The 115,343-nt window shown below is 69.1% G+C and carries 95 protein-coding genes, 1 tRNA gene and 1 other RNA gene (1 of these 97 running past the window's edge); 55 read left to right on the forward strand and 42 right to left on the reverse strand.

What is annotated here, in order from left to right:
* The 3 genes from dctA to BHS09_RS14605 form a co-directional block, all read right to left on the reverse strand.
* Positions 1-451, reverse strand: partial view of a C4-dicarboxylate transporter DctA gene (dctA, locus tag BHS09_RS14595; RefSeq protein WP_174260548.1) — the 5' end (the start) only. It extends 839 nt beyond the left edge of the window; 451 of the gene's 1,290 nt are visible here — the first part of the coding sequence; its start codon is at positions 449-451; its stop codon lies beyond the left edge, outside the window.
* A 103-nt stretch (positions 452-554) separates the two neighbouring features.
* Positions 555-842: a hypothetical protein gene (locus BHS09_RS14600; RefSeq protein ID WP_140790617.1), complete on the reverse strand. Its 288-nt coding sequence runs from the start codon at positions 840-842 to the stop codon at positions 555-557.
* Positions 843-902: 60 nt separating this feature from the next.
* Positions 903-1,325, reverse strand: coding sequence for a hypothetical protein (locus BHS09_RS14605; protein ID WP_140798183.1), 423 nt, complete (start codon positions 1,323-1,325; stop codon positions 903-905).
* A 75-nt stretch (positions 1,326-1,400) separates the two neighbouring features.
* On the opposite strand from BHS09_RS14605, the gene BHS09_RS14610 reads away from it, so the two are divergent.
* Entirely contained in the window at positions 1,401-2,042 is a 642-nt protein-coding gene (locus tag BHS09_RS14610; protein WP_140798184.1) for an SAM-dependent methyltransferase, read from the forward strand.
* A 48-nt stretch (positions 2,043-2,090) separates the two neighbouring features.
* Positions 2,091-8,126: an alpha-2-macroglobulin family protein gene (locus BHS09_RS14615; protein WP_140798185.1), complete on the forward strand. Its 6,036-nt coding sequence runs from the start codon at positions 2,091-2,093 to the stop codon at positions 8,124-8,126.
* Between the two features lie 38 nt (positions 8,127-8,164).
* Here the strand turns inward: BHS09_RS14615 and BHS09_RS14620 are convergent, their stop codons facing one another.
* The 5 genes from BHS09_RS14620 to ssrS form a co-directional block, all read right to left on the reverse strand.
* Complete coding sequence (locus BHS09_RS14620; RefSeq protein WP_140790625.1) at positions 8,165-9,265, reverse strand: hypothetical protein; 1,101 nt, start codon at positions 9,263-9,265, stop codon at positions 8,165-8,167.
* Between the two features lie 97 nt (positions 9,266-9,362).
* Complete coding sequence (gene tyrS, locus BHS09_RS14625) at positions 9,363-10,625, reverse strand: tyrosine--tRNA ligase (protein WP_140790627.1); 1,263 nt, start codon at positions 10,623-10,625, stop codon at positions 9,363-9,365.
* 56 nt (positions 10,626-10,681) lie between these two features.
* Entirely contained in the window at positions 10,682-11,470 is a 789-nt protein-coding gene (locus tag BHS09_RS14630; protein ID WP_140790629.1) for a TIGR00282 family metallophosphoesterase, read from the reverse strand.
* Positions 11,467-12,090 carry a 5-formyltetrahydrofolate cyclo-ligase gene (locus BHS09_RS14635; protein ID WP_002639727.1) on the reverse strand — a complete coding sequence of 208 codons (624 nt, stop codon included), beginning with the start codon at positions 12,088-12,090 and terminating at the stop codon, positions 11,467-11,469. The genes BHS09_RS14630 and BHS09_RS14635 overlap by 4 nt, the downstream gene beginning before the upstream one ends.
* Positions 12,091-12,109: 19 nt before the next feature.
* A non-coding RNA gene (ssrS, locus tag BHS09_RS14640) (6S RNA) lies at positions 12,110-12,306 on the reverse strand.
* Positions 12,307-12,555: 249 nt separating this feature from the next.
* Between ssrS and BHS09_RS14645 the strand changes: the two genes are divergently transcribed.
* The 5 genes from BHS09_RS14645 to BHS09_RS14665 all read left to right on the forward strand — a co-directional run bounded on the left by BHS09_RS14645 (position 12,556) and on the right by BHS09_RS14665 (position 17,493).
* On the forward strand, positions 12,556-13,446 hold the full coding sequence (locus tag BHS09_RS14645) for a tetratricopeptide repeat protein (RefSeq protein ID WP_237080364.1): 891 nt from the start codon (positions 12,556-12,558) through the stop codon (positions 13,444-13,446).
* Positions 13,443-14,441 (forward strand): serine/threonine-protein kinase, encoded by a 999-nt coding sequence (locus BHS09_RS14650; RefSeq protein ID WP_140798187.1) that lies wholly within the window; start codon positions 13,443-13,445, stop codon positions 14,439-14,441. Before BHS09_RS14645 ends, BHS09_RS14650 begins: the two co-directional genes overlap by 4 nt.
* A gap of 104 nt (positions 14,442-14,545) precedes the next feature.
* A complete protein-coding gene (locus BHS09_RS14655; RefSeq protein WP_174258778.1) occupies positions 14,546-14,716 on the forward strand; it encodes a hypothetical protein in 171 nt (56 codons plus the stop codon).
* A 216-nt stretch (positions 14,717-14,932) separates the two neighbouring features.
* A complete protein-coding gene (locus tag BHS09_RS14660) occupies positions 14,933-16,399 on the forward strand; it encodes an ATPase domain-containing protein (protein WP_140790635.1) in 1,467 nt (488 codons plus the stop codon).
* Positions 16,396-17,493 (forward strand): ATP-binding response regulator, encoded by a 1,098-nt coding sequence (locus tag BHS09_RS14665; protein ID WP_140798188.1) that lies wholly within the window; start codon positions 16,396-16,398, stop codon positions 17,491-17,493. Before BHS09_RS14660 ends, BHS09_RS14665 begins: the two co-directional genes overlap by 4 nt.
* Here the strand turns inward: BHS09_RS14665 and BHS09_RS14670 are convergent.
* The 7 genes from BHS09_RS14670 to BHS09_RS14700 form a co-directional block, all read right to left on the reverse strand.
* Positions 17,490-18,635 (reverse strand): cysteine desulfurase family protein, encoded by a 1,146-nt coding sequence (locus tag BHS09_RS14670; protein WP_140798189.1) that lies wholly within the window; start codon positions 18,633-18,635, stop codon positions 17,490-17,492. The genes BHS09_RS14665 and BHS09_RS14670 overlap by 4 nt on opposite strands.
* Positions 18,632-19,753, reverse strand: coding sequence for a DHH family phosphoesterase (locus BHS09_RS14675; RefSeq protein ID WP_140790641.1), 1,122 nt, complete (start codon positions 19,751-19,753; stop codon positions 18,632-18,634). The genes BHS09_RS14670 and BHS09_RS14675 overlap by 4 nt, the downstream gene beginning before the upstream one ends.
* A gap of 153 nt (positions 19,754-19,906) precedes the next feature.
* Positions 19,907-20,749: a Fic family protein gene (locus tag BHS09_RS14680; RefSeq protein ID WP_163884489.1), complete on the reverse strand. Its 843-nt coding sequence runs from the start codon at positions 20,747-20,749 to the stop codon at positions 19,907-19,909.
* A gap of 116 nt (positions 20,750-20,865) precedes the next feature.
* The gene (locus BHS09_RS14685; RefSeq protein ID WP_140790643.1) at positions 20,866-22,206 is read right to left on the reverse strand and encodes an AAA family ATPase; all 1,341 of its coding nucleotides are present in this window, start codon (positions 22,204-22,206) and stop codon (positions 20,866-20,868) included.
* Positions 22,207-22,314: 108 nt separating this feature from the next.
* Complete coding sequence (locus BHS09_RS14690; RefSeq protein WP_140790645.1) at positions 22,315-23,262, reverse strand: branched-chain amino acid transaminase; 948 nt, start codon at positions 23,260-23,262, stop codon at positions 22,315-22,317.
* Between the two features lie 95 nt (positions 23,263-23,357).
* Positions 23,358-24,773 carry a patatin-like phospholipase family protein gene (locus tag BHS09_RS14695; protein ID WP_174258779.1) on the reverse strand — a complete coding sequence of 472 codons (1,416 nt, stop codon included), beginning with the start codon at positions 24,771-24,773 and terminating at the stop codon, positions 23,358-23,360.
* 16 nt (positions 24,774-24,789) lie between these two features.
* A complete protein-coding gene (locus tag BHS09_RS14700) occupies positions 24,790-25,728 on the reverse strand; it encodes an AAA family ATPase (protein ID WP_011553045.1) in 939 nt (312 codons plus the stop codon).
* A 189-nt stretch (positions 25,729-25,917) separates the two neighbouring features.
* Here BHS09_RS14700 and BHS09_RS14705 point away from each other — a divergent pair, with 189 nt between their 5' ends.
* On the forward strand, positions 25,918-26,139 hold the full coding sequence (locus BHS09_RS14705) for a hypothetical protein (protein ID WP_140790649.1): 222 nt from the start codon (positions 25,918-25,920) through the stop codon (positions 26,137-26,139).
* 160 nt (positions 26,140-26,299) lie between these two features.
* Here BHS09_RS14705 and BHS09_RS14710 read toward each other — a convergent pair whose 3' ends face one another.
* Positions 26,300-30,691, reverse strand: coding sequence for a response regulator (locus BHS09_RS14710; protein WP_140798191.1), 4,392 nt, complete (start codon positions 30,689-30,691; stop codon positions 26,300-26,302).
* Between the two features lie 99 nt (positions 30,692-30,790).
* A complete protein-coding gene (locus BHS09_RS14715; RefSeq protein WP_237080451.1) occupies positions 30,791-33,886 on the reverse strand; it encodes a glycosyltransferase family 4 protein in 3,096 nt (1,031 codons plus the stop codon).
* Positions 33,887-34,109: 223 nt separating this feature from the next.
* Between BHS09_RS14715 and BHS09_RS14720 the strand changes: the two genes are divergently transcribed.
* The 4 genes from BHS09_RS14720 (at position 34,110) to BHS09_RS14735 (ending at position 40,430) form a co-directional block, all read left to right on the forward strand.
* Positions 34,110-36,620, forward strand: coding sequence for a DUF4912 domain-containing protein (locus tag BHS09_RS14720; RefSeq protein WP_174260647.1), 2,511 nt, complete (start codon positions 34,110-34,112; stop codon positions 36,618-36,620).
* Between the two features lie 25 nt (positions 36,621-36,645).
* Positions 36,646-38,235 (forward strand): glycoside hydrolase family 57 protein, encoded by a 1,590-nt coding sequence (locus BHS09_RS14725; protein ID WP_140798193.1) that lies wholly within the window; start codon positions 36,646-36,648, stop codon positions 38,233-38,235.
* 97 nt (positions 38,236-38,332) lie between these two features.
* The gene (locus tag BHS09_RS14730) at positions 38,333-39,814 is read left to right on the forward strand and encodes a trypsin-like peptidase domain-containing protein (RefSeq protein WP_140798194.1); all 1,482 of its coding nucleotides are present in this window, start codon (positions 38,333-38,335) and stop codon (positions 39,812-39,814) included.
* Positions 39,815-39,836: 22 nt separating this feature from the next.
* Positions 39,837-40,430: an SGNH/GDSL hydrolase family protein gene (locus tag BHS09_RS14735; RefSeq protein WP_140798195.1), complete on the forward strand. Its 594-nt coding sequence runs from the start codon at positions 39,837-39,839 to the stop codon at positions 40,428-40,430.
* A gap of 4 nt (positions 40,431-40,434) precedes the next feature.
* Here BHS09_RS14735 and BHS09_RS14740 read toward each other — a convergent pair whose 3' ends face one another.
* Complete coding sequence (locus BHS09_RS14740) at positions 40,435-42,372, reverse strand: GGDEF domain-containing protein (protein WP_140790662.1); 1,938 nt, start codon at positions 42,370-42,372, stop codon at positions 40,435-40,437.
* A 178-nt stretch (positions 42,373-42,550) separates the two neighbouring features.
* Here BHS09_RS14740 and pgeF point away from each other — a divergent pair, with 178 nt between their 5' ends.
* From pgeF to BHS09_RS14780, 8 genes are all read left to right on the forward strand, one after another.
* Entirely contained in the window at positions 42,551-43,312 is a 762-nt protein-coding gene (gene pgeF, locus BHS09_RS14745) for a peptidoglycan editing factor PgeF (RefSeq protein ID WP_140790664.1), read from the forward strand.
* Positions 43,313-43,395: 83 nt separating this feature from the next.
* Positions 43,396-44,256: a tetratricopeptide repeat protein gene (locus BHS09_RS14750; protein ID WP_140790666.1), complete on the forward strand. Its 861-nt coding sequence runs from the start codon at positions 43,396-43,398 to the stop codon at positions 44,254-44,256.
* Between the two features lie 26 nt (positions 44,257-44,282).
* Entirely contained in the window at positions 44,283-45,488 is a 1,206-nt protein-coding gene (locus tag BHS09_RS14755; protein ID WP_174259271.1) for a LysM peptidoglycan-binding domain-containing protein, read from the forward strand.
* Positions 45,489-45,628: 140 nt separating this feature from the next.
* Positions 45,629-46,750 carry a DNA-processing protein DprA gene (locus BHS09_RS14760; RefSeq protein ID WP_140790670.1) on the forward strand — a complete coding sequence of 374 codons (1,122 nt, stop codon included), beginning with the start codon at positions 45,629-45,631 and terminating at the stop codon, positions 46,748-46,750.
* An 11-nt stretch (positions 46,751-46,761) separates the two neighbouring features.
* Positions 46,762-49,323 (forward strand): type I DNA topoisomerase, encoded by a 2,562-nt coding sequence (gene topA / locus BHS09_RS14765; protein WP_140790672.1) that lies wholly within the window; start codon positions 46,762-46,764, stop codon positions 49,321-49,323.
* Positions 49,324-49,483: 160 nt separating this feature from the next.
* Entirely contained in the window at positions 49,484-50,221 is a 738-nt protein-coding gene (locus BHS09_RS14770) for a MotA/TolQ/ExbB proton channel family protein (RefSeq protein ID WP_026114210.1), read from the forward strand.
* A gap of 19 nt (positions 50,222-50,240) precedes the next feature.
* Complete coding sequence (locus tag BHS09_RS14775) at positions 50,241-50,762, forward strand: ExbD/TolR family protein (protein ID WP_011553060.1); 522 nt, start codon at positions 50,241-50,243, stop codon at positions 50,760-50,762.
* A gap of 3 nt (positions 50,763-50,765) precedes the next feature.
* Positions 50,766-51,347: an ExbD/TolR family protein gene (locus BHS09_RS14780; protein ID WP_140798197.1), complete on the forward strand. Its 582-nt coding sequence runs from the start codon at positions 50,766-50,768 to the stop codon at positions 51,345-51,347.
* Positions 51,348-51,389: 42 nt separating this feature from the next.
* On the opposite strand, the gene BHS09_RS14785 is transcribed toward BHS09_RS14780, so the two are convergent.
* Positions 51,390-51,782, reverse strand: coding sequence for a TraR/DksA family transcriptional regulator (locus BHS09_RS14785; protein WP_140790676.1), 393 nt, complete (start codon positions 51,780-51,782; stop codon positions 51,390-51,392).
* 272 nt (positions 51,783-52,054) lie between these two features.
* Between BHS09_RS14785 and trmFO the strand changes: the two genes are divergently transcribed.
* The 11 genes from trmFO (at position 52,055) to BHS09_RS14845 (ending at position 68,052) form a co-directional block, all read left to right on the forward strand.
* Entirely contained in the window at positions 52,055-53,428 is a 1,374-nt protein-coding gene (trmFO, locus tag BHS09_RS14790; protein ID WP_140790678.1) for a methylenetetrahydrofolate--tRNA-(uracil(54)-C(5))-methyltransferase (FADH(2)-oxidizing) TrmFO, read from the forward strand.
* Positions 53,425-55,068: a PD40 domain-containing protein gene (locus BHS09_RS14795; RefSeq protein WP_140798198.1), complete on the forward strand. Its 1,644-nt coding sequence runs from the start codon at positions 53,425-53,427 to the stop codon at positions 55,066-55,068. Before trmFO ends, BHS09_RS14795 begins: the two co-directional genes overlap by 4 nt.
* Before the next feature lie 59 nt (positions 55,069-55,127).
* The gene (locus tag BHS09_RS14800) at positions 55,128-57,389 is read left to right on the forward strand and encodes an EF-hand domain-containing protein (protein ID WP_140798199.1); all 2,262 of its coding nucleotides are present in this window, start codon (positions 55,128-55,130) and stop codon (positions 57,387-57,389) included.
* A gap of 50 nt (positions 57,390-57,439) precedes the next feature.
* The gene (locus BHS09_RS14805; protein ID WP_140790684.1) at positions 57,440-58,342 is read left to right on the forward strand and encodes a tyrosine recombinase XerC; all 903 of its coding nucleotides are present in this window, start codon (positions 57,440-57,442) and stop codon (positions 58,340-58,342) included.
* A 380-nt stretch (positions 58,343-58,722) separates the two neighbouring features.
* A complete protein-coding gene (locus tag BHS09_RS14815; protein ID WP_140798200.1) occupies positions 58,723-60,543 on the forward strand; it encodes an SLC13 family permease in 1,821 nt (606 codons plus the stop codon).
* A 70-nt stretch (positions 60,544-60,613) separates the two neighbouring features.
* Positions 60,614-61,141, forward strand: a complete 528-nt coding sequence (gene hslV / locus BHS09_RS14820) for an ATP-dependent protease subunit HslV (RefSeq protein ID WP_011553068.1) — start codon at positions 60,614-60,616, stop codon at positions 61,139-61,141.
* Positions 61,142-61,153: 12 nt separating this feature from the next.
* Positions 61,154-62,551 (forward strand): ATP-dependent protease ATPase subunit HslU, encoded by a 1,398-nt coding sequence (hslU, locus tag BHS09_RS14825; RefSeq protein ID WP_140790688.1) that lies wholly within the window; start codon positions 61,154-61,156, stop codon positions 62,549-62,551.
* Positions 62,552-62,588: 37 nt separating this feature from the next.
* Positions 62,589-63,833 (forward strand): acetylornithine transaminase, encoded by a 1,245-nt coding sequence (locus BHS09_RS14830; RefSeq protein WP_140790690.1) that lies wholly within the window; start codon positions 62,589-62,591, stop codon positions 63,831-63,833.
* Positions 63,834-63,942: 109 nt separating this feature from the next.
* Complete coding sequence (locus tag BHS09_RS14835; protein ID WP_140790692.1) at positions 63,943-65,304, forward strand: J domain-containing protein; 1,362 nt, start codon at positions 63,943-63,945, stop codon at positions 65,302-65,304.
* A gap of 18 nt (positions 65,305-65,322) precedes the next feature.
* Positions 65,323-67,164 carry a molecular chaperone DnaK gene (gene dnaK / locus BHS09_RS14840; RefSeq protein WP_140798201.1) on the forward strand — a complete coding sequence of 614 codons (1,842 nt, stop codon included), beginning with the start codon at positions 65,323-65,325 and terminating at the stop codon, positions 67,162-67,164.
* The gene (locus BHS09_RS14845) at positions 67,165-68,052 is read left to right on the forward strand and encodes a tetratricopeptide repeat protein (RefSeq protein WP_140798202.1); all 888 of its coding nucleotides are present in this window, start codon (positions 67,165-67,167) and stop codon (positions 68,050-68,052) included.
* Between the two features lie 3 nt (positions 68,053-68,055).
* Here BHS09_RS14845 and BHS09_RS14850 read toward each other — a convergent pair whose 3' ends face one another.
* From BHS09_RS14850 to BHS09_RS14870, 5 genes are read right to left on the reverse strand one after another with little or no spacing between them, the layout of a single operon-like run.
* Positions 68,056-68,535 carry an FAS1-like dehydratase domain-containing protein gene (locus BHS09_RS14850; RefSeq protein WP_140798203.1) on the reverse strand — a complete coding sequence of 160 codons (480 nt, stop codon included), beginning with the start codon at positions 68,533-68,535 and terminating at the stop codon, positions 68,056-68,058.
* Between the two features lie 5 nt (positions 68,536-68,540).
* Complete coding sequence (locus BHS09_RS14855) at positions 68,541-68,936, reverse strand: MaoC/PaaZ C-terminal domain-containing protein (RefSeq protein WP_140798204.1); 396 nt, start codon at positions 68,934-68,936, stop codon at positions 68,541-68,543.
* A gap of 39 nt (positions 68,937-68,975) precedes the next feature.
* Entirely contained in the window at positions 68,976-70,118 is a 1,143-nt protein-coding gene (locus BHS09_RS14860; RefSeq protein WP_174258781.1) for an SDR family oxidoreductase, read from the reverse strand.
* Positions 70,119-70,141: 23 nt separating this feature from the next.
* The gene (gene coaE, locus BHS09_RS14865) at positions 70,142-70,738 is read right to left on the reverse strand and encodes a dephospho-CoA kinase (protein ID WP_140798205.1); all 597 of its coding nucleotides are present in this window, start codon (positions 70,736-70,738) and stop codon (positions 70,142-70,144) included.
* 10 nt (positions 70,739-70,748) lie between these two features.
* Positions 70,749-71,216, reverse strand: coding sequence for a hypothetical protein (locus BHS09_RS14870; RefSeq protein WP_090492922.1), 468 nt, complete (start codon positions 71,214-71,216; stop codon positions 70,749-70,751).
* A 163-nt stretch (positions 71,217-71,379) separates the two neighbouring features.
* Between BHS09_RS14870 and BHS09_RS14875 the strand changes: the two genes are divergently transcribed.
* The 6 genes from BHS09_RS14875 (at position 71,380) to BHS09_RS39350 (ending at position 77,559) form a co-directional block, all read left to right on the forward strand.
* Positions 71,380-71,820 carry a cytochrome c family protein gene (locus BHS09_RS14875; protein WP_237078306.1) on the forward strand — a complete coding sequence of 147 codons (441 nt, stop codon included), beginning with the start codon at positions 71,380-71,382 and terminating at the stop codon, positions 71,818-71,820.
* A 4-nt stretch (positions 71,821-71,824) separates the two neighbouring features.
* On the forward strand, positions 71,825-72,445 hold the full coding sequence (gene yihA, locus BHS09_RS14880; RefSeq protein ID WP_140790706.1) for a ribosome biogenesis GTP-binding protein YihA/YsxC: 621 nt from the start codon (positions 71,825-71,827) through the stop codon (positions 72,443-72,445).
* Between the two features lie 83 nt (positions 72,446-72,528).
* Entirely contained in the window at positions 72,529-74,196 is a 1,668-nt protein-coding gene (locus tag BHS09_RS14885) for a DUF6178 family protein (RefSeq protein WP_261344758.1), read from the forward strand.
* A 150-nt stretch (positions 74,197-74,346) separates the two neighbouring features.
* Positions 74,347-75,627, forward strand: a complete 1,281-nt coding sequence (exoJ, locus tag BHS09_RS14890) for a spore coat polysaccharide polymerase ExoJ (RefSeq protein ID WP_140790710.1) — start codon at positions 74,347-74,349, stop codon at positions 75,625-75,627.
* Positions 75,617-76,771 (forward strand): spore coat polysaccharide biosynthesis glycosyltransferase ExoK, encoded by a 1,155-nt coding sequence (exoK, locus tag BHS09_RS14895; RefSeq protein WP_140798207.1) that lies wholly within the window; start codon positions 75,617-75,619, stop codon positions 76,769-76,771. Before exoJ ends, exoK begins: the two co-directional genes overlap by 11 nt.
* Positions 76,772-76,872: 101 nt before the next feature.
* Positions 76,873-77,559: a DUF4097 family beta strand repeat-containing protein gene (locus BHS09_RS39350; RefSeq protein ID WP_237080365.1), complete on the forward strand. Its 687-nt coding sequence runs from the start codon at positions 76,873-76,875 to the stop codon at positions 77,557-77,559.
* Between the two features lie 99 nt (positions 77,560-77,658).
* Here BHS09_RS39350 and BHS09_RS14905 read toward each other — a convergent pair whose 3' ends face one another.
* Genes BHS09_RS14905 through BHS09_RS14920 form a run of 4 tightly spaced genes read right to left on the reverse strand, consistent with a single transcriptional unit; the run spans position 77,659 to position 81,378 of the window.
* On the reverse strand, positions 77,659-78,750 hold the full coding sequence (locus BHS09_RS14905; RefSeq protein ID WP_140798208.1) for a quinone-dependent dihydroorotate dehydrogenase: 1,092 nt from the start codon (positions 78,748-78,750) through the stop codon (positions 77,659-77,661).
* 8 nt (positions 78,751-78,758) lie between these two features.
* The gene (locus BHS09_RS14910; RefSeq protein ID WP_140790716.1) at positions 78,759-79,754 is read right to left on the reverse strand and encodes an amidohydrolase family protein; all 996 of its coding nucleotides are present in this window, start codon (positions 79,752-79,754) and stop codon (positions 78,759-78,761) included.
* Between the two features lie 37 nt (positions 79,755-79,791).
* Entirely contained in the window at positions 79,792-80,505 is a 714-nt protein-coding gene (locus tag BHS09_RS14915) for a Smr/MutS family protein (RefSeq protein WP_140790718.1), read from the reverse strand.
* A gap of 51 nt (positions 80,506-80,556) precedes the next feature.
* The gene (locus tag BHS09_RS14920) at positions 80,557-81,378 is read right to left on the reverse strand and encodes a TerB family tellurite resistance protein (RefSeq protein ID WP_140790720.1); all 822 of its coding nucleotides are present in this window, start codon (positions 81,376-81,378) and stop codon (positions 80,557-80,559) included.
* 53 nt (positions 81,379-81,431) lie between these two features.
* Here BHS09_RS14920 and folD point away from each other — a divergent pair, with 53 nt between their 5' ends.
* Positions 81,432-82,298: a bifunctional methylenetetrahydrofolate dehydrogenase/methenyltetrahydrofolate cyclohydrolase FolD gene (gene folD / locus BHS09_RS14925; protein WP_140800679.1), complete on the forward strand. Its 867-nt coding sequence runs from the start codon at positions 81,432-81,434 to the stop codon at positions 82,296-82,298.
* Here folD and BHS09_RS14930 read toward each other — a convergent pair.
* The gene (locus BHS09_RS14930) at positions 82,271-83,080 is read right to left on the reverse strand and encodes a class I SAM-dependent methyltransferase (protein ID WP_140798209.1); all 810 of its coding nucleotides are present in this window, start codon (positions 83,078-83,080) and stop codon (positions 82,271-82,273) included. The two genes, folD and BHS09_RS14930, sit on opposite strands and share 28 nt — an antisense overlap.
* Positions 83,081-83,263: 183 nt before the next feature.
* Between BHS09_RS14930 and BHS09_RS14935 the strand changes: the two genes are divergently transcribed.
* The 4 genes from BHS09_RS14935 to BHS09_RS14950 all read left to right on the forward strand — a co-directional run bounded on the left by BHS09_RS14935 (position 83,264) and on the right by BHS09_RS14950 (position 87,256).
* A complete protein-coding gene (locus tag BHS09_RS14935) occupies positions 83,264-84,214 on the forward strand; it encodes an ADP-ribosylglycohydrolase family protein (RefSeq protein WP_140798210.1) in 951 nt (316 codons plus the stop codon).
* Positions 84,215-84,307: 93 nt separating this feature from the next.
* Positions 84,308-84,565, forward strand: a complete 258-nt coding sequence (locus BHS09_RS14940; protein WP_140798211.1) for a peptidase associated/transthyretin-like domain-containing protein — start codon at positions 84,308-84,310, stop codon at positions 84,563-84,565.
* Complete coding sequence (locus BHS09_RS14945) at positions 84,549-85,676, forward strand: carboxypeptidase-like regulatory domain-containing protein (protein WP_161605151.1); 1,128 nt, start codon at positions 84,549-84,551, stop codon at positions 85,674-85,676. The genes BHS09_RS14940 and BHS09_RS14945 overlap by 17 nt, the downstream gene beginning before the upstream one ends.
* A gap of 56 nt (positions 85,677-85,732) precedes the next feature.
* A complete protein-coding gene (locus BHS09_RS14950) occupies positions 85,733-87,256 on the forward strand; it encodes a sensor histidine kinase (protein ID WP_140798213.1) in 1,524 nt (507 codons plus the stop codon).
* On the opposite strand, the gene BHS09_RS14955 is transcribed toward BHS09_RS14950, so the two are convergent.
* From BHS09_RS14955 to metF, 3 genes are all read right to left on the reverse strand, one after another.
* A complete protein-coding gene (locus BHS09_RS14955; RefSeq protein ID WP_140798214.1) occupies positions 87,253-87,864 on the reverse strand; it encodes a DUF2378 family protein in 612 nt (203 codons plus the stop codon). The two genes, BHS09_RS14950 and BHS09_RS14955, sit on opposite strands and share 4 nt — an antisense overlap.
* Before the next feature lie 259 nt (positions 87,865-88,123).
* Positions 88,124-88,546, reverse strand: coding sequence for a hypothetical protein (locus BHS09_RS14960; protein WP_140790735.1), 423 nt, complete (start codon positions 88,544-88,546; stop codon positions 88,124-88,126).
* Positions 88,543-89,415, reverse strand: coding sequence for a methylenetetrahydrofolate reductase [NAD(P)H] (gene metF, locus BHS09_RS14965; protein ID WP_140790737.1), 873 nt, complete (start codon positions 89,413-89,415; stop codon positions 88,543-88,545). The genes BHS09_RS14960 and metF overlap by 4 nt, the downstream gene beginning before the upstream one ends.
* A 96-nt stretch (positions 89,416-89,511) precedes the next feature.
* On the opposite strand from metF, the gene gcvT reads away from it, so the two are divergent.
* From gcvT to gcvP, 3 genes are all read left to right on the forward strand, one after another.
* Positions 89,512-90,594 carry a glycine cleavage system aminomethyltransferase GcvT gene (gene gcvT, locus BHS09_RS14970; protein WP_140790739.1) on the forward strand — a complete coding sequence of 361 codons (1,083 nt, stop codon included), beginning with the start codon at positions 89,512-89,514 and terminating at the stop codon, positions 90,592-90,594.
* Between the two features lie 30 nt (positions 90,595-90,624).
* On the forward strand, positions 90,625-91,014 hold the full coding sequence (gene gcvH, locus BHS09_RS14975) for a glycine cleavage system protein GcvH (protein ID WP_140790741.1): 390 nt from the start codon (positions 90,625-90,627) through the stop codon (positions 91,012-91,014).
* Between the two features lie 78 nt (positions 91,015-91,092).
* Complete coding sequence (gene gcvP / locus BHS09_RS14980; protein WP_140798215.1) at positions 91,093-94,002, forward strand: aminomethyl-transferring glycine dehydrogenase; 2,910 nt, start codon at positions 91,093-91,095, stop codon at positions 94,000-94,002.
* Between the two features lie 63 nt (positions 94,003-94,065).
* Here gcvP and BHS09_RS14985 read toward each other — a convergent pair whose 3' ends face one another.
* The 3 genes from BHS09_RS14985 to BHS09_RS14995 all read right to left on the reverse strand — a co-directional run bounded on the left by BHS09_RS14985 (position 94,066) and on the right by BHS09_RS14995 (position 98,360).
* Entirely contained in the window at positions 94,066-94,983 is a 918-nt protein-coding gene (locus BHS09_RS14985; protein ID WP_140790745.1) for a cation diffusion facilitator family transporter, read from the reverse strand.
* Between the two features lie 27 nt (positions 94,984-95,010).
* The gene (locus BHS09_RS14990; protein WP_140798216.1) at positions 95,011-96,258 is read right to left on the reverse strand and encodes an energy transducer TonB; all 1,248 of its coding nucleotides are present in this window, start codon (positions 96,256-96,258) and stop codon (positions 95,011-95,013) included.
* Positions 96,259-96,377: 119 nt separating this feature from the next.
* Positions 96,378-98,360 carry a SpoIID/LytB domain-containing protein gene (locus tag BHS09_RS14995; protein ID WP_140798217.1) on the reverse strand — a complete coding sequence of 661 codons (1,983 nt, stop codon included), beginning with the start codon at positions 98,358-98,360 and terminating at the stop codon, positions 96,378-96,380.
* A gap of 85 nt (positions 98,361-98,445) precedes the next feature.
* On the opposite strand from BHS09_RS14995, the gene BHS09_RS15000 reads away from it, so the two are divergent.
* A complete protein-coding gene (locus tag BHS09_RS15000; RefSeq protein WP_140790751.1) occupies positions 98,446-100,125 on the forward strand; it encodes a right-handed parallel beta-helix repeat-containing protein in 1,680 nt (559 codons plus the stop codon).
* Between the two features lie 72 nt (positions 100,126-100,197).
* On the opposite strand, the gene BHS09_RS15005 is transcribed toward BHS09_RS15000, so the two are convergent.
* A tRNA-Cys gene (locus tag BHS09_RS15005) sits at positions 100,198-100,269 on the reverse strand.
* A 159-nt stretch (positions 100,270-100,428) separates the two neighbouring features.
* Here BHS09_RS15005 and BHS09_RS15010 point away from each other — a divergent pair.
* From BHS09_RS15010 to fdxA, 4 genes are all read left to right on the forward strand, one after another.
* A complete protein-coding gene (locus BHS09_RS15010) occupies positions 100,429-101,580 on the forward strand; it encodes an acyl-CoA dehydrogenase family protein (RefSeq protein ID WP_140790753.1) in 1,152 nt (383 codons plus the stop codon).
* A gap of 118 nt (positions 101,581-101,698) precedes the next feature.
* A complete protein-coding gene (locus tag BHS09_RS15015) occupies positions 101,699-102,052 on the forward strand; it encodes a rhodanese-like domain-containing protein (RefSeq protein WP_174260648.1) in 354 nt (117 codons plus the stop codon).
* Positions 102,053-102,134: 82 nt separating this feature from the next.
* Positions 102,135-103,223 (forward strand): aspartate-semialdehyde dehydrogenase, encoded by a 1,089-nt coding sequence (gene asd / locus BHS09_RS15020; protein WP_140798219.1) that lies wholly within the window; start codon positions 102,135-102,137, stop codon positions 103,221-103,223.
* A gap of 111 nt (positions 103,224-103,334) precedes the next feature.
* Positions 103,335-103,670 carry a ferredoxin FdxA gene (fdxA, locus tag BHS09_RS15025; RefSeq protein WP_011553106.1) on the forward strand — a complete coding sequence of 112 codons (336 nt, stop codon included), beginning with the start codon at positions 103,335-103,337 and terminating at the stop codon, positions 103,668-103,670.
* Positions 103,671-103,745: 75 nt separating this feature from the next.
* Here the strand turns inward: fdxA and BHS09_RS15030 are convergent, their stop codons facing one another.
* Positions 103,746-104,534, reverse strand: coding sequence for a hypothetical protein (locus tag BHS09_RS15030; protein ID WP_140790758.1), 789 nt, complete (start codon positions 104,532-104,534; stop codon positions 103,746-103,748).
* A gap of 130 nt (positions 104,535-104,664) precedes the next feature.
* Positions 104,665-105,714 (reverse strand): hypothetical protein, encoded by a 1,050-nt coding sequence (locus tag BHS09_RS15035; protein ID WP_174259272.1) that lies wholly within the window; start codon positions 105,712-105,714, stop codon positions 104,665-104,667.
* A gap of 148 nt (positions 105,715-105,862) precedes the next feature.
* Here BHS09_RS15035 and BHS09_RS15040 point away from each other — a divergent pair, with 148 nt between their 5' ends.
* Positions 105,863-106,339, forward strand: a complete 477-nt coding sequence (locus BHS09_RS15040) for a GNAT family N-acetyltransferase (protein ID WP_140798220.1) — start codon at positions 105,863-105,865, stop codon at positions 106,337-106,339.
* A 7-nt stretch (positions 106,340-106,346) separates the two neighbouring features.
* On the opposite strand, the gene hrpB is transcribed toward BHS09_RS15040, so the two are convergent.
* From hrpB to BHS09_RS15060, 4 genes are all read right to left on the reverse strand, one after another.
* On the reverse strand, positions 106,347-108,911 hold the full coding sequence (gene hrpB / locus BHS09_RS15045) for an ATP-dependent helicase HrpB (RefSeq protein WP_140790764.1): 2,565 nt from the start codon (positions 108,909-108,911) through the stop codon (positions 106,347-106,349).
* Between the two features lie 13 nt (positions 108,912-108,924).
* Complete coding sequence (locus tag BHS09_RS15050) at positions 108,925-110,310, reverse strand: prolipoprotein diacylglyceryl transferase (RefSeq protein ID WP_174258783.1); 1,386 nt, start codon at positions 110,308-110,310, stop codon at positions 108,925-108,927.
* A 71-nt stretch (positions 110,311-110,381) separates the two neighbouring features.
* Positions 110,382-111,086 (reverse strand): HAD family hydrolase, encoded by a 705-nt coding sequence (locus tag BHS09_RS15055; protein WP_140790768.1) that lies wholly within the window; start codon positions 111,084-111,086, stop codon positions 110,382-110,384.
* Positions 111,087-111,139: 53 nt separating this feature from the next.
* On the reverse strand, positions 111,140-111,673 hold the full coding sequence (locus tag BHS09_RS15060; RefSeq protein ID WP_237078308.1) for a HEAT repeat domain-containing protein: 534 nt from the start codon (positions 111,671-111,673) through the stop codon (positions 111,140-111,142).
* 209 nt (positions 111,674-111,882) lie between these two features.
* Here BHS09_RS15060 and BHS09_RS15065 point away from each other — a divergent pair, with 209 nt between their 5' ends.
* The 4 genes from BHS09_RS15065 (at position 111,883) to BHS09_RS15080 (ending at position 115,339) form a co-directional block, all read left to right on the forward strand.
* Positions 111,883-112,275 (forward strand): DsrE family protein, encoded by a 393-nt coding sequence (locus BHS09_RS15065; protein ID WP_140790772.1) that lies wholly within the window; start codon positions 111,883-111,885, stop codon positions 112,273-112,275.
* A gap of 218 nt (positions 112,276-112,493) precedes the next feature.
* Positions 112,494-113,744: an adventurous gliding motility lipoprotein CglB gene (cglB, locus tag BHS09_RS15070; protein WP_140798222.1), complete on the forward strand. Its 1,251-nt coding sequence runs from the start codon at positions 112,494-112,496 to the stop codon at positions 113,742-113,744.
* A gap of 81 nt (positions 113,745-113,825) precedes the next feature.
* A complete protein-coding gene (locus BHS09_RS15075; protein WP_140798223.1) occupies positions 113,826-114,827 on the forward strand; it encodes an ATP-grasp domain-containing protein in 1,002 nt (333 codons plus the stop codon).
* Between the two features lie 62 nt (positions 114,828-114,889).
* On the forward strand, positions 114,890-115,339 hold the full coding sequence (locus BHS09_RS15080; protein ID WP_140790777.1) for a hypothetical protein: 450 nt from the start codon (positions 114,890-114,892) through the stop codon (positions 115,337-115,339).
* The last annotated feature ends 4 nt before the right edge of the window (positions 115,340-115,343 follow it).

Below are 115,343 nucleotides of genomic sequence, written 5' to 3' on the forward strand. Positions count from 1 at the left end.
CCTGAAGCAGCTTCCCCTCGGTGAAGGCCGACAGGAAGTCATGCGGGATGATGTCCAGGATGAAGGGGATGGTGCCCTGCTGCGACGCGGACGCGCGGTACTGGGTGATGCCGGAGGTGTCGATCTGCGCCGGGTCGATGTTCATCCCCGCGCCGGGCTTCAGGGTGTTCACCACCACCAGCCCCACGACGAGCGCCAGCGTCGTCAGGACTTCGAAGTAGATGAGCGCCTTGAGGCCGATGCGGCCCACGTGCTTGAGGTCGCCCATCTTCGCGATGCCCGCGACGATGGTGAGGAAGATGACCGGTGCGATGATCATCTTCACCAGCTTGATGAAGCCGTCGCCCAGCGGCTTCATGGACTCGCCCAGGTCCGGCCGCAGCCAGCCGAGGATGACGCCCACCGCGATGGCCAGCAGCACCTGGACGTACAGATTCTTCAACCACCGCATCCGCACCCCTCTCTCGGGAGGCCGCGGACTATAGCGCCCCGGTTCGGCGCTTCGTTGGCGCCAGGTGCCGGCGGGCAGCGGGGGCTTCCGGTGGCGGGCTGCGTCACTTCTTGCGGAACAGCGCCTCCGCGGCGTTCAGCAGGGCGTCCCGGCTCTCCTTCTCATGGATGCCGCCTTCGCCAATCTGGAACAGCTCACAGAAGTTGGCGCCGTCCTTGTCCTTGGGCACCTCGGCGAAGGGCTCCTTGCACTCCTTCGCCACGCCCAGGTCGAAGTGACGGCAGTTGCGGCACGAACGGATGTCCTCGCCGCAGTGGGGGCAATCGTCACGCCGGCCCACCTGGTTCGCGATGATGTCCAACCGATGTCCACAGTGCGCGCAGCCGGGCATGGCCTCCTCCATGAATCGGGGACGCCATTGTGCCAGCGGGCCGCGCTTGGCGGCGAGCGATCAGCGCTGCGGACTGGGCATCAGCGCCTGGACGGGCTCCGGGGAGGCGGACTCCCGTGCGGTGCCTTCGTACGCACTGCCCCCCGTGGCATCGAGCAGCTGGTCGTTCAGCCGCTTGAGGAGGAACAGGAGGTACGCGGAGACGGTGGCCAGCGCCGAGATCAGCACACCCAGCAGCATCCCGCGCTGCCACACGTGTGCCTTCTCCAGGATGGCCCGGCGCTCCGCGAACGTCTTCAGCTGGGCGTCCGCCGCGGCACCGTCGAACCGGGCCGCGTAGTCCTCCGCCTGGGCGGTGCCGCGCTCCATCAGCCACTGGCCCTGCACCTGGAGGGCGTCCGCGCGGGTATAGCAGTAGGCGGCGCCCCCAGCCGACAGCAGGGAGATGCACAGCGCCGTCATCACGCTCCGGGTCGTGCCCATCCAACGTCCTCCGGACTGGCCGTTGCACGGGGAGTGACACCCGCGACTGCTCCGGCTTCCCGAAGACAGTAGCGGATGCTAGGGAGCCCCCCTGACATGGGCAAGCCCTACCGTCCTAAAGACCACTATTTCCAGAAGGCCAAGCAAGAGGGCCTGCGGGCACGTTCGGCCTTCAAGGTCGATGAACTCATCAAGCGCTTCCCCATGGTGAAGAAGGGGCACGTGGTGCTCGACCTGGGGGCGGCGCCCGGAGGTTTCCTTCAGATATTGGCGGATGCCGTGGGACCGAAGGGCCGCGTCATCGGCGTGGACATCGTCGCCATCCGTCCTTTCAGCCAGCCCTTCGTGCAGACGGCGGTGCTGGACGTGCTCGCGGACGACTTCGACGCGAAGCTGACCGAGCTCCATGCCGGCCCCTTCGACGCCGTCATCTCCGACATGGCCCCCAAGACGAGCGGCATCAAGGCCACCGACGAGGCGCGCAGCCTGCGGCTGGCGGGCAAGGCGCTGGAGTTGGCCGCGGCGCGGGGCCGGCCCGGGTCGTCCTTCGTGGCCAAGGTCTTCATGGGCCGGGACTTCGAGGACTTCCGCAACCAGGTCCGCGCCCTCTTCGAAGAGGTGAAGGTGGTCCGGCCGGAAGCGACCCGCGGCGCCAGCATGGAGGTCTACCTGGTGGGTCTGCGCCGCCGTGCGCCAGAGGCCCCGGAGGCGAACTGACGTTCATTGTGGAACGTTCGGGTGCCCAGCTGTGTCTAGAGTGCCGACATGCATCGGACCCCCTGGACCCGCGCACCCTTTGTTCGCTTCTGGCTGTTCGCCCTGCTGCTGCTGACCTCGCCCGTGCTGGGGCAGGGCAAGGCGCCGCCTTCGTGGAAGGCCATCGAGGGGATGGTCGAAGCGCAGAAGCTGGAGGCCGCCGCCCAGGGCGCCGAGGCCCGTCTGGCGCAGGCGAAGTCCAAGGGCGACGAGGCCGAGTGGACGCGCGCGCTGGTGCGCACGGTGCAGCTGCGCACCGAAATGCATGGCTACGAGACGGCGGTGCGCTTCCTGCGGGAGCAGCCCTGGCCCAAGGGCACGTTGCCTCGCGCGACGCTGAACCTCTACTACGCGAACGCGCTCGTCACCTATGCGCAGGTCTACGGCTGGGAGGTGCGCCAGCGCGAGTCCGTGGCGTCCTCCGGGCCGGTGGACCTCAAGGCGTGGACCTACGAGGAGATTCTCGCCGAGGCCCAGCGGGCCTACGAGGAGGTGTGGAAGCAGCGGCAGCAACTCGGCGGCGAGCCCCTGAAGGCGCTGGCCGAGTACGTGAAGCCCAACACCTACCCGGAGGGGCTGCGCTCCACGCTGCGGGATGCCGTGTCGTACCTGCGCGTGTCCCTGCTGGCGGACAGCTCGCACTGGCGGCCCGAGCAGGCCAATGAGGTGTACCGCCTGGACCTGGGCACGCTCCTGGAGGGGACGCCCAAGGTGACGCTGACGGACCCCGGCGTCCATCCGCTGGTGAAGGTGGCGGCGGTGCTCGGGGACCTGGAGGCGTGGCACCAGTCCGCGGGGCGGCGCGAGTCGGCGCTGGAGGCCCGGCTGCAGCGCTACACGGTGCTGCACCAGCACTTCACGGACACGGCCGACCGGACCCGCATCCGGCAACACCTGGCCGCCTTGCTGCCCGCGTTCCGCGACATGCCCTGGTCGACCATGGGGCAGGCCCAGCTCGCGGAGATGGAGCGAGCGGCGGACCACGCCGTGCGTGCCCACTCGCTGGCGAAGGCGTGCGCGGCCACGCACCCCGAATCCAAGGGGGCGCAGCGCTGCCGCGTGCTCATGGCCGCCATTGAAGCGCCGGAGTTCAGCATGGGCTCGTTGGAGTCGGACGGGCCGCGCCGCCGCTCCGTCGAGGTCACCCACCGCAACGTCTCCATGCTGCACTTCCGTGCGTTCTCCGTGGACCTGGAGAAGCGGCTGACCCAGGTGGATGACTACAACCTCATGCCGGACGGCGCGCCGTTGAAGGCCCTGGTGAAGGACCAGCGTCCGGTGGCCACCTGGAGCGTGCCGCTGCCGAAGACGGAGGACTTCCGGGAGCACCGCACCTTCGTCACGCCGCCGCTCACGGCCCGGGGGACGTACGTCATCATGGCCTCCGCCCACGAGGACTTCCGCGCGACGAACAACCGCATCGTCGCGGTGTACCTGACGGTGACGCCCTGGGTCATCGTCGCGCGGCCCTCGAATGGGAATCTGCTGGAGGTGCGGCTGGTGGACGGCGACACCGGCGAGCCCGTGCCGAAGGTTCCCCTGCGCCTCCTCCGCGTCAACTACCGGCAGGGCTTCAAGGAGGCGGCGCGCATCCTCTCGGACGCGGACGGCGCGGCCACCTTCGACTCGGTCCCGGGTGATGGCTACCGCAGCTACGTCCTGGTGGCCGGCGTCGGACGAAACGCGCTGCTGCACCCGGGCCAGGTGCCGTTCTACGAGCGCCATCAGCCCGGGGACGTCCAGTCTGCGCTCGTCTTCACCGATCGCGCGGTGTACCGCCCCCAGCAGAAGGTGCTGTGGAAGGCGGTGGCCTTCAGCGGCCGGGGCGAGCAGGCGCGCTACCAGACGCTGGCGGACCGCCCGCTCCAGGTGACGCTGTTCGACCCGAACCTCCAGGTGGTGGAGTCCCGGGAGGTCCGCACCAACGACTTCGGCTCCGCCGCGGGCGAGTTCACGATTCCCACCGGCCGGATGCTGGGGGCGTGGTCCGTGACCGTGAGCGCGGGGGGGCGCGCGGCGATTCGCGTGGAGGAGTACAAGCGGCCCACCTTCGAGGTGACGCTGAAGGACGCGAAGGCGCAGCTGCGCCTCAACCGGCCCGCGACGTTCCAGGGCGAGGCTCGCTACTACTTCGGCATGCCGGTGACGTCCGGCTCCGTGCGGTGGCGTGCGTACCGCGAGCCGGTGCTGCCCTGGTGGTGGTGGGGCCCGCCGTCCGGGGCCTCGCAGCGGCAGGTGGTGGCGACGGGCACGTCACCGCTGGGCGCTGACGGAGGCTTCACCATCGGCTTCACCCCCGAGGCGGATGAGCGGTCCGCGGCCACGCCGGGGCTGACTTGGAACTACCGCATCGAGGCGGACGCGACGGACGAAGGCGGTGAGACGCGCTCGGCCAGCCGGGCCTTCCGGCTGGGCTTCGTCGCCGTGGAGGCGCGCGTGGACCTGGACACGGGGTTCCTCCGCGAGGGCGCCGCGGCCGAGGTCCGGCTGACGCGCTCCACGCTGGATGGCGCGCCGCAGCCGGGGCCGGGCAAGTGGCGGTTGGTGGCGCTGAAGCAGCCCGCGCAGCCCCTGCTGCCCGCGGACGAGCCCTACGGCCTGCCGGAGTACAAGGACCCCGAGGCGGTGTTCACGCCCACGCCTGGAGACAATCTGCGTCCTCGGTGGTTCGGGGCGTATTCGCCGGAGTCCACCATTCGCGGCTGGACGGATGGGGCCGAGCAGGCGACCGGCTCGGTGCAGCACGACACCGAGGGCCTGGCCGTGCTGAAGCTGCCGTCGCTCAAGGCGGGCGCGTACCGGCTGCACTACGAGACGACGGACGCCTTCGGTCAGACGTACACCGTGGGGCGCGAGCTGGTGGTGGCCGGGAAGGCGACGCCTCTCGCGGTGCCCGCGATGCTGGTGGCCGAGCGGGAGACGGCGCGGGTGGGAGAGGTGGTGCGGCTGATGGCCGTCTCGGGGTTCAAGGGACAGCCGCTGCTGCTCGACATCTACCAGGGAGAGCGGCGCATCTCCCGGCGCAAGCTCACCGCGGGCCAGACTTCCGGAGTGGTGGAGGTGCCGGTGACGGCGGAGCTGCGCGGCGGCTTCACCGTGGCGCTGTCCACGGTGCGTGACTACCAGTTCCTGCTCTTCTCGAAGTCCATCTTCGTGCCCTGGGACGACAAGGAGCTGCAGCTGGAGTTCGCCACCTTCCGCGACACGCTGCGCCCGGGCGCGAAGGAGACCTGGCGCGTGACGGTGAAGGGGCCGAAGGGCGCGAAGGTGGAGGCGGGCACTGCCGAGCTGCTCGCGTACATGTATGACCAGTCACTGGACCTGTTCGCGAAGCAGACGCCGCCCAGCGTGGCGTCGCTGTATCCCCAGGAGCACGCCCATGTGGACATGCAGTCGTCGGCGAGCCTGGGGGACCCCCGGTGGGTGGTGAACGCGCGATATGGCGAGGTGCCGAGCTGGTCAGCACCTGAGCCTGACGCCTTGCTCTTCGGGGAGGGGTTTGAGGTGGGCGGCCCAGGCCGGCGGCGGATGCGGCAGATGGTTCGTGGTGAGATGGGCGGCATGCGGGAGGGCGCCGCGCCAAGGGCCGCCATGCCCATGGCCGCGCCACCGGTTCCGGGCGCGCCGCCCCCGCCGCCCGCCGAGGCGTCTTTTCGGGCCGAGGCGAAGATGCAGTCGGACAAGGAAGAGCGCTTTGGCCGTGGGGGAGGGACTCCGGACGCGCCGCAGCCGCTGCGCTCCAACTTCGCGGAGACGGCGTTCTGGGCGCCCCAGGTGCTCACCGGGGCGGATGGTTCGGCGACGCTGGAGTTCACCGTGCCGGACTCGGTGACGGCGTGGAGCGTCTGGGTGCACGCCGTCACGCGTGACTTGAAGGGCGGCTCGCTGCAGCGCGCCTCCCGGAGCGTGAAGGAGCTGATGGTGCGCCCCTACGTGCCGCGCTTCCTGCGCGAGGGCGACCGCGCGGTGTTGGAGGTGATGGTGAACAACGCGGCGTCGCGCCCGATGCAGGGCGCGCTCACGTTGGACATCCAGGACCTGGAGCTGCAGAAGAGCGTGCTGTCGGACTTCGGCGTCCAGAAGGCGTCGCAGTCCTTCCGCGTGGAGGCGGGGAAGGGGACGCGCCTGCGCTTCCCACTCACCACGCCCACGCGGGTGGGGCCCGTGGCCTTCCGTGTGGAGGCGCGCGCGGAGAATCACAGTGATGGTGAGCTGCGCCCGCTGCCGGTGTTGCCAAGCCGGATGCACCTGGCGCAGTCGCGCTTCGTGACGCTGAAGGGCAAGGACTCCAAGACGATGCAGTTCGAGGACCTGCGCGCGGGCGGTGACCCGACGCGGGTGAACGAGCAGTTGGTCGTCACCGTGGACACGCAGCTGTTCTACTCGGCGCTCCAGGCGCTGCCGTATCTGGTGAACTACCCCTACGAGTGCACGGAGCAGACGCTCAACCGCTTCGTGTCGACGGGCATCCTGTCCAGCCTGTACGGGCAGTACCCGTCGGTGGCGCGGATGGCCAAGCAGCTGAGCGAGCGCCCGACCCAGTTGGAGACGTGGGACTCCGTAGACCCCAACCGGAAGATGGCCCTGGAGGAGACGCCCTGGCTGGAGATGGCGAAGGGCGGCGCTGGGCCGGACGCCGGCCTGGTGAAGGTGTTGGACCCGAAGGTCGCCGCCGCCGAGCGCACGTCCGCGCTGGCGAAGCTCCGCAAGGCGCAGACGTCCAGCGGCGGCTTCCCCTGGTGGCCGGGTGGTCCGCCGTCGCCGTACATGACGCTCTACATCGTGCATGGCCTCTCCCGCGCGATGGAGTTCGGCGTGGAAGTCCCGCCGGAAATCACCCAGGGCGCCTGGGGCTACCTGGCGCGGCACTTCCGCGAGGAGTACGCGACGAAGCTGATGAAGGAGGAGCGCGGTTGGGAGTTCCTCACGTTCCTCAACTACACGGCCTCCGCGTATCCGAACGCGAGCTACACCGGTGATGCCCTCACCGCGGCGGAGCGGGCGCGGATGCTCGCGTTCAGCTACAAGCACTGGAAGAAGCACTCGCCCTACCTCAAGGGCTACCTGGCGCTGACGCTGAAGCGCGCGGGGCGCGGCGCGGACGCCAACCGCGTCTGGGAGAGCGTCATGGACTCGGCGAAGACGAGTCCCGAGCTGGGCACCTACTGGGCGCAGGAGGACCGCAGCTGGCTCTGGTACAACGACACCACGGAGACGCACGCCTTCGCGCTGCGCACGCTGACGGAGCTCAATCCGAAGGACGCCCGCCGTGAGGGCCTGGTCCAGTGGCTGCTGCTGGACAAGAAGCTCAACCACTGGAAGTCCACCCGGGCCACGGCGGAGTCGCTGTACGCGCTGGTGAAGTACCTCCAGGCGGAAGGCGCGCTGGGGGTGCGCGAGGACGCCCAGGTGACGGTGGGCCCGCGCGTGGTGCGCATGTCCTTCGCTCCGGACGAGTATACGGGCAAGAAGAACCAGGTCGTCGTGCCCGGGCCGGAGTTGAATCCGGCGACGATGAGCTCGGTGGTGGTGGAGAAGACGACGCCAGGCTTCGCCTTCGCGTCCGCGACGTGGCACTTCTCCACGGAGAAGCTGCCGGACAGCGACCGCGGGGACTTCTTCCAGGTGTCGCGGCGCTACTTCCTGCGTGAGCGGCAGGGGCGGGACGCCATGCTCGTGCCGCTGGCCGAGGGCGCCGTGGTGCTCCCCGGTGACGAAGTGGAGGTGCAGCTCTCCCTGCGCGCGAAGCACACGGCGGAGTACGTGCACCTGAGGGACCCGCGCGCCGCGGGCCTGGAGCCAGAGAACGTGCAGTCCCGCCACCGCTGGGATTTGGGCATCGTCTGGTACGAGGAGACGCGGGACTCCGGCACCAACTTCTTCTTCGAGCAGCTGCCCGCCGGTGAGTACACCTTCAAGTACCGGCTGCGCGCCAACATGGGCGGCCAGTTCAAGGTGGGCCCCGCCACCGTGCAGTCCATGTACGCGCCGGAGTTCACCGCGTATTCCGCCGGGGCGGTGATCACGGTGGGCGCGGCGAAGTAGCGCGGTCCGCCGCGGGGAGTGGGCCCTTCAGTCCGGGCTCATTCCCCGCAGGTGGCCTTGTCGTCCGTGGGATGCAGGGTGGCGATGCCGTAGGTGCCATTGCGTGTGCCACACCAGACGCGCCAGTTCGTCCCGCCCAGGTCCGGCGCCGAGTACACGCCGCCTTCCTTCTTGGCCCCGCCGCGCGCGCAGCACCGGGCGAAGGCGCGCGTGCCAATGGACATCAGGCCCACCGCGTCCGGCGCGCGTGAGAAGCCACCGACGCGCTTCTCTCCGCAGGACCAGGGCGCCACGCCCTTGAACCGGATGAGGTAGGCGTCACCCTTCAAGGCCGCGTCGCCGCGCACCGGGCCCTGGTAGCAGAGGCGGCCCTCCGCCTCGAGCTGGGCATAACGCGGCAGGAAGTGCAGGCCGCCAATGGGGCCGCGCTGCCAGTCGTCGCCGCAGAAGACGTGCGTGAAGGCGTTGCGAGGCCCGGTGCTGACCCAGAGGCCCGTGAGCCAGTCGATGTTGGCCTGCCGCGCGCCGGGCCGTCCCGCCACGGACAAGGCCCGCTGGAGGCGCGGGTCGTCGTAGTGGCGGGAGAGGAAGCGCCGCACGTCGCCTTCACTCACGCTGACGTCGGGACGCGCGGGGCACAAGTCCAACACCTCGCGGTCCATGGCCGACAAGGGCGGCGGCTTCGCGAACAGCGGCGCGCTGTCACACGTCGCCGCGCAGCCGGTGGCGGGCTTCCAGCTCGCGGAGCCGGCCAGTTCCTCGTCGCCGTCGTTGTCAGCGTCACGCGCGGCCGCGTTGCCCGCGGGGCCCCGCATCGCCACCTGCCGCGCCGAGTGGGCACGGTCCGCGGCCACCAGGGCCGCCGCGCTCGGAGCAGCGGGCGCGGCGGACTCCGGCGCGCCTTCACACAACACCCAGCCTTCGGCGGACGCGCCGCTCAGCTTGCACCAGGCGCGGTTGGGGCCGCCCTTCTTCAACAGGGGGTAGGGCCTCCCGGCCTCCACCGTGAAGAGGACCTTGCGGGACTCGGGCTGCTCGACGGCGTCCACCGTGACGTCGGACACGAAGACACCGCGGCCCGCGAGGGCGGGCAGCGAGGCGCTCAGCAACAGGGCGAGACAGGGGAGGGAAAGACGCATGGCGCACGGGAGTCTACAGCAGTCCCCACCGTGCCCCTCGGAGGGAGGGGCAGGGGGGCTCGTCCTGCGCCTGCGACGGCCGTCACCGGCCGGAGATTCAACCGAGCTTCACGCGGGCGACCTTCAGCTTGCCCACCTGCACCGTGTATTCACCGGCGCCCAGCTCCGCCTTGGGGTCCTGCACCTTCTCGCCGTTGACGCGCACGCCGCCCTGCGCCATCAGCTTGCGGGCCTCGGTGGCGGACGCCACCAGCTTCGACTCCGGCAGCAGCTTCGTCACCGGCAGCTTCTCCGCGCCGCCCAGGGACACCTCCACCAGGGGCAGCTCGTCCGTGGACAGCTCCTTCTTCGCGAAGCGCTTCTCGAAGTCCTCGGCGGCCTTCTTCCCGGCCTCCTCGCCCTGGAATCGCGCCGTCATCTCCTGCGCGAAGCCGAGCTTCACCGCCTTGGGGTGCAGCGCGCCGGACTCCACCTGGGCGCGCATCTCCGCCAGCTCCTTCCGCGTCTTCGCGGAGAGCAGCTCGTAGTAGCGCCACATCAGGTCGTCGGTGATGCTCATCAACTTGCCGAAGATGGTGTCCGCCGGCTCGTCGATGCCCACGTAGTTGTCCAGGCTCTTGGACATCTTGTCGCCGACAATCTTCCCGTCGACCGCCTTCGCGTTGAGGCCCTCCAGGATGGGGCCCGTCATGATGACCTGGGGCGCCATGCCCTCTTCCTTCATCAACTGGCGGCCCACCAGCAGGTTGAAGAGCTGGTCCGTCGCGCCCAGCTCCACGTCCGCCTTGAGCACCACCGAGTCGTAGCCCTGCAGGAGCGGGTAGAGGAACTCGTGGATGGAGATGGAGACCTCGCCGCGGAAGCGCTTCTTGAAGTCGTCGCGCTCCAGCATGCGCTGCACGGAGTAGCGCGAGGCCAGGCGGATCATCCCTTCCGTCCCCAGCGTGTCCAGCCAGCTGGAGTTGAAGCGCACCTGCGTCTTGGCCTCGTCCAACACCTTGAAGACCTGCTTCTTGTAGGTCTCCGCGTTGGCCTTCACCTCGTCGCGCGTGAGCGCCGGGCGCGTGGCGTTGCGGCCCGTCGGGTCGCCAATCAACCCCGTGAAGTCACCGATGAGGAACACCACCGTGTGGCCGAACTCCTGGAAGCGCCGCATGCGCGTGAGCAGCAGCGAGTGGCCCAGGTGCAGGTCCGGCCGGCTCGGGTCGAAGCCCGCCTTGATGACCAGCGGCTTGCCCGTGTCATACGAGTACTGAAGCTTCTTCTTCAGGTCCTCGGGCACGTGGAGGTCCACCGTGCCACGGGTCACTTCTTCGAACTGCTCCTCGGGGGTCGCCTTGCGCAGCGCGTCCGGATTCATGGCGCCGCAAGCTACCCGAAGTGCGTCAGCCGTGGACGCACTTCCTCCACCGGGTTTCAGGTGCCTGGCAGGTGCTCACGCACGCGGTGGATGCTCCGGCCCCGTCCGGTGGCGTCGTCGATGTCCACCACCACGCCTTGCAGGTAGACGAGCCGCTCCGCCACCTCATAGGGCGCCGGCTTGCCCAGGAAGCGCGTCAGCGAGGACTCCTTCTTCATGCCGATGACGGAGTCCAACGGCCCGCACATGCCGACATCCGTGATGAAGGCCGTGCCACCGGGGAGGATGCGCTCATCCGCCGTCTGCACGTGCGTGTGTGTCCCCACCACCACGGACACCCGCCCATCCAGGTGGACGCCCATGGCGTTCTTCTCACTGGACGCCTCGCAGTGCATGTCCACCAGGATGCAGGGCGTCTGCTGGCGCAGCTCCTCCACCAGCCCTTCCACCACCTCGAAGGGGCTGGCCTCGGTGCGCATGAAGACGCGCCCCTCCAGGTTGATGACGCCCAGCGCGCGCCCATCCGGCAGCTTCACCACGCTGTGGCCCTTACCCGGTGTGCCCTTGGGGTAGTTGGCCGGACGCAAGAGCAGGTCCGGATGCTCCTTCACCCAGGGGAGGATGGCTTTCTTGGAGTAGAAATGATTACCGCTCGTCAGCAGCTGGACGCCGCTGTCGAGCAGGTAGTGGGCCGTCTCTGAAGTGATGCCCGAGCCCTGGTCGCTGTTCTCCGCGTTGGCGACCACCACGTCCACGCCGTGCTGCGCGCGGACCCTCGGAAGGAGCGTGCGGACCGCCTGGAGACCCGGGCGGCCCACCACGTCCCCCATGAAGAGGACTTTCACGTATCGAGGAAGTCCCAGTCGCGGTACAGGCCGCGCAGGGACTCAGACTCCGTTACGACCAGGTCCATGTCGACGTCATCCCCGGTCGTGGGCAGCACGGGGACGACCTGGTCATTGAAGGCCAGGCCCACCCGACGACTGCGCTGACTGGCCGCGCGGAGGGTGGCGTCGTAGTAACCGCCCCCGCGCCCCAGCCGCTTGCCTTCCCGGGTGAAGCCCAGGCCCGGCACCACGAAGAGGTCAATCTGGTCCACCGCGATGAGGTCCGCGGAGTTGGTGGGCTCACGCACCCCCAAACGTCCCGGTTCCAGCTCGCTTTCCGACTTGATGGCACGGAACGAAAGAATCCGCCCGTGAACATGTGAGAGCGGGTAGCAGACAATCTTGCCGTCTTGCAACGCCGCAATCAGGATATCCCGGGTTGGCACTTCCCCCCGAATGGGGGCGTACAGCGCCACCGTGCGCGCCTTCTGATAATACGGCGCCGCCAGAAACCGAGACTGAACCTTGAGACCCCGCGTATCGATGAGATCCGGCGTCATCGCCTTCCGGCGCGCCGTGAGCTCCTCTCGTAGGGTCTGCTTCCTCGCCGCCGCCTCTTCCACCACCGTCTCGCTCACCGACGCCGCTCCAAAGAAAAAGTCCCCCGCAGCATGGCCGTGTGCCCGGCGTCCATTGAACCCTCAAAAAGCCAGGTGGGGACCGAAATCATGTCTCCGCAGGCTTCCCTCATCCCCCGTGAGGAGGGAGGGCTTGCACATGGAGACCGAAACGGACCCCGGAATGGACGTATCGGTTCGAATTTCTGCCGAGCATCACGCGCCCCGCAGGGGACAGCCCTTGAACAAAGCTACAGTGCTTCCAAATCCTCGAATCTATTGGGAATTCCCGCCAGAGTCTTTGGAAATGATAAGGACGGGGGGCGGCGGGGTCAAGGCATCCTCGCGCGTTTACAAGGCAGGCGCGGGACCTCTATGATGGAAAGAGCCCGAATCCACCCACATATGCCGCCCTCGCTATTGAACAAGGGTCTTGCGACGGTTCTTTCCGTTGCCTCCGGCCTCGCGTGGGCGGGACCGCCCACGGTGTCGAGCTCCTATCAAGGGGATTCCTATGGCGTGGTGTCCCTGCGCATGCAGGGAGACCAGCTGGTGGGGGTCGCGACTGGCGGACCCTGCGGATTCGAACCCGATACGGAGGTGCTCTCTGGCGAGTTCCAGGACAACGTCCTGGTGGGCCAGGTGTTGCTCTGCCAGTTGGGGCCCCACTGTGAGCCGCGGGTGAATCTGCCCGCGCTGGTCGTGTTCAACCCGGAAGATGGGGTGATGACGGCCCTGTTCCGCCTGAAGGACGGTTGCCGTTCGCCGGTGTTGAAGAACGACTCCCTCCTGCTGCTGCGGCCGCTGTCCCGGGACGCGGACGCGGTGTCGCCGGCGCGCGCGGCTTCGGCGACCACGGCCGTGGCCGCCTCGGCCACGCCGGACGGCGCGAACTCGTCCGCGGCGCAGGTGGCCGCGGGACTGGGCCGGCAGGGCGAGGTGTCACCCTTGGAGGAGGGGCAGCGTCAGCTGGCCGCGGGCAACGCGGGCGTGGCGCAGCGCCACTTCGAGCTGGCCCTGTCGAAGGATCCCCGCAGCGCCGGCGCGGTGGTGGGCCTGGGGGCCAGCCAGCTGATGCTCAATGACGTGAGCCGTGCGGTGAAGACGCTGGAGGCGGGCAGGGCGTTGGGGCGCGCGGACGTCCACCTGTGGCTGGCCTACGCGTATCAGCGCGAAGGCAACCGCAACCGCTCGCGCGAGTCGCTGCGCAAGGCCTTCGATCAGGGCTGGATGCCCGCGGGCCGCGCGGCGGAAGCGGTGGCGGAGCAGGCGCTGCGCGAAGACATCAGGGACATCGAAACGCTCATGCAGCAGCAGCGGACCCGGAAGCGGGTTCCCGTCCGCCCGCCGGCGGGGGCCGGAAACACCACGCCGTGAGCCAGCCGACTCCCCCGCAGAAGACCACGCGGGTCTTCGGCAACTACGAAGTCCTCTCCGTGCTGGGCAAGGGCGGGATGGCGGAGGTGTACCGGGCCCGGGTGTTGGCCGGCCCGCGTGAGGGCTGGACGGTGGCGCTCAAGCGCCTGTTGCCCGCGTTGACGCGGGATCCGGAGTCCGTGGCGCTCTTCGCCCGCGAGGCGCAGCTGTCCAAGCAGCTCCACCACCCCAACATCGTCACGGTGCTGGATGCCGGCGCGCTGGAGGGCATCTACTTCATCGTGATGGAGCTGGTGGACGGCCGCGACCTGGGGCAGATCCTCCGGCGCTGCAAGGTGCGCGGGATTCCACTGCCGCTCGACTTCGCGGTGTACCTGGGCAAGGTGCTGCTGGAGGCGCTCGCGTACGCGCACTCCGCCACGGGGCCCCAGGGCGAGCGGCTGGGCATCGTCCACTGCGACGTGTCGCCGTCCAACGTCTTCATCTCCCGCGTGGGCGAAATCAAGCTGGGCGACTTCGGCGTGTCGCGCGTGCTGGTGGACGGCAAGCTCCAGGGCGGCGACGTGCTGGGCAAGCCCTACTACCTGTCCCCCGAATCGCTGCTCGGCGAGGTGAGCCCGGAGGCCGACCTGTGGGCCGCCACGGTGGTGCTCTACGAACTGCTGACGCTGGAGCGCCCCTTCACCGGCACGACGCCGGACGCCGTGTTCAACGCCATCCGCGCCCGGCAGTACCGGCCCCTGCGTGAGCTGCGGCCCGACATTCCGGAGGCGCTGGAGGCCGTGGTGGCCCGGGCCTTCGCGGAGCGTCCCGAGGACCGCTTCCCGACGGCGGAGGAGTTCGCCCAGGCGCTGACGCCCCACTACGACGAACGCGTGGGCACGCCGCTGGCCATCGCCGCCGTCGTGCGTGGCCTCTTCGGCGCCAGTGATGAGGTGCCCGCCACGCCGCCGCCCGGTGGGACGCCGCCGACGCCGGGCTCGCGCGCGGGGTAGGGGAGCGGGCACGCTGTTGTCCGCTCCACCGTCCCTGCCCACCTCCCAGGACGATGACGACCTTTCCTTCCGCCGCGCGGTGTCGCGTGGGGGGAGGAATTCACATGGCCAACGAGCCCAAGCAGCCGAAGCCGGAGCAGTCCGCACCCGAGCCCGAGGAGCGTGAGCGTCCGCGGATCTCCAAGGCGGATGAAGCCCGGGAAGACGGGATGCCCGGTTACGGGCAGCCCGACGAGGATGTTCGCGAGCAGCTGCTCCCGGAGCAGTCCTGGTAGCGACGCTGGAGGGCGTGAGGCGCTGGTTTTGCCTCGCGCCTGTCCAACAGCGTGCATCTGGCGAGTGACCATGCCCTCAAGTCCGAAGGAGAGGCTTGGCCCCGCGCAGTCGGATTGTTAGGTCCCGGAAGAGGAGCGCGCTGAAAGTGTTCCTGCGCACGCTCATTCTGGCGGTCGAGTGACGCGAGCTTCCCCCCGCCAAGTGATGGACCCTGAATGGATCGCCGGACGTGGTCGCTCTTCGAGACAGGCATCCCGAGCTTCGACGCGTTGCTGGGCGGAGGCATCCCCCGACGACAGTCCCTCATCGTGGCCGGAGACCCCGGCAGCGGGAAGACGGTGCTGTGCAGCCAGCTGGCCTTCCTCGCCGCGGCGCGAGGGTTGCCTGTCGTGCTGGTCACCGTCACGTCCGAGCCCCACGACAAGCTCGTGGGCGAGCTGACCAGCTTCAGCTTCTTCAAGGAGGAGCTGCTGGACGACAAGCTCTTCGTGATTAGCGCCTACTCCTCGCTCAAGCAGGGCGCGAAGGAGACGCGTGACCTCATCGTCCAGACGGTGCGCAAGCGGGGCGCGAAGCTGCTCTTCATCGATGGCCTGCGCGCCATCCGGGACCTCTGGCAGGACGAGGCGCGCCTGCGCGAGTTTCTCTACGAGCTGGGCATTGGCCTGGCCGCGGCGGATTGCGTCGGCCTCTTCACCACCGAGTACCCACTGGAAAAGCTGCTGACGTTGCCCGAGGCCACCACGGTGGACGGCATCGTCTCCCTGTCCGTGTCGAAGCACGGTGCCCGCCGCATGCGCCGCGTGGAGGTCGTGAAGCTGCGCGGTCGGCCACACCTGTCGGGTGAGCATCTGATGCGTATCGACGGGGACGGGGTGTCCTTCATCCCTCGGCTCGAGGCGCTGGAGCCCACCGGTGTGGACGTGGAGCCGCCCGTGGACCGCGTCAGCTTCGGCCTGCCGGAGCTGGACGTCTTGATGGAGGGCGGACTGCCCCGCACGAGCGCCACGCTGCTCGCCGGAAGCATGGGCATCGGGAAGACGCTGCTGGCCGCGCACTTCGCGGTGGAAGGCGCGCGCCGGGAGGAGCACGCCCTCTTCGTCTCCTTCCATGACTCCACGGCGTCACTGGCCGCCCGGGCGCGGCGCATCCAATTGGACGTGGCGCGCTTCGTGAAGAGCGGCATTCTCACCTACCTGTACATCCCTCCGATGGAGCTGGAGGCGGACCTCGTGGTGGACCGCATCCTCCAGGAGGTGGCGCGGCTGGATGTGAAGCGGCTGGTCATCGATGGCCTCACGACGCTGGAGTCGTCCATCATCGAGCGGGAGCGCCGGCCGCTCTTCCTGGCCGCGCTCGCGGAGAAGCTGCGCCGGGCGGGGGTGACGACGCTGTACACGCGGGAAGTCTCGAAGGTGGCCGGCACGGAGCTCGACTTCAGCGACGCGCCCGTCTCCATCCTCGGGGAGAACCTGCTCCTCTTGCGCTACGTGGAGCTGCGCGGGCGCATCCACCGCATCCTGTCCGTGCTCAAGATGCGGGACAGCAAGTACGACAATGACTTGCGCGAGTTCCAGATCGCCGATTCGGGGATGAAGGTCCTGGCGACGATGCGCTCCGCGGAAGGGCTGCTGACAGGGCAGGCCCGGCCGATTGGGACGAGCATCGGGGCCGTGGAATGAGCGGCGTCCTCATCGCGGAGGACGAGGAAGCCCTGCTCGAGGTCTTCGCCGAGGTCGTGGAGGCGCTCGGCTACCGCGCCATCCGGGCCCACAATGGAGAAGACGCGCTCATGTTGGCGCGCACGGAGCCACCAGACCTGGTGGTGAGCGACCACATGATGCCCCGCCGCACGGGCATGGAGTTGCTGCGCGCCATGCGGGCGGAGCCGAGCCTCGCGTCGATTCCCTTCGTGCTGCTGAGCGCCGCGCGGCCCGCGGGCCGTGAGGAGGCGGATGTCTTTCTCGCCAAGCCGGTGGACCTGACCGCTTTCGAGGATGCCGTCACCAACGCCCTTCGCGAGCGTCCGCCCGTGGCCGTGCCCACCCTCTCCGAGCCGAAAGCCTCCTCGCACGCGCGCAGGGGGCCCATCCTGGCCCGTGAGGAGGTGCTCAACTGGGTGGCCCACGAGCTGAAGACGCCACTCTCCTCGGCCCGCCTCCACGCGCAGGTCCTGCTGCGCAAGGTGGGGAAGCGGGGCACGGAGGACGAGGTCCGTTCGACGGAAGCCGTCCTGCGGCAACTGGACCGGATGAACCACCTCATCTCCTCCATCCTGGACGCCTCGCGCCTGGCCGAAGGCAAGGTGGAGCTGAGGCCCATGCAGGGCGACATCGCCGCCTTCCTCCGGGAACTCATCCAGGAGTGGCGAGATTTGGAATCGCAGGTGGACTTCGTGCTGCTGGGCGCCGGGGAGCCCGTGTTTCTTCCCTTCGACGGGGAGCGGGTGCGGCAGGTGCTCAACAACCTGCTCTCCAACGCGGTGAAGTACGGGGGCGAGACACGGCGCGTCGAAGTGGGCCTCTCACAGCATCCCGGACTGGCGGACATCCACGTCCGGGATTGGGGCATCGGCATCTCGGCGGGGGCGCTTCCCTTCGTCTTCGAGCGCTTCCAGCGGGCCGACGGCGAGCCCGCCCAGGGCCATGGGCTGGGGCTCTACATCGCCTCGTCGCTGGCGAAGCTGCACGGCGGCTCGTTGTCGGTGAAGTCCGAATTGGGGGAGGGGTCGACCTTCCACCTCCGGCTTCCCCTGAGCCGGCGTCCCGTGTCCTAGCCGGCCAGCGCGCGGACGTTGGGCACGTGCCGGACGAGCGCGTCCACCACGTGCGCCACGTCCGCTTCCTTCGTGCCGGGCCCCAGGCTGAAGCGAAGGCTGCCTCGGGCCTGCGCTGGCGACAGGCCCATGGCCCGCAGGACATGCGACGGCGTCAGCGTGCCGGATGCGCAGGCGGCGCCGGACGACACGCAGATGCCCTCCAGGTCCAGGGCGATGAGCAGCGACTCACCCTCCACGCCGTCGAAGCGCAGGTTGCTGGTGTTGGGCACGCGCGGGGCAGCGCCGCCGTTGACGTGCACGTCGGGCAGGCGCGTCGTCACCTCCCGCTCGAACGCATCGCGGAGCGCGGTCAGCCGCGCCGCTGTCTCGGGCAGCTCCGCGTCGGCCAGCGCCAGCGCCAGCGCCAGCGCCTCGGCATAGGGCACGTTCTGCGTCCCCCCGCGACGGCCGCCTTCCTGGTGGCCCGGCGTGAGCGCGCGGACATCCACGCTCTTGCGCACCATCAGCACGCCCACGCCCGGAGGGCCGCCGAACTTGTGCGCGGACAGAGACAGCAGGTCCGCATCCACCTCGCGCAAGGACAGGGGCACCTTGCCCGCGGCTTGCACCGCGTCCGTGTGGAACAGCACGCCACGCTGTCGGCACGCGCGCGCCACCTCCCGCGCGGGTTGGAGCACGCCCGTCTCGTTGTTGGCCCACATCAACGAGCACAAGGCCGCGTCCGGCGTCAGGGCCTCCAGCATGTCGGCTTCGCGCACGCGCCCGTCCGGACCGGGCGCCACCCGCACGACGTGGGCACCTTCCCGCTCCAGCTGCGCCACCGCGCCCAGCAGGGCAGGGTGCTCCACCGCGGATGTCACCACCCGCCGCCGTTCGGGATGAGGGCGCAGGTGCCAGGCGCCCACGAGCGCCAGCGCGTCCGCCTCACTGCCGGAGCCGGTGAAGCTGACTTCCTTCGGCTCGCAGCCGAGCACGCGCGCCACCTTCGCCCGTGCCGTGTCCAACCGGGCCCGGGCCGCGCGGCCCTCCTGGTGCACGCTGGACGCATTGCCATAACCGCTCGACGCGAAGGCGCGCGACAGCAGCGTCACCACCTCCGCTCGCACCGGCGCGGCCGCGTTGTAGTCCCAGTACGTCACGAGTCCTGCGCGTACAGCAGCGACACCGGCCGCTCGTTGGCGACGCCGAACGCCTCCAGGAACTTGGCCACCAGCTCGCGCTTGAGTGCCTTGCGCTGCGCCAGCTTCCCGGACAGCGGCAGCCGCGCTCCGGCCATGCTGCCGTGGCCGCCGGAGGAGCCGCCGTAGTCCTCGCAGATTTCGCGGATGAGGCGCCCCGCGTTCATGCGCCGGTCCTTCACGCGCAAGCTGAGGAAGAGCTGGTTGCGGTACGTCCCGAAGGCCAGCGACCACTTCATGCCTTCGAGGAACATCAGCCGCTCGGCCACCTCCGCCACCATGTCCGGGGAGTAGACCTCCTCCAGGTCGGTGACGATGGCCGTCCCGTACACCTTCGCCCGCTCGTAGGCCGTGTGGTACAGCTGGAAGTAGCGCGCGGGCAGCTCGGGGTGCTCAATCTGCGCCAGCAGCGTCTTGTCCATGCGCGGGAACAGCCACAGGTAGCTGTCCACGTCCGTGGGCGTCGTCTCCCGGCCCAGGTCGCGCGTGTCCGCCTTGATGCCGTAGAACAGGCCCGTGGCCACCTCCACGGAGGGCTCCAGCCGGGCCGCGCGCAAGTACTCCACCAGCATGGTGGACGTGGCGCCGAAGTCGCCGCCCACGTCCGCGAAAGGGGCCTCCAGGCTCTCCTGGCGCAGCGGATGGTGGTCCACCACCAGGTGCGCTTCCAGCCGCGCCGGCAGGGAGTGGTTGCCCACCTTGGGCTGCGTGTCCACCAGCCCGAAGAGGTCGTACTCATCGAAGTCGATGGTCGACACGTGCGAGACGGGCAGGCGCAGCACCTTCACGAAGGCGATGTTCTCCGCCCGGCCGATGATGCCCCCGTAGCCGATGTGGGCCTTCAGCCCCGCCTTGCGCTCGAGCAGGTGCGCCAACGCCACCGCCGCCGCCAGCGAGTCCGGGTCCGGATTGTCGTGGGTGAGGATGAGCGCCTTGTGGTGGCCTTGGGCCACTTGCAGGAGCCGCTCCAGCTTGGCACGGGCTGGCATATGGGCCAATCGCGCTGGCGGAGGCTCCGTCAGCTCGCCTCCCGAATTTCCGGTTCCGCGGCGGCTGTTGAGGGACTGTGTCACAGGCATGGGTATTCTTCTTACTTCCTCCCGTCCTGGGATTCGAGAATCCGGGGTCTGTTGCCAACACACCAATGGTGTCGACGGACCCCGCATCCTTCACGACGCGCGAGAGGAGCGTGAGCCTGCGCGCTCCCTCGCCGGGCCGCCGCGGGACGTGGGCTAGCTGTTCAGGGCCTTGTACTTGCGCCCCAGGTCCCTGAAGTACTTCATGCCGTTGTCGAGCGAGTTCTCCATCGCGTCCATCAGCACCGTCCGGAAGCCCGCCACGGGTCCCCGGAAGGACTCGTAGTAGCGCTGCCGGTCGATGGAGTGGATGACGGCGGGCATGTAGCCATTGCGCAGCAGGATGAGGTTGCTGCACATGCGCCCCACCTTCCCGCTGTGCTCGGTGAAGGGGAAGATCTGCACGAACTTGTGCTGGACCGTGGCCGCCTGCTTGATGGGGTGGAACTCCCGGAACTCGGCGCTGGCCGTGTAGTCCACGAGCTTCTCCAACTCCGGCTGGATCTTCGCCGGCTGGGAGATGTCGTGGAAGTACGTGCGGTGCAGCGGCATGTCCTTGCGCAGCCCGGACCTGTCGCGTTCCTTGGCCAGCTCCTTCTCCGTGCGCTCGCGGCGCTCCATGCGCGCGCGCTCCGTCTGGGCCTCCGGCGTGTTGCCCAGGAAGAGGTCGTGCATCCGCTTGATGGTGGTCAGCGTGATTTGCGCCTGCTTCTTCGCGCCCGCTGCCTCCTCACGGATGAAGTCACAGACGGCCTTGTGGTTCCGGATTTCGAGGACCACCGGAATCATGGAGGCTTCCGCGCTGGTTCGATGAGGGAACAGCGCGGCCATCAGTTCCTGATGCGTGTAGACGACTCCCTCTAGCGCGGCGTCGTGGTAGATCCACGACATCTCCATCTTGTCCAAGAACTCGCGCGCGTCCGGCTTGTCCTTGTAGATGTCGAGGTACCCACGCAGCGTTTCGTTCTTCTCGTCGATGTCCTGGTAGCGTTCCTTCACGGACTGCGGCTCCTTCTCGCTGCGGGTCCGCCGCGGGCGGTACTCGAAGCATGCGGCCGAGCGGTACAACGGCGCGTGGATTCTAGAAATTCCGCGCGGTTGTAACAACGAAATCATCACAGATTGACGAGGAACACCTCGCACGCCTGGTCGAGCAGGTCCTTGGAGAGCGCCGGAGGTATCTGCCGGTAGCGCGCCGAGTCCCGAATGAGGCTCACCAGGTCCCGAGGGTGGCACGAGCGAAGCTCCATGCTCCGGGGCTTGTAGTAGTGCTCGATGAGGTACGTGACGGCCTGGTCCACGTACGGGATTCCCGCTGCCTCGCAGACGCGACTGAAGATTTCCCGGTAAGCCTCTTCGTCGGGATTCCCGACCTCAATCTTGTACTTGATGCGGCGTAGGAAGGCCTCGTCCACCAGTTCCTTGGGGTCCAGGTTGGTGGAGAAGACGAGGAGCTGGTCGAAGGGGATTTCGAACTTCTTGCCGGTGTGGAGGGTGAGGAAGTCCACCCGCTTCTCCAGGGGGACAATCCACCGGTTGAGCAGGTCCGTGGGGTGGACCTTCTGGCGGCCGAAGTCGTCGATGAGGAGCATGCCGCCGTTGGCCTTCACCTGGAACGGGGCCTCGTAGAAGCGGGTGCTCTCCGAATAGATGAGGTCCAGCATCGCCAGCGTCAGCTCGCCGCCCACGACGACGGAGGGCCGGCGGCACACGAGCCACCGGTTGTCCATTTCGAAGGTCTGCCGGCGGCCGGAGGCATCCCGGCCGACCTCCAGCGACACCGGCGTGTGGATGAGCCGGTCGTGGACCTGGATGATCTGATTCCCAATCTCCAGGCAGTGGGGGACGAACACCTCGCCGCCGAACATGTTGGAGACGGCCTCGGCCAGGCTCGTCTTTCCGTTGCCAGGGGAGCCGTAGAGGAACAGCGAGCGGCCGGAGTTCACCGCCGGGCCCAGCTTGTCCATCAGCTCCGCGGGGACGGTGAGGTGGCTGAGCGCCATCACCAGCTCCTCCTGGCTGACGACGGGCGTCTCCTCCGTCTGGCTGGTGATGAGCGCGTTGTACTGCTCGATGGGCACCGGCGCGGGGCCCACGTAGGTGGTGCGGGTGAGGGCGTCTCGCGCGTACTCGCGGCCCTTCTCCGACAGGATGAACTCCACTGACGCGCGGCCAAAGCCCTTACCGCCGCGCAGGTCCACCAGCTTCTCCGTGGCGAGGAAGTCCACCACGTGCTCGATGACGCCCGGCCACGGCAGCCGCATCTCGTCCGCGATGCCCATGCCCGTGCCCGTGCCCGCGTAATAGAGGTACTTCAGGGCGATGTCGGACAGGATGCCCATCTTGAGCCCCGTGTCCTCCACCGACTTCGGCTCCGGTGGAGCGATGTCGAGGATGGATGGGTTCTCGAGCTTGAACGGATTGTCGTCGTAGTCGTAGCCAGCGGGAGGAGCCATCAAGCCCCGTTCTAGCCCATTCGATGGGCGGTCGGGCGCGGGACGTGGCGTCTTCCCTGGCTGCCCGCCCCCCTCCCATGCCGAAGAGGGGGGGCGAGGCGGGGTGGCTCAGATGTACGTGAGCCAGTCCGCGTAGCGCGGCTCCTGGCCACGCACGATGCGGAAGTACATGTCCTGCACGTACCGGGTAATGGGGCCGGGCTTGCCGTCGGCCACCTGGCGGTTGTCCACCTCGCGCACGGGGGTGATCTCCGCCGCCGTGCCGCAGAGGAAGATCTCGTTGGTGATGTAGAGCGCGTCGCGGGTGAAGGTGACCTCCTCCACCGTGCGGCCGCTGTCGCGCAGGATGTGCAGCACCGTGTCGCGGGTGATGCCGTCCAGGATGGGGCCGGACAGCGGGGGCGTCTTGATGATGCCCTTCTTGTTCACCTGGAAGATGTTCTCGCCGGAGGCCTCGGCCACGAAGCCGCTGATGTCCAGGAGGATGGCCTCGTCGTAGCCCGCCATCACCGCCTCGCGCTTGGCGAGGATGGAGTTGACGTACTGGCCGGTAATCTTCCCGCGCACCATGTTCACGTTGACGTGCATGCGCGTGTACGAGCTGACCTTGGCGCGGATGCCTTCCTTGATGCCCTTGTCGCCCAGGTACGCGCCCCAGTCCCAGGCCGTCACGGCCGTGCGGGTGGGGTTCACCGCGCCCAGGCCCATGGCGCCGTCGCCCATGAAGGCCACCGGCCGCAGGTACGCGCCGTTGGCGAACAGGTCCTTCTGTGCGCGGAGCAGATTCACGCACGCGTCGAAGAGCTCGTCCTCGGTGTACGGAATCTTCAGCATGATGATGTGGGCCGAGTCGAGCAGCCGGCGGACGTGCTCACGCAGCCGGAAGACAGCCAGCCGTCCGTCGTGCGTCTTGTATGCGCGGATGCCCTCGAAGACACCCAGGCCATAGTGAAGCGCGTGCGTCATCAGATGCACGTGGCCTTCGTCCCATTTCATCAGTCGGCCGTCGAGCCAGATTTGCTCGGCGCGCACTCCACTACTCGAGGTCGAGCTCATTCGATGTTCCTTCGCCTGGATGTGTGAGGGGACAGCCCGGGCCTTCTAGTCAGTGAAACCTATGAGGTCAAAGCGTGTTTCTCGTTCCGAAAAAGTCACAGCACCGGTGGCAGGGGGGCAAGCATCCGTCGGAGGAACGGGAGGTCCTCCGCCAGTGCCGTCCTGCCAAAGTGTAACGCCTTCGAGGCGAGTTCCACCGACGGTACGACGTCCAGCGGTGACAGTGTTCGCGGAAAGCGTTTGACGTGGTGCGTATAGGGAAGGTTCGGCGCCACCGTCATCGCGGCCAGCCGCTGGAGGGGCAGCCAGAAGGGCGTGGTCAGCTTCGGGGCGAAGCCGTCGAGCGCGAGGATGAACGCGTTGCGCGTGCCGATGCGGCCCCGGGCCACTGCCTTCCACGCCGCCTTCGCTGGCAGGTTGTCCACCAGTCCTCCGTCGATGAGCCTCGCGACGCCGTGCTGGCCCATGAGTCCTTCCACCAACGTGTGCATGCCGGGGTCCTTGCGCAGCACGTCGTAGTGGATGACGCCGGGCAGCGCGGATGAGAAGCCCGCGGCGTCGAGCGCGTCGAAGTCGCCGGTGGTGTCGTCCGCGCCCAGGTAGAGGCGGGTGGTGATTTCGGGGCGGGTGAAGAGCTCGGCCATGGCGCCCATGGCGGCCTGGATGCGGCGTGCCACACCCGCGGGGTTGAGCAGGCCCAGCGGACTGGTGCCCAACAGGCGCTCGTAATACTCCAGCGGCCGGGGAAGCATGCCGCGGCGGATGCCACCCACGGCGATGAGCGTCGGCACCGGCAAGTCCTTGAGCCGCATGCCGCTGCTCTCCGGTCCCGCGCCGAAGAAGCGGCCCAGCCCCGCGCGCAGGAACAGCCGCAGCGCGGCGGGCAGGCCATAGCGGCTCTCCGTGGAGATGAAGCGGAAGAGCTTCCGGAAGGACAGCCCGCGGACGATGTTGATCATGTCCGTGGGGTCGAAGCGCGTCAGGCGCGAGCGCATGATGGCGAGGATGGCGCCCATGGACGTCCCGGCGAGCAGGCGCGGCTCCAGGCCGTATTCGTCCAGGATGCTCATCACCCCCAGGTAGACGTAGGCCGTTCCGCCGCCGCCGCCGGTGACCAGCACCAGCTCCTTGTGCCGGATTTCCCGGTCCAGTGCCTCCGGTGGAACGCGCCCGCGCAGCCGTTGCGCCACCATGTCGCGCGCCTTGGCGGCGTGCTGGCGCAGGTCCTTCACGTGCGGCATCAGCCGGTCCCGCGTGGGCGGGAAGGGGGCTTGGAGGACGGGGCCCAGGCGGCGCTCCACCTCCTCGCGAAACGGGGTGAGCAGCGCGCCCACGCCCACGTCGAGTTCGCCGTGCCGCACCTTGTAGAGGCGCGCCAGCGACAGGGCGGTGCGGAGGATGGCTTCCTCGCGCGGGTCGACGAGGGCCGCGTTGGCCAGCGACGCGCGCACGAGGCGGAGCTCCATCTCCTCGAGCGGCCGGGTGATTTGGAAGCGTTCCTTCAGCAGCACGCGCTTCGAGGGCCCGTCAGGCCTGGGCAATCTGCGAGAGGTTGGCCTTCGCCTTCTCGATGTCGCCTTCGTATTTGAGGACGAGGTTCAGCGTGGAGGCCACCACGTCGGCGGTGAGCTGCTCCGCGTTCAGCAGCGCCAGGCTCTGGGCCCAGTCGAGCGTCTCGCTGATGGAGGGCGCCTTCTTCAGGTCGAGCGAGCGGATGGCGGCCACCGCTTCCACCACCTGCTCCGCCAGCACCTGCGGCACCTGGGGCAGTCGCGAGCGGACGATGCGCAGCTCGCGCTCGCGGTCCGGGAAGTCGATGTGCAGGTGGAGGCAGCGGCGCTTGAGCGCGTCGGACAGCTCGCGCGCGGCGTTGGAGGTGAGCAGCACGCGGGGGATGTGCTTTGCCCGGAAGGTGCCCAACTCGGGGATGGTGACGGCGTTGTCGGAGAGCACCTCCAGCAGGAAGGCCTCGAACTCCGGGTCCGCCTTGTCGATTTCGTCCACCAGCAGCAGGGCGGGGCGCTCGGAGAGCTGCGCCTTCAGCACGGGGCGGGGCAGCAGGAAGCGTTCGGAGAAGAACACCGCGTCGCTGGAGGCCAGCCGGTCCGCCGCCTGCGCCAGCGTGGTGGTGCCTTGCACCATGTCCCCAATCTTGTCCTTGAGGAGCTGGGTGTAGAGCAGCTGCTTGGCGTACTCCCACTCGTAGAGGGCCTTCGCTTCGTCCAGGCCTTCGTAGCACTGGAGCCGGATGAACTCGCGGCCCAGCGCCTGGGCCAGGGCCTTGGCCAGCTCCGTCTTGCCGACGCCGGCGGGGCCTTCCACCAGGATGGGTTTGTCCATCCGGTCCGCCAGGAAGGCCGCCGTGGCGATCTCCGGCGAGGATAGATAGCCCACCTGCTCCAGGCGCTTTTCCGCGTCCTCCACGCTGGTGAAGGCGTGGCTCTCAACCGTCGAAGGGGTGCTCACCCTGTGAACTTAACCGACGCCCTCCGGTCGACTGCGGCAAAAATGCCAGGGTTCCGGCGTCGTCACCGTGGCCCGTTCGCCTCGCTGCCTGGCAAACCCGCGTAACTGTGGAGGGAAATTTTCTGCGCAACGTGGGCACACGTCGTGCATCTCATGGATTCGAATCGGTATTCAGGGAGGTGAGCGGTCATGGTGTGGGCGTGGTTGCGGATGGTGATGATGGTGGCGGTGGTCCTGCTTCCGGGCGGCTTCCCGCTCCTGCTGGCCTATGTCTCCTTGCGTACACTCCGCAACAGTTGGCGCCGTGCCCAGGAGGAGGCCCAGACGGGGGGCCGCGTGGTGTCGCTCCGGGACGTCGTCTCCACGCTCCACTTCAAGGAGCTGGTCCGCGAGGCACGCGCCGCGCTCTGAGCGCGGATGGAACCGCTCGACGCTTCCTGGGTTGGAACTGAAACGGCCCTGACACACCTGCCCGGCTAGGGCACGGATGTCAGGGCCGCTTCATTGAGGCCTCGGGGTTTCGAGGCCGAGGCCGTCGGGATTCCGGCGGGGTGCCGGAATCCCGGCGCCGTTACTTGTCCAGCTCGTCCACCAGGGCCGTCCAGTCGTCGTCTTCCTTGGCCGTGGGCAACTGGATGACCAGGGTCCGGTCGGTGGGCTCGGACTCGTCACTCAGCGCCGCCGGCGGGGCGGGAGCCGGGGCAGGGGCCTTCTTCGCGGCGGCGGCCTGGGCCGCAGGCTTGGCGGTCGGCTTCTTCGCCGGGGCCTGGGCTGCAGCGGGCGCGATGACCTGGTTGAGCTGCGTCCTCACGGCCAGCTCGTCGTCCTCGGCCGTCGCGGGCTTGGCGGCGGCCTTGGCCGGGGTGGCCGCGGTGGCGGACTTGCTCTTGTATCGGGCCAGCTCCAGCTCGGCGACCTTGAGGGCCTTGCTCTTCTCCTGCACGGACTGCTGCAGGCGGGCGACCTCCTGCGCCTTGATGGCGTCGCGACGCTCCAGCTCCGCCTTCTGCTTGGCGGTGAGGTCTTCCTGCTCCTTGGCGTGCCGCGCCTCCAGGTCCTTGCGCTCCTTCTGCGCGGCGGCCAGGCGGGTGGAAGCCTCGTGGGCCTTGCTCTCGGCGGCGGCCACCTTGGCGTTTAGTTCCTTCTCCGCGCGGGACTTGGCGCCCTGCGCGTTCTCCACCGCCAGCTCCAGGTCCTGGATCTTCTTCGCCCGCGCGCTCAGCTGGCCCTGCAGGTCCTTGGCCCTGGCGTCGGCCTCGGTGGCCTGCGTCTGGGCGTCCTGCGTGAACTGGGCGATGCGCTGCTCGGCCTTGGCCAGCTTCGCGGCCAGTTCGTCCGCCGCGCGCTTGGCGTCGGCACGTTCCTGGTTCGCCTGCTGGGCCTGCTGCTGGAGCCGGGCCTCGGCCTGCTGGACCTGTCCCGCGAGGCCGTCCCGCTCGGCGGTGAGTTTCTGCTGGGCGGCGCCCGCGGCGCGCAGCTGGTCCTCGCGGCCCGCCAGCGCCTTGCGGCCCTGTTCGAGCTGCTCGTTGAGACCCGTAATCTGCTGACCCAGGCCCTCGGCCTGACGGTGGGCCTCGGTGGCCTGCGTCTGGAGCTTGGCCTCCAGGGACTTGAGCTGCTCGGTGCGGGTGGCGACCTCGCGGTTGAGCACCTCCGCCTGACGCATCTTCTCCTGCGTCACGTGGGTGAGCTTGCGGAGCGTGTCCGACAGCTCCGTGCCCTTCTGCGTCAGGTCGTTCTGGAGGAGCTCCTCGCGGCGCTGCGACTCCTCGGTGAGCGTGTGCAGCCGCTCCTCGAGGTGGGCCCGGGTGTTCTCCGTCTGCGCCAGCGCGGCGGTGAGCTGCGTCAGCTCGGCGACGCGTGTGCCCAGCTCGTGCTTGGTGAGGGTGAGGTGTTCGCCCAGGTCCTCGCCATGGGCACGCGCTTCGGCCAGCTGGCCTTCCAGCGCGGCCTGGGTGCTCGCGGCGGCCTTCCGGCTCTCCTGGTGCGCGTGCTGCTCGCGCGCCAGCGCGTCGCGGGTGGCGGCGAGCTGGCCTTGGGTCTGCTCCAGCGTCTGGCTGGTGGCCTCCAGCTCGGAGCGGAGTCCGTCGCGCTCACTGGTGAGGTCACCGATGTGCGCGCTCGTCTCCTCGGCCAGCTTCTCGTGCGCGGCCCGCTCGGCCTCGTAGTTGCCCTGCGTCTCGGACAGCTCGCTGCGGAGCTGACCAATCTGCCCGGTGAGGTCCTGCTCCAGCGCGTCCTTGGCCGCGCCCAGGTCCGCCAGCTCCGCGATGCGCTGGTCGCGCTCGCGGGTGGTGTGGGCCAGTGTGTCGCTGGTCTCCTGGAGCGCGCCGCGCGTGTCCTCCAGCGCCGCATGCGTCTGCTGGAGCGTCTGGGAGGTGGCGTCCAACTCGCCGCGCGTCTGCGCCAGCGTGTCCTCGGTCTGGGCCAGCGTCTGCTGCGTCTGAGCCAGCGTCTGGGAAGTGGCCTCCAGCTCGCCGCGGGTCTCCGCCAGCGCGCCTTCCGTCTGGGCCAGCGCCTGCTGCGTCTGGCCCAGCGTCTGGCTGGTGGCGTCCAGCTCGCCGCGGGTCTCCGCCAGCGCGCCTTCCATCTGGGCCAACGTCTGCTGCGTCTGGCCCAGCGTCTGGCTGGTGGCGTCCAGCTCGCCGCGCGTCTCCGCCAGCGCGCCTTCCGTCTGGGCCAGCGCCTGCTGCGTCTGGCCCAGCGTCTGGCTGGTGGCGTCCAGCTCGCCGCGCGTCTCCGCCAGCGCGCCCTCGGTATCCGAGAGGCGCGCCTGCGTATCCGCCAGCGTCTGGCTGGTGGCGTCCAGTTCGCCGCGCGTCTCCGCCAGCGTGCCTTCGGTGCTGGCGAGCGTGTTCTGCGTGTCGGCGAGCTGCTGCTCCGTCTGCGCCAGCGTCTGTTGTGTCTGCGTCAGCGTCTGGCTGGTGGCCTCCAGGTCTCCGCTCAGCTCGGAGATGCGCTGGTCGCGCGCGGCCACGTCCCCTTGCAGGGACTCGATGGTGGACTCCCGCTGGGTGACGGTGTCCTCCAGCTGGGCCACGCGCGCGGAGAGCTGTTCGCCGGTCCGCTGCGAGTCATCGAGCTGCCGCTGCGTCTCCTCGAGCTGCGAGGTGAGCGCCTGGATCTGGCCGGTGAGGTCCGCTTCGAGCTCGGCCTTGGCGGAGCGCAGCTCCTCCAGCTGACGGGAGAGGTCCGCCTCCAGCGCGTCCTTCGCCTGGGAGAGGGCCTGGAGCCGGTCGTTGAGGTCCGTCTCCAGTTCGTCCTTGGCCTGGCCCAGCGCCTGGAGCTCCGCGGTCAGCTCATTCTCGCGGTCCTCCAGGTGCGTCTTGACGGCCTCGACTTCGCCCTCGAGCTCGCCGATGCGCTCCAACTGCTGCTGGATGTTGGCGTTGAGCTCCGCCTCGGTGTGCTCGTTCCGGGCGATGGTCTCCGACAGCTCACGCTCGAGCGTGCCGAGCTTCGCGTCACGCTCCTCGACGCGCTGGGTGAGCTCGGCCTCCTGGGCGTCCTTGTCCAGCCGGAGCTGGTCGCGCTCGCCCGTGGTGCGCGCGAGGTCCGCCTCCAGGTCCGCGACCTGCTGGCTGAGCTTCGCCTCCAGCGCATCACGCTCGGCGTTGAGCCGGTGGATTTCCGCGTCCGCCTGGGTGCCGTGCTCCTCGGCGCGGGCAGCGCGGGCTTCCAGGCCGCGCACGGTGGTGTCGCGCTCCTGCTCGGTCTGCTGCAGCCGCTCCTGGAGGGCCTGGATTTCACCGTCCAGCTCGGCGAAGCGCTGGTCACGCTCGCTGATGGTGCGGTTCAGCTCGGCCTCGAAGTCGTCACCGCGCTTCGTCAGCCGCGCGATTTCGCCTTCATTCGCGAGGACGGTGTCCTGGAGCTTCTGCTCCTTGACCTCGAACTCGAGCGTGACGACGCCGAGGTGCTTCTCCAGCTTGTCGTACTCGTTGCGGCCGTGCTCCAGCTCGCCGGCGCGGCGGCTCAGCTCCTCCTCGGCGCGGGAGACTTCCCGGCGCAGGAGGTTGATGTCCTTCTCCTTGGAGGCGACGACCTCGATGAGGTCCTTCTCCGCGGAGAACTTCTGGAGGAGCAGGTCGTCGACGGTGGCGCCGTGCTCGCGTTCCTTCTGGATGGTGGCCTGCTGGGCCTCGTTGAAGCGGCGCAGCAGGTCGTCCACCTGCATCTTCAGGCCCTGCAGCTCCACGTCCTTCTCGTGGATGCGGTCCTCGCCGGAGAGCAGCTCGCGCTCGCGCACGTTCCAGATCTCGGAGAGGCGGGCGAGCTGGGCCTCGCGCGTCTTCAGCTCGTCGCGGAGGATTTGAATCTTGCCCTCGGGCGTGCCCATCAGCTCGCGCCGCGGCGGCGGACGCTTGAGCTGGCGGGACTCGGCGAGCAGCTCCGCCTTGCGGTCCGCGATGGACTGGAAGGTGCGGTCGAGGAACGCGCGGTCCTCTTCCGTCATCGCGCTACGGCGCTCGCGCTTGGGCAGCTTCGGCGGCCCACCCGCGGCGGCCTTGAGTGACGGAGGCATGGGCGGCGGCGCCTCGCGCGTCCCGTTCAGCGCGGCATCCAGCGACGCGCCCGTGTCATCCGTGCCCGGCGGCACGATGCCGTGGCTCAGGGCGGCCAGCTCGCCCATCTCGAATGGGATGGCGAGGTAGCCGTCCGCGGCCTGTGGCGTCTGACGATGCTGCGCCAGACCATCCACGCCGCTCTCGGAGGAGAGCAGGAGGACCTTGAGGTTCTGACCCCACTTGCCCTTCTTGATGTTGCCGCAGAGGACGAAGCCGGACTGATCCTTCAGCTCCGCGCGGAGGACGACCAGGTCTGGCCGGCGCTTCTCCAGCTCACGCTGTGCGTCAGCCGCCGTCTCAGCCAAGGCTGTCTGGTATCCCGCGCCCTTGAGCACGGTGGCCATACTGAGCGCAAAATCATGCTCGCTTTCGACGATGAGGACCCGACGCTCCATGAAGCCCTTTGTCCCGGAAAAAGTGCTGTGAAAACCGGAACATCCTATCGGGCGGGTGCGACCCTTGGAAAGTTTCCAGGAGCAGGTCGGTTGGCTGCCTCACGAGCTCTTGCCGCGGACGACGACTTCCGAACGGCCTGAGGGGGCCGGGTGGGCGGGGTTCGTGGGCTCGTCGCGGCCGGGGAACGTCGTAGGGGGCGTGTGCCGGTCGAAGCGGATTCCGTCGGGGGGGCAGTACCCGTGCGCGAGCTGGGCGAACCACGGGTTCAGCGTCGAGGGGACGGGCTCCGGGGCGGGGCCCTCGTCGTGGGGCTCGGGGGCCACGTCGGCGTCGGCTTCCTCCAGATCGTCGTCCGATTCGATGAGCTGCGCTGCACTGCTAACGGAAATCTCCGCTTCCTCCACCTCGTCGCTGCTGATTTCGTCCGGCTCCTCGGGCTGGGGCCGCGCGCGGGAGAGGCTGTCGTCGTCGCCCTCGTCGATGGACTGGGCTTCGTCCTCGGAGATTTCCTCGGGCTCTTCGTCCTCGCCGCTGGGGACGGGGACCGAGGCTGAGGCCTTGAGCGCCTGCGGGCTGACGGGTTCGAGCCGGGGGGGACCGTCCACGGACTGGAGCCGGGGCGGACGCTGCCGGGGAACGGGCGGGGGCGCCGCCGCGCGCGGAGGCAGGGCGGGGGGCTGGTCGGCTTCCGGCGTCGAGGTGCTCTGGCGGAGGGTCGGAGGCGGGCGCTCCGGTGTGCTCGTGGATGCGCCTCCCCGGATGGGCGGCAGGCGCTCTGCTTCGGAGGCACCCGGGCGGGAGATGGGCGGCGGCCGTTCCGTGTTCGTGGACCGCGGTTGTGGCGTCAGTGCCGTCATCCGTCCGACGGGCGTCTCCATGCGTGCGGAGATGCTCCGGCTCGACAGCGAGGAGGGCGCGGGGACGATGGGCGTGGGGGTGGGGTGCTCTTCGGGCCGGCTTGAGGAATTGGGGCCACGGCTGCTGGATGAGCGCGTGGGGATGAGCTCCTGGAGCAGTTCGGTGGGCACGCGGATGATGGGCGTCGGCGCGGGTGGCTCGTCCCGCTGGCGGTCGTAGGGCGAGCGCACCACGGGCGTGGCGGAGGAGGTCTCATCCCGTTCCGTCTCGAAGGGCGAGCGCACCACCGGCGTGTGCGAGGGCGGCTCGTAACGCGCTCCGATGACGGGGCTGCGGACGACCGGGGTCGGCGCGGGGGCTTCAGCAGAGTCCCCGGCAGGTTCGCTGGTGCCCGCGTCCGTCCGGTTCAGCGCGGCGGGCGCCTTGATGATGGGCGTCGCTGATGAGGTTTCGCTGGAATCCGCGCCCACGGGCGAAGGAGACCGGCCCGGAGGTGGGGGGACCTTGACGACGGGCGTCGTCGCCGAGGCTTCGCTTCCGTCCTCGTTCAGCACCGACGGCAGTCGGCCTGAAGACGATGGCGCCTTGACAATGGGCGTCTTCCCCGAGGCTTCGCTGTCGTCGTCACTCTGCACGGAGGAGAACCGGCCCGATGAGGAGGGCGCTTTCACGACGGGCGTCGTCGCCGCGTGCTCACTCGTATCGTCGCTCACCGTCGAAGAGGCCTGCGCAGACGGAGCCGGCGCCTTGACGATGGGCGTCGGCGACGGGGGCGCGTCCGCGTCTTCGACCTCTGTTGCCTGCACGATGGGAAGCGCGCTTTCAGAATCGTCGTCGTCGCTCGCGTCGTGCGCGGAACCTTCCGGCGTCGCGTCCTTGCCGGCCACGCTGGACGCGGAGGCCTCGCTCTCGCGGACCGTGCTGGTCGCGGCATCGGCGGCCGCTGCGAAACGCTCTCGCAGCGGCGCGCCCATCACCACGGGCGGCTCGATGGGATTCGTCTCGAGCTCCGTCTTGATGAGGCGCGTGTCGAGCCCCTCCTCGAGCACCTGCCCCATGACCAGCGGCAGGTCTTCGCGCGCACGCCCCGTGGCAGGCGCGTCCTTGTCCTTCCGAGGCTCCGGCGCCTTCTTGGAGACCGGTGCCGCCGTGGGGGCGGGCTCGGGGGGCAGCAGCGCCGCCAGCCGGTTCGTGGGCGTTCCCGTCACCGTGGTGGGCGCGGGCAGGTTGTCCTCGCTCGTGGTGGAGACTGGCTCCGACCGCTTCTCCAGCAGCGAGTCATACAGGTCCAGGAGCTTGCCGCGGATGAGCCCCGCGTCGAGCGCCGCCTCCGCGTGCGCCCGAGCCACCTGGCCCAGCTCCATCCGGCGCTTCACGTCGCGCGCCAGCTCGATGATGCGGTCGGCCAAGGCCTGGCTGTCGCCCGGAGGGAAGAAGACGCCTGCGCCAGCCGGGATGAGCTCCCGCGTCACGGGCAGGTCCGCCGCGATGATGGGGCGGCCCGCGGCGCAGTACTCCGACACCTTCGCCAGCGGTCCGCCCTGAACGCGATTGCGCTCCACGTCATCCATGGGCAGCACACCCACGTCCGCGAGCGCGAGCACCTTGGCCAGGTCGTCGTGGTGCACCGGGGGTTGGAACTCCACCCGGTCGCCCAGGCCCAGCTCCTTCACCAGGTCATCCATGTGCGGCTGCCAGTCCGCGTGGCGCGCGCCCACCACCGTGAGGCGCACCTCTTCCTTCCGGGCCGCCACCTCCACCGCGCGCAGCAGCGTGGACAGGCCCTGCCACCCCACCTGGCTGCCCAGGTACATCATCCGGAGCGGTTCTCCGTCCGGGGCGCCCAGCACCTCGGGCGTGAAGGGCTGGAGGTCCACCGGCGCGGGCAGCACCCGGACCTGCTCCTCACTGGCGCCGAGCGACTGGATGTACGCGCGCGTCGTCTCCGAGCCAGTGACGACGAGGTCCGCGTTCATCAGGCAGAACAGCTCCTGCCTGCGAATCTTCGACAGGAAGCGCCGGTCCCCCTCCGTCTGCGGGTGGGTGTACCGCAGCTCCTGCGAGGGGAACGTCTGGGCCTCGTAGATGAGCCGGTACCCGTAGTCTCCCTTCAGCTCGCACAACGCATATCCGCCGAAGGGGTCCGTGAAGTGGGCGAGCGCGTAGTCCTCGCTTTCGAGCTGCCGGCGCACGGCCCGCTCGAAGGCCTGGATGCGTGAGGCCAGGTCCCCCGAGCCTACCGGGACGCGCAGCAGCCGGGCGCCCTGGTACTTCTCGATGTGGGAGTGGTCAGGCGTCTTCGCCGACAGCACCACCACGGAGAAGCGGTCCGGCAACGCCTTCAAGTATTCGGTCAAACGCCGGGATGAACCCGACGGACCGGGGATGACGTCGAAACTGCACAGGAGCAGTCTGGGCAGGTCGCTCAAGCGTGGGCAGGATACCTAGCCGCCCCCTGAGTGTCATCGGGTGATGAAACGAAAGGGGGTCGGGCGAAGAACACATGTAATGCTGGCACGTTGACCCTCTACGACCAGCGACCTAAAGGCCTGCTTGCCTATGGAAGACCTCAAGAGCGTGACGGTCAGCTACCTCAGGGAGTTGGCACGGAAGCACCTGGGGAGCGGCTACAGCCGGATGAAAAAAGAGGAGCTGCTCGCAGCTCTGGCCGCCTACGTCCCCGCCCTGGCGAAGCTCGCCCGGTTGGCAGGCATCCGCGTGCCTCCCAAGCGTTCGGCCGCGAAACCCGCAGCGTCTCCTGCCCGGGCCTCCGCCGCCAAGAAGGCCAAGGCGCCCACCACTGACGCCGCGAAGGCGCCCCGGAAGTCGAAGACCCCGACCGCCGCGAAGCCCAAGACCGACGGCGCGCAAGGCCAGGGGAGGGTGTCCGCGCCCAAGCGGGTGGCCGCCAAGCGGGCCTCCGAGAAGCCCGGGAGCAAGCCGACCGTCAAACCCGCGAAGGTGGTCACGTTCCCGCCCAAGCCCCGAGTGGAACGGGCGCGTGAGCCGGTGACGCCCGTCATGCCTTCCGTCACGAGGCCGCCCGTTCCCGCGCCGGAACCGGTGCCGCAATCCGTCACGCGGCCCGCGCCCGTGCAAAAGCCCGCGGAGCCCGTGGTGGAGGGCTTCTTCGTGGCGCGCGTGGCTGGCGAGGAGGAGGCGCGTAGCCACCACCTGGTGGAAAGCGTGCCTGTTCCGCCTCCGGCCTCCGCGGATACCGAAAGATTGGGTGAGCTGCCGGAGGGGTATCAGGACGACGCCGTCCTCCTGTTGCCCAGGGACCCGCACACGCTCTTCGTGTCCTGGGACTTCAGTCTGGGGGCCCTGCTGCGCGCGCGGGATGCACTGGAGGCGCCGCGTCCCGTGCTTCGTGTGTTCGGTGATGAACAGCTGGAGCGGGAGTTGGACTTCGCGGTGGAGGCTCCCGGCTTCTACATCCACGGGTTGCCGGCGGGGCGGACGTATCGCGTGGAGGCGCACTTCGCCGGTCGTGATGGGCGGAGCCGCCGCATCGGTGCTTCGAGCAACCGCGTGACGCTGCCTCCCGCGGGTGTCTCCACGGATTTGACGGTGCGTTTCCTTCGGGTTCCTCCGCTTGAGGCGGCGCTGCCCGCGGCGGTCGTGGAAGCGCCGCCGCCGGAAGAGGAGCGCGAGTACGTGTCGTGGCGCCGGGTGAACCTGCCTGGCAGTGGCGGCGTGCTGGATGTGCCGGAAGTCCACAGACAGCGTCGTGGCGGTGACATGACGGAGGCGCACCTGGAGGGCCCCGCGCGAGCGCCGGGCGCTTCGGACCAGCGGTACGTGGAGTCGGTGGAACGCGTGCCTGGGGCTTCGGACCAACGGTACGTGGACTCGGTGGGGCGAGCGGCGGGGGCTTCGGACCAGCGCTATCAGTCGGACGCGGCGCAGCGGAATGCGCGCGAGGTGCGTGGCCCCGTGACGGCTCCCGTGTCGCGCTACCTGGAGACCCTGGGCCGTGCACCGGGGGCTTCGGATATGCGTCATGCGGAAGGGGACGCTCGCGAGGCGGGGAGGGGGCAAGGGTCCCGTGCGTATCTGGAGGTGAAGGGCGTCCCGGGCGCATCGGACCTGCGCTACGCGGAAGGCGGCGCGGCACGCCAGGCAGGCAGTGACACGTCACCGCACCGCTACCTGGACGTGAAGGGCATCCCGGGCGCATCAGACCTGCGCTACTCGGAAGGCGGCACGGCTGTCCCTACGGGCAGTGGCACGTCGCCTCATCGATACCTGGACGTGAAGGGCATCCCGGGCGCATCAGAGCTGCGCTACGCGGAAGGCGGTGCGACGCGCGCGCCGGTCAGCGGCGCTTCGCCTTATCGCTATCTCGATGTGAGGGGCATTCCGGGTGCATCGGACCTCCGCTATGCGGAAGGTGCGGCGACTTCGCATCAGCATCACCTGGACGTAAGGCGCATTCTGGGAGCGTCGGACATGCGCTACCTGGAGTCGCCGCCCCGCGCGCCGGGTGCATCGGAGCAACGCTACCTGGCGCCACCTCCACAGCGGGCAGGCGCCTCGGATCTTCGTTACCTGGATGCCCCGGAACGGGCGTCGGGTGCCTCGGAGCGTCGCTACCTGGAGCCATCGCAGCCGCAGCCGGGCGCATCGGATCGCCGCCACCTGGATTCTCCTCGGCAGGGGACAGGCGCCTCGGGTCGTGGCTTCCTCGAGGCTCCGACTCAACCGTCGGGCGCTTCCGACAGCCAGCACGCGGACGCGTCGTCAGCACGCACAGAAACCGGAACCACCGCCAAGGATGCTCGCGGCTCCGGTACTCAACCCCCTGCGGTCGAGGAGAACCACCGCGACTTCGAGGCTCCTCCACGTTCATCCCGCGCCACGGTTCCGGGCAGCGACGCCCAGGCGCAGGGAGACGCCGGCGCGGAGGAGAACCACCGCTACTTCGAAGTGCCCCGGTCCCGAGCGGAAGGCGCGCCACATCACCGCACGGCGGCTCCTTCCTCCTTCGAGGCCCGCGACGGCCATGCCACCCCCGACGCGGCCGAGCCACCTCCCCAGAAGCCGCCTTCGGACGACGGCCGCTCCTGAACCCGCACGGAGACATTGAACGACCATGAGTCTGGGCTCCCTCGCGCTGGTGCTCCACGCGCACCTTCCCTTCGTCCGGCACCCCGAGCATGAGGACTTCCTCGAGGAGGACTGGCTCTACGAGGCCATCTCCGAGACGTACCTCCCGCTGCTCCAGGTCTTCGACGGACTGGCGGAGGACGGCGTCCCGTTCCGCCTGGCGATGACGCTGTCTCCAACGCTCGTCTCCATGCTGCGCGACGAGCTGCTGATGAGCCGCTACGCACGGCGGCTGGACCTGCTCTGCGAACTGGGCGCGCGAGAGGCGCACCGGACGCGAGACGACGCCACCTTCGGCCCCATTGCCCGCTTCTACCGGGACCACTTCGAGTCTCTGCGCCGCGCGTTCCACGACCGCTACAAGCGCGACCTCGTCTCTGGGTTCCGGCGGCTCCAGGACGCGGGCTACCTGGACATCCTCACCTGCAACGCGACGCACGGTTTCCTGCCGTTGATGCAGCAGGTGCCCGAAGCCGTTCGCGCCCAGGTGACGGTGGCCGCGAATCACTACCGCCAGCACTTCGGCAGGGACCCGGCCGGTATCTGGCTCGCCGAGTGCGGCTACTACCCGGGCCTGGAGCGCCTGCTGGCCAGTGAGCGCATCCGTTACTTCTTCGTCGACACGCACGGCCTGACGGACGCCGTGCCCCGGCCCTTGCATGGCCCCTACGCACCCGTCTTCACCGAGGCGGGCGTCGCCGCGTATGCCCGAGACCCGGAGAGCAGCCAGCAGGTGTGGAGCACCGAGCACGGCTACCCGGGCGACCCGGACTACCGCGAGTTCTACCGGGACATCGGCTGGGACCTGGACCTGGACTACATTCGCCCGTTCATCCAGCCCACCGGCGAGCGCAAGAACACCGGCTTCAAGTACTTCCGCATCACCGGGAAGACGAACGACAAGCGCCCGTATGATCCGCTCGCTGCGCGTGAGCGGGCCTCGGTGCATGCGGGCAACTTCCTGTTCAACCGCCAACGGCAGATTGAAGACCTGGCCTCGCGCCTGGGTGGCCGGGAGCCCGTGGTCGTCGCGCCCTATGACGCCGAGCTCTTCGGCCACTGGTGGTTCGAGGGGCCCCAGTTCCTCGACTTCCTCATCCGCAAGGTCGCGTATGACCAGACGACGTTCCGGCTGGTGACGCCGTTGGATGACCTGCGGGAGCATCCGGAGAACCAGGTGGCGACGCCGCCGCTGTCCTCGTGGGGCGCGGGGGGCTACGCCAACATGTGGCTCGACGGGAGCAATGATTGGATCTACCGCCACCTCAACCACTGCGCGAAGCAGATGGTGGAGCTGGCGCGGGACTTCCCGGATGCCGGTGAGCTGCAACGTCGCGCGCTCAATCAGGCCGCCAGGGAGTTGTTGCTCGCCCAGTCCTCCGACTGGGCCTTCATCATGAAGACGGGCACCATGGTGGAGTACGCCCAGCGCCGCACGCGCGAGCACATCCTGCGCTTCCAGCGCCTGCACGAGCAGCTGCGCGGCGGCAGTCTGGACGAGGGCTGGCTCACCCACGTGGAAGGCCGGGACAACCTCTATCCAGAGCTGGACTACCGCCTCTATCTGCCTGCCTGAGGCCAGGGGGAAGCAGGGTGGGGCGATGTGTCCTCCTGTCGCCACGGCAGACGGTTTGGCTTGCGGGGCGGGTTTTCGGCTTTAGCTTGGTCTGCATATGAACCGTTCGACCGTCTCGTTCCGGAAGGCGCTCGTCGCCGCGCTCCTGGTCGCGTTGCCCCCCGCTGGTGCTGTCGCCCAGGCGCCGAAGTCGCCGCCCGCGGCCACCCAGCCAGGCGCCGGCAACGTTCTCCAGCCCGCGACGCGGGAGGCCCAGACGCTTCCGTCGCTGGCGCCGCTGGTGGAGTCGGTGAAGTCGGCGGTGGTCAACGTGGACGTGCAGGCCCGAGGGGGCGGCATGCCGCGTGGGATGGAGGACAACCCGCTCTTCGAGCGCTTCTTCGGTGGAGGCCGCGAGGGCGGCAGTCAGCGCCGCGAGCCGCTGCGACAGGGGGCAGGGTCCGGCTTCATCATCGACCCGAAGGGCGTCGTCCTCACCAACAACCACGTGGTGGAGGATGCCATCAGCATCACCATCCGCCTGGATGACGGACGCAGCTTCAGTGGCGAAGTGGTGGGGCGGGATCCGCTCACCGACGTGGCGCTCGTGCGGCTCAAGGAGAAGGTGGAGAACCTGCCCACCGTGAAGCTGGGCGACTCGGACGCGCTGCGTGTGGGTGACTGGGTGGTGGCCATCGGCAACCCCTTCGGTCTGGCCTCCAGCGTCAGCCTGGGCATCGTCTCCGCGCGGGCGCGCGAGATTGGCGCCAGCCAGTACGACGAGTTCCTCCAGACGGACGCGGCCATCAACCCGGGCAACTCGGGCGGCCCGCTCTTCAACATGAAGGGCGAAGTGGTGGGCATCAACACCGCCATCGTCGGCGGTGGCTCCGGCATCGGCTTCGCGGTGCCCAGCAATCTCATCGGCTCGCTGCTGCCGCAGCTGGAGAAGGAAGGCTCCGTCACGCGCGCATGGTTGGGCGTGGGCATCCAGGATTTGACGCGGGACCTGGCCAGCGCGCTCAATCTCCCCGTGAATCAGGGCGCCATCCTCACGCAGGTGATGCCGTCTTCTCCCGCGGCGAAGGCGGGCCTGAAGCAGGACGACGTCGTCATCGCCATCGACGGGCGGACCGTCACCTCCAGCGGCGAGCTGACGCGCACCGTGGCGCTCAAGCGTCCCGGAAGTACATCCACGCTGACGCTCTTCCGCGACGGCAAGAAGCAAGACGTGAAGGTGGCGCTGGGCACGCGCCCGGACCTGGAGGGAGTGGCCTCGGCGAAGCAGCGGCCGGAGGACCAGCAAGAAAGCTCCCGGCGCGTGGGCGTCAGCCTCCAGAACCTGGATGCGCGCACCGCACAGCAGGCCGGCTTCACGGACAGCAGCGGCGCGCTCATCACCGACGTGGTGCCCGGCTCGCCGGCGGACCGCGCGCAGCTGGAGCCCGGCATGGTCGTCATCGAGGCCAACCGCAAGAAGGTGGAGAACGCGGACGCCCTGGCCCGCATCATCAAGGGCGCCGCGTCCGGGAGCACCTTGCTGTTGCGCGTGACGGCGCCGGGTGGGGCTCGCAACCTGCGCGCCCTGCGGGTGCCGTGAGTCCGGAGCGTGGGAGCGGCGGATGAGCGTCAACTACGTCGCGCTGGGAGACAGCACGGCCGTGGGCGTGGGGGCGGCGCGAGGAGGGGGCTATCCCGAGCGCCTCGCCTCCCGGCTGCGCGCTGTCGGCCTGCCCGTGGGCCTCACCAACCTGGGGCAGAGCGGCGCGCGCATCCGTGACGTCTTCACGGGGCAGGTGAAGCGCGCCGTGGCCGTGCAGCCCACGCTGGTGACGCTGGGCATCGGGACGAATGACCTCTGGCGCGGCACGCCTGTGGAGGACTTCCAGGACGATCTGGACCGCATCGCGCGAAGGTTGAAGCAGACCGGAGCGCCGCTGGTGGTGGTGAACCTCGCGGACCTGGCGCTGGCCCCGGTGGCGCGGCTGGTGCCCGCGGCGCTGTACGAAGGGCGCATCGAGCCCTTCAACGCCGCCATCGCGGAGGTGGCCCGGGTGCACGGCATGCACCACGTGGACCTCTTCACGGCAAGCAAGGACATGATTCCCAGGGGTCCGCACTTCTTCTCGGACGACGGCTTCCATCCGTCGGCCGATGGCTATGAGGAGTGGGCGGACCTGCTGCTGCCCACGGTGCAGACGCTCGTGAGCCGCTGAGCGCCTACGCTTTGGCCACGCCACCCGGAGGCTTGGGGGCGGCAGTCACGGCGGGAGGCTCGGCCGTGGGCGTGTGCGGGCCCCGCTCGCGGCCCGGGTGCAGCTCCATGCCACCTTCGTACAAGGTGGTGCGGTTCCGGCCGGTGCGCTTGCTGAAGTAGAGCGCCGCGTCCGCGCAGTCCACCAGCTCTTCCTGGGCGGAGGCATCGGAGGGGAAGTGCGACACGCCAATGGACACCGTGATGTGGTTGCCCGGCAGGCCCGGCTGGACCAGCGCCACGGATTCCGCCACGGCCCGGCGCAGCTTCTCCGCGACCTCCATGGCCTCCGTCTTGTTCGTCTGGGGCAGGAGGATGACGAACTCCTCGCCGCCGTAGCGCGCCAGCGTGTCCACCTTGCGCACGCGCAGCCGCAGCACGTCGCACACCCGGCGCAGCGTCTCGTCACCCACGCGGTGGCCGGCCAGGTCGTTGATGCGCTTGAAGTGGTCCACGTCCACCATGAGCAGCGCCAGCGGGGTGCCGAAGCGGTTCGCGCGTGCCAGCTCCAGCTCCATGCGCTGGAAGAGGTGGCGGCGGTTGGGCACGCCGGTGAGCGGGTCCGTCATGGTGAGCTTCACCGTCTCCGCGTGCAGCCGGGCGTTCTTCACCGCCGTGGCCACCACGTCCGCCACCGCGGTGAGCAGCTCGATTTCCTCCGCGGAGAAGCTGGCCACCTCGGGGCGCTGGAAGTTCATCACGCCCAGCAGCGTCTCCATGTGCACCATGGGCGCCGCCAGCAGCGCGCCGCTGTTCAGCCCGCCCTTCACCAGGTCCGGCCTGGCGAACACGCTGGAGCGGTCCGCCGTGTCCGGCAGGTACACCGACTTGCGCGTCTCCGCCGCGCGCCCGCAGGCGCCTTCGCCCAGCGCGAAGGTGAGGCCCTCCGCGCCGCGGCCCTCCGGCCAGGCGTGCTTGATCTCCAGCAGGCCCTCCGGGTTCATCAACATGATGGAGAACTCGGGGATGCGCAGGCGCTCCGTCACCAGCCGGGTGACGGCGTCCAGCAGCTCATCCAGCTCCAGCGTGGCGTTGAGCGAGCGCGCCACGTCGAAGAGCAACGACAGCTCCTTGAGGCGGTCCTCCAACTCGTCCTTGAGGGCCAGCTTCTCCTTCACCAGCTCCAGGTCGCGGTGGGTGTCGATCTCCTCCGCCTTCATGGAGGTGAGCCGCGCCAGCATCTGGTTGAAGGCCGCGCCCAGCTGCGCGAGCTCGTCGGTGCCTCGTGCCTCTGCGCGCACCAGCAGGTCACCCGCCTCCGCGCGCCGCATGGCCACGCTCAGCTTGCGCAGCGGGCGGGTGAGGACGAAGTGCAGCGCCAGCCCGGTGATGAGCGCCAGCAGCACCACGAACAGGCCCATGGAGCCGAGCGCCGCGCCGAACACGGACGACAGCTCCTGGTGCAGCGCCGGCTCCGCCATGCGCAGCTGCAGGATGCTGGCGCCCGGCACGTCGCCGGAGGTGTGGCAGCCGGCGCACTCCGGCCCGCCGAGGGGACGGATGACCTCCGTCATCTGCGCCACCGAGCGCGCCCGCTCGGGGCCAGGGGCCGTCAGCCGCGCGGCCTCCGGGTGCGTCGTGCCTTCTTCACCCGTGCGGCGGGACCAGAGGATGCGCCCGTCCGGCGTCAGCACCCGGACGTCCTCCACCGAGCGGAAGAGCCGGGTGTCGGAGCGCATCACCTCCGTCACCGCGCCATGGGCCGGAGCCCCGCGCGCCTGCGGAAGGGTGAAGGTGGAAGCGACGAACTCCGCCAGCGCCAGAGACTCCACCTGGGTGGCGTCCTGGACCGCGACCCGCGCCTCACGCCAGAAGTGGCCGACGCCCAGCAGTGCCACGAGCAGCCCGGGCAGGGCGATGCTCCACAGCAGCTTGCGACCAACGGTGTCGGGACCCAGGGGCATGCGGGTGCTCGCAGCTCTCGAGCGCGAAGTTTCGGACTGGTTTCACGGAGTTCGGACGGTCCGTGAATTGTCTGGTGGCTGACGCTACCTGTCAAACGAAGCGGCGAAATCATCCTACGATTGCGCTGACGTTGGATCACCTCTTGGTGCATCAATCAGGTGGATTCCTGGAGATTCCATGTCGACCGAGTTTCTCACCTCCGCGCTGTTGCCGGTGCCGCACGGCTTCACCACCCGCGCTGGCGGTTGTTCGGAGGGGCCCTACGCGTCACTCAACCTGGGTTTCTCCGTGGGCGACGAGCGCTCGCGCGTGGAGGAGAACCACCGCCGCCTGGCACAGGCCGCTGGCGCGCCGCTCGAAGCGCTGAGCCGCGTGTCGCAGGTGCACGGTGATCGCGTGGTGGAGGCCCGGAGCGGGGAGGGGGCCCAGGGGCTGCGCCCCACGGAGGGCGAGGCGGACGGACTGTGGACGCAGGCACCGGGAAGCTGGGTGGCGGTGGGCACGGCGGACTGCGTGCCGGTGCTGCTGGTGGACCCGGACGGGCGCTGCGTGGCGGCGGTGCACTCCGGCTGGCGGGGGACGGACGCGGACATCAGCGCGCGCGCCGTGGAGGTGCTGGTGGCGCGCGGTGCGCGGCCCGAGCGGCTGCTGGCGGCGGTGGGGCCGTCGATACAGGTCTGTTGCTACGAGGTGTCGGAGGAACTGGCGCAGCGCTTCAGCGCGCGCTTCGGGGATGAAGTGGTGCGGTGGGTGGAAGGCAAGCCACGGCTGGACCTGACCCTCGCGGTGCGTCAGACGTTGGTGGGGGCGGGACTCAAGCTGGCCCACGTCGATGTGCTACAGGCCTGTACGGCGTGTGAGCCCACGCGCTTCTTCTCCCACCGGCGGGACGCGGGGCGGACGGGGCGGCACCTCAATTACGTGGTACACCGCTTCTAGCCACCCGGTGTGGGGGCCGATTTCTTGACGCTCTCTGACGGGCCTTCCTATCCTCGGGGGGACCCCTCTGCTGAAAAAGGCCCGTGCCCGCGCGCTCCGTCATCTTCCGTCTGCTCGCCGCCGCGCCCCTGTGTGCGCTGGGCGCTTGCGCCACCACCGCTTCCTCGGATGCGGAGGTGAGTGCGCTGCGCTCCGAGCTGCGCACGCTGCGCGCGTCCCAGGAACGGCTGGTGGAGCGGGTGGCCCGGCTGGAGGCGCACGACGCCGTGTCGCGCGCGGGGGCTTCGAGTGAGCGCCCGCCCGCGCGTTCCATTCCGGTGAAGGTGGAGGCGTCCGCCCAGGAGTCGATGGGCGCCACGCCGGAGCTGGCGGTGGTGAAGCTCAAGCCGCGCCACGAGCCCGCGCCGAAGCTGCCCACCGCCGTGGCGGTGATGGAGCCGGACGACGAGCAGATGGAGATGTTCATCAGCCCCGCGCCAGACGAAGGGCCCGCCTCGTCGGCGAGCGCCGAGTCGGCCGCGACCATGGTGGCGTCGAACGAGGACGCGGGGGAGCAGCAGGACCCCGACGTGCTCGACGCGGAGTTCGACAAGGCCGTGAACATGCTGCGCACCGGGAACGTGGAGGGCGGGGTGGAGAAGCTGCGCCGCTTCGCCGATGAGAACCCGCGTCACCCGCGCGCCGACAACGCGCTCTATTTCAGCGGGTTGGGCCAGATTGGCCTCAACGAGTTCAAGGGGGCCGCGAAGACGTTCGAGCGGCTCATCGACAAGTATCCCGCCGGGGACGCCATGCTGGACGGCATGCTCCGGCTCGCCGAGTGCCGGATGCGGCTCAACCAGGCCGCGGATGCCAAGGTGCTCTACACCCGCGTCGTCACCCAGTTCCCGGGGACGGCGGCTGCTACCCAGGCGGAACAGCGGCTCGCCGCGATCCCCCAGTGATGCTTCTTTCGAAAGGACGTCCCGCGATGCGCTCCCGGATTCTCACCTCGCTGATGTTGAGCCTCGCCGTCGCGCCAACCGTGTACGCCCAGCAGGAGAACGAGGAAGAGCAGGACACGGGCGGTGAGATGGACGGCGCCGAGGTGATGGACGAGGCGCCCGATTCCGCGCGGCCGACCTCCGTGGCCATTCCGCCCGGCGCGCCCCGGGGCCGTGAGAGCGCCCCCGGTGAGGTCCACTCCGTGGAGTCGGGTGACACGCTGTGGGACTTGTCCCAGCGTTACCTGGGCAGCCCCTGGTACTGGCCCAAGGTCTGGTCCTACAACCCGGAGATCGCCAACCCGCACTGGATCTACCCCGGCAACCAGGTGCGCTTCTTCGCCGCGGGCGAGGAGGTCCCCACCCAGGTGACGGAGATGGTGGTGGACGAGGGCGACGTGACGGCCCCCATGGAGATGGCCTCCAACGACCAGGTCACCGTGACGGGCAAGATTGGCTTCGACGTGGCCAGCTCCGTCCCCGTGACGACGCAGGGTTTCGTCACCCAGCGAGAGCTGGACGAGGCCGGCCGCATCGAGGGTTCGCCCTCCAACGCGGTGATGCTCTCCTTCCCGGACAGCGTCTACGTGCGCTTCAAGCGGAAGGGTGACGTGAAGGTGGGGGACCGCTACGTCGTCTACCACACCACCCAGGCCGTGAAGCACCCGGTGAACGGGCGTCAGCTGGGCTTCCTCACCGACTTCGTGGGCACCCTGCGCGTGCAGCGCGTGGGCGACGGCATCGTCACCGCGCAGATCATGGACACCTGGGACGGCATCGAGCGTGGCGACCTGGTGGGCCCCGTGGGTGAGCGCCTCACCGAGCGCGTGGCGCCGAAGCCAAACGCGAAGCAGGTGGACGGCACCGTCATCACCGCGCTGGTGCCGTACCTCACGGTGCTGGGTGAGAACCACAGCATCGTCGTGGACAAGGGCAGCGCGGACGGCGTGGAGCTGGGCAACACCTTCAACATCCTCCGCAAGGGCGACCCGTCCCGCCACGTGCTGGGCCACGACGTGCGCAAGCCGTCCAAGGAGGAGCAGTCCTTCCCCTGGCGGAGCATCGGCGCGTGCATGGTGACCGAGGTCAAGGAGCGCACCTCCAACTGCCTCATGACCCGCTCCCTGGAGGAACTGGTCCCCGGCGACCGCGCCCACATGTCCGCGGGCTCGTCGCCCTCGGCCAGCCGCTGAGCGGCGCGGCAGGAAAAGTGCAACGGGCCCCTCGGATGGAGGGGCTGAGTGCTTGACCGGTGGCGGTCCGGTGTCTATGTGTCGCGCCCCTCCCAGCGGCCCCACCTTCTATATAGGTGGGTATCGAGCGGGGGACGGGTATGGCGGACGCTGAGACGGACAGCCTCACGGCGGAGCAGCAGGCATGCCTCGCACTCTGGGCCGTTCCCGGCCTGGGGCCGAGGACGCTGGTCGCCCTGCGTGCGTTCGCGGACGGAAGCCTCGCGCCGCTCGCCGCGACTCCGGTGCGAGACTGGGTGTCCCAGGCGCCGGTTTCCTCACAGGTTCGTCGCAAGCTCGCCTCCGTGGAGCGCCTGGCGCCGGTGGCGTGGCGGGTGTGGGACGCCTGCCGGACGTCGGGCATGAAGGTGGCGTTCCAGGGGCAGGCGGCCTATCCAGAGCGGCTGGCGGAGGTGGTGGATGCGCCGCCGGTGCTCTTCTACCGGGGCGTGCCGGGGCTGCCGCGGCGCCGGCTGGCCATGGTAGGCAGCCGTCATCCGGATCAGGGCTTCCTGCCGTTCGCGCGGCGCTTCGCCCGGCAGGTGGCGGAGTCGGGCGTGGGGGTGGTGTCAGGGGCGGCGGCGGGGGTGGACCGGGCCTGTCACTGGGGCGCGCTGGAGGCGGGGGGAGAGACGTGGGCCTTCCTGGGGTCCGCCCTGGATGCACTCGACACGGCGCAAGCCCGCCTGCTTCCTCATTTCCTGGACCGAGGGGGCGTGTTCTTCAGCGAGCTGCCTCCCGGCGTCCGGGCAAGCACCACGACGTTTCCCCGGCGCAACCGGCTCATCTCCGGGGCATCCGACGCAGTCTTGGTGCTGAGGGCGGGGAAGGATTCGGGGAGCCTGTACACGGCGGAGGCGGGGCGGGCGCAGGGGCGGCCGGTGTTCGCGATGCCCGGTGACGTACGCCAGGAGGAGGCGGCCGGCTGCAACGCATTGCTGCGGGACGGGGAGGCGGCGGTGTGCCTGGGCCCGGATGATGTGTGGAGGGTGCTGAAAGTCGACCCTCTGGCGGCGGTTCCTCCTGGGACGATGGGCTCCTGGGAGGACCTCTCCGTGGAAGCGAAGGGGGCCTTCGCGATGTTGGACCGGGTTCCCCGGAGCTTCGACGAGGTGCTGGTCGGCAGCACCTTCTCACCGGCGGCGCTCGCCAGCGCGCTGGTGGAGCTGGAATTGACGGGGCTGGTCATCCAGCACCCCGGAAGGCTGTACGAAAGAATCTAGGTAGGAGAGTCATGGCCACGCGGACGAAGAAGAAGGTGGAAGAGACTGAGGCGGCCGAGGTGAAGGCGCCCGCCAAGAAGGCCGCCGCCAAGAAGAAGCCTGCGGCCAAGAAGAAGACCGCCGCCAAGAAGAAGACGGCGGCCCGCCGCCGCACCAAGAAGGGCGACGAGGACGAACTCCCCACCGTGGAAGCAGACGCGGAGGAGGAGGTCACGCCCCGTGGCAAGGGCCCGCACTACCTGGTCGTCGTGGAGTCTCCCGCCAAGGCGAAGACCATCAAGAAGTACCTGGGCTCCGGCTACACGGTGAAGGCCTCCGTGGGCCACGTGAAGGACCTGCCCAAGAGCAAGATGGGCGTCGACGTGGAGCACGACTTCCGGCCCGAGTACACGGTCATCAAGGGCAAGGAGAAGGTCCTCAACGAGCTCAAGAAGATGGCGAAGTCGGCCGACCGCGTCTTCCTGGCCACGGACCCCGACCGCGAGGGCGAGGCGATTGCCTGGCACATCAAGGAGGAGCTGGCGCATCCCGACGCGCTCCGGGTGACCTTCAACGAAATCACCAAGAAGGCCATCCAGGAAGCCATCGCCCAGCCGCGCCAGCTCAACCAGGACAACTACGACTCGCAGCAGACGCGCCGCATCCTCGACCGGCTGGTGGGGTATCAAATCTCCCCGCTGCTCTGGAAGAAGGTGCGCCGAGGCCTGTCCGCCGGCCGCGTGCAGTCCGTGGCGGTGCGCCTCATCGTGGAGCGCGAGGACGAAATCAAGGCCTTCGTCCCCGAGGAGTATTGGACGCTGGACGCGCTGCTGGAGGGACCCGCGGGCCCGCCGCCGTTCAAGGCCAAGCTGTCCAAGCTGGACGGCAAGAAGGTGGAGCTGAAGGAGCGCGTCTTCACGGAGAGCCTGGTCGCCGAGCTCCAGACGGCCAGCTTCGTGGTGGCGAAGGTGGACCGCCGCGAGCGCCGCCGCAACGCGCCCGCGCCGTTCATCACCTCCAAGCTCCAGCAGGAGGCGGCGAACCGGCTGTCCTTCACCGCGAAGAAGACGATGACGCTGGCGCAGCGCCTCTACGAAGGTGTGCCGCTGGGTGACGAGGGCCAGACGGCGCTCATCACATACATGCGTACGGACTCCACCCGTCTGTCCGACGACGCGGTGACGCAGGTGCGCGAGTTCATCGGCGGCAAGTACGGCAAGGACTTCCTGCCCGACGAGCCCATGGTGTACCGCAGCAAGAAGAGCGCCCAGGACGCGCACGAGGCCATCCGGCCCACGTCGCTGGAGTACCCGCCGGAGCGGGTGAAGTCCTTCTTCGAGGCCATGGGCGAGGAGGACATGTACCGCCTCTACGAGCTCATCTGGAACCGCTTCGTCGCGTGTCAGATGAAGCCCGCCGTCTATGACCAGACCAGCGCGGACATCGCCGCGGGCCGGGCCACCTTCCGCGCCTCCGGCAGCACGCTGAAGTTCGCCGGCTACCTGGCGGTGTACGGCGCTGGCCTGACGCCGGAGGAAGAGGCGGAGAAGGAGAAGGCCAAGGCCGCAGGTGACGAGAACGCCGAGGGCGCCGACGCCGTGGGCGACCTGCCGGTGCTCAACGACGGTGACGCGCTGAACCTCCAGAAGCTGCTCCACGAGCAGCACTTCACCCAGCCGCCCCCGCGCTTCAGCGAGGCCACGCTGGTGAAGGAGCTGGAAGAGCGCGGCATCGGCCGTCCGTCCACCTACGCGGCCATTCTCTCCACCATCCAGGACAAGAAGTACGTGGAGAAGCTGGAGGGGCGCTTCCGGCCCACGGACCTGGGGAACATGACCAACGAGATGCTGGTCAAGCACTTCCCCCACGAACTGGACGTCACCTTCACGGCGACCATGGAGGAGAAGCTCGACCAGATCTCCGAGGGCGGCGCCAACTGGAAGTCCGTGCTGCACGACTTCTACGGGCCCTTCAAGGAGACGCTCGAGAAGGCCGAAGCGGAGATGCGCGACGTCAAGCGGGAGGAGATCAAGACGGACATCCCCTGCGAGAAGTGCGGCAACCTCTTCGTCATCAAGTTCGGGAAGATGGGGCACTTCCTCGCGTGCTCGAACTACCCGGACTGCAAGAACACGAAGGACTTCAAGCGCGACGCCGAGGGCAAGATCGTCATGGTGGAGGAGGAGACCACCGACGAGATTTGCGAGAAGTGCGGCAAGCCCATGGTCATCAAGCGGGGTCGCTTCGGGCGCTTCCTGGCCTGTTCGGGCTACCCGGACTGCAAGACGTCCAAGCCCATCTCCATCGGCGTGTCGTGTCCGGAGTGCAAGGAGGGCTACCTGACGGAGCGCCGCAGTGGCCGCGGGAAGATCTTCTTCGGCTGCAACCGCTACCCGGACTGCAAGTTCGCCGCCTGGGACCGGCCGCTGGCCGAGCCGTGCCCCACCTGCGCGTCGCCCTATCTGCTCCAGAAGTTCTCCAAGCGGGACGGCCCGTACGTGGCGTGCCCCAACAAGGAGTGCGACTACCGGCGCGAAATCACCGAGCAGCCCGGGGGCCCGGGTGGGTCACCCGAAGCCTCCTCGGCTGCTTGAAAGCCCAGTAGTTACATGGGCATGGCCCGTCCTCGGCTTGACAGCCTTGGCGGGCCCGCCCTAGAAGTCCAGGCTGCTCCCTCCCCGGGAACGTCGAACGGGTGCCCGCCTCTGGATGGGCGCGCCCCGGGGGGCGGGCGTCGAAAGGACTCTGGGCGCAATGATTCCCTCGGTAAGCGAGCTGCTGCTGGACGTGACCCTCGCGGCCACGGAAGGGGGCAAGCTGGGCGTCACGGACTCCGTCATCAAGTTCTTCAAGGATGGCGGACCGTTCATGTTCGTGAACCTGTTCTGGCTGGCGTGCTCGCTGGCGGTCGCGCTGGAGCGCATCGTCACCCTGGTGTTCCGCTACAACCTCAACGCGCCGCCTTTCATGGAGCAGATCGCCAAGCTGGTGCGCAGCGGCAACCTGGACCGCGCCGTGAAGGTGTGCGCCATGGCGCCCAACGCGCCGCTGGCCAAGGTGGTCCGCGCGGGCCTGGTGAACGCCAACCGCGGTGAGATTGAGGTCTCCAAGGCGGTGGAAGAGGCCATCGTCGAGCACAGCCCGAACGTGTCCAAGCGCATCCCCTGGCTGTGGTCGCTGGCGAACATCGCCACGCTGGTGGGGTTGGTGGGCACCATCTTCGGCCTCATCGGCACCTTCCAGGCGCTGGGCAACGTGCCGGCGGAGCAGAAGCAGGTGCTGCTGTCGGACGGCATCTCCAAGGCGATGAACAACACCGCCTTCGCGCTCTCCATCGCCGTCATCTGCATCATCTTCCACCTGTTCCTCACGTCGTACGCGAAGAGCATGGTGGAGGGGCTGGAGCTCAACGCGCTCAAGCTGGAGAACCTCCTGTCGCGCCGCGGTTCCGTGGACCCGGCCACCACGGAGCTCGAGGCGCGCGCGTCGTAGAGCGCAAGGGCACGCGGCCATGGCGTTCCACTACTCCCGGCGCAAGCTGAAGGTTCGTGAGGAAGAAGAGGCGGGCGAGCTGAACATCGTCCCGTACCTCGACATCCTCATGAACCTCATCATCTTCATGCTGCTGTCCATCACCGGCCTGGCGACGTTCGGCATCATCAACGTCAACGCCCCCGCCTACGGTGCGCCGACGACGGGCATGGCCCAGGAGAACCCGGACGATGCGCCGAAGCTGACGCTGTCCGTGCTCATCTCCAAGAAGGGGCACTTCGTCAGCAGCGAGAACGCCATCCTCGGGGAGGCGGGTACGCCCACCATCCCCGTGAAGGCGGACGGCGCGCACGACTTCTCCGCGCTCAACGCGAAGATGGTGGAGATCAAGTCCGCCTTCCCCAAGGAGACGAAGGTCATCGTGGGCGCGGACCCGGACGTCCCCTACGAGACGCTGACGCAGACGCTGGACGCCATCCGTGAGACGCAGGGCCGCGAGCGCCGGCTGCTGTTCCCGGACGTCACCCTGGGAGCCATCTGAGCCATGGCCGACCCGACGACATCCGCCCTGGAGACGCCCGACGCGGAAGCCGTGGCGCGGCTGAGCTACCGCCGGGCCCTGGCGCGCAAGAAGCGCAAGGAGCGCGAGGCGGCGGGGGAGATCAAGGAGCTGAACATCACCGCGATGATGGACATGATGACCATCCTCCTGGTGTTCCTGCTCAAGTCCTTCGCCTCGTCGTCCGCGGCGGTGACGGCGTCCGAGGACGTGCGCCCGCCCGTGTCCTCCACGCGCGCCACGCCCAAGGACACCGTGGCCGTCACCATCACGCCCAGGAATGTGCTGGTGGGTGAGCGGGAGGTCCTGCGGCTGCAGAACGGTCAGTTCCCGGCCGACAAGGTCCAGGGGCGGCTGGTGCTGCCGCTGGATGCGCAGCTGAAGAAGGAAGTGGAGAAGCTGAAGTACATCGCCGCGCGCAACCCGTCGGCGCCCTTCAGTGGGGAGCTGTCCGTCATCGCGGACAAGAAGATTCCCTACGACATGCTCCTCACCGTGCTCTACACGGCGGGGCAGAACGAGCTGGAGAACTACCGCTTCGTGGTGCTCCAGAAAGAGGGCGAGTAGCACGCTCCCGGGGCGGCACCGGGAGCGCGCGCTCGCATCGCCTCAGAGAGACGGGCTGGCCATGGGGCCGCCGCGCGTCTCGAGTTCGTGGATGCTGGCGTCCTCCTCGCAGCGGATGGCGAAGGGCAGGGCCTCCAGGCGTTCGATGGGAATCTCGAAGCCGCAGTCCACGCACTCGCCGAACACGCCCATCTCCATGCGGCGCAGCGCCGCGTCGATGAGCATGATTTCGCGCCGCTGCGATTCCATCAGACTGGAAAGGGTGTAGTCGGCCAGCTCGGACTGGGCGTTCTCTTCGTATTCGGGGTCCCGCTCCTGGTTCTTCAGGGCGGTGAGCTCGCGGTGCGCACCCTCGTTGGCGCTGAGAATCTCCCGGCGGCGGCGCTGCAGGAGTTCGCGGATCCGGATCAGGTCCTGATTTCGGCGGGTCGCCATGGCTTCGGTACTCCCAGTGTTCGAGTTCATTGGCGCTCGCCCGGTTGCTGGCCGCCCCCGAGCGGCGAACGCGAGAAACGTAGGGGTTCAACCCAGGTAGGGAAACCGCGCCTTCCAGCCGGAGACGGAGGCGGCCTGCTGGGCAGCCGGCCAGGTGCGAATCCATTGCGAAAGCGTGGGGTTGCACACGGCTGAATCGACACTGGGCCAGGGCGTGTCAGTCCTGCTAACAGTTGCTGGACGGCCCAGCGGCGCGGGCCTGGAGGAAGCGGATGGCGGATCAGAAGCAGCGGGTGACGGTGATTGGCGGCGGCCTGGCGGGGACGGAGTGTGCCTACCAGCTCGCCCGCCGCGGGGTGCCGGTGGTGCTGCGGGAGATGAAGCCCCAGAAGCGCTCGCCCGCGCACAAGTCGGACACGCTGGCGGAGCTGGTGTGCAGCAACTCGCTGCGCTCGGACAACCCGGAGAGCGCCATTGGCCTGCTACACGCGGAGCTGCGCGCGCTGGGCTCGCTGGTGCTGGGCGCGGCGGACGCGAACCGGGTGCCCGCGGGTGACGCGCTGGCGGTGGAGCGTGAGCGCTTCTCCGCCACGATTACGGAGTCCCTGCTGCGCCAGCCCGGCGTGGAGATGGTGGCCGGCGAGGTGGAGCACCTGCCCGAGGACGGCCCGGTGGTGATTGCCACGGGACCGCTCACGTCGGACGCGCTCACGCGGGAGCTGGAGCGCCACGTGGGCGCCAAGCTCTACTTCTATGACTCCATCGCGCCCATCCTGTCGGCGGACTCCATCGACATGAACGTGGCGTTCCGCCAGAGCCGCTACGGCAAGGGCGGCGGGGACGACTACCTCAACCTGCCGATGACGAAGGACGAGTACTACCGCTTCATCGCCGAGGTGAAGGCGGGTCAGAAGGTGGTGCCCCACGCTTTCGAGGAACCCAAGTACTTCGAAGGGTGTCTGCCCATTGAAGTGATGGCCGAGCGTGGCGACGACACCCTGGCCTACGGGCCCATGAAGCCGGTGGGCCTGAGGGACCCGCGCACGGGCCAGGATCCCCACGCGGTGGTTCAGCTGCGCATGGAGGACGTGGGCGGCACGTCCTGGAACATGGTGGGCTTCCAGACGCGGCTGACCTGGGGTGAACAGAAGCGCATCTTCAGCAACTTCATCCCCGGACTTCAGCAAGCGGAGTTCCTCCGGATGGGGCAGATCCACCGGAACACCTTCATCGACTCGCCCCGGCTGCTGGCGAAGGACTTGTCGCTGAAGACGGAGCCCCGGCTCTACTTCGCCGGGCAGATCTCCGGCGTGGAGGGCTACGTGGAGAGCGCGGCATGTGGATACCTGGTGGCGTTGGCGCTGCACGCCCGGCTGACGGGGACGGAGTTCGTTCCGCCGCCGGCCACCACGGCGATGGGCGCGCTGCTGCGGCACGTGACGGGCGAGGCGCATCCGCCGGACTACCCGCACCAGCCCACCAACATCATCTTCGGCATCTTTCCGCCGCTGACCGGGCGGATGAAGAAGGCGGAGAAGCGCGCGGCGTATTCGGCGCGAGCGAAGCAGGACCTGGCGGCATGGCTGCCGCATGCGGGCGTCCCGGCGGCGGGCGCCCCCGAGCACGTGGATCAGAGGAGCGCATGATGCGGATGCGGCAGGGGCGGCTGTGGACCGCGGGCCTGATGGCCTCGCTGGTGATGGCGGGCACGGGCTGCAAGCAGGGGGAGAATGGCGGCTCGGAGGCCCCGGGCGTGCGGCGAACCAAGGCCGCCGCGACGGCGGAGAAGTCGCCACCGCCCGGTGCCCCTGGCGCGGGGCAGGGCACGCTGCTGGCCTCGGGGCGCGTGACGGACCTGCGGGTGACGCCGGACGGCCGCTTCGCCACGTACATCGTCAACGGGCAGAAGCCCCGGATGGATGGCATCCCGCCGCAGATGGTGCTGGGCGAGCTGTACGTGGTTCCGGTGGAGGGCGGCGAACCGCGCAAGCTGGGCGAGGGCGTGACGAACGTCCCGGGCGGCCAGCTGGTGGCGCCAGGCTCGAAGCACGTCCTCTTCCTCTCCGGCTACAGCCCGGCGACGCAGTCGGGCTCGCTGACCGTGGCGTCGTTGGATGACGCGAAGGCGGCGCCTGTCATGCTGGGCACGGCGGTCAGCTACATGCTGCCCAGCCCGGATGGGACGAAGCTGGCCTACGTGGACGGCGGCAAGCTGAAGCTGGGGGCGCTGCCGTCGGGGCCCTTCACGGACGTGGCGGCGGAGGTCAGCACGGCCCAGTTCACGCCGGACGGCAAGACGCTGCTCTTCAAGCGCCGGCTGTCCGCGGCGGGGGGCCTTGCGGCCATCTCCGTGGAGAAGCCAGACGCGCCGCCCGTCAAGGTGGGGGACCAGGTGGGGGACTACGAAGTCTCCCCGGATGGTCAGCGCGTGGCCTTCCAGGTGCGCAGCGAGTCGGTGCGGGGGCTGTATGACTTGTACCTGGCGGAGCTGCCGGAGCTGAAGGCGAAGCGGCTGGCGGTGGCCTCGGGGGTGTTTGCCTTTTCGCCCGACGGCAAGTGGCTGGCGCGCACGGAGAATGGCAAGCCGAACGTGCCCGGGGACTTGCACCTGGGCCCGGCGACGGGGGGCGCGGGGCGCAAGCTGGGCGTGCAGGTGGAGAAGCTGGTCTTCTCGCCGGACTCGCAGGCGGTGGGCTTCCTGGAGAAGTATGACTCGACGGCGAACGCGGGGCTGATGTCGGTGGCCGCGCTGCCGGACGGCACGACGAAGCAGGTGGGCGGCCGCGTGCCCAACTTCGTCTGGGGCTCGGACGGGCGCTATGTGGCGTTCCTCTCGCGCATCCTCAAGCCCGCGTACTCGGTGGACCTGATGCTGTACACCCTGGGTGAGGAGCGGGCGGCGAAGGTGCAGCAGGGCGTCTTCGGCTATGGCTTCACGCCGGGCAACGGGCAGGTGGTGTTCCGCTCCAACTGCATCCGCAACGGGCGCTCGTGTGACTTCATGGCCATGGACCTGCCCCGGCAGGCGGACCCCCGCACGTGGCTGCAGGGCATCTTCAGCTACAAGCTGTCCGAGGACGGCCAGCGGGTGCTCGTCACCTATGCCCGCATGGACTCGGACACCTATGACGTGGCGGTGTACGACGTGAAGACGCAGGCGCGGAAGACGCTGGACCAGGGCGTCCAGGTGCCGGTGTCCTTCGGGGGCAAGAATGACTCGCTTGCCGTGTACGCCATTACGCAGGGGCCCAAGGCCGGCATCTACAGCGTCCCCGCGACGCCGTAGCTTTTGACTGTTGAGGATCGTGCGATTCGCCGGGCGGTGTGCTTACTTCCGCCGCCTGAATGGCTTCGCTCATCTATCGCCGCTACGGCGGCTCGCTCCAGGTCGACATCCCCTCCTTCGATGTGCTGGTGGAGGCCATCCGCATCCCTGAAACGCAGTGGATTGCCACGGCGTGCCCGTTGGAGGGCCTGAGCTGTGATCCTCGCCTGCTGACGTTGATGGACGCGGACGGCAATGGCCGCATCCGCGTGGCGGAGGTGCGCACGGCGGTGGACTGGGCCGCCAAACAGCTCAAGGACCGGCGCGGCGCGGACGCCTCCAGTGACGTGCTGGAGCTGGACGCGCTCAGCGAGGAGGCGAAGCCCCTGCGCGGCGCGGCGGAGATGATTCTCCGGACGCTGAAGGCGACGGACGCCGGGCGCATCTCCCTGGCGCAGGTTCGCGAGAGCGAGAAGGCCCTGCGAGAGGCCGGGCAGAACGGCGATGGCATCGTCGCGCCCGAGCACCTGCCCGAGCACCTGCGGCCCCTGGCCCAGGAGCTGATGGCCAGCTTTCCCGCGCTGACGAACCGGGCGGGCAAGGTGGGCGTGGACGCGACGCTGGTGGCACGCTTCCGCGAGGAGCGCGCGAAGCTGAGGGAGCACCGGGAGAAGCAGGGCGCGGCGTTCGTCTGGGGCGACGTCAGCCTGGACACGGCGAAGCGCGTGCGCGACGTGGCGCCGCTGCTGGATGCGTACTTCGTGCAGTGCCGGTTGGTGGCCGCGCAGCCCGAAGCGGCGGCGAGCCTGCGCCTGCGCGCGGAGCGGGTGGAGGGGGCGCTGGGTGACGTGGCGGCGCTGGGGAAGGCGGCGGGCGACCTGCCCATCGCGCCGCCGGATGCGTCGGGTGTGCTGGAGTGGGCCCGTCTCCTGCGCGGGCCCGCGTACGAGGTGCTGGATGCGTTCCGGACGGACGTCGCCACGCCGATGACGGGGGATTCGCAGCGACTGTCGGACTCGGCGTGGCGGGAGTTGGCGGCGAAGGCGGACGGCGTGCTGGCGTGGCAGGCACAGCTCGAGGCGAACCCGGTGCGCAAGCTGATGGACACGCTGCCGTCGGTTTCGGACGCGGACCTTGGTGCCCTGGACGCCGCGAGCGCGGCGGACCTCGCGCTCAAGCCCACGCTGGATGCAGTCAACGAGTTGGAGCGGTTGGTGCTCTACCAGCGCTGGCTGCTGCTGTTCGCGAACAACTTCATCAGCATGCCCAGCCTCTACATGCCCAAGCGGTTGGCGCTGGTGGAGAAGGGGACGCTCATCCTGGGCGGGCGCAAGTACACGCTGTCGGTGCTGGTGACGAACCGGGCCGCGCACTCCGCGCTCACCGCGCTGGGGACCACCTGCATCCTCTACGTCCAGGTGGCGCCGAAGGACGGGACGCCCGGGTATGAAGTGGCGGTGCCGGTGACGAGCGGCCGGAGCACGGAGCTCGCGGTGGGCAAGCGGGGCGTCTTCTACGACGTGGACGGCGTGGAGAGCGACGCCATCGTGACGCAGGTGGTGCGTCAGCCCGTGTCGCTGTGGGAGGCGATGACCATGCCCTTCGCGCGCATTGGTGACTTCATCACCAGTAAGGTGGAGGGCCTGGCCTCGGCGGGGGAGAAGACGTTCGATTCGACGCTGGAGCAGGGCTACACGAACGCGACGAACGCGCCGCTGGTGGCGCCTCCTCCGGCGGCGGGCGCGGCTCCCGCTGCCGCCGCGGCGCCCGCGGGAGGCGGGTTGGCGGGCATCGTGGCGGCGGGCGGCCTGGCGGCGGCGGCGCTGGGGTCGTCCTTCGCGTTCATCATGACGCAGGTGAAGTCGCTGACGCTGGTGGACCTCATCTCCGCGGCGACGCTGATTGCCATTGTCGTCATGGCCCCGGCGGGGCTCCTGGGCTGGCTGAAGCTGCGCCGGCGCAACCTGGCGCTGCTGTTGGAAGGCTCGGGCTGGGCGCTGAATGACCGTCTGATGCTGACGCCGGAGCTGTCCTCGCTGGTGACGCGCCGTCCGAAGCTGCCCTCGAACGCCCGGGTGGACCGCATGGACATGGTGCGCTCGGCGCTGGCTCGGCAGCAGCAGGACGACGAGGCGGAGGGCACGTCCGGGTGGACGAAGCTGGCCATCACGCTGGCGGTGATTTTCGTCCTGCTCTGGCAGATCCGGATTCCGCTGCTGACCTGGTTCTGCCACGCGGGCTGGTTGTCTCAGGACACTTGCCTGGCGGTGTTGCCGTCCCAGGCGGAACCGGCTCCGGCGGCGGCAGCGGCGCCTGCCGCGGCTCCAGCCAAGGCACCGTAGGCTCACCGCGAATCTTGCCAGGATTTCTCCGGCCCGTAGGCTCGTCCCCGATGACGAGCCTGTCGCCGCTGCTGGAGAAGTTCCGCGCCCACCTGGAGGACGAGAAGGGCTCGTCCCCGCACACGGTGCGCAACTACCTCATCGACCTGGTGGACTTCGAGCGCTACCTGGTGGAGCGAATGAAGTTGTCGCTCCTGTCGGGGACGCACGCGGCGATTCGTGGCTACCTGGGCACGTTGAGCACGGACCACGCCCCGGCGAGCCGGGCGCGGCGGTTGGCGAGCATCAAGTCGTTCTACAAGTACCTCGTTCGGCAGAAGCTGTTGCCCGCGAGCCCCGCGAAGCTGGTGAAGAGTCCGAAGCTGCCGAAGACGCTGCCCAAGGTGCTGCCGGTGGAGGAGGTCTTCGCCATCCTGGACATGCCCGACCTGAAGACGGTGCTCGGGCTGCGGGACAGGGCGATTCTCGAGCTGCTCTATGGCGGCGGCCTGCGTATCAGTGAGTTGTGCGGGTTGGACATGCTGGACATCGACCGGAGCGGGCGAATCGTCCGGGTGATGGGCAAGGGGAGCAAGGAGCGGCTCGTGCCCGTGAATGCGCAGTCCATCCGGGCGCTGGAGGCGTACCTCGCGAGGCGGGGAGAGCTGCTGGCCACGATTCGGAAGGACCAGGCGCCGGATGCGATGTTCCTCAACTTCCGGGGTGGACGCCTGACGCCGAGGAGCATCGCGCGGCACCTGGATACATACGTGCTGAAGTGCGCGCTGACGCGGAAGGTGAGCCCGCACGCCATGCGTCACTCCTTCGCCACGCACCTGCTGGGCGGCGGCGCGGACATCCGCAGCATCCAGGAGTTGCTGGGCCATTCGAGCCTGTCCACCACGCAGCGGTATACCCAGGTGACGTGGGAGCAGCTCCAGCAGGTCTACGACTCCGCGCATCCGCGGGCGTGAGTGCTCGTCGACCAGGCGACGCCGCGTGATGGGGACCGTCATTGCTATCGCGAACGGGCTGGCTTGGTTCCTCCTGCCCTGGGTTTGTTGACGGACGGGTACACCGCGTTTCTGTTCCTCGGGACGGCACGCATGCAGCAGATGGCTTCGGGCGTTCCCGTGGTCTCACTGATTTTTTACGCCCGGTTCTGCTCCATTCGTTCGGCGTTGTCCCTGTCCTGTTTTGCCCCGGTACTCGCGGCGTTCTGTCTCGTCCATCTGGGCGTGCAGTGGGGCTTGCCGGTGCTATTTGGCGCGCCAGCGGTCGTGGCGTCGAACCTGGGGCGTGGGCTGGGCGTAGGGGTAGCGAATCCCTATGTGGGGTGTCATAGCTGCTCGATGTGACCCCTCCTGCGCTCATCACCCTTGGCGTCCTCGCCGTCTCCCTGGTGCTCTTCGTGAGCGACCGGGTACGGCTGGACATCGTGGCGTTGCTCGCGCTGCTGTCGCTCCTCCTCTTCGACATCGTTCCTGTGGAGGATGCGCTCGCGGGTTTCAGCAACCCGGTGGTCATCATGCTCGTGGGGCTCTTCGTGATTGGCGGCGCCATCACGGAGACAGGGCTGGCGGGGTGGCTGGGACAGCGGCTGGGGCACCTCGCGGGGGAAGGGGAGGGGCGCACCATCGCCGTGGTGATGCTGGCCACCGCCGCGCTGTCTGCCTTCATGAGCTCCACGGGGACCGTGGCCATCCTGATGCCGGTGGTGGGGACGCTCGCCCTCCGGCGCGGAATCGCGCCCGCTCGCATCTACCTGCCCTTCGCGTTCGCCGCCCACCTGGGCAGCATGCTGACGCTTATCAGCACCCCGCCGAACCTCATCGTGAGTGGGGCGCTTCGGGATGCAGGCCATGAGCCGTTCCGCTTCTTCACCTTCTTCCCCATCGGTGTGGTGATGCTCGCCGCGGGCATGCTGTTCCTCATCTTCGTCGGCAAATACCTGCTGCCCTCGGCGGCGCAGGGGCAGGTCGCGGCGCAGGCCGTGCTGTCGCCCGAGGACTTCGCCACTGAGTACGGCCTGGGAACGATGCTTCATTCCCTCCGCGTTCCTCGTGGTTCGAAGCTCATGGGCCGGACGCTCGGCGAAGCCAACCTGCGCTCCGCGCACGCAGTGAACGTGGTGGGCATCTCATTGGCGGGCGCTGCGCATCCGGTGGTTCCGCACCGTCCCTTCGGAGCGAACGAAGTCCTGGTCGTCCAGGGCCATGAGGATGCAGTCGTCGCGACGGTGGAGCACTGGGGGTTGGAGCGGCTCCCGTCCTTGCAATCGCTGTCGCTGCCTCCCGAGGAGTCGCTCGCGGAGGTGGTGATTCCCCGCCGCTCGGCGCTGGTGGGCCGGACGCTCCGTCAGGCGCGCTTTCGCGACCAGTTCCGGGCCACGGTGCTCGCGATTCGCCGGGGCACGGACGCGGTGGTGGATGCCTCGTCTCCCGCACTCAAGGACTTCACGCTGCGGCGCGGCGACACCCTGCTCGTGAAGGGCCGCAAGAAGCACCTGCGCAACCTGTCCGAGGCCCGAAGGGACCTCGTTCTCCTCGCCGAACCCGACCCGCGCACCGACCGCCTCGCGGACCCGCGGCGGGCGGCGCTCACCGTCGTCATCACCCTGGCGATGTTGACGGTGATGGCCCTGGGCCTGCTGCCCAACGTGGTTGCTGTGCTGCTCGCGGCGGTGGCCATGGTGCTCACGGGTTGCGTGCGCTCCTCGGAAGTCTACCGCACGGTCAACTGGGAGAGCGTCGTGCTCATCGCCGGAATGTTCCCGCTGGCCACCGCGCTGGAGCGGACCGGCGTGACGCAACTGGCGGTGGCGGGCCTGGAGCGGCTCTTCACCGGCGCCAGCCCTCACGCCGTATTGGCGGTGCTCGCCATCGTGACGTCCACACTGGGCTTGTTCATCTCCAACACGGCCACCGCCGTCCTCGTGGCCCCGGTGGCCCTCCGCATCGCGGAGTCCATGGACCTCCGGCCCGAGCCGCTGTTGATGGCGGTGGCGATCACCGCGTCGGCGGCGTTCGCCACGCCCATCGCGTCGCCCGTGAACACGCTGGTCATGAGCCCTGGGGGCTACCGGTTCGCCGACTATGCCCGGGTGGGCATCCCGCTCCAGGTGCTCATCGTCGCGCTGGCGGTGCTGGTAGTGCCGTGGGTGCTTCCTTTTTGAAGTCTGAGAGCAGACAGCCAGTCACTGTTCCTTGGAAACACCGCGCCCGGCTTGTTAAACCCCGGGTCCTATGTTCCACGGCACCACCATTCTTTGCGTGCGGCGCGACGGGAAGGTCGCCATCGCCAGCGACGGCCAGGTCTCCCTCGAAAAGACCGTGATGAAGAACACGGCGAAGAAGGTCCGCCGGCTGGGCGAAGGCCAGGTGCTCGCCGGCTTCGCTGGCAGCACCGCGGACGCCTTCACGCTCTTCGAGCGCTTCGAGGCCAAGCTCAAGGAGCACCAGAAGAACATGGCCCGCGCCTGCGTGGAGCTGGGCAAGGACTGGCGCACCGACCGCTTCCTCCGCCGGCTGGAAGCGCTCCTCATCGTCGCCGACAAGGAGAAGACGTTCATCCTCTCCGGCGCGGGTGACGTGATTGAACCCGACTACGGCATCGCCGCCGTGGGCAGTGGTGGCCCCTACGCGTTCGCCGCCGCGCGCGCCCTCATGGCGCACACGCAGATGTCTGCTCGCGACGTGGTGCACCAGTCGCTCACCATCGCGGGTGAAATCGACATCTACACCAACGCCAACATCTCCATCGAAGAGCTCTAGGAGACACACCCCGTGGCCGAATCGCGCAAGTTGTCCGCCTTCACGCCTCGCGAGGTCGTCAGCGAGCTGGACCGCTACATCGTCGGGCAGAACGCCGCCAAGCGCGCCGTCGCCATTGCCCTGCGCAACCGGTGGCGCCGCCAGCAGGTCAACGACGACCTGCGGGACGAAATCCACCCGAAGAACATCATCATGATTGGCCCCACTGGCGTGGGGAAGACGGAGATTGCCCGCCGCCTGGCGAAGCTCGCCCAGGCGCCCTTCGTCAAGGTGGAGGCCTCCAAGTTCACCGAGGTCGGCTACGTCGGCCGTGACGTCGAGTCGATGATTCGCGACCTCGTCGAGGCCGCCATCGCGCTGGTCCGCGAGGAGGAGACCGAGAAGGTCGGCCCCCGCGCCGAGGAACTGGCCGAGGACCGCTTGATCGAGCTGATGCAGGGCGGCGGCGTGAAGTCGTCGTCCGCGACGCCGCCGTTCGGCTTCGCCCCACCGCCACCTCAACCGGCCCAGCGTGTCAGCGACACCGCGCGCGAGAAGTTCCGCGCCCAGCTCCGCGCCGGCACCCTGGATGACGTGGAGGTGGAGGTGGAGACCGCGGAGTCGTCGCCCACCTTCATGCGGGGCTTCTCCGGCCAGGGCATGGAGGAGATTGGCGTCAACCTCCAGGACCTCTTCAAGAACATGCCGGGCATGAACAAGACGCGCCGTCGTCGCGTGCGCGTGCCCGAGGCGCTTCAGCTCCTGCGCAAGGAAGAGGCCGCCAAGCTGGTGGACCCCGACCGCGTCCAGCGCGAGGCCGTGGTCCGCGCCGAGATGAACGGCATCATCTTCATCGACGAAATCGACAAGATTGCCAGCCGCGAGGGCGGCAAGGGTGGGGGAGGGCCGGACGTGTCCCGGGAGGGCGTCCAGCGGGACATTCTCCCCATCGTCGAGGGCTCCACCGTCAATACCAAGTATGGCGTCGTGAAGACGGACCACATGCTCTTCATCGCCGCTGGCGCCTTCCACGTCTCCAAGCCCAGCGACCTCATCCCGGAATTGCAGGGCCGCTTCCCCATCCGCGTGGAGCTGGAGCCCCTGACGGGCGAGGACCTGGTCCGAATCCTCCGTGAGCCGAAGAATTCACTCTTGCGACAGTACACGGCCCTGCTCAGCACCGAAGGTGTGCGTCTGTCCTTCACCGACGACGCGGTGACGGAGCTGGCGCGCATCGCCCAGCAGGCCAACGAGCGCACGGCGAACATCGGCGCTCGGCGGTTGCACACCATCCTGGAGCGACTGCTGGACGAGGTGTCCTTCTCCGCCAGTGAGATGGGCCCCCGGGATTTCCAGGTGGACGCCGCCTACGTGCGCGAGCGCCTGGCCGCCATCGTCCAGGACGAGGACCTGTCGCGCTACATCCTGTAGCGCGCTATATGCGGAGGGGCACCGTACCGCACGAAGGATGACTGCCTTGTCGCAATCCGAGCCGTCCCCCTCCGCATCGTCCGACTCCTCCACCGACGCCCTGGTCCAGAAGGCGAAGCGCCACCTGCTGCAGAACTACAAGCAGCCGCCCTTCGTCCTGGTTCGGGGCCAGGGAACTCGAGTCTGGGACACGGATGGCCGCGAGTACCTGGACCTGATTGGTGGCATCGCCACGTGCGCGCTGGGACACTGCCACCCGGACGTCGTGGCCGCCGCGAAGGCGCAGCTGGACTCACTGTGGCACGTCTCCAACGCGTTCTATTCGCAGCCCCAGATTGACCTGGCCGCGCAGCTCACCGAGTGGTCCGGCCTGTCGCGCGCGTTCTTCTGCAACTCGGGCGCGGAGGCGAACGAGGCGCTGCTCAAGCTGACGCGCAAGGTGATGAAGGACCGCGGCACGCCGGAGCGCTTCGAGGTCATCTCCTTCGACAGCAGTTTCCACGGCCGCACCCTGGCCACCGTCACCGCCACGGGCCAGACGAAGTACCAGAAGGGCTTCGAGCCGCTGCCCGCCGGCTTCACCCACGTGCCCTACGGCGACCTCGAAGCGGTGCGCAAGGCCGTGGGCCCGGCGACCGCCGCCATCCTCGTGGAGCCCATCCAGGGGGAGGGCGGGGTGCGAGTGGCGCCCCTGGGTTTCCTCGCCGGTCTGCGCGCGCTGTGTGACGAGCACGGGCTGCTGCTGCTGGTGGACGAAGTGCAGACGGGCATGGGCCGCACCGGCAAGCCATTCGGCTTCATGCACGAGGGCATCGTCCCGGACGGCATCAGCGTGGCGAAGGCGCTGGGCAACGGCCTGCCCATTGGCGCCATGCTCTGCAAGGACGAGTTGGGCGCCAGCCTCACGCCGGGCACGCACGGCTCCACCTTCGGTGGCAACCCGGTGGCCGCGGCCGCCGCCAACGCCGTGGTGCGCATCCTCCGCCGTCCCGGCTTCCTGGACGAGGTCCAGGAGAAGGGCGCCTACCTCCTCGCCCGGGCGCGTGAGCTCCAGGGCCGGCTGCCCGCGGGCCGCATCCAGGCCGTGCGCGGCCAGGGGCTGCTGCTGGGCGTGGAGCTGGATCGCGAGGTGGCGCCCGTCATCGCCCAGCTGCGTGGGGAGGGGCTGCTGGTGAATGCCGCCGGCGACCGCACGCTGCGCTTCGCGCCGCCCTTCATCGTCACCGTGCGCGAGCTGGACGAAGGCCTGTCCATCCTCGAGCGCGTGCTCGCCGCCAACTGACCGGCGCGGCCGCGTTCCACCGCATGGGGGAAGGGTTCACGGGCGTTTGACGCCCTGCGTCCGGAACCCTAGTCTGGAAACTCCGGAAGTCTTTCCTCGGACCGCCACTGTGAGTGCGCCAAACACGATCATCGGGCTGGGGGCCCTGACGGATCACATTGCCACGGTGCCCCAACTGGATGCAGCGCGTCTCCAGCTCACCGCGGAAGAGGGCTCGGTGCTCCAGCTCGTGGGGCGCGTGGAGCGCATCGACCAGGTGCTGGCGCGCTCCAAGCTGGGCGAGCCGCGCACCATCGCCGTGCTGCTGGCGCTGCGAGCCAAGGGCGCCATCGTCCCCGCCCGGGTGGTGCCCCGGGGCGCGCCCGCGCCCGTGGTGGACGCGGCCATGGCCGAGCAGGTGGACCTGGAGCCGGAGCGGAAGAAGGAGATCATCGAGCTGGAGCGCTCGCTCGACGCGATGGACCACTTCGCCGTGCTGGGGCTGAAGCCCGGGGCTCCGGCGTCGGAGGTAAAGCAGGCGTACTACAACGCCTCGCGCCGCTTCCATCCGGACCGCTACTTCGGAAAGAACCTGGGCAGCTTCCGCGCCCGCATGGAGCGCATCTTCCGGCGCCTCACGGACGCGCACAACGTGCTCATGCAGCCCGACAAGCGCGAGGCCTACCTGCGCGCGAATCCGGCACTGGCTCAGGCCGAACGCGCCGCCGCGCCGCCGCCCCCCTCCGCGCCGCCTCCGTCCGCGCCTGCGCAGCAACTGCTGACGCCAGAGCCGCCGCCGGTGCATCAGGTTTCATCGCTACCCCCGGCGCCCCGTCCGCCCGTGGCGTCCAGCGGGCCTTCATCCATTCCTCCGCCGTCGCGTCCGCTGGCGCCACCGCCGGATGATGGCGCGTCCGAGGCGCGCCGGGCGGAGCGGCAGGCCCGGTTGGCCCGGCATCCCTACCTGGCCCGCACGGGCCGGCTGGCCGAGTTGATTGCCCGGGGCAAGGCCGCCATCGCCAGTGGCGACTGGGAGCGGGCCTATCACGACTTCCATCAGGTCCAGACGATGGACCCGAAGAACCGCGAAGTCGCGCTTCTCCTGGTCAAGGCGCGCCGGGGGCATGACTCGCAGCGGGCGACCATCGAAGTCGCTCGAGGGCGGGAGATGGAACAGCACGGTGACACGCATGGCGCCATGTCGGCCTACCGGCTCGCTTGCTCCCTGGACGACCAGAACGCCGAGGCCGCCTGGCGCTGCGCCCGCCTGGGGCACCTGCTGGGGCAGGATGCCGCCGAAAGCCGAGGGCTGGCGCAGCGCGCCGTGGATCTGGACCCCGGCAAAGTCGAGCACCAACTGATGCTGGGAAAGGTGCTGTTGGACACCGGATCGAAGAAACTCGCGAAGCGGGCCTTCGAGGATGCGGCGAAGCTGGCCCCGGACAACGCGGAAGCGAAGGCCGCGCTCAAGAAGCTGCGCTGGACGTTCTAGGAGTAAGTACGGTTCCCCATGGCTGAGCCCGAACCCCTCATTGGCATCGACCTGGGAACGACGAACAGCATCGTCGCCACCGTCCAGGACGGCCAGCCCGTCGTCATCAAGAACCGCACGGGCCAGGGGCTCACGCCCTCCGTCGTGGCCATGGCGAAGAACGGCAAGCGGCTGGTGGGCAGCATCGCCAAGCGGCAGGCCATCACCAATCCGCAGGAGACGGTGTACGCGGCCAAGCGGCTCATCGGCCGGAAGTTCTCCTCGCACGAGGTGCAGGACTCGCTGCGCGCGCTGCCCTACGAGGTGGTGGCCGGGCAGCACGACGACTTGCGCATCTGCATGGGCGGCAAGGACCTGTCCGTCCCCGAAATCAGCGCCATGATTCTCCAGGAGCTGAAGGCGGACGCGGAGGCGCACTTCGGCCGGCCCGTCTCCAAGGCCGTCATCACGGTGCCGGCCTACTTCAACGACGCCCAGCGCCAGGCCACCAAGGACGCGGGCCGCATCGCCGGGTTGGACGTGCTGCGCATCATCAACGAGCCCACGGCGGCGGCGCTGGCCTACGGCTTCGGCCGCACGGTGAACGGGCGCGTGGCAGTGCTGGACCTGGGGGGCGGCACCTTCGACGTGTCCGTGCTGGATATCTCCCAGGGCGTCTTCGACGTGGTGGGCACCGGCGGTGACACCTACCTGGGCGGCGAGGACTGGGACAACCGCATCATCGAGTGGCTCGTCTTCGGCTTCGCGAAGGAGCACGGCATCGACCTGCGCAAGGACCGCATGGCGTTGCAGCGGCTCAAGGACGCGGCGGAGAAGGCCAAGGTGGAGCTGTCCAGCGTGCGCGAGGCGGGGCTCAACCTGCCCTTCATCTGCACGCCGCCCGGCGGTGGTGCGGCGCTGCACCTGCAGGCCACGCTGAGCCGCGACAAGCTGGATGACCTGACGTCCGACCTGGCGGAGCGGGTGGTGGGACTCACCACCGAGGTGCTCGGCGAGGCGGGCGTGCGCGCCTCCGAGCTCAAGGAAGTCATCCTCGTGGGCGGCATGTCGCGCATGCCGAAAATCGTGGAGGCCGTGCGCGGCTACTTCCGCCGCGAGCCCTGCAAGGGCGTCCATCCGGACGAGGTGGTGGCGCTGGGCGCCGCGATTCAGGCCCACGCGCTGGTGCAGCCAGAGCACGAGCTGCTCTTGCTGGACGTGACGCCGCAGAGCCTGGGCGTGGCCATCGCCGGGGGCTCCGTGCGCCGGCTCATCCCGAAGAACACCACGGTGCCCACGTCGGCCACGGAGGTCTTCGCCACGTCGAAGGACCTCCAGCGCGTCGTGAAGATCATGGTGCTCCAGGGCGAGCACGACCTGGCGCACCAGAACGAGCTGCTGGGCGAGTTCGTCCTCACCGGCCTGCGGGAGGCGCCGCGGGGCCAGGTGGAGATCGACGTCACGTTCGACATCAACGCGGAGGGCATCGTCTCCGTGCACGCGAAGGACCGGGAGACGGGGCTTCGCCAGTCCATCACCGTCACCGCGTCCAGCGGCCTCACGGAGGAGGAGCTCCAGCGCATCATGGACGAGCAGCGCGGCTACCTCATCGCCGCGCGGGCGTCCGAGGAGCTGAAGACGCGGCGCGTGGAGCTGGACTCGCTGGCGCGCGACGTGGTGGACGCGCTGACGCGGGCGCGGCTGCTGCCGGGTGGGGGCGGTCTGGCGCCAGATGTGATGCCTCGCGCGGAGCAGGTGCTGGAGCACGCGCGCGCGGTCCGCGCGGGTGAGGACGTGGCGGCGCTGGGCCGCGCGTGTGAACTGCTCACGGGATGCCTGGCGCAGCTCAAGGGGCCGGCGCCCAGCGGCACGGGGCGGTAGATGAGCCGCCAGCGCGCGAACCAGCTCATCGAAGCAGGACTGTGGCTGCGCCTCAGTGGCGACACCCAGGGGGCGCAGCGTCTCTTCGAGCGCGCGCTGGAGCTGGATCCGACCAACACCCGCGCCCGGGAGTACCTGGCGGCCGCCACGGGCGCGCCTTCGCGGGGCACGGCGACGCCGTTCGAGCGGCCTCCGGAGTTGGAGCCTTCGCTGGGGCGGCTGGCGCCCACCGACGCGGACCTGCCCGTCTCACCGGCGCTGGAAGGCGACTGGGGCGCATGGGCGGAAGGGCAGGGCGGCCCCGCGGAGGCCGGTGGCAGGTCGCCCCCGGTGCCCGTCGTCCTTCCGGAGGCGCTGGACGGCGGCACGCCGGCGGACGTGCTGGAGCTGCTGGCGCGCGACGTGGTCATCGAGTTCGACGAGCCCGTCATCCAGCCGAAGGGGGACACCGACGAGTACGGCATCCCCGAGGGCCACACCCAGGAGTTCGGCCTCCCCGCGGCGGAGAGCGAGCTGGACCTGCTTCTTCGCGGGGCCGAGGACCTGCTGGAGCTGGATGACCACTCCGGCGCGGTGGACCTGCTCTTCAAGGCGAAGGAGCTGGCGCCGTCGGACATCCGCGTGGAGTCGCTGCGCGCGCGCAGTGAGCGGATGCTGATGGCCCGGCTGGAGTCCAAGCTGGGCGACCTGGGCCGGGTGCCCGCGGTGCGCCTGCAGCCGGACGACATCATCTGGCTCAACCTGGACCACCGCGCCGGCTTCGTGCTGGCGCAGATTGATGGCTCGGTGAGCTACGAGGACCTCTTCTCGCTGTCGGGGATGACGCGGCTGGATACCGCGCGCATCCTCGTCCAGCTCATTGATGAAGGCGTCATCTCCGCGGGCTGACGGCTAGCCGCGGATGATGGCCGTCCACGTGCCCTTCACCACCAGGGTGCCGTGCTGGTTGCGCGACTCGCTGGTGACGATGACGAAGCCCATGCGGGCGCGCTCGTAGAGGTCCGCGATGCGGCCGGTGGTCGTCATCACGTCGCCGGGGCGCATGACGTCCAGGAACTCCAGGTCCTGTTCGCCATGCACCAGCATCTGCATGTTGATGTTCAGCGCGGGGTCCGCGATGGCGGCGCTGAAGGGGCGGATGGCGAAGACGACGGCGAAGCTGGGGAAGGCGATGAGGCCCCCGTGAGGCCCCGCCTTGGCGGCCTGCTCGTCGTAGAGGAGCGGGCTGACGTGCGCGGGGGGCTCGCCCGGCGTTCCGGCGCCCGGCTTCGCGCCGCCGACGGCGAGCGTGAACTCGCGCATCTTCTCCTCGCCCAGGGTGTAGCGGTACGGGCCGTACTCACGGCCGATGAATTGCTTGTCGAGGGCCATGGTCGTTACCTGATGAAGGCTTCGACGACGGCGCCCTTGAGGACGTCCTCGCCGCGCTGGTTGGTGGCGGAGACTTCCGCCGTGAGCCGCCCGTCCTGGACGGCGGTGACCCGGCCCTGGAAGGTAATCGTGTCCTCGGGCCGCACCGGGCGCGAGAAGCGCGCCTTCACGCGGCGGACCCGGCCCGGGTCCTCCACGAAACCGGCAATGGCTTCCACGACCCAGCCGAGGGTGCACAGCCCCTGGAGGATGTTGCCGTTGAGTCCGGCGGCGGAGCCCGCCTCCGGGTCGATGTGGATGGGGTTGTAATCCCCCGAAGCGCCCGCGTAGTAAATCGGCCGGTACCGGTCGCACTCGCGGACGTGCGTGAACGTGTCGCCTGGCTGGTAGGTGCGTGGCATGGGAACCGTGGATTTACCACGGCTGGCCGCCGCGCGTGTTCAGGGACGTTCCACGTCGGGTGCTGCGCCCTGATCCAACGGGTCGTCCTCGTCCGAGCCCTCGCGGCGCTTGCGGTACTGGTCCCGCACGTAGGCCACGAGCTGATCCAGATACGACGACAGGGGAGGGCACCGCACGCCGGTGCCGTCCAGCAGCTCCAGCGTGTTGTGGCAGTTGTAGATGGCCAGGTGGTTGACGTAGCTGATGGCGGCGCGCTGTGGGCGGGCCAGCTTCTCCAGCAGCGGAAGCCGCAGCATGACGTCCGCCGCCCGCGCGGAGAGGTTGAAGCGCGGCAGCTTCTTGTTCGACTTCTCCGCGATGAGCTCGTACACGCGGCGCGCGCTCATCGGGTTGGGGTCCACCAGGTGGAAGGTGTTGCCCTGGGCGCGCGGGTCCTTCGACAGGCGCCACACCGCCTCCACCACGTAGTCCACCGGCACCACGTTCAGCGGCGCCACGCCGTTGCCCGGCAGGGGCAGGGGCACCACCAGCGGCGAGGTGACCAGGAGGATGCCCAGGTAGTAGGGCCCCTCGAAGCGGTCGATCTCCCCCGTGCGGGAGTCGCCCACCACGCTGGAGGGCCGGAAGACGGTGATGGGCAGGGTGGCGCCCGCGCGCTGCACCAGCCGCTCCGCCTGGAACTTCGTCTCCTCGTAGGCGTTGCGGAAGCCCTGGCCCCGGTCCAGCTCGTCCTCGGCGATGACGCCCAGGCGGTCGCCGGACACGTAGCAGGTGGAGAAGTAGTTGAAGCGCGTGAGCTTCCCGCAGTCCCGGGCCAGCTCCAGCATGTTGCGGGTGCCGTCCACGTTCACCCGCCAGGCCGTCTCCTTGGCCACGCCCAGCTGGGCCACCGCCGCCAGGTGGAAGATGTCCGTCACCCGCTCGCACAGGCGCTGGTACTCCTCGCCCGACAGGCCCAGGTGCATGTCCACCACGTCGCCGGTGAGCAGCTCCACCTTGGCGCCCTTCACGCGGGCGGCGTGCTGCTGCGCTTCCTTGAACGACTTGGGCTGCACCAGCGCGTAGATGTGCCCCTTCGGGTCCTCGCGGGCGATGTGCTCCACCAGCCGCTTGCCGATGAACCCCGGGTAGCCGGTGAGGAAGTACGTTCCGGCCGTGGCCTTCTTGCGCGTCTCGCTCATGCGGCGCGCAGCATACCCGGCGCTCAGCCGCGCGCGAGCATGGCGCGCCACATCGCTTCAACCTGGGCGCGGGTGGAGGCCAGGTCCCCACTGTTGTCGATGACCCAGGTGGCATGGGCGCGCTTGTCGTCCAGGGGGAGCTGGGCGGCCAGCCGGGCGTCGGCGGCGTCGGAGTCCAGCCCGTCGCGCGACATCAGCCGGGCTTTCTGTAGCGCGCGGGGCACCCACACCACCGCCACGGCCTCCATCCAGGCGTGCATGCCACTTTCGATGAGCAGGGGCACGTCATAGATGACGCGCGCCACGCCCCGTTCCTCCAGCGCCTGGAGCTTGTCCATGAAGGCCTGACGCACCAGCGGGTGGGTGATGTCGTTGAGCGCGGCGCGCTCTGCGGGGTCCCCGAAGACGCGTGCGCCCAGCTTCACCCTGTCCAGCCGGCCGTCCGAGCCCACCACGCCGGGGAAGCGCGCCGCCACCGCGGCCAGCCCGGGCGTGCCCGGTTCCACCACCTCGCGGGCAATCACGTCCGCGTCCAGCACCTCCGCGCCCAGCTCCCGCAGGACGCGCGTCACGGTGCTCTTACCGGAGGCGATGCCTCCCGTCAGTCCGAAGACGTGCACGGGCGTGGCCTTACTTCGCGGCCTTCTGCGTGGTGAACGTCAACGACTGAACCGTCTTGCCGTCCTCGTTGAAGAAGATGGCCAGGCCCAGGCGGGGGTAGAGAAAGTAGGTGCGGAAGTCGTCCGTCAGCTTGCGCAGGTAGCAGGGCGTGGCGGGCGCGGCGCCGGAGGGGCAGGAGGGACCGTAGCTGTTCTCCACCGTCTCCTTGTCGATGATGGGCCCGGGGAACACGTCGATGCGCTCCACCAGCTGCGTGTCCGGATCCACCTTGAACTGGGCCTGGGTGGTGCCCTTGATGGCCTCCTTGGCCAGGTAGGCGATGATCTCCTTGCCGTCCTGTTTGACGGTGCGCGAGGGCTCACCGAACTTCTTGATGATTTCGTCGCGCTTCGACACGCCCGGCTCGATGCCCTGCCAGGGCTTGGCGGCGGCGGGGACGGCGAAGGTGAGGACGGCGAGGACGGTCAGGATGCGCATACGGCTCCTCCCTGCTGGAACGGGCGGGCAAGGCTCTAGCAATCCCCTATGCCCGACGGAAGTTTCTGCCGGTCATTCAACCACGAGACGCCTTGCCCCGTCCGGGGGGCTCTGCTACTCCGGCTCCATGCGCGTTCCTGGCATCAGGATCCTCTCCCTTCTCGTGCTGGCCGCCGCTGGGGCGGCCGGGGGCGCCGACTTCGTAGGCCCGGACAGCTGCAAGGGCTGCCACCCCGAGGCCTACGACGCCTGGATGCAGTCGAAGCACGCCCGGGCGGAGAGTTCGCTCACCGAGCAGCAGAAGAAGGACGGGCGCTGCCTGTCCTGCCACTCGCCGGAGCAGGTCACCCAGGCGACGGTGAATGTCACCTGTGAGACGTGCCACGGCGGTGGGCAGTACTACTCGCCCGAGTACGTGATGAAGGACTCGGAGCTGGCGCGCCTGGTGGGCCTGGTGGACCCCTCTGAGAAGCAGTGCCGCTCCTGCCACGACGCTTCCTCGCCCTCCCTCCGGCCGTTCGACTTCAAGGAGTCGCTCAAGGCCATCGACCACTGGTCCGCCGAGCGCGCCCGCCGCGCCGCGGATCCGTCGGCCAAGAAATGATGTCGTGATCAAGGTCCTCGACGCACGCTTCGTCACCACCGCCGTGGAGCCCAAGGGCTACCCGACGGACCACGTTGCGGAGGTGGCCTTCGTCGGCCGCTCCAACGTGGGCAAGTCTTCCATGATCAACGCGCTCACCGGCCGCAAGAAGCTGGTGCGCGTGTCCAACACGCCGGGGCGCACCCGGACACTGAACTTCTTCGACGTGGACCTGGAGCGCGGCGGCGTCCGCCACCAGCTCCGCCTGGCCGACCTGCCGGGCTACGGCTTCGCCAAGGCCAGCAAGGCGGACAAGGCCCAGTGGGAGAAGATGATCACCACCTACCTGGAGAAGCGGCACCGCCTGGAGGCCGTGGTCAGCATCGTGGACGTGGAGGTGGGCCCCACGCCGGACGACCTCGCCACGCTCGACTATCTCCAGGCGCACAACCGCCGGGTGCTGGTGGTGGCCACCAAGGTGGACCGGCTCACCAAGGCCAAGCGCAAGCCTCGGCTGGTGGAGCTCTCCAAGCTGATGGACCTGCCGCTGGAGGTCATCCTCCCATTCTCCTCCACGGAGAAGCTGGGCGTGGACGAGGTCTGGGGCGCGCTGCTCGACACCTTCGGCAAGTCCACCCGCGTCTGAGGGCCGCCGGCATCATCCGGTAGCCGCCGCTCCCGGTGGGGTTCTGCTCCCGGGCCGGGGGGCGCTGTGGTAGGGACCGCGCCGTGTCCGAAAACGGCAAGGGAAATGGAAGCGACACGCAGCTGGCTCCCCGGGAGCTGCGTCAGCGGTTGATGAGGCTGTCCCCGCGTCAGCGGGTGGACGCCCTCCTGGATGTCGCGGAGGCCCGCGCGCTGGTGCGCTCGATGCCCGCCGAGGACCTCTACGTCACCATCCAGGAACTGGGGCTCGCGGATTCGACGGAGCTGGTGCAGCTCGCCTCGCCCGGCCAGTTCCGCGCCTTCGTGGACCTGGCCGGCTGGCGGCGGGACGCGCTGGACTCGCACGCCGTCCTCACCTGGCTGCGCGCCGCGCGGGGCGGGGTGGAGGACACGGGGGAGTTCCTGCGCAAGCTGCACGCGCTGGACCTGGAAGTGTTCGAAATCCTCCTGCGCGAGTTCATCGAGGTGCACGACCTGGAGGAGAACCCGGACGTCAACCCGCCGGGCGTGACGATGGAGACCCCGGAGGGGCGTTACCTCGTCGAAATCAAGGTGGAGGGCGTGGAGATGTCCGCCGTCCGCTCGCTCCTCAACGACCTCATCGCGGAGAACCCCTTCGAGGCCGTGCGCCTGTTGGAGGCCGTGCGCTGGGAGATTCCCAGTGAGTTGGAGGAGACGGCGTACCAGTTCCGCCGCGGCCGGCTCCAGGACATGGGCTTCCCGTCGCTGGAGGAGGCGGTGTCCCTGTTCAGCCGCGTGGACGTGGCGCCCGCGCCCGTGTCCGCCGCCCGTCCGGGGTTGGCTCCCACCACGGGCCATGTGGACTACCTGGAGGCGGCCTTCCGCGGTCTGACGATGGTGGAGGCGGTGAACGCGGAGGATGAGCTGCGCGAGGTGGCCAGCGCCGCGCTGGTGGCGGACCTGGCGGACCCGGGGGATTTGGACGCCATCCGCCGCGCGAGCGAGACGGTGCGCGACTACCTGTCCCTGGCGCTCGAGCACCTGACGGGCGCGGACCCGGAGCGCGCCACGGACGTGCTGCGTGACACGCCCCTGCGGCGCATCTTCCAGACGGGCTTCTCGCTCACGCTCCAGCTCAAGTTCCGCGCGGACCGGCTGGCCAAGGCGCCGGGCGCCCTGGTCGAGGGTGTGCTGATGGTGCTTCCGGAGGAGGCGGCGGCCATCTCCGCGCTGCGCCAGAAGCGGCCCCGGCGGGCGCTGCGCGTGGAAGGCGCGGAGCCGGTGTCGTTCCGCTCCCGGCGCGAGCTGGCCGCCACCGAGGCGCTGCTGGGCCGCGCGGAGGCCCAGGTGCAGGTGTTCCGGGGTGTGCTGGGCGGCACCGAGGACTCGGCGCGTGAGGCCCTGGCTCGCTTCGGCGTGCCCCTGGAGACGCTGGGCCTGGAGCGCCTCCTTGCCGCGGTGGTGGCCATGGCGGTGCTGGAGGAGCGCGCGGACGCGCGTCCGGTGCCGCTGGGACGGGTGGTGGAGTTGGGGCAGCGCCTCTTCGAAGGTGCCCCGGAGGCGCCGCGCCTGCGCGCCTCCGCGGCCGAGCGCGCCCAGAAGGGCCTGGAGCCGGTGGTGGCGCCAGAGGCACATGCGGAGCTGCGCCGTCTGGTGACGCTGACCCTGTCGCGGCTGTTGGAGGAACTGGGCACGCCCTGGCTCCAGGACGGGCGGCTGGAGCCGATGGCCTCGGCGGTTCTTCCGATGGAGAGCAGCCCCATCCCGTAGGAATTTCAGTCCGGGGCGGCCCGCACGTCCGGCGTGGCCGTCCCGTTCTAGAAGATTCAGGGCTTTGCCCAACGGGGCCCCTGGCATGTCCTCTGCTTTCGCCCAGGCACGCGTATTGGTGCGCGACGCAACTGCCGGGAGGTGGAGTGAATGGTGCTGGGAGAGCAGGGGCAGCGCCGTGACGTGTGGGCCTTCTATGCGCTGACCGCTTTCGCGGCGGTCATATACGCGGTGCCGGGGGAGTGGATCCCGGCGCTCGCACCGCTGCGCCTCGCGTTGGTGACGTCGGGGCTGGCGGCGGGACTCATGGTGATACGCCGGCTGGGGCGGGCGGAGCCGCTGTATGTGGACGGCTCGCGCGGTCTGGCGCTGATCGCCTTCTCCACGCTGGCGGTGGCGTCCGTCGGCTGGTCCGTGAATCCGGAGGTGACGACCACCACGGGCGTCGAGCTGCTGAAACTGACGGCCATCTACATCACCTTCGTCAACGTCATCACCACCGGCCGCCGGCTGGCGGTGGTGTGCGGGGCCCTGGTGCTGGCGTCGGTGGTGACGTCCATTGGGGCCATCAACTGGTATCTGGTGGGTGAGGACCTGGTGGAAGGCTTCCGCGCGCGCTGGGTGGGCGTCTACGCGGACCCGAACCACATGGCCATGAACCTGGCGCTGGTGGTGCCGCTGGCGGTGGCCTTCGTGGCGCGCAAGGGCAGCGGCTGGTTGTGGCGCCTGGCGTGTCTGACGGCGGCCATCCTGGCGGTGGCGGCCATCGTCGTCTCGCACTCGCGCGGCGGCTTCATCGGCCTTTCCGCGGCCATGGCGCTGTGGGCCATCCGCGAGAAGCGCCGCATCCAGGCCATTGTCGTGGGCTCGCTCTTCGTGATGGGCCTGCTCGTCTTCGCGCCGCAGAGCTTCTGGCAGCGCAACGAGACGGTGGCTGAGTTCCATGAGGACGCGTCCGCCATGGGCCGCGTCTACGCGTGGCAGGTGGCCAGCCGCATCAGCCTGGACAAGCCGCTGCTGGGCGTGGGCGCGGGCAGCTTCCGCTATGCGTGGCCCATGTACGCGCCCCCCGAGGCGCGCCGGGCGTACGTGGCCCACAACATCTTCCTGGACGTCATTGGCGAGCTGGGCTGGGTGGGCTTGCTGTTCTTCATGGTGTTCGCGGGTGGTGCCGCGGGCGGCGCCTTCGAGGCGTCGCGGGACAAGGAAGTGGGGTGGCTGGCGCGAGCCTTGTCCGCGTCAGTGGTGGGCTACCTCGTGTGTGACTTGTTCTCCGGCTACATCCTGTCCGCGCACTGCTACGTGCTCTTCGGCCTGGCGGCGGCGGCGCACCGGGTGGCGCGCGCGTCCGAGGCGGCGGACATGCAACGGGTTCCGGCTCCGAGCGAGCCGGTGGTGGCGACGTGGGAGGGGTCCGGACATGCGGCGTGAGGAGGCGCGGATGGGGCAGGAGCCCCTCCGCCTGGTTCAGTTCACCCGGTCTTTCCACATTGGAGGGACCGAGGTGCAGGTGCTGGAGCTGCTGCGGGGACTGCCGGCCAGCTACCGGTTGCAGGTGTCCGTGCTGGATGATTCGGGGCCGCTGATTGGCGCGGTGTGGAAGCTGGGTCACGCGCCCGCGGCCTTCCCGCTCAAGGGCTCCGTGGTGCAGCCGAACACGGCGTATCAGGTGTACCGCATGGCGCGCTGGCTCAAGGCGAACCGCGTGGAGCTGGTGCACGTGCATGACTTCTACTCCACGATGGTGGCCGTGCCGGCGGCGAAGCTCGCGGGCTCGAAGGTCATCGTGGGCCGGTTGGACCTGGCGCACTGGCAGGGGCGGGCGCGGCGCGCGGTGCAGTCTCAGCTGTGCCGCATTTCGGACCATGTGATTGGCAACGCGGAGGCCATCCGCTACCAGCTCATCACCGAGGAGGGCCTGCCGGCCTCTCGTGTGTCCGTCATCCACAACGGCTTGGACTTGCCGCGCTTCGAGTCCCGCAGGCGCGAAGGGCTGCGCGGCCCGCTCCCCGACACGGGGGACGCGCCGGTGGTGGTCCACGTGGCCAACATGAATCATCCGGTGAAGCGGCAGGAGGACCTGCTGCTCGCGGTGGCCCAGCTGCGCCATGCCGGCATCACGCTGCACGCCTTCCTGGTGGGAGATGGTCCGCGCCGGCCGGGCCTGGAGAAGCTGGCCGGTGAGCTGGGCGTGTCCGATACCGTGCACTTCCTGCGGCACCGCACGGACGTGCCCGCCATCTACGCCCGGGCGACCTTCGGCGTCCTCTGCTCCACCGCGGAAGGCATGTCCAACGCGGTGATGGAGGGCATGGCTGCGGGGCTGCCCATGGTGGTGACGCGCGTGGGTGGAAACACCGACCTGGTTCGCGATGGCGAACGCGGCCTCGTGGTGGACCCCGAGCGTCCCGCTCAGCTGGCCCAGGCCTTCCGTCAGCTTCTCGCGAATCCCGAGAAGGCGAGAAGCATGGGGCATGCGGCGCGGGACTTCGTGGCGCGCGAGCTCTCCCTGGAGAAGATGGTCCGGCGCCATGACGCGCTGTACCAGCGGATTGCCCGGGGCGCGGACGCCTGAGGCATGTCAGAGCGGTGTGGATACTGCGTCTCCACCGGGCGCAATGAGGGCGGGGCTGGGGCGTAGGGAAGGGTGCATCCCACACCTTCCGGAGCCCGCACATGGTCCTGCCCTTGCTGCTCATCCTCGCCGCCGCGCCGTCCACCCAGACGTGGACGTTCAATACGGATGGTACGCCTGAAGTTCACATCGGCAATGTTGATGGCGCGGTGCGCGTAGATGCGGTAGACGGGAATGACGTGGTAATCACGGTTGTTTGGGAAGGCGCGGAGAATTCCCGGAACGAAGTGGACGTGGAAGTCGTCCAAGAAAAGGGCGTCATCCGGGCGCGGGTTTGTTGCGGTCCGTGTGAACAAGAAACGCGGTCCTGCCGTCGGAGCGGGCCCGCGGTGAGGTTCACGGCGAAGGTGCCACGGCGGGCGCGTTTGGATTTGGCGACGGTGGGCGGTCCGGTGACGGTGGCGGGCGTGACGGGGCGGCAGACGCTGGCGACGGTCAACGGCCGTGTGGAGGTGAACGGTTCAGAGGAGCGGTTGGATGTCAGCACGGTGAACGGCACCGTGGCATTGGCACCGCGGAAGGTCGTGACTACTTCTGTGTCCTCGGTGGGTGGGGATGTCCGGCTGAAGCTGCCGGCCCGGGCGGATGTGAGATTGGAATTCAATACTGTCGGTGGTCGTTTCAACGACAGTCCCGCGAGGTTGGGCGGCCGCGAGCAGACGTATGGCTCGGGCACCCATGCGGTGGATGTCAGCACGGTCGGCGGCTCGCTCACCGTGCAGCAATAGCTTTCGAGGCCCGTCAAGCACTGGGCCCGGGGCGCTCGCCGGTGAAACTCCAAGGCGCCGGCGAGCGCTCATTTTTTGTCCGCGGATTGGTGCGATGCGTCAGTTTGGGGCGCCGGGCTTCCGGTGCTCGGCGCCGATGACGTCGCGGACCTGCTTGTAGCCGTCGTGGGCGAGCAGGGTGGCCAGGGCGGGGAGGATGTGTCCCACCATGCCCGGCCCCTCGTAGATGAAGCCCGTGTACACCTGCACCACTGACGCGCCCGCGCGCAGCTTCTCGTAGACGTCCTGGGCGGTGAAGACGCCGCCCACGCCGATGATGGGCAGCGCGCCCCTGCTGCGCAGCCAGGCACGGCGGATGACGGCGTTGGCGGGCTCGCGAACGGGCGCGCCGGAAAGGCCGCCCGCTTCCTTCGCCAGGGGATGCTCGAAGGGCCGGGCCACGGTGGTGTTGGTGGCGATGAGGCCGGCGAGCTTCTGCGCCCGCGCGACATCCACCACCTCGTCCACGGCCTCGGGGGACAAATCCGGGGCAATCTTGAGGAACAGCGGCTTGCCCGGGGCCACGGTGGCCAGGCGCTCCTGCACCGCGCCCAAAAGCTGTCCCAACTGTTCGGGCTCCTGGAGCTTGCGCAGGCCCGGCGTGTTGGGGGACGAGGCGTTGACCACCACGTAGTCACCCAGGGGCGCCAGCGCGTCCACGCAGGCCACGTAGTCATCCACCGCCTGCTCCAGCGGCGTGTCCTTGTTCTTGCCGATGTTCACCCCCAGCGGCCCCGGGCGCCACGTCTGCATGCGCAGTCGCGCGGCGGCCCGGTCGGCGCCGTGGTTGTTGAAGCCCATGCGGTTGATGACCGCGCGGTGCTCCGGCAGGCGGAACAGGCGAGGGCTGGGGTTGCCGGGCTGGGGCCGGGGCGTGAGGGTGCCAATCTCCACCGCGGAGAAGCCGCAGGCGAAGAGGCCGTCCACGGCCTCCGCGTCCTTGTCCAGGCCGGCGGCCAGCGCCACGGGGTGGGCGAAGCGCAGGCCGGCCACCTCGACGGCCAGGCCGGGTGGGGCACCCTCCAGGGCCTTCTCGCGCAGGGACTCGCACAAGTCCCGTGAGCGGCCCAGGTAATGGAGCCCCGCCATGCCGAGCTGGTGCGCGCGCTCCGCGGAGAGCTGGAAGAGGAGCGAGCGGGTGAGTCCGTACATGGCGTGGCTCACGCGGGAATGAACGAGGCCTCACGGGCCCAGGCGAGCGTCTGATCCACCTGCTCGGGCGTGAGGATGCCGTTCTGCTCGATGATGTCGATCTCCCTCCGCATGTCCGTCTCCAGCAGGTAGGGGCCGTCGGTGTTGATGGTGAACTTCACCTTGCGGTCCCAGAAGGTGCGGACGATGTGGCGCAGCTCCTCCACGCCCTCCACGGCCTTGGTGTGCAGGTTGGACGTGGGGCATAGCTCCAGGACGATGTCGCGCTCGCGCAGCACCTTCATCGCGTGCTCGTCGTAGGCGGCGCGGATGCCGTGGCCGATGCGGTGCGGCTGGAGCTTCTCCACCACGGCCATGACGCCTTCGGCGCCCGTGCCGCGCGTCTCACCGGTGTGCACCGTGCACTTGAGCCCCGCGCGGCGGGCGCGCGAGAAGAGCTCCTCGTACTGGGTGACGACCTCCGGCTTCAGCTCCATGGCGTTCGTCTCCGTGCCGGCCAGGTCGATGCCGTACACGCCGCGCGTGCGGTACTTGATGGCCTTGTCCACGATGATGCTGTTGAGCCGGTGGTCGAACTCGCGGGCCAGGCAGAAGATGAGGCCCATCTTCACGCCGTACTCCAGCACCGCGCGGTCCATGCCGCGCAGGGCGGCGTGGATGATGTGGTCCAGGTCCAGCTCGGAGTTCAGGTTGCGCTTCATCGGGTTGAAGCGCAGCTCCATCTGCGTCACGCGGCTGCCGCGGTACTCCTTGCCGATGACCTCGTAGACGGAGCGCTCGATCGCGCTGGGGGACGACTGGATCTTCTCCGTCCAGGTGTGGAGGATTTTCAGGTAGTCGTCCAGGCTTCCCACCTTGCCCGGACGGGAGGTGATGAGCTCCACGAAGTCGAAGTAGTTCTTCACCGGGAGCTTGAAGCCCTGCTGGTGGGCGATGGACCAGAGGATGTGGGGCGCCACAGCGCCACCCACGTGGATATGCAGGTCGATCAGATCGCGTGCCATGGCGGCATGTATGCACAGTGCCGGGCGCGCGTAAAGACTACCGCCGGAGCAACACGTACACCGCGCCGGTGCCTCCGTCCTGAGGCCGTGCGGAAGCGAACGCCAGCACCATCCGTCCAATCCGCTTCTCGGACAGCCATCCCTTGAGCCGCTCCTTCAGCACGGGAATCTGGTCCTTGGAGTTCAAACCGCGACCGTGCACGACGAGCACGCAGCGCTTCTTCGCGCGGCGACTGTCACCCAGGAACCGCTCCAGCGCGTCGCGCGCCTCGTTCTGCGTCTTCCCATGCAGGTCCAGCTGTCCCTGGATGGCGAAGTCGCCCCGGCGCAGCGCGCGCAGCAGGTTCCGGTCGATTCCGGGGCCCGCGCCTTCGATGAACTCATCCGTGCCGGTGAAGTCGAAGTCGCCCTGGCCGGCGACCAGCTCGGAGAGCTGCGCGAGCGCCTCCGCGTTTTCATCGATGATTTCCGGCAGGCGCGGGTTGGGCGCGGGCGCTTCGCCCCGGTGGGTGAGCTGCTGCACGCCGTCCATGGCGGAGAAGAAGAGGGAGGCATCGTCTTCCTCGCGGACCTTGGGCGCCTTCGTGGCCCGGGGCGGGGGCGCCGCGACCTTGCGCTTCGCGACCTCCGCCGCGGCCTTCTCCTGCGCCTCCTTCTTCTCCTGGTCCTTCATTACCTGGATGGCGGACTTGAAGGGGTTGTTACTGAAAGCCGCTTCCTTCTTCTTGGGGCCGTTGCGCTGCTGACTCATGGCGGAAAGTGCGTCCTCGTCGTGGGCGACTGTGAGGGATGTAATCCGGCGCTACAGCCCGCGCAGGCGCCGAATCTCTTCGTAGGCGTCGCGGACCTGCTGGAAGCGACGGGCGGCCTGCTCGGCGGCCTGACGGCCGAGGTGGGCGGATTTGTCGGGGTGGTGCTCCGCGGCGAGCTGCCGGAAGGCGCGCTTCACCTCGACGTCGGTGGCGTCCGGCGTCAGGCCCAGCGCGGCGTAGTGTTCATCCCCGGCGCCCAGGTGCAGGGCGATGATGGCCTGCTCGTCCGCCTCGGAGATGCCCAGGCCCTCGGCGACGCGGCGCAGGACCTCCCGTTCGGAGCGCTGCATTCCTCCGTCGGCCAGCGCCAGCTCGTAGAGCGTGTCCAGCAGCCGGTGCCGCTCGGCCGAGGGGAGCTGGGCATGGCAGGCGCTGACGGCCGCGTCCAGGTCGGGCGGGTGGGCCAGGAAGACCTTGAGGTGGCTCCGGACGACCTCCAGGGCCTCGGGTCCGTAGCCCAGGGTCGTCTGGAAGTAGCGCCGCACCACGCGCACCTCGTCGCGACGGACCTCGCCATCCGCGTGGGCCACCTCGACGAACACGGCGCACAGGTCGCTGGCGAACTGCTCGTAGGGCTCCTCCTGGCGAGGCACGAGCGCCGCCTCCGAGGTGGCGTCTTGGGCGGAAGCGTAGGGGGCGTGGGAGAAGTCGGACAGCGCCTCCGGGTCTTCGGGCGGTAGGGCGTTCTGGGCGTCGTAGTATCGCCCCGCGAAGCCGCCCGCGATGAGCAGCAGGACAATGGCCCAGGGGCTGCCCACGAGCAGCCCCGCCATCAACCCCAGCATTGCTCCCAGAACTGTTCCTGCGCCCATGGCCGAGGTTCCGCTCCCTTTCCGGCGGGGGAGTTTCGCATAGAGTGGCACGGGTGAACGCCCAGTTGATTGATGGCAAGGCAGTTGCGGCGCGCGTGCGAGCGGAGGTCAAGGCGGAGGTCGACCGGCTCAAGCTCGAGCATGGCCTGACGCCGGGGCTGGCCGTGGTGCGCGTGGGGGAGGACCCCGCCTCCAAGGTCTACGTCAATGGGAAGAAGAAGGCCGCGGAGGAGGTGGGCTTCCGCTCCTGGGAGCTCCACCCGGACGAGGGCATCACCCAGGAGGCGCTGCTGGAGGTCATCCACCAGCTCAATGCGGATCCGGCGGTGCACGGCATCCTGGTACAGCTGCCGTTGCCCAAGCACATCGACCCGGACGTCATCATCTCCGCAGTGAAGCCGGAGAAGGACGTGGACGGCTTCCACCCGCTCAACGCCGGCAACCTGCTGCTGGGCCGGTCCACCACCCGGGCGTGCACGCCCTATGGGGTGATGCGGCTGCTGGAGGAGATGGGCTGCGACCCCGCGGGCAAGCGGGCGGTGGTGGTGGGGCGCAGCAACATCGTGGGCAAGCCCATGGCGCTGATGCTGCTCCAGAAGAACGCCACGGTGACCCTCTGCCACAGCAAGAGCGACCTGCGCCGTGAAGTGGAGGGCGCGGACATCCTGGTGGTGGCGGTGGGTGTGGCCGAGTTGGTGAAGGGCGCGTGGATCAATCCCGGCGCGGTGGTGATTGACGTGGGGATGAATCGCAAGCCGGACGGCAAGCTCGTGGGCGACGTGGAGTTCGCGGCCGCCGCCGAGCGCGCGTCGTTCATCACCCCCGTGCCCGGTGGCGTGGGGCCCATGACCATCGCCATGCTGATGCGCAACACGCTCGACGCGGCCGTCCGCTACGGCCTGGTGCCTGTGGTCAGGTAGGCCGTGAGGGTGACGCGCTGGGGCCCCGGTCCCAGCTCCGCCTGCGCGTACTCGTGCATGGACCAGAGCAGCGGCTCCCACTGCGCGCCCAGCGCCCTGCGTGCCAGCACGACGGGCGCGCTGGAGCGGGTGGTGGCATCCACCATGGCCGCCGTGGACGGGTAGTCGATGGAGCCTTCCACTTCGTGCACCGTGACATCGGTGAAGCCCGCGCTGGACATCTCCCGCTGACAGGTGCCGGGGTCGGACAGGGGGATGGCGCCCGGTTGTGACGGCTTCGCGCCCATCTGCTCCCAGAGGCGCGTGTACACAGCGCGCAGCTCCTTCGATCGTTCGAAGGGCGTCCAACTGGACACGACGGCCCGGCCGCCCGGCTTCAGCACCCGGCGAAGCTCCTGGAAGCCACGTGCCCGGTCCGGGAAGAACATCAGGCCGAACATGGAGAAGGCGGCGTCGAACGCGTTTGCCTCGAAGGGCAGCGCCATGCCGTCACCCTCCAGGATGTCGATGTCGAGCTTCGCCTCCGCGGTCCGAGCGCGCAGGGCGGCGATCATCTCCGGGGAGAAATCCACCGCCGTGACGCGGGCGCCGTCGCGCGCGGCGAGCAGCGCGAGCGTGCCCGGCCCCGTGGCGACGTCCACGACACGCGTCCCTTGAGCCACGCCGGCCCGGAGCAGGGCATCCCTGGAGAACGTCTCGAAGGTGGGCATCAGCTCGCGCACGTACTCCGGCGCCACCAGGTTCCAGGCCTCGGGTTGGGCAAGGGGCGATACGGCGGACATGGGGGCTCCTGGACGTGGGGGCTCGGCATGGCCCGGTTCGCGTGGAAGCCTGCATGGCGGGGCCTGAAGGCGCAATTTTGTTGCGACAGCCATGGCCCCCAGCCTTCAGCGGCGTGCCTCCGCTGTACGTGCGCTCGGGCGTTGTCCTAGCGTGTTTCGCCTCACCGTGGGGGAGGCAACACCATGCCGAGTCGCGAGGAACAGATCGCCGGGGGAATCTACGGATTGCTGGTGGGGGATGCCTTGGGCGTGCCCTACGAGTTCCACGCACCCGCGCGGATTCCACCGCCCGAGGACATCGACTTCCAGCCGCCCGAGGGCTTCCAGCGCGCGCATGACGGGGTTCAGCCGGGGACCTGGTCCGACGATGGCGCGCATGCGCTGTGCCTGCTGGACTCGTTGCTCTTCCATGGGCGATTGGACCCGGAAGACCTGGGCCGCCGCCTGGTGAACTGGCTGGAGTGGGGCTACCTCGCGGTGGACGGCCAGGTGTTCGACGTGGGCATCCAGACACGCACGGCCCTGGCCGCGGTCCACGCCGGGACGCCCGCGCTGATGGCCGGCCCCAAGGGCGAACGAGACAATGGCAATGGCTCGTTGATGCGCGTGCTGCCATTGGCGCTCTGGCATTCAGGCAATGACGCGAAGCTCGCCTCGGACGCGATGACACAGTCGCGTGTCACGCATGGACACATGCGCTCCCAGGTGTGCTGTGCGCTGTATTGCTTGTGGGCCCGCCGCATCCTCCAGGGCGCGCGTGCTTCGGATGCATGGACGGACGCGGTGGAGACGTTCCGCAATCTGTATCCCGAAGGCTTCGAGGCTCGCACCGAACTGGACACGCAGGTCCTGCCGCCGGGCTGGGAGGAGATTCGAGGCACGGGCACGGGCTACGTGGTGGATTGCCTCCGCTCCGCGCGCCAGTGCGTGGTCGAGCACGACACCTACGAGCAGGTGGTGAAGGCCGCGGTGCGCCTGGGCCGGGATACCGACACCACCGCGGCGGTGGCGGGAGGTATCGCCGGGCTCATCCACGGCGTGAATGGCATCCCCGCGCGTTGGCGTGAGTCGTTGCGCGGGGGCGGGTTGTTGCATCCTGTGTTACAGAAGCTGCTCAGGTGCGCCGTGAGTTGAGTTTGACCCGGCGCCGCAAAATGCAACCAAGGCTGATTTTCCCGGGGTGCGGTTGACTGCGGTTTATCGAAGGATGCCTCCAGCCGTGCGCTCGTGAAGGCGCTTCCTTCCGGCCGGCACACGCTGCGGGTGACGGCCGAGGGTTTCGAGCCCGTCTGGAAAGTGGTGCAGGTCGGCGCCGCGTCGGCGGTGCCGCCGCAGCTCTCCGTGGAGCTGCGCGCCGGCGCCGCGGTGTCGGGCACGGTGGTGGACGCGCGCGGTGCCCCGGTGCCCAGACCTCGGTGGATGCGCGGGGGCCTTCCAGATGGAGGACCTGCGCCGTCGGCGGGTCGCGGTGGCGGCCGTCCATGATGCCGCGTCGTCGTCCACCCGCTACGTCGACCTCTCTCAGGACGGCGCGGGCTCGGCGGTGGAGCTGGTGCTGGATGCAACGGGCGTGGTGCGTGGGAGCGTGGAGTTCGCCAACGGCGAACCCGTGGGCGAAGCCGTCATCGTGGCCGAGCCCGCCAGCGCGCTGGTGCGCGGCCGCGTGGAGGGCACGCTGCGCGGCAAGCACGTCACCGTCGCGGACCCGGGCGGACGGTTCGAGGTCCGAGGCCTCGTCCACGGGACATACAACCTGCGAGCCGCGGCGCTCGGCATCCCCCTGCACCAGCGGCTGTCGTGGATGGGAACGCCGGTCCGCGTGGAGACGGGCGGCTCCGAAGTGGTCGTGCGAATGCGCCGGGGCGGCAGCCTGTCCGGCCAGGTGCGCCTGGAGGACGGCGCGGTGCCAGCCGCCTTCACCGTCACGCTGCGAGGCGGCTCCGGCACGTCGTTTGGCGGCGGCGATGGCCGCTTCCCGGTTAACGGCATCCCCGCGGGCGAGTACACCGTGTTCGTCTCCGGCCCTGGTTTCCTCACGAAGTCATTGCCCGCGCTGAAGGTGGAGGAGGACCAGGACACGAACCTGGGCGCGGTGGCCCTCTCGCGCGGACGCCGGCTCACCGGCCGGGTGGCGAGCGCGGCCGGGGCGCCAGTGCGGGCCACCGTCACCGTGTCGCAGCAGCTGCGCGGCTGCGCGGTAATGGTGGGCTCGGCGGCGGAGCTGGAGCACGGCCTGCAGCAGGTGAGCAGCGACGCGGAGGGGCACTTCGTGTTGGAAGGCCTGCCCATCTCCATCCTGCAGCTCGGAGCCGAGCACCCCGTGGAGGGCCGTTCCGCCTTCGTGCGGGTGGAGGAGGGCGTCCCAGTGTCAGCCTGTGAGCGTGTCGCTGGCCCCTCCGGAGCAGCTGATGATGGTCACCATGCCCACCCCCTGACACATGCCACGGTTGTTCAACGCTTGTTCAATCCCTGTCGATGGAACGAGCGGGTGACGGTGTGTTTCACACCGTCATCAACGAGCCCCGAGGGCAAGTTGCATGTTTCTGCTGGAACAGTCTGCTTATTCCGACAAGTTTGGATTGCCAGGGGTATGTAAGGGGTTAGGATGGCGACTCATCCGGGGGGGCCGGAATGGCCGGGGTGAGTCACGCAATGATTGACCAGGATGTGGGCGCGCCTGTGCTTCGGGGGCGATTCGGCCATACACGCGGGGAGAACGTGCGGACGGAGGGTACCGTGTCAACGGAGACTTCCGGCAACATGGGGCTCACACGTGGGGTCGACGCGCTGGAGGTGCGGGTGGAAGCACTGCTCGGCGAGCACCTGGAGGCCGTGCGACGGCGGGTGGACTCTCGCTTCGCCGTGCTGATGGTGGGGCAGTGGCTGGTCGCCATCGCGGTGGCGGCGGTGTTGTCGCCCTTCGCCTGGCAGGGGACGTCGCGGGTGGTGCATCCCCATCTGCACGTGGCGGTGGTGCTGGGGGGCCTGCTGTCCGCCTTCCCGCTGGTGCTGGTGCGGCTGCGGGCCGGGGACGTCGTCACGCGGCACGTGGTGGCGGTAGCGCAGATGCTCTGGGCCGCGCTCTTCATCCACCTGACGGGCGGCCGCATCGAAACGCACTTCTATGTGTTCGGCTCGCTGGCCTTCCTGGCCTTCTACCGGGACCCGGCGGTGATGGCGACCGCCACCGTCACGGCGGTGCTGGAGCACTGCCTGCGCGGCATCTGGTGGCCGGAGTCCATCTTCGGCGTGTCGAACCCCGCGTGGTGGCGCTTCCTGGAGCACGCCTTCTGGATGGTGTTCGTCAACGGGGTGCTGGTGATTGCGTGCCGCGAGACGCTGGGGGAGATGCGGCGCGTGGCGGTGCAACAGGTGTTGCTGGAGGGCGCGTACGCGAACGAGCGCGTGGACCATGAGCATGCGCTGGCACGCGCGCGCCGGGAGATGAGCTCCTACCGCGAGCAGGCCGCGCGGGTGGAGAAGCTGGCGGCGGTGGGGCGGATGACGGCGACGGTGAGCCACGAGCTGCGCAACCCGCTGGCCGCGGCCCGCACCGCCAACGCCGTGGTCGTCCGTCACCTGCGCAAGCTGGACGTGACGCTGGCGGACCAGCGGCTCCAGCGCTTCCTGGAAATCATCGAGCGCGAGCTGGCGGTGTGCTCGCGCATCTCCTCCGAGCTGCTGGACTTCGCCCGCGAGCGTCCGCTGGAGCTGCGGCCCTGCTCGCTGCACGCGTTGATGGAGGAGGTCCTGGACGTGGTGCCGGGCCGCGAAGGCGTGCGTATCCAGAACAGCGTCCCGCTCTCGCTGGAGTCGCCCTGGGTTGACCGCGAGCTGCTGCGCAAGGTGCTCATCAACCTGGTGCAGAACGCGGTGGAGGCCATGCCCGAGGGCCGTCTGGGCCGGGTGGACGTGTTCGCGGAGGGCGGCGGTGGGCGTGCCTTCATCATCCGCGTGTCCGACAACGGCATGGGCATTCCGGAGGCGATGCAGGAGCGCATCTTCGAGCCGCTCTTCACGACGAAGCCCGCGGGCACTGGCCTGGGCCTGTCGGTGGTGGCCAGCACGGTGCGGCAGCACGGCGGCACCCTGCGCGTGGAGAGCCGGGAAGGGGAGGGCAGCGTCTTCACCCTCTGCCTCCCGGCGGGTTGCCCCGCCGCCGAAGTCGCCCTCTAGCTCCAGGACACCTCGTACTCGCCGTCCAGCAGGCCCGTGGCACGCCCGAGGATGTGCGTGTTGCGGGCGCCAATGGCGGCCAGAGCCGCGCGCAGCACGCCCTCGTGGTAGCTGTGCGGCATGAAGTCGCGGAACATGTTGATGCGGCACTGGCGCTCGCCCAGCCACTCCACGTCCCGCTCGCCGTAGCTGACGGCGGTGCCGTAGCCGGACGGCAGGTTGCTGACGAGTCGGCGCGGGCAGCCACCGGACAAGGCCAGGAAGCTGCGCCCCACCACGGTGCTCAGGAAGTCCTGGGCGGACCGGGCGCCAATGGTCCGCATGGCCGCCTCGAAGCCGCCCAGCCGCGGCGCCAGCAGCCCCGCGGCGCTGAAGGACAGCCGCAGGAAGCTGCTGATGGGGTACAGGAAGAAGGGCACGAAGGCGCGCTCGCGCGAGGCCGCCAGGCACCGCGCCGCGGCGGCTTCCCCCGCCTCCTTCCGCACCACGTCCAGCGCCCCCAGGAAGAACATGCCCCGGGCCCGGTCCTTCTCCTCCGCGCGGCTCAGCCGCCGAGCCAGCTCCGTCAAAGGTTCAGGCGTTCCCCGCTCGACCTCAAACGCAATCATGGCCACCCCTGCGCTGGGAGGCGGCGCTCGACGTGCGCGCCTCCCTTGTGTGGCTACGAAAGTGAGGGAAACCGAGAAAGGGTGAAAGCCCGCACGGCTGCAACCCCGGGGCAGGGGGAGCGCCATTGGTGAACAGAGTGGGGGCCGCGTCAGAGGGAGCGCTGGGCTCCAGACGCCAGGAGGCGTGGCCGCGGGCGGTGTGGCCTGAACATCAATTCACGGCGGTTGGTCGACGCTCCAACCGCCGCGTTTTGAACGCTCAGGCCTGGAAGGCTTCACGCACGCCGTCGCGGCGCAGGGTGAAGAGCATCCACACGGCCACCGGGACGCCAATGACGCAGCCGGGAGACAGGATGTAGAGCGCGGTGATGCCGCCCACCGTGGCCAGGCCGTAGCCCTTCAGGTTGAGCGCACTGATGGCGCCCCAGGCGGACAGCACCCCACAGAGGATGCCCACGAGCAGCATCAGCGCCAGCGTGGGCGACAGCTCCAGCGTGGACGCCTCCGCGCCCGCGGGCACGAAGGGAGAGGTCACCTTCAGCGCGGCCAGCACGAAGCCCGCGATGTTGTAGATGACGTTCAGCACGCCCACGCACAGCAGGAAGAAGGCGGGCGGACGGATGATGTTGAGGACCTTGTTACGCGGGTCGCTTGGGGGCAGGTGGATTCCAGGACCACTCATGAACGGGCTCGCAGTGCGCTCACGATCATCCGCGTCGCCGGGGACTTGTTGAGCGTGTAGAAGTGGATGCCAGGCACGCCGCGCGACAGCAGCTCCATGCACTGCACCGTCGCATGCGCCACGCCGAGCTGGGCCATGGCCTCGGGGTTGTCCTTCACCCGCTCGAGCTGCAACGCCAGGCGCATGGGCACGGTGGCTCCGCACAGGCGCGTGAATCGTTGGATCTGCTCGTAGTTGGTGATGGGCATGATGCCGGGGACGATGGGGACGTTGATGCCCGCGCGGCGCGCCCGCTCCACGAAGTCGAAGTAGAACGCGTTGTCGAAGAAGAGCTGCGTCACCACGAAGTCCAGGCCGGCATCCACCTTGGCCTTGAGATGACGCAGGTCGTCGTCACGGGAGGGCGTCTCCACGTGGCCCTCCGGATAGCACGCTCCCCCGAGGCAGAAGTTGAAATCCTCTTCTCGGATGAATCGCGCCATCTCCGACGCGTAGCGGAAACCCCCGGGCGCGGGCTCGAAGACTGTCTGGCCCTTGGGCGGGTCTCCGCGCAGCACCAGGATGTTGTCCACCTTCGCGGCCGACAGCCGCTCCAGCACGGTGCGCAGCTCCGCCGGGGAGTGGCCACCGCACGTCAGGTGCGCCATCGCCTCGATGCCCGTCTCCTGCTTGATGCGCAGCACCAGCTCCACCGTCTTCGCCCGGGTGCTGCCTCCCGCGCCTTCCGTCACGGAGACGAAACCCGGCTGCAGGGTCGCCAGGTCTTCCAGCGCCTTGAGCAGGTTGGCCTCGCCCTCGTCCGTCCGGGGCGGGAAGAACTCGAAGGAGAAGCACGGGTCGGAAGGATTCAACCGATTACGAATCTTCATGTCGCCTCCAGTGTAGACGCTCCGCGTCGTCCTTGATCGGGCAAGTCTCGCGGCTATAGTCCGCGCCGTTTTCCACACCCCTCCAGGAGAATGAAGATGGCCCGGCAAACGCCCCTCAACGAGGCTCACCGCAAGCTGGGGGCCCGGATGGTCGACTTCGCTGGTTGGGACATGCCCGTCCAGTACAGCTCCGTCATCGGCGAGCATGAAGCCGTGCGCACCGGCGTTGGCCTGTTCGACGTCTCCCACATGGGCGAGGTGGAGTTCTCCGGCCCCGGCGCCCTGGACACGGTCAACGCGCTCATCTCCAACGACCTGGCCCGCATCGCGGACGGGCAGGCGGTGTATGCGGGCTTGCTCGACGAGCGGGGCACCTTCGTGGACGACGTGGTCGCCTACCGCTTCAGCCCCGAGCGCATCCTCATCTGCGTCAACTCCAGCAACCGCGAGAAGGACGTCGCGTGGATGAAGACGCACGCCAAGGGTGTGGCACCCGTGGACCGGAGCGACGACTACGCGCAGATTGCCGTGCAGGGCCCCAAGGCCACCGGCCTGGTCCAGCGCCTGACGAAGACGGACCTGTCGAAGATTGGCACCTACCGCTTCGCCGAGGGCGAGGTCGCCGGGGTGAAGTGCCTCATCTCCCGCACCGGCTACACCGGCGAGGACGGCTTCGAGCTGTACAGCGCGGCCGGGGACGCGGTGGCGCTGTGGGACGCGCTCCTCACCGAAGGCCAGCAGGACGGCGTGAAGCCGTGTGGCCTGGGCGCCCGTGACAGCCTTCGGACGGAGATGAAGTACGCGCTCTACGGCAACGACATCGACGACCAGCACACCGCGCTGGAGGCCGGGCTGGGGTGGATCGTCAAGCTCGACAAGGCGGCCTTCATCGGCAAGGAAGCGCTGGTGGCGCAGAAGGCCGCGGGCGTGAAGCGCAAGCTGGTGGGCTTCGAGCTGACCGGCAGCGGCATTCCGCGCCACGGCTACGCCATCCTCAAGGACGGCGCGCCGGTGGGGGAGGTGACCAGCGGCACCATGGGCCCCACCGTGAAGAAGGCCATTGGCATCGGCTACGTGCCCACCGAGCTGTCCGCGGAGGGCTCCACCTTCGACGTGGACATCCGCGGCCGCGCGGTGCCCGCCGTGGTGGTGAAGACCCCGTTCCACAAGAAGCCCTGAAGCATTCCCGTTCCAACCAGGAGCAACGACATGGCCGACAACATCCCCGGCGACCTGAAGTACACCCGTGAGCACGAGTGGGCCCGCGTCCAGGGCACCTCGGTGGTGGTGGGCGTCACGCAGCACGCGCAGGAGTCCCTGGGCGACGTGGTCTACGTGGAGCTGCCCAAGGTGGGCGCCACGGTGACGGAGGGCAAGCAGTTCGGCGTCATTGAGTCCACCAAGGCGGTGTCGGAGCTGTACTCGCCGCTGACGGGCAAGGTGGTGAAGGTGAACGACGGACTGTCGGACAACCCCTCCACCGTGAACACCGACCCCTATGGTGCGGGCTGGATTGTGGAAATCGAGCCCTCGGACCCCAAGCAGGTGGACGGACTCCTGGACGCCGCCGCGTACACCGCCCTGCTCCAGAACAGCTGAGAGTGAAGGGAAGGGGACTGGCTGTTAGGGACGGTCCTCGACTTCTCGACGCACGACTCGCCCGCGAGCCACAAAGCCATGTCCTTGAACTGGAAGTATCAGGAGCCGTTTGCCGGCCGTCACAATGGTCCGGATGACACCGAGCTGAAGCAGCTGCTGTCCGCGCTGGGCGTGGACTCGCTCGATGCCTTCATCGACCAGGCCGTCCCGCCCGCCATCCGCGCCAAGGAGCCGCTGAAGCTCGCGACCGCGCGCGGTGAGCACGAACTGCTGGCGGCCTTGGAGTCCATCGCCGCGAAGAACCAGGTGTTCCGGTCCTTCATCGGCATGGGCTATCACGACACACACACGCCGAACGTCATCCTCCGCAACGTCTTCCAGAATCCGGGCTGGTACACCCAGTACACGCCCTACCAGGCGGAGATTGCGCAGGGCCGCCTGGAGGCGCTGCTCAACTTCCAGACACTGGTCATGGACCTGACGGGTCTGGAGGTGGCCAACGCCTCGCTGCTGGATGAAGGCACCGCCGCCGCCGAGGCCATGGCCCTGGCCGTGCACCTCAAGGGCGAGGAGTCCGGCGCGGCCTTCTTCGTCTCTGACGGCTGCCACCCGCAGACGGTGGACGTGGTGCGCACCCGCGCCCAGCCGCTGGGCGTGGAGGTGGTGGTGGGAGACCACCGCACGGTGGACCTGGGCTCGAAGAAGTTCGTGGGCGCGCTGGTGCAGTACCCGGCCACCGACGGCGCGGTGCATGACTACCGGGCCTTCGGCGAGCAGGTGCACGCCGCGGGCGGCCTGTTCGTGGTGGCCGCGGACCTGCTCAGCCTCACGCTGCTGACGCCGCCGGGGGAGTTCGGCGCGGACGTGGCGGTGGGCAGCGCCCAGCGCTTCGGCGTGCCCATGGGCTACGGCGGTCCGCACGCGGGCTACTTCGCCACGAAGAACGCGTACACCCGCGTCATGCCCGGGCGCATCATCGGCGTGTCCGAGGACGCGCAGGGCCGCCGCGCGCTGCGCATGGCGCTCCAGACGCGCGAGCAGCACATCCGCCGCGAGAAGGCGACGAGCAACATCTGCACCGCGCAGGTGCTGCTGGCCGTCATCGCCAGCATGTACGCCGTCTACCACGGCCCCTCCGGGCTGAAGGCCATCGCCGAGCGCGTGCACGGGCTCACGGTGCTGCTGGCGCGCGGCCTGGCGAAGCTGGGCCTCAAGCTGAAGCACGACCAGTACTTCGACACGCTGCGCGTGGAGCTGACGGCGCCGCACGTGCGCGCGGTGCTGGGGGCCGCCGAGGCGGCGCGGATGAACTTCCGCCGCATCGACGAGAAGACGCTGGGCGTGTCCCTGGACGAGACGACGCGGCCCGCGGACGTGGAGGACATCCTGGCGGCCTTCGCCACCGGCACCGGCAAGTCCTCCGCGCCGGTGCTGGCGGACCTGGTGGGAGACGGCGTGGAGAGCTCCGTGTCGCAGGGGCTGCGCCGCTCGAGCGCGTACCTCACGCACCCCGTCTTCAACAGCTACCACTCCGAGACGGAGATGCTGCGCTACATCCGGCGGCTCGAGGCGAAGGACCTGTCCCTCACGCACTCGATGATTCCGCTGGGCAGCTGCACCATGAAGCTCAACGCCACCGCGGAGATGATTCCGGTGACGTGGCCCCAGTTCGGGCGGCTGCACCCGTTCGCGCCCACCTCGCAGGCGGCCGGCTACAAGGTCATCTTCGAGCAACTGGAGCAGATGCTGACGCAGGTGACGGGCTTCGCGGGTTGCTCGCTCCAGCCCAACGCCGGCAGCCAGGGTGAGTACGCCGGCCTGCTCGTCATCCGCGCGTATCACCAGAGCCGCGGCCAGGGGCACCGGGACGTGTGCCTGATTCCGTCCTCCGCGCACGGCACCAACCCGGCCTCGGCGGTGATGGCCGGCTACAAGGTCGTCGTCACCAAGTGCGATGAGAACGGCAACATCGACCTGGACGACCTGCGCGCCAAGGCGGATGCGCACAAGGACGCGCTCGCCGCGCTGATGGTGACGTACCCGTCCACCCACGGCGTGTTCGAGGAGGAGATTCGCGAAATCTGCGCCATCGTCCACGAGCGCGGCGGCCAGGTGTACATGGACGGCGCCAACCTCAACGCGCAGGTGGGCCTCACGGCGCCCGGGTTGATTGGCGCGGACGTGTGCCACATCAACCTGCACAAGACGTTCTGCATCCCGCACGGCGGCGGCGGCCCGGGCATGGGCCCCATCTGCGTGGCCAGCCACCTGGTGAAGTTCCTGCCGGGGCACCCCGTCATCCAGACGGGCGGCTCGGAGGCCATTGGCGCCATCTCCGCGGCGCCGTGGGGCAGCGCGAGCATCCTGCTCATCTCCTGGATGTACATCGCGATGATGGGCGGCGAGGGCCTCACCCAGGCCACCAAGCTGGCCATCCTCAACGCCAACTACGTCGCCGAGCGGCTCAACGCCCACTACCCGGTGCTGTACCGGGGCAAGCGCAGCAAGGTGGCGCACGAGTGCATCGTCGACCTGCGCCCGCTCAAGAAGACGGCGGGCGTGGAGGTGGAGGACGTGGCCAAGCGGCTCATGGACTACGGCTTCCACGCGCCCACCGTGTCCTTCCCGGTGGCGGGCACGCTCATGATTGAGCCGACGGAGAGCGAGTCCAAGGCGGAGCTGGACCGTTTCTGCGACGCGATGATCGCCATCCGTCAGGAGATTCGGGACATCGAGGAGGGCCGCATGCCCAAGGACAACAACGTCCTCAAGCACGCCCCTCACACCGCGCGTGTCGTCGCCGCGCCGGAGTGGAACCGTCCCTACTCGCGCGAGCAGGCCGTGTTCCCCACGCCGTGGGTCCGCGACAACAAGTTCTGGCCCTCCGTGGGCCGGCTCAACAGCGTGCTCGGTGACCGGAAGCTGGTCTGCTCGTGCCCGCCCATCGAGGACTACATGACGCCGGAGCCGAAGGCCGCCACGGCCTGACGCATCCCGCGCATCGGGTGAAGCCATGGGCCGTCTCCCTTGTCAGGGAGGCGGCCTTCGTCTTTACGCGGGCGTGGCCAGCGCGGCGCGGTCCGGCTCCACGTGGACCACCACGTCCACCACCTGCGGATAGGCGCTGTGCAGCGTGCGCTCCACCCGGTCCGCTACCTCATGGGCCTGCGCGGTGGTGAGCTGCGGGTCCACCTCGATTTTGAGGTCCACGTAGACGCTCTCCTCCATGCCGCGACTGCGCACGTCGCGGCAGGAGCGCACGCCCGGCACGGACAGCGTGTGCCGCTTCACCTCGTCTGGGTCCAGGCGCGCCGTGTCGGAGAGGATGCCTACCGCCTGCCGGACGATGCCGTAGGCCACCCAGGCCACGAACACCATCACGGCCAGCGCAATCAGCCCATCCGCGCGCGGGTAGCCCAGCCACACCAGCAGCAGGGAGCCCAGCACCGCGAGGGTGACGTAGACGTCGGACATCGTGTGGCTCGCGTCCGCCAGCAGTAGGGAGCTCTTGTACTTGCGCCCGTAGTACCGCTCCACCCGCGTCACCACCATGTTCACCACCAGGGTGAAGGCCATGACGGCCGCCATGGTGCCCGTCACCTGCGGATGCTTGTCGTTGAGCACCGAGTCGAGCGCCATGCGCCCCAGCTCCAGCATGCCCACGCCAATCATCGCGCCAATGCCCAGCGACGCGAGCGCCTCGAACTTGCCGTGGCCGTAGGGATGGTCCTCGTCCGCCGGGCGTGACGCCACGCCCATGGCCACCAGCCCCAGCACGTTGGAGCCGCCGTCGATGAACGAGTGCAGCCCGTCCGCCGTTACCGCCGCGGACTGGCTGAGCATTCCGAAGATCAGCTTGGCGCTGGCCACCACCCAGTTGGCCACGAGGATGCCCAGCAGCACTTTGCGGACCTTCCGGTTCCGCTCCTGCTGCGCGAGGTTTCTGTCGGTGAGCGTCGTTGCTTCCACGGCGCCGCACGGTACTTCAGTGCGTGCTCAATTGGGCTGGCGGAACAGCCGCATCTTCGGGCCGCCGCCCATCTCCATGAAGAAGCCGAATTGGAACTTCACCTTGGAGTCGTCCGACAGCAGGCCGGGCGGCGGGTTGGGGAAGGGCTGCGCGCGTTTGAAAGAAGACACGGCCTCGAAGTCGAGGAAGTCGAGCCCGCTGCTCTTCTCCACCTGGATGTCCGTCACCTGGCCGCGCTCATCGAGCGTGATTTGCAGCAGCGTGTACCGGTCCCGCCCCGTGTAGATGCCACCGGTGGGGTCTCTCCGGCGCAGCTGCTCGTTGGGGTTCCAGTGCATGCCCACGCTCTGCTTCACGCGGTTGAAGAAGCTGGCGTACTTCCACTCACGCGTGTTGAGGAGGGTGCCATCGCCTTCCTCGGCGTCCTGCAGGTGGTCGTTGGGCGCGGCGCCCAGGACCTTGTCCATGACGGCGCGCGACGGCATCAGCGACGCCAGCCCCGGAGCGCCCGCGCGGCCCGTGGAGCCGGCTTCCTCGCCGCCGGTGCCGGGCTGGATGTTGAGGCGCTTGGAGTTGCCCACCACCTCGTCGCTCTCGTTCTGGTTGTTCACCTCCATGCCCGGACCCGGCGACGTCGGGTCCGTCTTCATCGCCACCTCGTTCTTCTTGCGGGCGTCGGGAATCTCGAAGGCGGGCTTCTGGCCACCGTGGGACACGGGCCGGTCGTCGTTGCCCATGCCGTTGTTGCCGGCCATGCGCGGCGGCGTCTGCGCGTCCGTATCCTGACCTTCTTGATTCTGAGGCGCCGTCCGCTGGGGCATGGCGTTCCGGTAGAAGGGCGTCTGCTCCCGAGCGCGCGTCTCCTTGTTCACGCGGTTGTTGCTCTCCGCGAGGTACTTCGCGTTCGGGTCCACTTCGTTGTTGCCGGGCGCGACGTCCACCACCTGACCCTTGGGCGTCTCGTCGGGCTTCTTCTCCTCCGGCTTCTTGTCCTGGGCCTTCGGACGCTCCGACGTCTGGGACTTCGTCTGGGGGGAGGCCTTGCCGCGGTTCTGCGCCCATTGGTCGGCGGTGAGCGGACGTACGGCCACGGAGGTGGGCCGCGTCACCGGCTTGCGGGCCTTCCCGTCGCCCTGGAACGAGCTCGTCAGCAGCAGGGTTCCCAGGTAGACGGCATGGAGGAGCAGGGCGAGCGCAATCGCCGCGGCGAAACGCACCGCGGACGACCCCTGCCGCCTCCTGCGGCGCCAGTTTGTTGGAGAACCCGTGCTCACGGCGGGATGATAAACCTCCGAACGGGCGGACTAGTCCCGTCGCGTTCGCGGCTGAACAGGTAAAAGGTCAGGTCGATTCGCGGGCCGCGCACGGGTTTGAAGGATAACCCCTCCCAGCCTCAATAGATGGGGGCCACCGCGGCACCGTTGAAGTAGTGACGGAGGATGTCCTGGTAGCGCTGCCCGGCCTCCGCCCGGCCGATGGCACCTGTCTGGCACATTCCTACGCCGTGGCCCCAGCCCCCGCCACGGAAAAGCCAGCCGGTGAGCCGGCCCTCGGCGTCCCGCTCGGCCTCCACCACCGCCATGCTGCTATTGAGCATGCCGAACAGGCGGCGGATGTTGAGCTCGCCGCGCACCTGGGTGGCCCCCTTGTCGCCGGACACCGTTAGCACGGCCGCGCGGCCGGAGACGCCCCGGTCCGTCAGCGCCAGGGCCTGGACGCGCCCCACGCCCAGCCGCTTCAGGCGGGTGTCCACCTGCTCGGCCGTGAAGCGCTTCTCCCACCGGAACTTGCTGAGCTGCGCGAAGCTGGACAGCCGGCAGGCCGCCGGGAGGTTGGCGGTCGTCAGCCAGCGCTCCAGGCTGGCGGGCAGGGGATGGGCGCCCACGGGGCCAATGACGTCCGGGCGGCCACGCAGGCTGGGGTCCGGAGGCCCGCCCCACACCACGTCGTTGTCCTCGGTGTGGCCGCCGCAGACGGCGCTGTAGACGGAGTCCACCAGGCGGCCGTCCTCACTGAAGAGGCCCTCGCCCCGGGTGGCCTCCACCGCGGCGGTGGTGCTGGCGGCCTCACCGGTACGGCCCCGGTAGACGGCGCAGTGTTGCTCCGAGCACAGGAGGTAGGGGTCCGCCAGGTGCTTGATGCCCACCTTCGCCAGCACCTCGCCGCGCGCGGTGACGGCCTGGGCCTTGAGCGCCTCCGAGTGGGCGCGGGCGAAGATTTCCGCGGGGACCAGGCCCTTGAGCAGGTCCTCCAGGGGAACGACGTTCACCACCGCCAGTCGGCCCGAGCGGTCCACGACGAGTTGGAGCGCGCCCCGGAAGGTGCGGTCCTCGAAGCCGTGGAAGTCGTAGCCCACGCCGTATTCGACCTGGCGCACGTCGAAGCCCGCGCCGTCGGGCGTCTCCGCGTCCAGCCGGTCCTGGGCCATGCCCACGACGACGCCCGCCTCGTCGCGCACCTCCAGGATGGCCTTGGAGGGCGTGCGCACCTCCTCGAAGAGCGTCGTCTGGACGCCGTGGCTGCGCAGCAGCTCCGCCTGCTTGCGGCCGGCGGCGTCGGGCGTGAGGACCTCGTCCACCAGCAGCAGGGTGCGCCGGTTGTCGATGACCTTGCCGGCGATGCCGTAGACGGAGCCCAGGACCTGGGCCCGGACCGCGAGCCCCTTCTCTCGCCATGACTCCAGCGCCGCCTGGAGTCCCGCGCGGTCGGCCATGCGGAACTCGGCCAACTGCACGCGCGCGGACAGCACCGCCGGGCTCCCCTGCGTCACCCGGACCGTCCAGCGCGTGCCCGCGGCGGCGTCGAGCATCTTCTCGTCGGGCCCTCCGAAGCGCAGCCGCATCCGGCCTCGCGGAGAGAAGGTGACCTCGTTCCGGCCCTCCATCAGGCGCACGGGGACGCGAGGCTCACCCCCACGGAAGTCCAGGCGCTTGAGGTCCCCCGGCGTGGGAATCCCCTGGGCCAGCGGGTCCTCCTCAGGCGTCGCGGGTCCGTGCGCATGGGGCGGAGCTGCCGTGGAGGCTCCCCCGTGGGACGAGCCTGAAAGAGCCAGCTCCCCCTCCGTTGTGGAGACGCCGTGCCTCGTGGGCGCAGCGACTCCGTCCTGAGGCGAGGGGGACGTTCCGGGTGTGACCACGGCTGCCGGATGGGAGGTCGACGCGTCGGCGCCGTGAATGCCTGCTTCGCTTTCCTCGGGGCCTGATGGGGACGTGGCCTCGGACGATGACACGACGGCCGGCCCGGTCGCGGATGCACGGGGACTGTCAGCCGCGGGTTTCGAGGCCACGCAGGCGGAGAGCAGGACGGCGGCGAGAAGCTGTGTGACGGCGTGGCGCACGGGGGGCGACACCGTACAGTCGCACCTCCAGGCTGTCACGGACCGTTCGTCGTGCGCCCGCCGGGCAGGCTGGCTGGTACGTGTCGGGACTCGAGGGGATGAATAGCGCACAGGGCTTCCGGCGTTGCCCCTGCTCATGAAAATCCGACACGGCAACTGCCTGAGGCTGACGTTCCTGGCCACGAGCGTGCTCCTGCTGAGCTTGGCGGCCTGCTCGGGCTCCGACAGTGGAGGGACGCCCGTGCCCGTTCAGAGGTCGACCCCTCGCCCCGTGCCCATGCCCGCGCCTGGGCAGACGGAGTCGCCCACGCCCACTCGAACCTTTGCCACGCGTCCGCCCGTCGGCGTGCAGGCGGTGGCGGGGACTCCGGTGGCTGCGCTGCCGGAACACCCGGACCACGTGAACATCGAGGACCCTTCGCCCCAACCGGCCGTCAACGCCACGGCGATGGTCGTCGCCGCAGAGGCGCCCGTCTACACCCGTGAGTGGGTGGTGAGCACGTCTGGCAACGACGCTGGGAATGGCAGCGCCGCGCAGCCGCTGCGCACGCTCAACAAGGCCATCGGCCTGGCCAGTCCGGGTGAGCTCATCCGTGTCCTGCCCGGCACCTACGCGGAGCGCGTCATCATCGGTGACAACGCGAAGCCGGGCACGGCCGACGCGAAAATCACGCTCCAGGGCGAGGGCAGCCCGCGCATCGTCCTGGGCCCCGGCGAGCACGGGCTGCTGCAGGTGCGCCAGCCGCATTGGATCATCGACGGCTTCGAAATCGATATGGAGGGCCAGACGCCCTTCGCCGTCACCTTTGAGGGCGACGTGACGGGCTCGATGCTCGTCAACTCGGACCTGCACGGCGGCACGGGCGGCGGCGCGGTGACGACGTTCAACAACGCCACCGGGCCCATCATCGAGAACAACCACATCCACGACTTCGTGAAGACCACCGACAACGAGGACTCGCACGGCGTCGTGGTGCAGCCCACGTCGCGCGACGTCACCGTGCGCAACAACGACATCCACGACAACTCCGGTGACTCCGTGCAGTGCCTGGGGCCCGAGGGCTTCAGCAACCTGCCGCCCGCGGAGAACCTGCTGGTGGAGAACAACCACTTCTACGGCAACCGCGAGAACGCCGTGGACATCAAGACGTGCTACGGGGTGACCATCCGCAACAACCGGATGCACCGCTTCCTCCCGACCACCACGGCGCGGGGGGACGTCGTCGTCATCCACTACTCCGCGAGCAACGTGCTGGTGGAGGACAACGAAATCTACGACGGCGCGAAGGGCATCGCGGTGGGCGGCACCCGTGAAGGCGCCATTCCCACCGGCGTCGTCATCCGCCGCAATCGCGTGTACGACATGACCGAGGCCGGAGGCGGGGAGGGTACGGGCATCCGCCTGGAGAACTCGAAGGGCACCATGGTGGTGAACAACACCGTCACCCGCGCGGCCACGGCGCTCATCATCGGCCATGGCACCGGCGGCCCCACCCAGTCCCCGGTGGTGCAGAACAACATCTTCGCGGAAGCCCCCATCGCGGTGAACATGGGCCCGATGGCCCCGGGGATGAGAATGGGCAACAACCTCTTCCCAGCGGGCGCCCAGTTCAAGAAGGACGGCAAGCCCGTGGACCTCACGGCCTACCAGTCCACCTCGGGAGACACCACCTCACGCCTCGGCTCGGCGGACCTCGGGGCGGCGTTCGCGCCGGGGCCCATGGCGCTGGACTCGGGCGCCGACGTCGGCATCCCGTTCTGCGGTGGGGGGCCGGACATCGGCGCGGTGGAGCTGGGCTGCTGACCCGTCCGCTCAGCCCCTGAAAAGGACAAGGCCCGATGCGGAGTGACTTCCGCACCGGGCCTTGTGTCTTTGAGGCGCCACCCGGATTCGAACCGGGGAATGAAGGTTTTGCAGACCTTTGCCTTACCACTTGGCTATGGCGCCGAGAGGATGGGGTCGGCTTTATACGCAGCCCGCCACCGCGCGGTCAAGGCTGCAACAGCTGCCTGCTGTGCATGCGTCCCGTTACCATGCCGTTACCAGAAGGTTCCACCCCGGGTGCGCGTGCGTACGGGCACCCGAAAGGACGAGGTGCTCGTAAAGATGCTTCACGGCCAAGGGCTGTACCTGGAAGAGCATGACGCGTTTCGTCGCACCGTACGTGCGGTGGTGGAGAAGGAGATTCTTCCCTTCGTGAAGGAGTGGGAGGCCCGGGAGGCGTTCCCCCGGGAGCTCTTCACCCGCTTTGGCGAGCTGGGCTTCCTCGGCCTGAAGTATCCGGTGAAGTACGGGGGCTCGGCGGCGGGGGAGCTGTATGAGGCGGTGCTGCTGGAGGAGTTGGGGCGCTGTGGCTCGGGCGGTGTGTCCGCGGGGCTGGGGGCCCAGTTCACCATCTCCACGGGGCCCATCCATCAGTTCGGCACGGACGCGCAGAAGCACCGCTGGCTCGCCCCCGCCATCCGGGGCGAGAAGATTGGCGCGCTGGGCATCACCGAACCGGACGCGGGCTCGGACGTGGCGGGGCTGCGCACCACCGCTCGGCGCGAGGGCGACAGCTACGTCCTCAACGGCTCCAAGACGTACATCACCAACGGCGTGCGCGCGGACTTCGTGGTGCTGGCGGTGAAGACGGAGCCGTCCGCGGGCCACAAGGGCCTGTCCATGGTGGTGGTGGAGAAGGGCACGCCGGGCTTCTCCGTGGGGCGCAAGCTGGACAAGCTCGGCTGGCGCGCCTCGGACACCGCGGAGCTGTTCTTCGAGGACTGCCGCGTGCCCGCGGAGAACCTGCTCGGTGTGGAAGGGCAGGGCTTCGCGCAGATCATGGGCAACTTCCAGTGGGAGCGTCTGTCGCTCGCGTTGGGCGCGGTGGGAGCCATGGAGGACATGCTGGAGACGGTGCTGGCGCACGTGAAGTCACGGCGTGCCTTCGGCCAGTCGCTCCATCAGTTCCAGGTGGTGCGCCACAAGCTGGCGGAGCTCTTCACCGCGCGCGAGTCGGCGCGTCAGCTCACCTACCACGCGCTGCGCCTGCACGTGGCTGGCGAGTGGGCGGTGGCGCAGACGTCCATGGCGAAGAAGGTGGCCACCGAGACGTGCTGCCGCGTGGCGGATGAGTGCCTCCAGCTCCATGGCGGCGCGGGCTACATGATGGAGTACGACATCCAGCGCCACTGGCGTGACGCGCGGCTGGGGCCCATCGGCGGTGGCACCAGTGAGGTGATGAACGAAATCATCGCCAAGCAGCTCGGCCTGTAAGGCGGGGGCGCGGTGCGGCACGGCGCCCCGCCTGTCACGTGGAGGGCAGGCGGGGAGGCGGCGTGGGAAGAGGCCCTTGGCGCTCCGGGTTACCCGAAGAGACCCCGCGGAGGGCACCGTGGAGCCCATCATCGTCTGTGCCGAGCTTTACATGCGTCTGGGGGACGACGAAGTGCTCGTCCTCGACTGTCGCGACGCTGCCGATTGGGAGCGTTATGACCTGCACATCCCAGGGGCCTTGCGGATGACGTCCGCTGAAATCGCCCGCGACCACCACATGCTCCCGGATGACGAACTCATCGTCTTGTGTGGTTGCTCGCCGGACGGAAGGGACACGCGCCGTGTCTGTCGGCTGCTCCGGATGAAGGGCCGCGAGGCCGTCTGTCTCGACGGCGGACTGCTCGCGTGGGTCACAGGTGGCTTCCCCACGGAGCGGCACACCCGGGCGCCCGTCGCCGCGATGCACCGCTGAGCGCCTGGGTGGATGCGGTGCGTCGTCAAACGGTGTTAAGGAGCGGGCGACATCCTCCTCAGGAGACTGGAGAAACGCCCCCATGGCCAGGCTTCGCGCGGCCCTCATCGGTGCCACTGGACTCGCCGGACAGCAATTCATCGCCGCCCTCAAGAATCACCCCTCCATCGAGCTGACGGGCCTCGCGGCCTCGCCTCGCTCGGCGGGCAAGACGTATGCGGAGGCGCTGAAAACGGCGAGTGGCATGACGGCCTGGTTCGTCCCGGAGCCGCTGCCCGCCGAGCTTGCCGGCATGAAGGTGGTGGCCGGTGACGCGCTCGAGGCCAAGGATTACGACCTGGTCTTCTCCGCCGTGGAGGCGGACGTGGCGCGCGAGCTGGAGCCTCGGCTGGCGAAGGACATCCCCGTCTTCTCCGCCGCCAGCGCGTTCCGCTACGAAGAAGACGTCCCGTTGCTGATTCCCCCCGTCAACGCCGCGCACGCGCCCCTCATCCGGGAGCAGCAGCGCCGCCGTGGCTGGAAGGGCTTCATCGTCCCCATCCCCAACTGCACCACCACGGGCCTGGCGGTGACGCTGGCGCCGCTGGTGGAGCGCTTCGGGGTGAAGGCGGTGCTGATGACCAGCCTGCAGGCCATGTCCGGCGCTGGCCGCTCGCCGGGCGTCATCGGCATGGACATCCTCGACAACGTCATCCCCTACATCCCCAAGGAGGAGCACAAGGTCGAGGTGGAGACGAAGAAGATTCTCGGCGCGCTGCGTCCAGCGGGTGACGGCCTCACGCCGCATGACGTTCGGGTGTCCTGCACCTGCACCCGCGTGGCGGTGATGGAGGGCCACACCGAGTCCGTCTTCGTCTCATTGGACAAGAAGGCCACTGTGGCCGAAGTGACCCAGGCCCTGCGGGAGTGGAAGGGCGCCGAGCTGGCTCGGAACCTGCCGTCCGCCGCGCCGCGCTGGATTGAAGTGCTGGACGATCCCTTCCGACCCCAGCCCCGTTTGGACCGGGACACGCATGGCGGTATGGCCACCACCGTCGGACGCATCCGTGAGGATGGCGTCCTGGAGAACGGCTTCAAGTACGTGCTGGTGTCGCACAACACCAAGATGGGAGCCGCGCGAGGCGCCATCCTCGTGGCCGAGCTGCTGTTGGCCCAGGGCTTGTTGGGCTGAGCCCCGCTACCGGCGAAGGGGTGGCACAGATTCAGGGTGCCATCGTCAGCTCGAACCACTACTCTGCGCGCCCACGGACGCGCCTGGTTTCAACCGAGAGGAGACTTTTCAATGGCCTACGTCGTTGCCGACCCTTGCATCAAGTGCAAGTACACCGACTGTGTCGAGGTGTGCCCGGTCAACTGCTTTTACGAGGGTGCCAACTTCCTGGTCATCCACCCGGATGAGTGTATCGACTGCGGAGCTTGCGAGCCGGTGTGCCCCACCAAGGCCATCTTCCCGGAGACGGAGCTCCCGGAGCAGTGGAAGGAATACAAGGCGCTGAACGCCGACCTGTCCACCAAGTGGCCCAACATCGCGGAGAAGAAGTCCGCGCTGCCCGAGGCCGAGGAGTTCAAGTCGAAGGACGGCAAGCGCTCCCTGCTGGATCCGGCGCCGGGCTCGTAGCCCACACGGACCGTCGCGTGTCCCGGAAGGCCCTTTCGCCCAACGGCGAGAGGGCCTTCTCCGTTGCGGGTGGGACTACTCCGCGCGCAGGGAGCTCAGCTTCAACCCGCGCGATTCCAGGGCGTCGCGCAGCCGGCTCAGGTCTTCGGCCGCCACAGGGCGGTGCCGGCCCTGGATGCGCAGCGACACTTCGCGCGGGCCCGTGCGTTCGACCTCCACCGTGGCGTCCAGGTGTCCGCGCAGGCTCATGCTGAGCGCGGGCCGCTGGGACTTCACGAACACCTCGATGCGCTCGATGAGCGCCATCGCGGCCTCGGCGCGTGCGGCGGGGTTCACTTCCTCGGCGGGAGCGCGCGCGCCTCCCGCGCTCGCCGTCACGGCCGTGACGCTCTCCGAGCCAATCGGCTCCTGGAGAGGCCTCTTTTCATCCGGAGGCGGTGGCCCGGGAGCCGGCCGTGCTTCGGGCTGAACTGGAAGGGCGGGGCGCAGGTCCTTCGACAGCTCGCGGGCGATGAGGTCATGGAGCCGGTGTTCGGTGCGCTCCTGGCCCAGGGCCTGGGACTCGCTCCGGACGGTGCCCAGCCGCTGGACTTCGACATTCATCGCCTGCCGCTTGAGTCCCAGGCTCTCGGGGCTGGAGACAGCGCCGCGCTGTGCGGTGAGCACGGCCCCCGCGGCCCGGGCCAGCAGGGTGGGCGTGGGGCCCGTGCGCGCGGCGTTTCGGGGGCTCAGTCCCAAGCGTTGGGGCCTGGGTGGGGTGCTGCGTGCGTCCGCTTCGTCGAGCGCCTCCTTGAAGCGCTCTCCGTCGGCGGATGACTTCGTCTGTCCGGAGCCGTTGGTGGGCTCGCGACTGTCGACCTTCATGGCATCCCTCGTGCGGTGGGCGCGGGGAGCAGAGCAGGGGGCGTGCCAGCCCCGGTGCTAGAAGAGCCTCAGTCCGTCCCCCCGGAAGCGGTACCGCCGGGTGGATGGGCGTCCAGACGTGGGATGCGCGTCAGCGTTGCGTACCGAAGGCGCCGGGCTGAATGGGCGCAAATCCGGTCAGGTCGTTGACGGCCAGGGGGCACGAGGCCACGGCGGCCGGGTCCGCCAGGGAGGGCGTCTTCGTCCAGTCCCGCTCGGGGAAGATCAGGGCGTCGCGCAGCTCGATGGATGTCAGGCCCTTCTTGTACTCCCAGAAACGGCCTCGCACGAGGACGCGGGAGCCCTTGAGCAGTTTGTTGAGGTCCGCGTACTGCGTGTCCTGCAGCTTCGCGGAGATCTCCACGCGCGGGCGCTTGGGCGCCTTGCCGAAGTTGAACTCGAAGCGCTCCGTCGTCGGCGCTTCGGGCTCCACCCACAACAGCCGGGCCAGCATGTACGGGGCTTCCGGCTCCTCGTCCTTCTTCAGGCGCTTCTTCTTCGGCTTCTCGAGCTTGAGGTCCACCAGCTCCAGCGCGCCGAAGGCAACCTCGTGGTCCAGGTAGTTCTCGCGGAAGAGGGCCTCGGCGGTGGACGCGCCCACGGAGGTGGCACGCTGGACTTCCTGGGCATAGCGCTCCCGCAGGGCGGGCAGGGTGACCAGGAAGCTGTCCAGGGGCTGCACACCGTTGGCGAGGAAGCGAAGCCTCCCCATGTCGATGGCCGGGTAGTAGGGCGCCAGGGCCTGCGCCGTCACCAGCCACTCCTGGGGCAGCTTCCGGTCGATGAGCACGCGCCGCACCATGGCGACGAGGAAGGCGTTGCCGGGAAAGCGCTGGTTGACGAGCTGGGTGTTGAGGGCGTTGACCAGCACCGGGTCCAGCATGAAGTTTTCGTCACGCTTGTGCAGCAGCACACCGGTTTCACCCATCAGGGTCAGCATGGCCCCGAGCACCTGTGCGCAGCCGGCATCCTGAGTGCCCTGCTTGAGCCCCTGGTTCAGCTTCGACCGGGCGAAGCGCTTGTCCAGGTCCTCCTCGCGGAAGACGGGGGCCTGACCATTGCCGAAGAACAGCTCTGGCTGGGCGGTGGCGGGCATGGCCGACAGGGCCAGGGCGAGTGCGAGCAGTCGGTTGATGCGCATGGCGCCTTGCAGCCTACCACGGCGCACGGACCCGCCGTGCGGCCCGACAGTGGCGGCAGGCAGGCGGGGCACAGGGCGCAACCCCGGCGTGCCACGGTGCTTTTTCCGCCTGTTGACCTCGCGGGCTTTTGTGTACCTTGCCCGCGACATGGCCTCTCCCACGGATACTTCCGCGCCCGTCACCATCACTCAGATTCAGAGTGAGGCGGAGCTCATGCAGGCGCTCGCCATCCGCGAGGTGGTGTTCATCGAGGAACAGGCGGTTCCCGAAGGCATTGAGCGCGACGCCGAGGACGCGCACGCCTATCACGTCATCGCCAACCAGGGCGGCCACGCCATTGGTACGGGTCGGCTGGTGATGTTGACGCAGCCTCCGGCCAGCCAGGAAGGCACGTGGGGCCAGATTGGCCGCATGGCCGTCCTCCAGGCGCACCGCAAGGCGCGCGTGGGCTCCATGTTGCTGACGTCCCTTGAGGCAGAGGCGCGTCGGCGTGGCGTCAACGGCATCATGCTGCACGCCCAGCTCTACGCGCTGGAGTTCTACAAGAAGCACGGCTACCAGCCGGTCGGCGGCGTCTTCGAGGAAGCCGGCATGGAGCACCTGGAAATGCACAAGCGCTTCTGATGTCGCCTCAACGGCGCGGTGGCCGAGGGGCTGGCGGCTGGGCATGCCGCGGGTCCTCGGGCCATGAGTGCCGGGGGTACTTGCGGCACAGCTCCTTGCGGATTGCGGGGTAGTGCCGCTCCCAGAAGCCCGCGAGGTCGGTCGTCACCTGAACCGCGCGCATGTTCGGCGCCAGCAGGTGCAGCACCAATGGGACGCGACCCGCGCAGACGTTGGGCCCCTGCGCCATACCGAAGAAGTCCTGGAGTCGCGACTCGACCCAGGGCGGCTTGCCGGGCTCGTAGTGGACCTTGACGCCGCGGCCTCCGGGCAGCGTCACCCGTTCCGGCGCATGCGTGGCCAGCAACCGCTGCTGCTCTGAGTTGAGCCGTGCGTAGAGCGCGTCCAGCAGGGACACCCCTTCCAGGTCCTTGAAGCTGCGCGCGTCCGAGCACAGCGACGCCAGCGCATCGCGCAGGAAGGTGTCATCGACGGTGGGGAACTTCGCCTCGGGGAAGGCACCGGCCAGCAGGGCCACGCGGGTGCGCCACTGCTCCAGGGCCTCCGGGTCCGCGAACTTCCCAGGCCCCGCGGCCAGCGCGGCTTCCACGAGCACTCGCGCGGTGGCCTCCGAGGCGGGCGCGGGCGTGCGGGTCTCCTCCAGGACGAGGTTGCCGTAGGACAGGCGGGTGAGCCGCTCCACACGCCGGGCCTCGGCGTTCCACTGGAGGGTGTCCACCTCCTCCAGCGTGTCCGGGTAGAGGTCGAGCAGCCATTCCGGCTCCACGGCGCTGGCGAGCCGAACCATGGCGCCCTTGCCGGGGCGTTCCTCGGCGTCGGCGGCCACCATGAGGTCGGCGTCCTGGACCACGCTCACGTCTGACAGCGTGGCCGTCCCGCCTCCGAACATCAGCAGCTCGGGCGCACGGGGCCGGCGCCGCCGGGCGACGCGGTCGGGGTAGCCGGCGAGCACGCTGAGCATCAGCGCTTGCTCCACGTCCTCGGGCCGCTGGGGCCGGGCGCCTTGGCCACGCACCGCGCGCCGCAGCTGCTTCTGGACCCGGTCCACGGACTGCACGGCGCCGGCTTCCAGGGAGAGGGAGTGCATGCGGCCTGACGCGAAGTTCGCGCGCTCGGCTTCGCGGAAGCGCTCGAACAGCTCCAGCAGGTCGGACGGCCCGCTGACGACGGCGGCCGGACGTCCTCCCTGGCCCAGGTTGGCGCGGGCCTCGCGGCGGATGTCGCGTTCGCCCATGAGGGCGGCGAGCACGGCGGCTTCGGCGCCCACGCCCCGGCGCTCACCCTCGACGATGATGCGCGCCTGACGGGGGTGGACGGGGAAGCGCAGGAGCCGTTCGCCCACCTCCGTGACGGTGCCGGTGGGGTCGACCGCGCCCAGTCGGCGGAGCAGCGTCTCCGCGGCGTCCAGGGACGCGGCCGGGGGCGGCTCGAAGAAGGGGAAGGCGGCCAGGTCGGTGATGCCGGACGCGCGCAGGGAGAGGACGGTTTCGGCCAGGTCCGTGCGGCGAATCTCCGGGGCGTCCTGCTCCGGGCGGCCGTCGAAGTCGTGCTGGGTGTAGAGGCGCAGGCAGTGGCCCGCGCGCGTACGGCCCGCGCGGCCCGCGCGCTGGATGGCGGAGGCGCGGCTGACCTTGGACAGCTTGAGGGTGGGCAGGCCGGACCAGGGAGAGTGGGAGGCGACGCGCGCGAGCCCGGAGTCGATGACCACCGCCACGCCGTCGATGGTGACGGACGTCTCCGCGACGTTGGTGGAGAGGATGATCTTCCGCCGCGAGCTGCGCCGCACGGCGCGGTCCTGCTCGGCGGGGGACAGGTCGCCGTGGAGGGGGAGCACGTCGGCGCCGTGGCGTTCGGCGAACTCGGCGCATGCGTCGCGTGCGCGGCGGATTTCGCCGGCGCCGGGGAGGAAGACGAGCACGTCGCCATCCACGCCCTGGGTGAAGAGCCGCTTGATGCCGGAGAGCACCTGCTGGTCCAGGTGTCGGTCGTCGGGCGCGGGCAGGTACTCCACGCTTACATCGAAGCGTCGGCCCTCGGAGCGGAGCGAGGGACACCCGCCGAGGTAGGCCCGGATGGGCTCCGCCTCCAGCGTCGCGGACATGACGACGACCTTGAGGTCGGGGCGCGCCGTCTCCTGAAGGCGCCGCAGCAGGGCAAGGGAGATGTCCGCGGACAGGTGCCGCTCGTGGAATTCGTCGAGCACGACGATGCCCACGTCGCGAAGCTTCGGGTCGGAGAGCAACCGGCGGCCGAGCACGCCCTCGGTGACGAAGGACAGCCGCGTCTTCGCGCTGCGCACGTCCTCGAAGCGGACCTGGTAGCCCACGGACTCGCCCACGCGTTCGCCCAGTTCCTCGGACACGCGCTGTGCGGCGAGCCGCGTGGGAAGCCGGCGTGGCTGGAGGACGATGATTTCCTTCCCCTGACCGAGTCCGGCCTCCAGGAGCGCGCGAGGCACGCGCGTGGTCTTTCCCGCTCCAGGAGGTGCTTCCAGGACGAGCGACCGCGCGCCCCGCAGCGTGGAGACGATGTCCGGCAACAGGGGATCGATGGGAAGCGCGACGTCCGCCATGGCCCGGTGTCCTTTAAGGCGTGTCCGCGTCGGGAGTCGGTGGGGCGGACTGCGTGGAGGACTTCTTCTTCCGGACGCGAGGCGCCTGAGCCTCTCCCGCGGGTGGAGCTTCGGTGGCCTCGGCCGCGGCAGGCTCCGCTGCATCGGCCTTCTTGCGACCCCGTCGCGCGCCGCGTGGCGCGGTGGCCTCGTCGGTCGCCGCGGGCTGGCCGTCGTTCGTCACCGCTCCATCCGTGGCCTTGGGGGCCGCATCGTCCCTGTCGGCCCGGGCCGCATCTTCCAAGGCGCCCTTGCCCGCGAGTTCCGCGCCCTCGGGAGCCGCCTCCGGCTGGGCAACAGTGCCATCGTGCGACTCAGAAGAGGTTCTCGCGGAGGCCACGCCGGTTTCTGCCGTAGAGGGCGAGCCCCCGTCCTTCAGCTCGGGGCCACCGACCGCGCCCGAGTCGCCACCGTTGTCCGAGCGCTGTGCGCCCGAGTCTTGGAGCACCTCCGGGCTGGCTGCGCTAGCGGACGTATCACCACCCGGCGCGGCACTCTCCGTCGCCGTGTCGCCACGAGCGGCCGAATGCGCCACGGAAGCAGGGCTGGAGATGTCGCCCCCTGCATCCAGGGCCGCGACCTCGGCGAGTTCGGCTTCGGTGGGCTCCATGGAGTCCGTCGGCTCATCGAAGCCACCCATCGCGTCGTCAGAGAGCGACAGTCCCCGTCCCGCGCGGCGCTTGGGTTTGAGGTTCAGCCCGGCGGCCTCGTAGACGGTGGGGGCGGGCACGAGCGCGGCTTCGGCCAGCAGGCGTGCCTGTCGCAGAGACTGCTCGAGCTTCCGGCCCAGCGACACGAGCTCCTCGCGAAGAAGGCTCTCCTGTTCCAGCGTCAGCGGCGACGGCTCATGGCTGGAGCGCCACGCGGTGTGGGCGCTCAGCACCTGCTCCATGACGGGCCGCACGAGCGCGAAGTCATCCCGGGCGAAGATGCGCGTCACATAAGCGCTCTTCGTGCGCCGCTCGTAGGACGTCGCGTACTCGAGGACGGCCTCGCGGGGGGCTCTCCGCAGCTGCGGGAACTTCAGATGAGGGAAGAGGGCCTCGATGACGGGCGCGCGGCTGCTGGCGGTGAAGGTGATGCCGGCGAGCAGCTTCTCCAGCACGTCCACCCACAGGCCCTGCTGGTGGAACGCATACTCCTCGCGAGCCTCTTCCAGCTCGGGCAGGTCCTTCACGCGGTCGAGCACGCCCTCGGTGGGCGCGCGCGCGGTGCGCACCAGTTCCAGGGCGGTGGTCAGCCAGCCCTTTTCGGCGTCGAGGCCGGGCCGGCCGGTGAGCATTTCCCCCGCCGTGGCGAGGCGGGCCTCGAAGGCTTCGGCGAAGCGGATGAGCTCGTACGATTCGAGCGTGGACGACATGCGGCGGCTCCTCGGAAGGGTGGCGGGAGATAGCACACCCGGCGCCGAGCACCGAGCGGTCGGGCAGGGCCTCAGCGCCCGCCGAGCAGAATCTCCAGGGCCTGGGGATGCGAGAAGTCAGGGAAGGCGACCGTGGCCCCTGCGTCGAGGAGGGCCTGCACGGAGAAGGTCCCAGTCCCCACGCCGATGCACTCGGCGCCGACGCCCTGGGCCGCATGGACGTCCTTGGGCGTATCGCCGATGACGACGACCCGGCATTCCTCCACGGGGACGCCCAGCTTCGCGGCGCCGGCCTTGGCGCCGCAGCGAATCAGCTCGGTGCGGTCCTCGTTGTCGCAGCCGAAGCCGCCGAAGTCGAACTGGTCGTAGATGCTCACGCGCTCCAGCTTCACGCGGGCGCCCTCACGGACGTTGCCCGTGCCCAGTCCCACCGCGAACCCGGACCGCGACCGGGCTTCCTTCACGGCCTCGCGCATGCCCGGGAAGACGCGGTAGCGCTGGTCATCCACCTTGTGGACCTCTTCAGCGAGGTGGGCGACGTAGGCGTCGATGACCGCGTCGATGGCCGCAGCCGAGTCCTCCACGCCGATGATGTGCATCGCCTTGCGGGCGATGGCCCGGTCGGTCATGCCGGACATCGGAAACGAGTCGCACGCGTCCCGCCGCCCGTGCAGCTTCTCGAAAGCAGCTTCCATGGAGCGGCGCCCCGCGCCGCCAGTGGTGACCAGGGTTCCATCGATATCGAAGAGGAGGACGGTGGGACGCATGGCCTCCATCTAATGGAAGCCCCGGGCCGACGCGAGCCCGGAGTCAGGCGGACCGCGTTCCCTCAGGGCTCGACGAGCGTGAGTCCACGCTGGAGTGCCTCGCGGACCAGGGCGCGCTCCTCTATGGGGAGTCGGTCCTCCAGCGCCTGCCGGGCCTGTTGCCCACCCAGGCGTCCGAGCGCCACGGCCACGGCTTCCCGGACCAGTGACTCCGGGTCCTGCAGCCGGGTGATGAGCGTGGGGATGGCATCCAGCCCCAGACACCGGCGAAGGGCGTCCGCCGCGCTGGCCCGCACCACGGCTGGGGCCTTCTCGTCTTCGAGCACATCGCGGATGGTCACCGCGCCGCCTGACGGATCCACCAGCGCTAAGGAGGACACGGCGAGCGTCCGCCGCGCGGTAGGGGTGCCCTTGTCCACGACGAGCGCCGACAGGACAGGCGCCGCTCCTGGCCCCAGGCGCTTCCATGCGTCATCTGATGGGGCGCCAGTCCGCGTCGTCGCATCGAGAAGTGCGACCACCTGGGCATGGACGTCGGCACCAGGCGAAGGCGCGCTGGTGACGAGGGCAGGCTCCGAACTGGCGGAAGCACTCATGCGGGCCAGTCCTCCGGACCCCGCGAGCAAGAAGCCTCCGAGCACCACGGGGCGCCAGGCGAGATGGCGGAGGGACCACGAGGAAACGGCGCCAGGACGTGGGGGGAGGGTGGTCGCCATGGGGGCTTCCCGGACAGAAGAGGGACGTTTCCAATTTATACGTCATTGGTGCCGCGACGGGATGCGAAGGCCGTTATGGTCGGCGCGTCATGGCCGGACGGGTCCTCTTCTTCCTTCAGCACGCCACGTACGAGCCGGCCTTCCAGGCCGCCACCATGGGAATCACCGCCGCCGCCATGGGCGACGAGGTGTACTTCGTCTTCGCCTTCGATGCGCTGCGCCAGCTCGTGGGTGGCGCCTACGGCCAGCCGTCGAGCGAGCGCGAGCACGAGGAGTTCACGCGCGCGGAGTCACTCGGGGTGTTGGCGCCGCCGCACATGCTGGCGGAAGCGCGCACGCTGGGCGCCAGGCTGATCGCCTGCGACACCACGGTCCGCATCTGCGGCTACGAACCGGAGTCGCTGGAGGGCACCCTGGATGAAGTGATGGGGATGGCCTCGATTTGGCGACTGACCGCGGGTGCACGGGTGCTCACCCTGTAGTCGGTGGGCTTTGGCCCTACGTACGCCGCACTTGGCCGCCCAGGTATCGCTCTGGCTGTAACGTCGCAGTGGCATCCAAACGGCCAGGAATCAGTCCGCCGATGCTGTAGCGCCCGACGGGAATGACGCGATAACCTGTGGCCACGCCGTACCCCTTTGGAGAACCCGGCCGCGCGGGAAGTCCCGCGTCCCCCAGTAGCAGAAGGAATTCATTGCCTATGCGCTCCAAGCTGCCCCTCCTGAGTGCACTCTCCGTCGGTGCCTTCGTCCTGGCCTGTCAGACGTACGACTTCGAGCCGGTGGAGCCGCTGGCCATCGCGCAGACGACGAAGGAGGAGGTCATCAACGCCCGTCGGAGCAAGCCCAACATCATGTTGTTGGTGGATACCTCCGGGTCCATGACGTACCCGGTGAATCCGTCGCCTGCCTGCGACGTGGAGTTCCAAGGGAACATGGTTCCCTGTGGTGGCGAGGCGACGTGCAACGTCGATGTCTGCCCCACGCGTTGGACCGCGCTGCAGTCGGTTGTTCCGCAGTTCCTTGAGAACAGCGGTCGTTTCGTTCGTTTCGCGCTGACGACGTATCCCGAGACGCGAGGAGGACAGTCGATTCCGGATCTGTGTCGTGCCGCCACTGCTGGAGCCCTGCTCAAGACGCTGCCTGAGCAGGAAGACGACGATTCACTGCTGGTGCATGCCAATGAGATCAACACCCTGCTGCAGGGCATTCCCAATGGTGGAGCGGGCCGGCCTCTTGGCGGTACGCCGACAAGTGGAAGTCTGAACTTCGTGGGAGGGCTTGAGGGGCTCCAGGACACCAACCGGCAGAACTTCGTCATCCTCCTGACGGACGGTTTGCCGAACTGCAACGAGGGGAACCCCAACAGCGGTGCAAACACCGAGTTGTGCAAGTGCACCATCGAGAACAACCAGTGCCAGAGTGGCTACCTCCACCGTGGATGCCTGGACTCCGATGCCTCCGTGACTGCTGTGCGGGAACTTCGTGAGAAGGGCATTAAGACCATCGTCATTGGCTTCGGCGCGGAGACGGCGGTGGGGGATGGGCCGGCAGCGCTGGAAGCGATGGCGCGCGCTGGCGGCTTCGAGCGGACGTGCAATGCGGAGCGCCCATGTGGCGAGGGCGACACGTGCAACCCGACCACGGGTCTGTGCAACCGCTCCTTCTTCCAGGCCGGAAACCAGGCTGAGCTTGCGCGCGCGCTGGAGGACATCAGCCGGGCGGTCGTCCTCATTGAGCCTTGCCTGATTCCACTGGAAGGCCCCCAGCGCCCGACCGACCCCAAGCTGCTCGTGGTCTATGTGGAAGGCGAGCGGACCCCCTCGAGCGATAGTACGTGGACGCTGGAGGACCGCGGTGTGCTCTTCACGGGGCAGACCTGCGAGCGCATCCTCAACTCCACCCCGGAGTCGCCCGTGAAGATTGAAGTGCGGGCCATCCGTCAGCGCTAGTCCAGCGGTTCGCGGGGCGGCTTTACCCGGCGAGGGGCGGGGATTATAGGTCCCTCTCTCCCCGGAACGGCCGCCCCGCTCATGAAAGCCACGATCCTCTCGCGCTCCGCTTCCATCCCGTCCACTCGGCGACTTGTCGAGGTGGCGCGCGCAAGAGGGCACCGGGTGCGGGTCCTCAACCCACTCCGCGTGCAGATGCACCTCGATGGGCGCAGCGCCACGCTCTACTACGGCCGCAAGAAGCTGGCGCCCACGGACGTCGTCCTCCCTCGCATCGCCCAGTCCATCAGCAACTATGGCCTGGCCGTGGTGAATCAGTTCGGCCTGGCGCGGGTCTCGCTCGTCAACCACGCGCAGGCCATCGCGCAGTCGCGCAACAAGATGCGCTCGCTGCAACTGCTCTCGGCGCACGGCATCGATATTCCGTCGACGGTGATGGCGCGCGACGCGGCTCACCTCAAGGAGATGGTGGGCTTGCTGGGCGGCGTGCCCGTCCTCGTCAAACTGCTGCAGGGGCAGGAGAAGCACGGCGTCATGGTGTGCGAGAGCCTCCAGTCGCTGGAGGCCGCGCTCGAGGCAGTCCTCGGGCTGGGGCATAACCTGGTGATGCAGGAGTACGTGAAGAGCACGGGCATCGACGTCCGTGTGCTCGTCGTGGGTGGACAAGCTGTGGCCGCGGTTCGTCGCCGCCCGCGTCCGGGGCGCCTGGCGCACACCCTGATCAAGGGGGCTCGGCTGGAGGCGCACGAACTGTCACTGGCCCAGCGAGCCACCGCGGAAAAGGCCACCCGGCTCATCGGGCTCGAAGTGGCGGCGGTGGACCTGCTTGACGTGCAGGGCCAACCCAAGGTCTTCGAGGTGAATAGCTCCCCCGCGCTTCCTGAAATGGAGGCGGTGACGGGCGTCGACCTGGCCTCGCTCATCATCATCCGCGCGGAAGCGCTCGTGGCGGGGGCGCCGCCCGTGTCTGTGCCGGACTTGTCGCCTCCGTCGGCCCTGCCCGCGTCATCTGAGCCCGCTCAGCTCCCCGTGGACCGGAAGGGCACGGGCCGCCGCGCCAGGACCAGCGAAGGCGGCGCGTGAAGAGAAAGACGGCCCCCGCCGTCTCAAGCGTGATACGCACCCCTCGCTTCTAGGAGACGCCCATGCTTCATCGCCGACGCCTTTCCTCCCTCGCCGCTCTGCTGGCGGCAGTGACCTGCTCCGCGCCCGTACTGGCCGCGGATGTGGATCCGGCCTCGCTGTATGAGGTCTCCACCGAAGGGACCTCGAGCCAGGTCAAGGCGGGGGAGAAGGGGACCTTTGTCCTCGCCATCAAGACGAAGGCGGGTGCCCATGTCTCCGACGAGGCACCGTTGAAGCTTGAGGTGAAGGGGAGTCAGCTGACCCCGGCCAAGGAGAAGCTGGTCCTGGCGGACTCCGTGGCGAAGAAGGCCGAGGGGCAGGCCTTCGCGGACCCCCGCTTCGAGGTCCCCTTCACGACGGCCGCCGCGGGCAAAGGCTCCGTGGACGCGAAGCTCGTCTTCTTCATCTGCACGGAGAAGCTCTGCGCACGTCAGCAGAAGACCTTCTCCCTTCCTGTCGAGGTCCTCTGAGTCC

The sequence above is a fragment of the Myxococcus xanthus genome (genome assembly GCF_006402735.1).
Classification (GTDB): Bacteria; Myxococcota; Myxococcia; order Myxococcales; family Myxococcaceae; genus Myxococcus; species Myxococcus xanthus_A.

Coding starts and splice junctions, on each gene's coding strand:
- BHS09_RS14600 (WP_140790617.1), bottom strand. CDS start 842: ATGCCCGGCTGCGCGCACTGTGGACATCGGTTGGACATCATCGCGAAC.
- BHS09_RS14605 (WP_140798183.1), bottom strand. CDS start 1,325: ATGGGCACGACCCGGAGCGTGATGACGGCGCTGTGCATCTCCCTGCTG.
- BHS09_RS14610 (WP_140798184.1), top strand. CDS start 1,401: ATGCTAGGGAGCCCCCCTGACATGGGCAAGCCCTACCGTCCTAAAGAC.
- BHS09_RS14615 (WP_140798185.1), top strand. CDS start 2,091: ATGCATCGGACCCCCTGGACCCGCGCACCCTTTGTTCGCTTCTGGCTG.
- BHS09_RS14620 (WP_140790625.1), bottom strand. CDS start 9,265: ATGCGTCTTTCCCTCCCCTGTCTCGCCCTGTTGCTGAGCGCCTCGCTG.
- tyrS (WP_140790627.1), bottom strand. CDS start 10,625: ATGAATCCGGACGCGCTGCGCAAGGCGACCCCCGAGGAGCAGTTCGAA.
- BHS09_RS14655 (WP_174258778.1), top strand. CDS start 14,546: ATGGCCAACGAGCCCAAGCAGCCGAAGCCGGAGCAGTCCGCACCCGAG.
- BHS09_RS14660 (WP_140790635.1), top strand. CDS start 14,933: ATGGATCGCCGGACGTGGTCGCTCTTCGAGACAGGCATCCCGAGCTTC.
- BHS09_RS14665 (WP_140798188.1), top strand. CDS start 16,396: ATGAGCGGCGTCCTCATCGCGGAGGACGAGGAAGCCCTGCTCGAGGTC.
- BHS09_RS14675 (WP_140790641.1), bottom strand. CDS start 19,753: ATGCCTGTGACACAGTCCCTCAACAGCCGCCGCGGAACCGGAAATTCG.
- BHS09_RS14685 (WP_140790643.1), bottom strand. CDS start 22,206: ATGGCTCCTCCCGCTGGCTACGACTACGACGACAATCCGTTCAAGCTC.
- BHS09_RS14690 (WP_140790645.1), bottom strand. CDS start 23,262: ATGAGCTCGACCTCGAGTAGTGGAGTGCGCGCCGAGCAAATCTGGCTC.
- BHS09_RS14705 (WP_140790649.1), top strand. CDS start 25,918: ATGGTGTGGGCGTGGTTGCGGATGGTGATGATGGTGGCGGTGGTCCTG.
- BHS09_RS14710 (WP_140798191.1), bottom strand. CDS start 30,691: ATGGAGCGTCGGGTCCTCATCGTCGAAAGCGAGCATGATTTTGCGCTC.
- BHS09_RS14720 (WP_174260647.1), top strand. CDS start 34,110: ATGGAAGACCTCAAGAGCGTGACGGTCAGCTACCTCAGGGAGTTGGCA.
- BHS09_RS14725 (WP_140798193.1), top strand. CDS start 36,646: ATGAGTCTGGGCTCCCTCGCGCTGGTGCTCCACGCGCACCTTCCCTTC.
- BHS09_RS14730 (WP_140798194.1), top strand. CDS start 38,333: ATGAACCGTTCGACCGTCTCGTTCCGGAAGGCGCTCGTCGCCGCGCTC.
- BHS09_RS14735 (WP_140798195.1), top strand. CDS start 39,837: ATGAGCGTCAACTACGTCGCGCTGGGAGACAGCACGGCCGTGGGCGTG.
- BHS09_RS14740 (WP_140790662.1), bottom strand. CDS start 42,372: ATGCCCCTGGGTCCCGACACCGTTGGTCGCAAGCTGCTGTGGAGCATC.
- pgeF (WP_140790664.1), top strand. CDS start 42,551: ATGTCGACCGAGTTTCTCACCTCCGCGCTGTTGCCGGTGCCGCACGGC.
- BHS09_RS14755 (WP_174259271.1), top strand. CDS start 44,283: ATGCGCTCCCGGATTCTCACCTCGCTGATGTTGAGCCTCGCCGTCGCG.
- BHS09_RS14760 (WP_140790670.1), top strand. CDS start 45,629: ATGGCGGACGCTGAGACGGACAGCCTCACGGCGGAGCAGCAGGCATGC.
- topA (WP_140790672.1), top strand. CDS start 46,762: ATGGCCACGCGGACGAAGAAGAAGGTGGAAGAGACTGAGGCGGCCGAG.
- BHS09_RS14770 (WP_026114210.1), top strand. CDS start 49,484: ATGATTCCCTCGGTAAGCGAGCTGCTGCTGGACGTGACCCTCGCGGCC.
- BHS09_RS14775 (WP_011553060.1), top strand. CDS start 50,241: ATGGCGTTCCACTACTCCCGGCGCAAGCTGAAGGTTCGTGAGGAAGAA.
- BHS09_RS14780 (WP_140798197.1), top strand. CDS start 50,766: ATGGCCGACCCGACGACATCCGCCCTGGAGACGCCCGACGCGGAAGCC.
- BHS09_RS14785 (WP_140790676.1), bottom strand. CDS start 51,782: ATGGCGACCCGCCGAAATCAGGACCTGATCCGGATCCGCGAACTCCTG.
- trmFO (WP_140790678.1), top strand. CDS start 52,055: ATGGCGGATCAGAAGCAGCGGGTGACGGTGATTGGCGGCGGCCTGGCG.
- BHS09_RS14795 (WP_140798198.1), top strand. CDS start 53,425: ATGATGCGGATGCGGCAGGGGCGGCTGTGGACCGCGGGCCTGATGGCC.
- BHS09_RS14800 (WP_140798199.1), top strand. CDS start 55,128: ATGGCTTCGCTCATCTATCGCCGCTACGGCGGCTCGCTCCAGGTCGAC.
- BHS09_RS14805 (WP_140790684.1), top strand. CDS start 57,440: ATGACGAGCCTGTCGCCGCTGCTGGAGAAGTTCCGCGCCCACCTGGAG.
- hslV (WP_011553068.1), top strand. CDS start 60,614: ATGTTCCACGGCACCACCATTCTTTGCGTGCGGCGCGACGGGAAGGTC.
- BHS09_RS14830 (WP_140790690.1), top strand. CDS start 62,589: ATGACTGCCTTGTCGCAATCCGAGCCGTCCCCCTCCGCATCGTCCGAC.
- dnaK (WP_140798201.1), top strand. CDS start 65,323: ATGGCTGAGCCCGAACCCCTCATTGGCATCGACCTGGGAACGACGAAC.
- BHS09_RS14845 (WP_140798202.1), top strand. CDS start 67,165: ATGAGCCGCCAGCGCGCGAACCAGCTCATCGAAGCAGGACTGTGGCTG.
- BHS09_RS14850 (WP_140798203.1), bottom strand. CDS start 68,535: ATGGCCCTCGACAAGCAATTCATCGGCCGTGAGTACGGCCCGTACCGC.
- BHS09_RS14855 (WP_140798204.1), bottom strand. CDS start 68,936: ATGCCACGCACCTACCAGCCAGGCGACACGTTCACGCACGTCCGCGAG.
- BHS09_RS14860 (WP_174258781.1), bottom strand. CDS start 70,118: ATGAGCGAGACGCGCAAGAAGGCCACGGCCGGAACGTACTTCCTCACC.
- BHS09_RS14870 (WP_090492922.1), bottom strand. CDS start 71,216: ATGCGCATCCTGACCGTCCTCGCCGTCCTCACCTTCGCCGTCCCCGCC.
- exoJ (WP_140790710.1), top strand. CDS start 74,347: ATGGTGCTGGGAGAGCAGGGGCAGCGCCGTGACGTGTGGGCCTTCTAT.
- exoK (WP_140798207.1), top strand. CDS start 75,617: ATGCGGCGTGAGGAGGCGCGGATGGGGCAGGAGCCCCTCCGCCTGGTT.
- BHS09_RS39350 (WP_237080365.1), top strand. CDS start 76,873: ATGGTCCTGCCCTTGCTGCTCATCCTCGCCGCCGCGCCGTCCACCCAG.
- BHS09_RS14905 (WP_140798208.1), bottom strand. CDS start 78,750: ATGTACGGACTCACCCGCTCGCTCCTCTTCCAGCTCTCCGCGGAGCGC.
- BHS09_RS14910 (WP_140790716.1), bottom strand. CDS start 79,754: ATGGCACGCGATCTGATCGACCTGCATATCCACGTGGGTGGCGCTGTG.
- BHS09_RS14915 (WP_140790718.1), bottom strand. CDS start 80,505: ATGAGTCAGCAGCGCAACGGCCCCAAGAAGAAGGAAGCGGCTTTCAGT.
- BHS09_RS14920 (WP_140790720.1), bottom strand. CDS start 81,378: ATGGGCGCAGGAACAGTTCTGGGAGCAATGCTGGGGTTGATGGCGGGG.
- BHS09_RS14930 (WP_140798209.1), bottom strand. CDS start 83,080: ATGTCCGCCGTATCGCCCCTTGCCCAACCCGAGGCCTGGAACCTGGTG.
- BHS09_RS14935 (WP_140798210.1), top strand. CDS start 83,264: ATGCCGAGTCGCGAGGAACAGATCGCCGGGGGAATCTACGGATTGCTG.
- BHS09_RS14950 (WP_140798213.1), top strand. CDS start 85,733: ATGATTGACCAGGATGTGGGCGCGCCTGTGCTTCGGGGGCGATTCGGC.
- BHS09_RS14955 (WP_140798214.1), bottom strand. CDS start 87,864: ATGATTGCGTTTGAGGTCGAGCGGGGAACGCCTGAACCTTTGACGGAG.
- BHS09_RS14960 (WP_140790735.1), bottom strand. CDS start 88,546: ATGAGTGGTCCTGGAATCCACCTGCCCCCAAGCGACCCGCGTAACAAG.
- metF (WP_140790737.1), bottom strand. CDS start 89,415: ATGAAGATTCGTAATCGGTTGAATCCTTCCGACCCGTGCTTCTCCTTC.
- gcvT (WP_140790739.1), top strand. CDS start 89,512: ATGGCCCGGCAAACGCCCCTCAACGAGGCTCACCGCAAGCTGGGGGCC.
- gcvH (WP_140790741.1), top strand. CDS start 90,625: ATGGCCGACAACATCCCCGGCGACCTGAAGTACACCCGTGAGCACGAG.
- gcvP (WP_140798215.1), top strand. CDS start 91,093: ATGTCCTTGAACTGGAAGTATCAGGAGCCGTTTGCCGGCCGTCACAAT.
- BHS09_RS15010 (WP_140790753.1), top strand. CDS start 100,429: ATGCTTCACGGCCAAGGGCTGTACCTGGAAGAGCATGACGCGTTTCGT.
- asd (WP_140798219.1), top strand. CDS start 102,135: ATGGCCAGGCTTCGCGCGGCCCTCATCGGTGCCACTGGACTCGCCGGA.
- fdxA (WP_011553106.1), top strand. CDS start 103,335: ATGGCCTACGTCGTTGCCGACCCTTGCATCAAGTGCAAGTACACCGAC.
- BHS09_RS15030 (WP_140790758.1), bottom strand. CDS start 104,534: ATGAAGGTCGACAGTCGCGAGCCCACCAACGGCTCCGGACAGACGAAG.
- BHS09_RS15035 (WP_174259272.1), bottom strand. CDS start 105,714: ATGCGCATCAACCGACTGCTCGCACTCGCCCTGGCCCTGTCGGCCATG.
- BHS09_RS15040 (WP_140798220.1), top strand. CDS start 105,863: ATGGCCTCTCCCACGGATACTTCCGCGCCCGTCACCATCACTCAGATT.
- hrpB (WP_140790764.1), bottom strand. CDS start 108,911: ATGGCGGACGTCGCGCTTCCCATCGATCCCCTGTTGCCGGACATCGTC.
- BHS09_RS15050 (WP_174258783.1), bottom strand. CDS start 110,310: ATGTCGTCCACGCTCGAATCGTACGAGCTCATCCGCTTCGCCGAAGCC.
- BHS09_RS15055 (WP_140790768.1), bottom strand. CDS start 111,086: ATGGAGGCCATGCGTCCCACCGTCCTCCTCTTCGATATCGATGGAACC.
- BHS09_RS15060 (WP_237078308.1), bottom strand. CDS start 111,673: ATGAGTGCTTCCGCCAGTTCGGAGCCTGCCCTCGTCACCAGCGCGCCT.
- BHS09_RS15065 (WP_140790772.1), top strand. CDS start 111,883: ATGGCCGGACGGGTCCTCTTCTTCCTTCAGCACGCCACGTACGAGCCG.
- cglB (WP_140798222.1), top strand. CDS start 112,494: ATGCGCTCCAAGCTGCCCCTCCTGAGTGCACTCTCCGTCGGTGCCTTC.
- BHS09_RS15075 (WP_140798223.1), top strand. CDS start 113,826: ATGAAAGCCACGATCCTCTCGCGCTCCGCTTCCATCCCGTCCACTCGG.
- BHS09_RS15080 (WP_140790777.1), top strand. CDS start 114,890: ATGCTTCATCGCCGACGCCTTTCCTCCCTCGCCGCTCTGCTGGCGGCA.